Below are 113,500 nucleotides of genomic sequence, written 5' to 3' on the forward strand. Positions count from 1 at the left end.
TCCAGGATCTGGGCCTTGCCGAGCACCCGGCGCGGATTGCGCATCAGATAGCGCAGCAGCTCGAACTCGGTGGCCGTGAGGTGGATCGACTCACCGCCCCGGGTGACCTCGTGGCTGTCCTCGTCCAGGGTCAGATCGCCGACGGTCAGCAGCGACCCGGTGCGCGCCCGCCCGGCGCCCGAGCGCCGGATGAGGCCGCGCAGCCGGGCGACGACCTCCTCCAGGCTGAACGGCTTGGTGACGTGGTCGTCGCCCCCGGCCGTGAGTCCGGCGATGCGGTCCTCGGCGGCGTCCTTCGCCGTCAGGAAGAGCACGGGGACCCCGGGCAGCTCCCTGCGGAGGGCCCCGAGCAGGCTCAGCCCGTCGGCATCCGGCAGCATCACGTCGAGCAGGACGACATCGGGCCGGAACTCCCGCGCCGCGCGCAGGGCGGCGGCCCCGTCCTCCGCGCTCCGCACCGTCCAGCCTTCGTACCGCAGGGCCAGGGAGAGCAGCTCCGCGAGCGAGGCCTCGTCGTCCACGACGAGGACACGGACGGCGGCGCCGTCGGTAGGCCGCGACGCGGCGCGCGTGCCACGGCGGGAGCCGGTGGCGGCTCGGGCGGGGGTGGTGGAGGTGACGGTCATGGCTCCACACTCGCCGCCGCCGCTGAGAGGGCTCTTGCCCTTTCCTGTGAATTCCCTGAGAAACGGCCCCGGCGGCTCCGGGGCCGCCGCTCACCGTCTCCCGTGCGACGGCCTCGGTTTCACGTGAAACAACGCGGCCCCGTTGCCGTACAGGACGGCCCGCAGCCAGTCGTCCCCGAGACCGAGCCGCTCCAGGGCCTCCAGCTGATGGACGTACGGGTAGGGGATGTTGGGGAAGTCGGAACCGAGGAGGATCCGGTCACCGAGGTCCGCGAGCCTCTTGGACTCGGACGGGGGGAAGGGCGCGAGCCGTTCGCCGAAGTCGGTGAAGGCCATGGTGGTGTCCAGCCGGACCTCCTCGTACCGCTCCGCCAGGTCCAGGAACGCGCCGTACTCGGGCATGCCCATGTGGGCCATGATCACCCGCAGCCGGGGATACCGGGCGAGCAGCCGCTCCATGGGCCCGGGCCCGGTGAACCGTCCCGGCGCCGGCCCCGAGCCGCAGTGGACGACGACCGGCGTCCGGCGCTCCGCCAGTTCGCCCCACACGGCGTCGAGGAGAGGGTCGTTCGGGTCGAAGCCGCCGACCTGGAGGTGCACCTTGAACACACGGGCACCGGCGTCGAGCGCCTCGCGCACGTACCGTTCCGCCCCGGGTTCGGGGAAGAGGGTCGCCGTGTGCAGGCAGTCCGGGGTACGAGCGGCGAAGCCGGCGGCCCAGCCGTTGAGCCAGGCGGCCATGCCGGGCTTGTGCGGGTAGAGCATGGCCGTGAAGGCGAGGGCGCCGAAGCCGCGCAACAGCGCCAGCCGGCGGTCCTCCTCCTCGCGGTAGGTGATGGGCCATTCCACCCCGGTCAGAGGTCCGACCGCGTCGAAGTAGGCCCACACCTTGTCGAGGACGTTGCGGGGCATGAAGTGGGTGTGGACGTCGACAAGCCCGGGCAGCTCCAGGCGCCGGAGGAGCGCGTGCACGGCCCGCGCCTCACCTCCGGGCGGGACGGCAGGCCCGGGCGGCTCGGTCGGTCCGGGAGGCTCGGCCCCGTTCAGCTCCGTCCCGGCCCCGGACAGCCCCGTCCCATCGGGCGGCTCGGTCCCGCTCGCTCCACCGGAGGTGAACACGGCGTCGTGCGTGGGTGGTTCGGCTCCCACCACCGGTTTACGGGTCATGGCCCCACCCTCACCGGCCCGGAGGGCCCTGTCCATGGTCCTCCCACCGAAAGAGGCCCAGGTCTCAGAACAGCCCCTGCTGGCGGTCCGGGGTGACCACGCCGGAGACGGGCACCGAGAACGCCGTCCCCTCCACGGCACTCCCGGCCCCGCCTCCGGCACCGCCGGCCCCGGGCCTCTCCAGGACCCACCCGCCCATGAGCCGCGTGTCGAGCGCGAGACAGCGCCCGGCGGGGTCGAGCAGATGGAGGTCGGGCCCGGCGGCGGCGAGCAGCCGCCCCGTGACGACACCCCCGTCCACCAGCTCGGTGACCGTGCCGGAGAGCGGCGGCAGCCCACCCGGCCGGTCGAGACCGAAAGCCGCCGCGTGATCGCGCGGCGCGCACGGCAGCGGCTCCAGGGTCTCCGCCCACCCGCCGACCGCCCCGGCGCGCCCGTGCAGCTCCTCGACCTCCCGGGCGCGCTCGGCGGCGTCCGGGAGAACGTGGCGTGCCGCCCGCTTCCGCTCGTACGGGACCCGGTCCGGCACGCCGAGCGCCTGCCGCAGCACCTCCTCGGTGCGCCGGGCGGCCATCAGCGGACCCCGGCCGAGCCAGCTGAACGTGACGGCCCCCTGCTCCAGGAGCCGGGCGTCGCCGCGCGCCTCACCGGTGATGCCGACCTTGGTCATGCCGGGCCCGAACCAGGCGAGGTAGACGCGGTACGGGCGCGGGTCGTCCGCCAGGGTGTCGGCGGCGACCGAGTGGGCGCGGTCGAGCCGCGCGCACTCGGGGCAGCGCCCGCCGGTGGCCCGCCCGGGAATCCCGGCCCCGAGGGGGCAGGGGGTGCCGCGAGCTCCCGCGCACCGCCGGACGCCCGTGGCGCGGAAGGCGAGCTCCCGCCCGTACACCAGCGGGCTGACGCGCCCGCCGTGCCACCGCAGGCCCGCCACCCCGCCGTCCCAGGTGATCCCGCGGCACCGCCACTCCACGCCGCCCGCCCCTTCCTCCACCGCGCTCGTGCCCCAGTCTCCCGTACGTCCGTACGGCCGGCTCCGGCTTGCTCAGGGCAGCACGTAGACGCGGGTGCCGTCGGGCTCCGGGACGCCGACCTCCCGCATGCACCCGCGCTCGAGGAGACGCCGGACGCAGTCGCGGACCCGTTCGCGGGAGAGTCCGGTGCTGCGGGTGACGTCCTGGGGCCGGTAGCGGACCCCGCCCCGGACGAGCGCGGGCGCCAGGCAGCTGGCCACCGTCCACAGGTCACCGGTGATCTGCCAGGACTCCACCAGCTCCTGCGGGGAGAGCGCGACGGTCGTCCCCGTCCGCTGCCGCGGCACGGACGGACGCTCAAGGGGGTCGGCGGCCCTTGAGAGTTTCCGGCGGGTCTCCCGGAGCAGTTCCGCGTACGCGGCCAACTCGGCCCGGTCGGCGGCGCCCTCGTCGAACGCGCCCTCCAGCCGTACGAGCACGTCGATCAACTCGGGCGGCAGGACGTACCCGGCATGCGCCGAGGAGGGCTCAAGACCGTACCCGCCGTCGCGCTGCACCCCGGCCACGACCTCGGCGACCCACTCCCGGAACGGACCGGCCTCGGGCCTGCGGCACGCCCCGACGAGCTGCACGAGCCCCTGGACGTTCACCATCCGCGCCGAGGCCCTGATCCCGCTCCGGGCGAGTATGCCCGCACCCGCGTCGATCTCCCGTGCGGTCGCCACCCACGCCGGCGGCAGCCCGGCCCCCCGCAGCGCCTCCCGGCTCCCCCCGTACCCCAGCCGCCGCGCCACGTCCACGACGGGGAACCAGTGCGTCCCGTCCGGCGCGGTCAGCCGCCGCAGGCGCGCTCCGGTGGCGACGTGCGCAAAGTCATCGATGTCGATCGCGTCCATCGATCATCACCTCCACCTCGCACGCTAGGACGAAGGCATATTCAACTGACATTGAAATCAGACAGGTTCACCCAAAAGTGGAAGGCCCCGGGGTCCCCCCCGGGGCCTTCCACCACACCGTCCGCTCGCCTAGCGGGCCACGAACTGCGTCAGGATCGCCTGCACCTCGTAGATGTCGACGCCCTTGGTGAAGGTCTTCTGGACGGGCACGGAGTTGCCCGAGATCCAGATCTTCAGCTCGGCGTCCAGGTCGAAGGTGCCGGCGGTCTCCACCGCGAAGTGCGTGATGCTCCGGTACGGGATCGAGTGGTACTCGACCTTCTTCCCGGTGATCCCCTGCTTGTCGACCAGCACCAGCCGCCGGTCGGTGAAGAAGATCGTGTCCCGGATCAGCAGATACGCGGCGTGCACCTGCTCCCCCTGCCCCAACAGCCGCGCGTACTCCTGCTGCGCCTGCGCCGGATCGATCGCGTGCGCGTTCCCGAACAGAGCCATGGCCCCAACCCCCAAGTCATACGAACCGAACCCCCGGACCCTAAGCCCCGGGGGCCCCCGACACAACGCAAGAGGCCCGGACTCTCGTCCGGGCCTCTCACCTGTGTGCACTCGGCAGGATTCGAACCTGCAACCTTCTGATCCGTAGTCAGATGCTCTATCCGTTAAGCTACGAGTGCTTGTTCTTTTTTCTGCCTCCGCTCCCCGGCCTTTCGGCCCGCTCGCGGCGACAGGAAGAACATTACATGACTGCCGCCGCCATGTGAAATCCGATAGGCCCACCCCTTGTGACCTGCGGAAACGTCTCGGCCGCGCGGAGACGGAGTGGCGGGTGCCGCAGCCGGGGCAGGGCCCCGAGGGTGGGCCGGAGGGGTGAAAGAGACCGGGGTCACATACGGGATGGGCGGCCGGGCCGGCGTGCCGTGGACGCGCCCCGGAAAGGCCGACGGCCCCCGAGCCTGGCGGAAGCCGGCGCACGGTCGGCGGGAAGGGAAGAAGCCCCGGCCTGGGAGGCCGGGGCTTCGGTAGGGCGGAGGCGGAGGGATTTGAACCCTCGATGGGCTTTAAAACCCAAACCGCATTAGCAGTGCGGCGCCATAGACCGGACTAGGCGACGCCTCCTCGCACCCCACGCGTACGCGGGTGGTGCGTGCAGATGATGACACAGGCGAGCCTGGTGTCACCAATCGCTTTCACCGTACTAGTCCTCCGGGGCCGAGGGCAAAGCCCCACCCGGCGCACCCCGGTTGCGCAACGCTCCGGCTCCGGGAGCGTTAGTGGGGGTGGGGGCACGCGCATCCCGTGCCCTCCGTACATCCGTGCTCCAGGAGAAGCCATGCTGCGCAGTCTCGTCCTCGCGACCCTCGCCACCTCCGCCGTCGGGGCCGCCGGGCTCGGCCCCCTGCCGCTGCCCCTGCTCGCGCCGGCCGCCGACTCCCTCACCGTGACCGTCAGCAACAGCGGCCACCCCGAGGCCGACGGCAAGTACGACCTGACCTGCGAGAGCAAGGGCGGGAAGGGCGGGAAGGCGGCGATCAAGGCGGGCGGGAACCATCCGGCGGCCCAGGACGCGTGCGAGCGGCTCGACCACCTCGCGCGCCAGGGCGGTGACCCCTTCGCCACGGTGCCCGAGGACCGGTTCTGCACCCAGATGTACGGCGGGTCGGCGACCGCCCACGTGACCGGCACCTGGCGGGGCCGTACGGTCGACGCCCGCTTCTCCCGCACCGACGGGTGCGAGATCGACCGCTGGCAGAACCTGGAGCCCGTCCTGCCCGCCGTCCGGGGATGAGGACCGGGGTTCCGGTGAAGATCCGGTGAGATCGCGGTCGGGGGACCGGCCGCGAGTCGCCGTTAGACTCCCTCAGTGACAGGCTGCGGCCCGAGGGGCAAGATGGGGCCGGCCGGCCGGTAGGGCGGACGCAGCGAGCGAGTGCTGCGGGCAAGTGCAGTGCGTCAGGGAGGAAGCGTCGTCGTGAGCAGCAGGCCATCCCGAGGCGCTGCTCGCCTCGCCGCCATACTCGACGCCCTGCCCGACGGCCTCGTGCTCGTCAACTGCAACGGCACGGTCGTCAACGCCAACACCATCGCCCTCGGCATGTTCGAGACCCCCGGCACGGCGCTCGTCGGCCGCGGCCTCCTGGACCTGCTGCCGTCCTTCGACTCGCGCCTCATCCCGGGCTCGATGCGCCGCCCCGACGGCACCGACGAACGCGGCCGTACCAAGCCGACCCGGATGATGGCCCGGCGCACGGACGGCAGCGAGTTCCCCGTCGAGGTGACCTCCTCGAGCCTGGAGGACGGCCGCGAGGCGTACGACTCGTACAGCGGCTACACCGGCGACGAGCTGCTCATGCTGGTGGTCCGCGACCTCACCGGCACTCTGGACACCGAGGCCGAGCTCGCCCGCTCGCAGCGGCAGACGGAGATGATCCTGCGCGCCGCCTCCGAGGGCGTCGTCGGTACGGACACGGACGGGCGGGTCGTCCTCGTGAACCCGGCGTTCGCGCAGATCCTCGGTTACCGGGCCGGTGAGCTGGGCGGGGCGGAGCTGCACCCCCTGATCCTGAGCAAGCGGCCCGACGGCGAGCCCTTCCCGTACGAGGAGTCGCCGCTCGCCGACACGCTGAAGTCGGGCCGGAAGCACCGGGTCCGCGGCCAGGTGCTGTGGGCGAAGAACGGCGAGCGGGTGCCGGTCGACCTGACGACCGCTCCGGTACGGGACGGCGACCAGCTCGTCGGCGCGGTGATGACCTTCACCGACCGCAGGCCGTACCAGGAACTGGTCGACCAGCACGCCGCCGAGATCGCCGCCCTGACGGAACGGCACGCGACCGAACTCGCCGACCGGGCCGAGCGCCACGCGGCGGAGCGCGAGCAGGCGCAGGAGCGGTACGCGGCCCTCGCCGCCCGGCACGCGCAGCTGACGGCCGTTCTCGACGAGTCGCTGCGCGGGCCGCTGGAGGAGCTGCGGGCACAGCTGGGCGCGCTCGCCGCCGACGACGCCGGCCAGCTCTGGCCGGAGGCCAACCAGGTCCTGCACCACCTCGCCGCCGGCTACTCCCGGATGACGGCCCTGGTGGACAACGTCCTCGGCTACCAGCGGCTCGACGCGGGCGACGAGTCGCTCGACAAGCGGGTGGCGCTGCTCGACCGGATCGTGACGGCCGGCATCGACGCGGCCGTGGAGCTCATCGGCCCCGGGCGCGCCCAGTTCGCCGTGCACGCCCCGCCGATCGAGGCCGAGGTGGACGCGGGCCGGCTCACCACCGCGCTGGCGCATCTCGTGGCGGACGTCGCCGGGGTCGACTCGACCGGGCAGGCCCGTGCGGCGGGCGGCCAGGCCGGCGGTGCCCCGCAGGCCGACTCGACGATCGTCGTGGCGGCCGCGCAGCGCGGGGACGTCGTACGGATCGAGGTCCGGGGGCCGTACGCGGGCGGCGACCCGGTCCACGGCCCCGTCGTCCGCGGCATCGTGGCGGCGCACGGCGGTGTCGTGCAGACCCACGAGGTGCCGGGGACCAGCGGCGGCGCGTACGTCCTGGAGGTGCCGCTCGGCGCCGGCCGGGGCACGGTCCCCGCGACGGATCCGAAGCCCCAGCCCAATGTGCCCGGTACGCCGGCGCTGCCCGCGCAGGCCAGTGCCACCCCGCCTCGGGGGACCGCCGCGGACGCGGCTCCCGCCTCCGCCGCCCCGTCCTCCGGCGCCGTTCCGGCGGACGCGACCGCGGCCACGACCGGCACGGGTGGGACGGCGTCCGTGGGGACGGCCTCCGGGGGCGGTCGGCGCAGGGCCCGGCGCGCGTCCACGGACGCGTTCCTGGAGGGCGCCGTGCCGGACACCGGTGCCGGACCCCAGAACGGGGCCGGCGGCCGCCGCCGTGCCCGTACGGAGGAGAACCCGGCAAGTCCCGCCCCCGGTGGCGGGGTCGGAGCCGGGGACCTGATTCCCGCCCAGCAGAACGCCGGTCTCCCGTCCGGCGCGCCCGTCGAGCCCACCGGGCGGCGCCGCGGCCGGCCCGCCGAGGGCTCCGTGGTGACCGCCGCCGAGGGCGCGCAGGGACGGGCCGCGCTCGGCGCCGCCGTGCCGCCGCAGGGCGTCTCGGCCGAGCCGTCGTCCGCGCCCGCCCTGGCCCGGGCGCTGCCCGCCGTGACCTCCACCGCGCCGGCGGACGGGGAGGAGTCCCGGCCGACCGGACGGCGCCGCCGGGCGCTCGCCGCCGCGCAGGAGCGGGCCGCGGCGGCCGAGGCCGGCCCCCGTACCCCGTTCGCGCTGCCGCCCGCCGACGCCGACCGCGCGCCCGCCCCGCATCCCCCGGCCGGTCCCGTCGAACCCGCCGGTCCCTCGTCCGCTGCCGGGGAGGCCGTCACGCCGCCCGTCACCGACCGGCCGGCTCCGCCGGCACCCGTGCCCCCGGCCGCACCGGTCCCGCCTTCCGGCTCCGTTCCCTCCCCCGGGCCCGTTCCGCCGGTGGCCGGTGCGGGGGAGCACGAGGCGGTACGGGGCGTGCCGGGCGCCGATCACACCCCGCCGCAGCCGCACCCGATGCCTCCGCCGACCCCGGCGTCCCCGGTGCCTCCCGCATCGCAGGCGCCCCAGGGGCCTCAGGAGTCTCCGGTCGCGCCCGCCCCCGCGCCTCAGCCGCCGCGGTCGCTTCCCCTGCCCCCGCCGCAGCCCCTGACCCCGCCGTCGGCGCAGGACGAGCCGGGCCCGCAGCCCGTGCCCGGTGCGGGCGGACGCCGCCGGGCCGTGGCGCCGCCCGCCCCGGCGCAGTCGCAGCCGCCGGGCCCGACCGGTACGGGGACGGGCACCGGATCCGTACCGCTGCCGCCCGAGCTGCCGATGCCCAAGGAGTCCACGCAGGGTCGGGCGTTCAGCGTCCGCACGCTCGGCCAGGGCGTCCCCTTCACCCCGCCCGCCCCTGCGCCCACGCCCACGCCCGCCAACGGTTCCGGGCGGCGGCGGAAGCTCGCCACGCCGCCCGAGATCGACCCGCCGGCGCCCGCGCAGCCCGCCGGCGCCTCCGGTCCCGTACAGGCCCGTCCCGTACCGCCCGTTCCCGTGGCGCAGCCGGACGCGGTGGCCAAGCCCGAGCCGCAGCTCGGTCTCACGCCCGCCGTGTCCGAGGGCCGTGCGTACGCCATAGAGGCACCGGCCGAGGGCTCCGCCGAGGGTCCCGAGCCGCTGGACGGTCCCGGTGGCGCGGTCGAGGTCGCCAACCGGCCCGCCCCGCAGCCCGTGGACGACGAGCTGCCCCCGGAGCCGCTCGACAACCCGCGCCGGCTGCTCGTCTGGCCCGCGCCGGACGTCGCGACGCAGCAGGCGCTGAGCGACCGCGGTTACCGGCCCGTCATCGTGCACTCGCGGGAGGAGGTCGACGCGCAGATCGCCGCCTTCCCGGCCGCGCTGTTCGTCGACCCGCTGACCGGCCCGATCACCCGGACCGCGCTGCAGTCGCTGCGCCAGGCCGCCGTCGCCGCCGAGGTCCCCGTCCTCCTCGCGGCCGGTCTCGGCCAGGCCACGCGGGAGGCGGCGTACGGCGCCGACCCCGCCGTCCTCCTCAAGGCGCTCGCCCCGCGCGACAGCGAGCAGCATCCGTCGCGGGTCCTGCTCATCGAGGAGAACGAGCACATCGCGGAGGCGCTCGCCGCGACCCTGGAGCGACGGGGGATGCTCGTGGAACGGGCGGCGACCGACAGCGAGGCCGTCGCGCTCGCCGCCGAGGTGCGGCCGAACCTGGTGGTGATGGACCTGATGCAGGTGCGCCGCCGCCGGGCCGGGATCATCGACTGGCTGCGGGCGAACGGGCAGCTCAACCGCACCCCGCTCGTCGTCTACACCTCCGCCGACCTGGCGGAGGACGAGCTGCCGAAGCTCACCTCGGGCGAGACGGTCCTCTTCCTCGCCGAGCGCTCGACCAGCGCCGAGGTGCAGGCCCGGATCGTCGACCTGCTCGCGAAGATCGGCACCAACTAGCCAGGGGGACAGAGGGTTCCTCCCTCTGTCCCCCTGGGGCGGCTACAGCTGGGTGACGTCCAGCTCGCCCTGCGCGTACTGCCGGCGGATCACCTTCTTGTCGAACTTCCCGACGCTCGTCTTCGGGACCGCGGGCACGACCGCCCAGCGCTCCGGGAGCTGCCACTTCGCGATGCCGCCCTCGGTGGCGAGGAAGGTCTTCAGCGTCTCGTAGTCGGCCGTCGCCCCCTCCTTGAGGACGACGGTGGCGAGCGGGCGCTCGCCCCACCTGTCGTCCGGCACGGCGACGACGGCGGCCTCGGCGACCGCCGGGTGGGCCATGAGCGCGTTCTCCAGTTCGACGCTGGAGATCCACTCGCCACCGGACTTGATGACGTCCTTGGCGCGGTCGGTGAGCGTCAGGTAGCCGTCGGGGCTGATGATGCCGACGTCCCCGGTCTTGAGCCAGCCGTCCTCGCTGAACTTGTCCTCGGGGCGGAACGCCTCGCCGTCCGCCCCGCCGAAGTAGGAGCCCGCGATCCAGGCGCCGCGCACCTCCAGTTCACCGGCCGACGTACCGTCCCAGGGGAGGTGGTCTCCGCCCGGGCCGACGAGCCGGGCCTCGACGCCCGCCGGGAACCGGCCCTGCGTGACGCGGTACGGCCACTCCTCCTCGGCGCCCAGGCCGGCCGGCGGGTGGGCCATGGTGCCGAGCGGGGAGGTCTCCGTCATGCCCCAGGCGTGGCAGAGCCGTACGCCGAGCTTGTCGTACGCCTCCATGAGCGAGGGCGGACAGGCGGCCCCGCCGATGGTCACGTGGGTCATCGAGGAGAGGTCGCGCGGGTTCGCGGTGACCTCGGCCAGCAGGCCCTGCCAGATGGTGGGGACGGCCGCGGCGTGGGTCGGCCGCTCGCGCTCGATCATCTCGGCGAGCGGGGCGGGCTGCAGGAACCGGTCAGGCATGAGCATGTTGACGCCGGTCATGAAGGTGGCGTGCGGCAGGCCCCAGGCGTTCACGTGGAACTGCGGGACGACGATGAGGGTCGTGTCCCTGTCGGTGAGGGCCATCGACTCGGCCATGTTCACCTGCATGGAGTGCAGGTAGATCGAACGGTGGGAGTAGACGACGCCCTTGGGGTCGCCCGTGGTGCCGGAGGTGTAGCACATGGCGGCGGCGGTGCGCTCGTCCAGTTCCGGCCAGGGGTACGTGGTGGGGCGGCCGGCGATCAGCTCCTCGTACTCGTGGACGCGCGGGGCGACTCCGTCCAGGAGGGACCGGTCGCCCGGACCGGTGACCACGATGTGCTCGACCGTGGGCAGGTGCGGCAGCAGCGGGGCGAGGAGCGGCAGCAGTGAGCCGTTGACGAGGACGACGCGGTCGGCGGCGTGGTTGACGATCCACACCAGCTGCTCGGGGGGAAGGCGCAGGTTGAGGGTGTGCAGGACGGCGCCCATGGAGGGGATCGCGAAGTACGCCTCGACGTGCTCGGCGTTGTTCCACATGAGGGTCGCCGTGACGTCGCCCGGTCGGATGCCGAGTTCGTCGCGCAGGGCGTTCGCGAGCTGCGCGGCACGGTCGCCGATCTCGGCGAAGGTGCGGCGGTGCGGCTCCGCCTCACCGGTCCAGGTCGTGACGGTGGAGCCACCGTGGACCCGCCGGCCGTGCTCGAGGAGGCGGCTGATGTTGAGCTGTACGTCCTGCATGGTGCTGTACACGGGGCGTCCTCCCGGTGGGCGCTACGTGGCAGAAAGGATGTGGAGATTCTGCGCACATACCGCGCGGTATGTCACTACCCGGGAGTACGGAGATTGCCAGTGATGACTGGCGGATGTCCACGGCCGGCCCACCGGGGCGGCCGGCGCTCACCGTACGGGCGCCAGCTCCGGGTCCTCGCGGAGCTTGCCCAGGGCGCGGGAGACGGCGCTCTTGACCGTGCCGACCGACACCCCGAGCACCTCGGCCGTCTGCGCCTCGCTGAGGTCCTCGTAGTACCGCAGGACGACCATCTGGCGCTGCCGCTCGGGAAGCTTCGTCACCGCCCGCCACATCGCGTCGTGGAGCACCTGGCGTTCGGCCGGGTCCGGGACGGGGAGGCCGGTGGGCTCGGGCAGTTCCTCGCAGGCGAACTCGTCGACCTTGCGCTTGCGCCACTGCGAGGTACGGGTGTTCAGCAGCGCCCGGCGGACGTAGCCGTCGAGGGCGCGGTGGTCCTCGATGCGCTCCCAGGCGACGAAGGTCTTGGCGAGGGCCGTCTGGAGGAGGTCCTCGGCGTCGCACGGGTTGGCGGTGAGGGAGCGGGCGGTGCGCAGCAGCACGGGCCCGCGCGCCTTCACGTACGAGGTGAAGGACGGGTACGGCGCCGGGCCGGTCACGACCGTGGAGGCGCCGGCGCAGACGGGGCCAGAGGGTGGCGGAGTCATGGCTCCACGCTAGGAGCGGAGGGGTGTGCGGCGGATCGGCCCCAGGTCCCGAACCGCGGTCCCCCTCAGGTCGGAGGACTGGGGACCTCTCCACCTCCTCTGGGTGGAGCCGTCCCCCCGCGCGGCTCAGGGTCACCACGCCGGCTCGGGGCCCGCCGGACGCGCGGGTCCTCCGTCAGTCCTCCGCGCCGTGTGCGGCGAGGGCGGCTTCGAACGCGGCGTACGCCTCCGCGCCGAACAGCACGAAGCGCACCTCCTCCACCGCCGTCGCGGCGGACCGCACCGTCCCCACCGCGATCCGGGCACCGTCCTCCATCGGCCAGCCGTAGACGCCGGTGGAGATCGCCGGGAAGGCGACCGTACGAGCGCCCAGCTCGTCCGCGACACGGAGGGACGCGCGGTAGCAGGAGGCCAGCAGGTCCGAACGGTCCTCGTCCCGCGTCCACACCGGGCCGACCGTGTGGATCACGTGGCGGGCCGGGAGGCGGCCGGCGGTCGTCGCCACGGCCTGTCCGGTCGGCAGGCCCCTGCCGTAGTGGGAACGGCGCAGGTCCTGGCAGGCGGCGAGGATCTCCGGGCCGCCCCGGCGGTGGATGGCCCCGTCCACCCCTCCGCCGCCGAGCAGCGAGGAGTTCGCCGCGTTGACCACCGCGTCCACCGCCTCGGTGGTGATGTCCCCCAGGACGAGCACGATCCGCATGCGCGCCACCCCTTCCGGCCGTTCGCCTGTACGCGTCCCCGGCACCGTACGGCCTCACGGGTGCGGCCCCGCACCCGTGTGTCCACGGATGCGGGGCCGCCGGTCTCTCCCTGGGGCGTACGCCGCGTCACTGGCGGGGCGGCGTCTCCGGGGGCGGCGGAGTCTGCCCCGGCTGGGTACCGCCGTCACCCAGCCGCTGCTTCAGGTGCGACTGGGCCGTGTCGACATGACGGCTGTACTTGCTCCGGGTCCGGGCGTCGACCGCGTCGCCCGCCTTGTCGACGGCCTTGCCGGCCTGTTCCTCGTGCCCCTTGAGCATGCCCTTGAGCTTGTCGAACACAGACATCTGGCCTCCTTGCGCGGTTCCAGGCCCTTCCAGCATCCCGGCCCCACGCCCATCCCGCATCCGCTGCCCTCCCACCCCGCTGGGAACCCCGTGTCGACCTGCGGGAACGCGGACCGGGCCGCTCCGGCGAGCGCGCGGGCCGAAGGAAGGTGAAAGGCCGTCACGTCGGCTCGGGCCGATCCGGCCGGGGTCGAGGCGCAGCGAGAGGGCCCCCGACCGTATTCCCCGGTCGGGGGCCCTTCACGTGGCGGTGGGTGTGGGATTTGAACCCACGGTGACTCGCGCCACGACGGTTTTCAAGACCGTTCCCTTAGGCCGCTCGGGCAACCCACCTCGCCCCGCCGTCTCACCAGGGGCGGAGCGGGTACAGCGTACCGGCTGGGCGGTGGGGGCGGGTCAGCTGTCGCCGGTGCGCTGGCCGAGGGTGACCGTGGTCTTGGCGGGCTTGCCGTCGCGTTCGTAGGTGATCTCGACCGAGTCGCCGGGCTTGTGGGTCCAGATCTCGCTGATGAGGGTCGGGCCGCTGTCGATCGTGCGGCCGCCGAAGCCGGTGATGACGTCGCCCGGCTTCAGGCCGGCCTTCGCCGCGGGGCCGCCCGGGGTGACGGGGGCCGTGCCGCCGCTGCCCTGGGCGGCGATCATGGCGCCGTCGCCGCGGCCGGCCATGTTCACCGTGGCGCCGATCACCGGGTAGACCGGCTCACCGGTCCTGATCAGCTGTTCGGCCACGTTCCTGGCCTGGTTGACCGGGATCGCGAAGCCGAGGCCGATGGAGCCCGCCTGGGACTGGCCGAAGCCGTTGCCGGTGGACTGGATGGCCGAGTTGATGCCGATCACGGCGCCGCTCGCGTCCAGCAGCGGGCCTCCGGAGTTGCCCGGGTTGATGGAGGCGTCGGTCTGGAGGGCACTCATGTACGAGTTGCCGCCGCCGGAGCCGTCACCGGAGGCGACCGGGCGGTTCTTGGCGCTGATGATGCCGGTGGTGACCGTGTTGGAGAGGCCGAACGGCGCGCCGATGGCGATCGTCGAGTCACCGACCGCCACCTTGTCGGAGTCGCCCAGCGGCAGCGGCTTCAGGCCGTCCGGGGCGCTCTTGAGCTTCAGTACGGCCACGTCGTACCCCTCGGCGCGGCCGACGACCTCCGCGTCGTAGGCCCGGCCGTCGGAGAAGGTCACGGAGAGTTCGCCGCCCTCCGCCGCCGAGGCCACCACGTGGTTGTTGGTGACGATGTGGCCTTCCTTGTCGTACACGAAGCCGGTGCCCGTGCCGCCCTCGTCCTGGCCGCCGCCCGACTTGGCCTGGATGGTGACGACGCTCGGCAGGGCCTTCGCGGCGACCGCCGCGACCGTACCGGGCTCGCGCTTGAAGGAGGCCGGGGCCTCGCCCGAGGAGACCGTCGTGGAGCGGGTGCCGTCCTCGCCGCGCTGGGCGGCCCAGTAACCGATCCCGCCGCCGACACCGCCCGCGACGAGCGCCGCGGCCAGGACCGCCGCGACGAGGCCGCCGGCCTTTCCGCGGGGTGCGGCGGGCGCCGGGTGCGGGGAGGGGTGCGGCCCGCCCCAGGCCGGTACGGCGGGCGGGGGCGGCGGCCAGCCGGATCCGGGCGCGGCGGGTCCGCCCGGCGGCACCGGTGGCACCGCGCTCCCACCGGCGTGCGCGGGCGGCGCGGCGGGCGGCGCAGGCGGGGGTGTGGGGGGCGCGGAGGGCGCGGGCGGGGGTGCGGGAGCGGCGGACGGGGCGGTCGAGTCGTCCGCCGGGACCGGCGTGCCCTCGTTCTCGGTGCTCACAGCTCGCTCTCCTCGGTGGCGCTCGTCTGCTGGTACGGGGTGGGGTGCCTGGTGCACTCGGTGCTCCGGGCAGGTGCCAGGGATCGTGTGCCCAGCTTTTCCCACGACACGTCAGACCGCCGTAAGCCGGAGCTGTGCATCCACGCCCCCTCCTTTATATACGGACAGAATGGGCGTCTTCCTCTGCCGTGGCTCCGCCAATGGCACCATGACGCGGTGACTCACGCACGGCAGCAAACGAACCGCGCCCCCGTCCAGGTCGTCGCCCACCGAGGGGCGTCCGAGGACGCACCGGAACACACCCTGGCCGCCTATGTGAAGGCGATCGAGGACGGCGCCGACGCCCTGGAGTGCGACGTCCGGCTCACCGCCGACGGCCATCTCGTCTGCGTCCACGACCGGCGCGTCAACCGTACGTCCAACGGCCGCGGCGCCGTCTCCGGCCTCGAGCTCGCCGACCTCGCGGCGCTCGACTTCGGCGCCTGGAAGGAACGCGACGAGGTCGGCGAGAGCCCCGACTGGGGCGACCCCGGCTACACCTCCGTCCTGACCCTCGAGCGCCTCCTGGAGCTGGTCTCCGACGCCGGGCGCCGGGTCGAGCTCGCCATCGAGACCAAGCACCCGACCCGCTGGGCGGGCCAGGTCGAGGAGCGGCTGCTCCAGCTCCTGAAGCGCTTCGGGCTGGACGCGCCGGACTCCGCCGACGACTCGCCGGTCCGGGTCATGAGCTTCTCGCCCCGCTCGCTCCACCGGATCGCCGCGGCCTCGCCGACCCTGCCGACGGTCTCGCTCTCCCAGTTCGTCTCCCCCCGGCTGCGCGACGGGCGCCTCCCGGCGGGCGCGCGGATCGCGGGGCCCTCGATCCGGATCGTCCGGCACCATCCGGCGGTGATCCTCCGCCTTCAGAAGGCCGGTCACCAGGTGCACGTGTGGACGGTGGACGAGCCCGAGGACGTCGAACTGTGCGTCCGGCTCGGCGTCGACGCCATCATCACCAACCGCCCCAAGCAGGTCCTCGCCCAACTCGGCCGGAGCGGAAGCCGCGGTGCCTCCGGCGCCTGAGCCGGATTCCGTCCCCCGCCGTGGGCCGCGGCCCCTCCGGGGCCCGAGCGGCGGCCCGTTCCCGCCGTGAGCGGGGCGCCGCCGCCGGGACCCCGCCGCCTCTCCCGTACCTCCTGACCCCACCCGTCACGGGGCTTGCGGGGAGTGCACCGGCGCGTTCGGGACGTACGCGATCGTCACGAGTGCCTCATCACACGCGGAACAGTCGGTTTCCGGCCCATGCCATTGGGGCATCCACACCGTGGCGTGGGGCAAAGGAGGTCTCGGGGGTGGCGTTGGTGGTGGCACAGGAGGTGCCCACGTCGTCGAGCATGGCCGTACCCCATGGCCCTGCGGGCGTGGGTGAGGCACGGCACCGGATGCGGGACGAGCTGTACCGCAGCGGGGTGTCCGAAACGGTCGTCGACGACGCGGTACTGATCCTTTCCGAACTTCTCAGCAATGCCTGCCGGCACGGCAGACCACTGGGCCGGGGGGACCGCGGCGACGGGGACGTGCTCGCGGCCTGGCGGCTCGATCCGTCGGGCGGTCTGATCGTCGAGGTGACGGACGGCGGTGGTCCCACGCGCCCTGTTCCCTCGAAGCCCTCGGTGACCGCGCACGGCGGCCGCGGGCTGAACATCATCGGCGCCCTCGCCCAGGACTGGGGCGTACGCGACAGCGCCACGGGCGAGGTGACCGTCTGGGCGGTGGTCACCGAGGGACACCGCCGTGAGGACTTCGCGGCCCGCGTCGTCGGCGGAGGCCCCGCCCTCGGCTTCCTGGACGCGTACGACGACCTGGACTGACCGTTCCCTTCCCCGCTCCGGCCGGGCCGTCCCGGCCGGAACGGGGAAGCCGGCCGGCCGGGGGCGTCCGGTGCTCGCACCGCACTCCGCCGGGTGGCGGGGAACAGGCGTACGCGTACGGGCCGGGCGACGGCCCGGATGAAAGGTCCCGGTGGCCCGGGCGGCTAGGCTCGCGCCCGACACAGCACCGCCGCGATCGGGAGACAGCCCCACCATGGCCAAGAAGCGCCCCCAGACGAAGGCCGGAAAGGCCGGCAAGACCGGCCAGGCACAGGTCACGAGCGGGGAGATCCCCGTCGTCGGCGCGCGGGAGCCGTGCCCGTGCGGTTCGGGCCGCCGCTACAAGGCGTGTCACGGCCGGGAGGCCGCGCACGCCGTGACCGAGCACGTCCAGCGCCCCTTCGAGGGCCTGCCCGGCGAGTGCGACTGGGTCGCCCTGCGCGAACTCGTGCCCGCCGCCACCGTGCCGCTCACCCTGAAGGGCGGGCTGCCCGAGGGCGTGCCGTCCGTGACGCTCGCGACCGTGCTGCCGATGGCCTGGCCGGCGCTGCGCCGCGACGACGGGTCGGTCCTGCTGGGCCTGCAGAACGAGTCCTCCTCCGGTGACCTGGCGCGCGACCTGGCCGACACGCTCCAGCGCGCCCTGGAGACCGAGCCGGGCAACCCGGTCCCGCCGCGCCGGGTGCCGGCCGAGGGCCCGCGCCTGCAGGATCTGCTCGACCCCGAGGGCGCGTTCGTGCCGGAGGTCCACCCGGGCTTCGAGTTCTGGGTCCCGCAGTCGGCCGACGGCGCCGACCCGGAGGTCGCGGCCTCGCTGGAGCGGGCCAACGCCGCGGCGATCCCGACCGTCAAGCTCACGAGCGTGGACGCCGCGTACTGGTGCGAGACCCCGGACAAGAACCACCTGCGCTGGGTCATGCCGCACCCCGAGGAGAAGCTCCTCGACGCCCTCGCCCGCCTCCAGGCCGCCGGCGGGACCTCCCTCGGCCAGGACACCCGTCTCGTGGGGTCGTTCCGCGCCCACGGCCTGATGGTTCCGGTGTGGGACCTGCCGACCTCGATGACGGCGGAGGAGTGCGAGAAGCCGGCCGCCGAGTTCGCCGAGCGGCTCGCCGGGGCGCTCGCCTCGGACGCCCCTCTGACGGCGGAGGAGCGGCGGGCGCGCGGCGGCCTCACGAACCGTCAGGTGACTCTCAGCTGATACCCCGGGTGGTACGAGTCACCGGCAGACCGACCGGTCGGTGACTTCCACCACAACCCGGCCTACGGGCGGGTAAATCCCTGTCCGAATAACCGAGATCGAATTTGCGAACGGCAGATCTCTTGTTACCGTTCTGGAAGCCCGGTCGCTGGTGCATCCCCCGTCGCCAGCGATCGGGCCTTTCCATGTCCGCCTCCGCCCGTCCGGAGGTGTTCGACTCTCAACTACCTTCGCCGCCCGCCGTGTTGCTGCCCGAGCGCAACAGAAGCGGACCAGCTCCCTCCGCACCCGCGCCGTTGTCGCCCGCGCCTGCGAATTCCGCCACCGCCGTATAGGCCGTGAGCCCCTCACTCCCGCGTTCCCGGGGTGTTTCGCAGCGCCCGGGTTCATCCTCGGCGGCGACGTGGCAGCGGACCTGAACGGTCCGCCCGCCGGGTGCCATCAAGGTGAGATACGCGTCGAGTTCCCGGCCCGTGGCGTTGCGGTAGTACGTACGGCCCCAGGTGTCGGCGCCCTCCGCCAGGACACAGGTCTGCGCCTCGACGCCCTCCGGAGAGGCGAGTTCCGGCCCGCATCGCGCGATCCGCTCGGGCAGGGATCCGGCGGATGCGGAGCCACCGGGTACGGGGGCGGGCGGGCCGGGCGGGACAGGTGGGGCGGTGGGGGTACGGGTCGGGGCCGTCCCGGCCGGCGCGTCCCCGGCGGTGCGGGGCCCGGGACCGAGGCCCAGGCCGCCCAGCAGGTCCCCGGGCGGCGCGGTGGCGTCCGTACCCGCCGCTCCCGCGCCCTTCCCCGTGCCGGTACCGCCCGCCGAGGCGGCGAGCGGGAGCAGGACGGCGGCGGTGACGGCGGCCGCGAGCGCGGCCACGCGGAGGTTCATCGGAGGTTCACCGGACGCATGCGGCCCACCTGCTCCTGGAGTCGTACGGCGGCCGGGGAGCCCGGACGGTGGGGCGAACATAGCGGCGCCCGCCGGACATCCGGCGGGCCGCACACCCGTTTCCCGTACGAGCCGGGCCCCACCGCACCCGTTCGGGTGAACCGCGACCGGGGGGACGCGGGCCCGGTGCGGCCGGCTCGGCGAAGGGCCGGAGACAAGGACCGGAGGGAAGGATCGGCAGGGGTGGACGGGGAGGAGGAGGGGGAGGGGGCGACCGGGGAGGACCGGCTCCGGGCGGAGGGGTCAGTACGCGAGGCGGCTGCCGCCGTCCGGCGCGCTCGTGCTGGCCTCGACCAGGGCGTCGACCACCGCCTCCACGTCGGGCAGCCACGGCCGTGCCGATCCGGCGAGCGGGGCCCGCTCCCAGCTCACCTGCCCGGTCCCGGCGACCGAGGGCGGGAGCAGCAGGTACCCGCCCTCGCCGTGGAACCGCAGCGAGCTCGGCACGCTGTCCTTCGCGTGGAGCAGCTCGCCGAGCCGTTCGAGGCCGTACGGGGCGACGAGGATCGACCACCGGGTCGGGGTCGCCACCACGGGGCCGAGCCGGATGCCCATCGCGTCGAGCGCGGCGAGGGCCCGCGCACCCGCCGCGGCCGGGAGGCTCACCGCGCAGGGCGCGCGGCCACCGGTGGCGAGGATCACCGGCGCCTCCGGGCGGCGGGTCCACCACCAGCGGATCATCCGCTCGTCGGTGGTCGCCGCGAGGAGCCCGGGGTCGTAGGGGTGCGCGCCGGGCACCGCGCAGGCGGGGTCGGGGCAGGCGCACACCGCCCCCGTGGTCGTACGGGTCGTCGTCGAGCTCAGTCCCACGCCCGGCAGGACGGGCCAGTCCCACTCGACCGCGAAGGTGACCGCGGCGTCGAGCCGGGCGGTCCTTCCCTTGCGCCGGAACCGGAGCCTGCGTCGCCTTCCGAGGATCTCGCGCATGAGCGCTCGTTCCTTTCCGTTGAACGCCGAATCCACATCACAACACGTGCAGAACACTTCACCGTGCGTATCAGCGCGTACAAGGACGGCGGTGCGCCGCCCCGCATCGGAGCGGGGCCGGCCGGACCGAAGCCGGTCGGAGCCGGGACAGGACCCGGTTCGGAACAGTTCCCCGCCACTCGGTGACGGACCGCGGCCTGCGGCGTACTGGACGCCGGGCTTCCGCATCTCGCTCCGGGGCACTTTCAACTGCCCCTGCCTGTCACCGATTACGTACCCAGGACGTTCGGGATGACGCGCTGTGAAACGACGCCAGTCGACCGCAAAAGGTGCACACTGGGGGCAATTTTCGGCCAAGTTCGCCGTCAGTTCAACCCTTCTGCACAACCTCACGGACACCACAAGTCCCATGGGGACAATGCTGGACATCGCTCCTCGGGTGCGTGTACATGTGGAGACATCGAGCGGCGCAGAATCAGCAGAATCTCCTGGGGGTTTGCGATGCTATGGCGTCAAACGCACCGGTCGGAAAGCCGACCGCGATGAGCACCCCACACGTGCCGAAAGTGGCCGGAATCGATTCCACGATTCCCGCTCCCCCGCACACTGCGGCCCCCCTCCCCGGGGCGCCCGCCACGGCCGCGTCCACCGGCCACGACCGTCCGGCCGATCCGGCCTCCCGGGCCACCGCCGACCGGACCGACGGGCCGCAGGTCCCCGCCCCCGGCCTGCTGATCCAGGACCGCCTGGCCGGCTGGGTCTCCGACCTCACCACCCTCCACGAACTCACCGAGCGCCTCGTCAAGGCCGCCTCCCTCGACCGGGCCCTGCGCGAACTGCTGACCGCCGGCGCCGCGCTCGTCGGCGCCCGCCGCGGCATGGCCGTCCTCGAACCGGCCGACGGCCTCGGCCCCGCCACCACCATCGGCCTCGGCCTCGCCCATGCCGACCTCGGCACCATCGAGACCCTCCCCCGGCACATGACCGGCTACGGGCGCCTCCTCGAAGGAATCGAAGGAATCGAAGGATTCGACGGAACCCCAGGAGCCCGAGGAGCCGGGGCGCCGGACGGGCTCGCCGGGCGCCGCGACCGCCACCGGACCGTGCCCGACCCGATCGCCGTCCCCGACGTCCGCGCGGAAGAGGGCCTCGACCCACGTCACCGCGAGGTCGCCGCCCGGCTCGGCTACGCCGCCAGTTACGCCCTCCCCCTCGCCACCGAGGAGGCCGGCGGGCTCGGCGCCGCCGTCTGGCTCTACGACGAGCCCGCCGAACCCACCGAACGCCAGCGGCACCTCATCGGCCTCTACGCCCGCTTCGCCACCGAGCACCTCGCCCGCCTCCTCCAGGTCGAACGGGCCCGCGCCGACCTCACCACCGTCGCCGGGGAACTCCTCCCCAGCCGCCTCCCGCGCGTCCCCGGCGTCCGGCTCGCGGCCCGCCATCGCACCGGTCCGCGCGGCGGCGGCGACTGGTACGACGCGCTGCCGCTGCCCGAGGGCGCCCTCGGGCTCGCCGTGGGCTCCGTCACCGGCTCCGGGCCGAGCGCGCTCGCCGCCATGGGGCGCCTGCGCGCCTCCCTGCGGGCGTACGCGGTCATGGAGGGCGAGGACCCGGTGGCCGTCCTCTCCGACCTGGAGCTGCTGATGCGGGTCACCGAGCCCGCGCGTGCGGCGACCGCGCTGTTCGCCTACGCGGAGCCGGCGCGGCGCAGGCTGGTCCTCGCCGGGGCCGGGCACGCCCCGCCCCTGATCATCGGGGACCACCGCACCACCTTCGTGGAGACGACGCTCTCCGCCCCGCTCGGGATGCTCTCCTGCTGGGAGGCGCCGAGCGTCGAGCTTTCTCCCGCACCAGGAGAAACGGTGCTGCTGTACACCGACGGGCTTCTGCGCCGCACCGGCGACCCCGTGGACCGGGCCTTCGCCCGGCTGCACGCGGCGGCCTCGGGCGTCCCGAGGGCGGACCGGGCCGACCCGGACGCCGTCGTGGACCACGTCCTGCGGACCCTGCTGCCCGACGGGCCGGGCGACCGCGCGACGGGCCGCGACGAGCCGGGCGAGGACGACGTGGTGCTGCTCGCGGCCCGCTTCGACTGATCCCGCGGGGACGGCGCCACCCGCACCCGCCGCTCCCCGACGTCCGCACGGCCCGGGCACGCCGGTCGCCGCCCGTCGTAGCGCAGCGGGCACGGCCGGTCGCTGCCCGTCGGGGGCCTTCCGGCCCTGGGGGACCTCTTCCGCACGACCGTACGATGGTCAGGGTTCAGTGTCGTACCAGGAGGAGGCAGACCCGTGGCCGAGGAGCTCACCCCGGAGACCCCGGAAGAGACCGAAGACCAGCCGATCAAGCAGCGCAAGAACGGCCTGTACCAGGGCGTCTCCGACGAGCTCGCCGAGAACATGAAGTCCGGCTGGGCCGACACCGAGCTGCGGGACCTCACCCCCATCCCCCAGGCCGAGCGGACCGCCGCCCGCCGGGCCGCGCTCTCCGCCCGCTTCCCCGGCGAGCGCCTGGTGATCCCCGCCGGCAAGCTCAAGACCCGGTCGAACGACACCGAGTACAGCTTCCGCGCCTCCACCGAGTACGCGTACCTCACCGGCGACCAGACGCAGGACGGCGTCCTCGTCCTGGAGCCGGCGAAGTCGGGCCACCGGGCCACGATCTACCTGCTGCCCCGTTCCGACCGGGAGAACGGCGAGTTCTGGCTCGACGGCCAGGGCGAGCTGTGGGTCGGCCGCCGCCACTCCCTCACCGAGGCCGAGCAGCTCCTCGGCATCCCGGCCAAGGACGTGCGCGAGCTGCCCGAGCGCCTGAAGGAGGCCACCGGACCGGTCCGCGTCGTCCGCGGTCACGACGCCGGCATCGAGGCCGCCCTCACCGACAAGGTCACCGCCGAGCGCGACGAGGAACTGCGCGTCTTCCTCTCCGAGGCCCGCCTGGTCAAGGACGACTTCGAGGTCGCCGAGCTGGAGAAGGCCTGCGCCGCCACCGCCCGCGGCTTCGAGGACGTCGTCAAGGTCCTCGACAAGGCCGAGGCCACCAGCGAGCGGTACATCGAGGGCACCTTCTTCCTGCGTGCCCGCGTCGAGGGCAACGACGTCGGTTACGGCACCATCGCCGCCGCCGGCCCGCACGCCTGCACGCTCCACTGGGTCCGCAACGACGGCGCGGTCCGCTCCGGCGACCTGCTGCTCCTCGACGCCGGCGTCGAGACCACCGAGCTGTACACCGCCGACGTGACCCGCACCCTGCCGATCAACGGCCGGTACACCGACATCCAGCGCAAGATCTACGACGCCGTGTACGAGGCGCAGGAGGCCGGCATCGCCGCGGTGAAGCCGGGCGCCGCCTACCGCGACTTCCACGACGCCGCGCAGCGCGTGCTCGCCGAGAAGCTGGTCGAGTGGGGCCTGGTGGAGGGCCCGGTCGACCGCGTCCTGGAGCTGGGCCTCCAGCGCCGCTGGACCCTGCACGGCACCGGTCACATGCTCGGCATGGACGTCCACGACTGCGCCGCCGCGCGCACCGAGGCGTACGTCGACACCACCCTGGAGCCGGGCATGTGCCTGACCGTGGAGCCGGGGCTCTACTTCCAGGCCGACGACCTGACCGTGCCGGAGGAGTACCGGGGCATCGGCGTCCGGATCGAGGACGACATCCTCGTGACGGAGGACGGCAACCGGAACCTGTCGGCCCAGCTGCCGCGCCGGTCCGACGAGGTCGAGGCGTGGATGGCCGCCCTGAAGGGCTGACCCCTCGGCACCCGCGCCGAAGCCCCCGCCGGTCCTCCGGCGGGGGCTTCGGCGTTCAGGCGAGGAGGAGGGACGGGCTGTCCTTCCACTTGAGGATCTTGTCGAAGCTGACCACGGCTCCGCCGAGGCCCGAGCGGTTGCCGAACTGCACGTGGTCCGCGAGTTCCTCGATCAGCCGCAGGCCCCGCCCGCTCTCGGCCTCGGCGAGGGCGAGAGCGCCGAGCGGAGGACCGTCCGGCACAGGACCGCCGAGCACGGGGCCGCCGAGCACGGTTCCGACGAGGGCGGCCGGTGCACCGGACCAGGAACCGTCCGGACCGCCTCCCCCCGCCACCGGTCCACGCGCCCCGGAGTCGACCGCCGCAGGGACGTCCGTGACGGGGGCGTCCGTCAGGGGGCCGTCCGTGACGGGGCCGTCCGTCGCGGAACCCTTTGTTCCGGTGAGGCCCGCAGCCGGTCGGCGGCCGACCCCCGGGAAGCCCGGGCCCGAATCGGCGACCTCGATACGGCAGGTCTCGCCGTCCAGGTAGGCCGTGACCCGGTACGCCTCCGAGGCCGCGCCCCGGCCCGGCCCCGTACCTGCGCCACCGCCGTGCTCGACCGCGTTGGCGCAGGCCTCCGTGAGCGCGACGGACAGTTCGTACGACACGTCGGGATCGACACCCGCCGTTTCCATCGTGCCCATCAGGAGCCTGCGGGCGAGCGGCACGCTCGCCGCCTCGCGCCGCAGATGGAGTGACCACCAGATGCTCATGCTCCAGCCTCCCGGCAGCGGCTCGACATACCGATACGTATTGCCCTGCGCACCGGTCCGTAAGCCCCCCGTGAGGACAAGAGCGCTCGTTCGGCGGATGCACCGGCCCGGACGCCGGTGTATGACGGCGGGCCGCGCCGGGGCGGACCCGGCCGCCGCGGGCGGTCGGCCACGCCACAGCCGCAAGCACCGCAAGGCGAGCAAGTCCCCCAAGTGCGACCTTACGGACCTGCCTCCTGCCGGGGGCGCCCGTGGTGCGATGATGGGCCCGCCATGTCTGCCCCGCCGCTCGCTCCACGGCTGCTGAGGGCCGCGGTGTTCGCCGCGGTCTGCGTCGTGCTGTCCGGGCTCGGGCACGCGCTCGCCGCCTGCGCGGGCATCGCCCTGTGGTCCCTGCTCGCCGGTTTCCTCGGCGTCTTCGGGACCGTCCTCCTCTTCACCGACCGCGAGCGGTCCCTCGGCTTCGTGGTGGGCGCCCTCGCGGGCGGGCAGCTCGGCCTCCACGTCCTCTTCGGCGCCGGCCAGCGGCACCTCGCCCTGAGCGAGCAGGCCGACGACGCCCTCGTACGGCTGGCCGCCAAGCTGGTCTGCGGGGCGAGCGCGGCGACCCTCGGGCCGGCCGAGGCGGCCCGGATCGTGCGGGACGCCGGGCTCGACCCGGCGGCCGCCACCGCCGCCGCCCACGCCCACCCGGGCGCCGCGGCCGTCACGACGGCCGGGCCCGCCGCCGAACTGCTGCCCAGCCTGCCCATGCTCCTCGGGCACCTGCTCGCCGCCCTGGCGACCGGCTGGCTCCTGCGCCGCGGCGACCGCGCCCTCGTGGGTCTCGTCCGGCTCTCCGAGCAGGGCGCCACGGAGCTCGCCGTCTGCGCGCCCGTCCGCGCGCTGCGGGCCGCGCTCCGCCTCGTACGGGCCCTGCTCGCCGGTCTGCCGGGCGCGCCCGGCACCGGACCGGGGCCCCGGCCGCGTACCGCCTCCGACTCCTCGCCACCGCCGGTGGCCGAGGCCCTCCAGCACACGGTGATCCGCCGCGGCCCGCCGGCCGCCGACTGCGCCCTCGCAGCCTGACGCGGTCCGCTCGTCCGGAGCGGGACCGCGGCCGTCCGCACGCCCGGCCGGGGCCCACCGGCCCGCGGCCCGTCCGGGACCCCGGTCCCGTGGCGCGACACGGCGTGCCGGTCACCCTTCCGTCCCTCCGAGCTGGAGTGTCCTTACGCCATGAACGTTTCCCGTGTCCTCGTCGCCGGTGGCACCGCCGCCGCCTCCGTCCTGCTGCTGTCCGGCACGGCCTTCGCACACGTCGGTGTGCAGCCGCAGGGCGAGGCCGCCCAGGGCGGCTACGCGACCGTGAACATCAAGGTCCCCAACGAGCGCGACAACGCCTCCACCGTGAAGGTGGAGGTCAACTTCCCCCTCGACCACCCGCTCGCCTCGGTGATGCCGCAGCCCGTCCCGGGCTGGAAGGCGGAGGTGACCCGGACGAAGCTCGACAAGCCGCTGGAACTCCACGGCAAGAAGATCAACGAGGCGGTCTCCAAGGTGACCTGGACCGCCGACGGTTCGAAGATCGGGCCCGGTCAGTTCCAGCAGTTCCCGCTCTCCCTCGGCCGGCTGCCGGAGAACACCGACCGGCTCGTCGTGAAGGCCATCCAGACGTACGACAACAAGGAGGTCGTGCGCTGGATCGAGGAGCAGAAGGAGGGCGCCGAGGAGCCGCAGTTCCCGGCCCCGGTCCTGAAGCTCGCCCCGGCCTCCGGCGACCACCACGGCGGCGCGGCCACCACCGCCCCCGCCCCCTCGGCCTCGGCCTCCGGCGCGGACGCCGGCACCGAGGACAGCCACGCCGACACGGCCGGCGACAAGAAGACGGCCGCCGCCTCCTCCAGCGACACCACGGCCCGGGTCCTCGGCGTCATCGGCATCCTGGTGGGCCTCGCCGGCGTCGCCTTCGGTGTCCTCGCCGGACGCCGGCGCTCGGCCTGACGGCCGCCCCCCTCATCCGCAGAACTCGGAAAGAAACAGCATGTCCGTAGAGAAGACATCCCCTGCGGCGTCCGGTGATGAGCAGCGCGGTACGGCCCGTCCCGGGCGGCGTACCCCGCTGATCGTCGCGGCCGTCGCGATCGTCGCCGCCCTCGGCATCACCGCCGCCGTCGGCCTCGGCGGAGGGGACGACAAGCCCGCCCCCTCCGGTGCGGTCGCCCAGGTCTCCGGGGGCACCACCACCACGAAGGCGGCCACCGTCCTCGACCGGCCGTTCACCAAGCCCGACCTCGTCCTGACCGACACCAAGGGCGGGACGTACGACCTCCGCGAGCGCACCCAGGGCAAGCCGACGCTCATCTACTTCGGCTACACCCACTGCCCCGACGTGTGCCCGCTGACGATGAGCAACATCGCCGTCGCCAAGAAGAAGCTCCCCAAGGCGGACCAGGAGAAGCTCCAGGTCGTCTTCGTCACCACCGACCCGGAGCGGGACACCGCCGCCGAGCTGGCCAAGTGGCTGCCGGCGGCCGGTGACCCCTCCTTCGTCGGACTCACCGGTGACTTCTCCGCGATCCAGGCGGGCGCCCGCCAGATCGGCATCGGCATCGACCCGCCGAAGAAGGAGAAGGACGGCACGGTCGTCTCCATGCACGGCGCCCAGGTGATCGCGTTCTCCCCGAAGACCGACCAGGGCTACGTCCTGTACGGCGAGAACACGACCGTCGAGGACTACGCCAAGGACCTGCCGAAGCTCATCAAGGGGGAGAACCCGTGACCCGCCGCACCACCGTCCTGTCCCTCGCCGCCACCGTCGCGCTCGCCGCCTCGGTGGCGCTGACCGGCTGCTCCGCCGGCGGGGACGAACCCCAGCTGAAGGTCAGCGGGGCGTTCATCCCGCAGCCGGTCTCGGACATGGCGGGAGGCTTCCTCACCATCACCAACAGCGGCGGCGCGGCGGACAAGCTCACCTCGGTCACCAGCCCGCTCTCGGACGACGTCACCATCCACGAGACCAAGAACCAGAAGATGGTGGAGGTGCCGTCCTTCGACATCCCCGCGAACGGGAAGCTCACGCTCGAACGCGGCGGCAACCACATCATGTTCATGGAACTGAAGTCGAAGCCGAAGCAGGGCGACAAGGTCCGTGTCGAGCTCCACTTCGAGAAGTCGGACCCGATCGAGGTGGAGGTCCCCGTCGAGGCCCCCCACCACAACCCGCGGCAGCACTGAGCTCGTTGACGGAGTGACGCAGAGATGACAACCACCGCCCCGCGCCTCGGTACCGCCCTGGCCCGGCTGCTGCTCGTCGCGGCCGCGCTCCTGGGCACGCTCCTCACCGGCGCCGCCCCCGCCTCCGCGCACGCGGCGCTCACGGGGAGCGATCCGAAGGACGGGGCGGTGGTCGCCACCGCCCCCAAGGAGGTCAACCTCACCTTCTCCGAACAGGTCGCCATGAGCGCCGACTCGATCCGGGTCCTCGACCCGGCGGGCCGGCGCGTCGACACGGGGGAGATCATCGACCTGTGCAGCGGGGCCGTCGTCCGGTACGGGGTGGCGCTGCGCGCCGGTCTTCCGGACGGCACGTACACCGTCGCCTGGCAGACGGTCTCCGCCGACAGCCATCCCATCGCCGGGGCCTTCACGTTCTCGGTCGGGGCGCCCTCGGCGACCTCGGTCGCGCTGCCCGAGCGCAGCCCGGGCGGCGGCCTCGTCGGTGTGCTGTACGGGGTCGCGCGCTACCTCTCGTACGCGGGCTTCGCCGTCCTCGTCGGCGGCGGCGCCTTCGTGCTGGTCTGCTGGCCGCGCGGCGCGGGCGTCCGGCCGGTGCAGCGGGCCGTCGTACGGGGATGGCTGACCCTGACCGGCGCCACCCTGGCCATGCTGCTGCTGCGCAACCCGTACACGGGCTCCGGCGAACTCGCCGACGCCTTCGACCTGGCCGGGCTGAAGGCGGTCCTGGAGACCAAGACCGGTGCCGCCCTCACCTCCCGGCTGCTGCTGCTCGGCGCGGCCGCGCTGTTCGTGGCGGTCCTCTTCGGCTCCTACGCCCGGCGGACGGACCCGAAGGAGCGCAAGGACCTGGCCTTCGGGCTCGGTCTGGGCGGAACGGTCGTCGCGGCCGGCATCGCGGGGACGTGGGCACTGGCCGAGCACGCCTCGACCGGTCTGCAGCCCGGCATCGCCATGCCGGTCGACATCCTGCACCTCCTGGCGGTCGCCACCTGGCTCGGCGGCCTCACGGTGCTGCTGGTGGCGCTCCACCGGGCGCCGTCGGTGGAACGCGCGGCCGTCGAGCGGTTCTCGAAGGTCGCCTTCGCCTCGGTGGCCGTCCTGGTGGCCACCGGCGTCTACCAGTCCTGGCGCCAGGTCGGCTCCTGGTCCGCGCTCACCGGCACGCGGTACGGGCAGCTGCTGCTGGTCAAGATCGGGCTGATGGCCGTGCTCGTGGGCATCGCCTGGATCTCCCGCCGCTGGACGCACCGCCTCGCGGACGCGACCCCCGGGGTGACGGACAGGGCCCTGGGCGAGGGGGACGAGACCGGCGGGGACCGGACCGGGCAGGACCGGCCCGGCGGGGACCCGGCTGCCGGTGAGCCGGGCCGGGAGCCCGGCGAGGACGAGGTCTCCCCTGAGGACGGCGGCGCGGCGGAACCCGACCCCGAGCGGGCCGCGCAGCTCGCCCGGCAGCGGGCCGCCGTCGCCACCGCCCGCCGCAAGCGGGAGCGCGACGCGGACCCGGAGCGGAGCGGGCTGCGCCGCTCGGTGCTCACGGAGGCCGCCGTCGCCGTCGTGCTGCTCGCCGTCACGACCGTCCTCACCTCCACCGAGCCGGGCCGCACCGAGGAGGAGGCCGGCCGTACCACCGCCACCGGCACGGCCGCCGTGCCCGACCGCCCGGTCGACGTCCGGCTGCCCTTCGACACCGGTGGCGTCGAGGGCCAGGGCGTGGTCCGGCTGAGCCTGGACCCCGGCCGCACCGGCGCCAACGCGCTCCACCTCTACGTCGAGCGCCCCAACGGCAAACCGCTGGACGTCCCCGAGATCAAGGTCGCCCTCACCCTGCGGGAGAAGGGCGTCGGCCCGCTGCCCGTCGCCCCCGACCGCATCCAGACCGGACACTGGAGCGCGAGCGGCGTCCAGATCCCGATGCCCGGCGACTGGCGGATCCAGGTGACCGTCCGTACCTCCGAGATCGACCAGACCACCATCGAGAAGAACGTGAAGATCGGCTGACCCGTGACCGAGCGCGACAACGACACCCTTGAGATCTCCCGGCGGCGGCTGCTCGGCACCGTCGGCGCGGCGGGCGCCGCCGGACTCGCCATCGGCGCGGCCGGCGGAGCCGGCGTCTCCGCCGCCGTGTCCGACGGCGGTTCCGGGGGAGCGAGCGGCCCCGGCGGCGCTCCCGCGCTGTCCACGGTCGGCGCGACCGAGGTGATGTTTCACGGGAAACATCAGCCGGGCATCACCACCCCCTCCCAGGCACGGGGCCACCTGGTCGCCTTCGACCTCGCCCCGGGCGCGGGCCGCAAGGAGGCCGCTGCACTGCTGCGCCGCTGGTCGGCGACGGCGAAGGCGCTGATGGCGGGTGAGGCACCGGCCGGTGACACGGGTGTCGCGCTCGACGCCGGACCCTCCTCCCTCACGGTCACCTTCGGTTTCGGACGGACCTTCTTCGACCGGACGGGACTCACGGCCCGGCGCCCGGCCGAACTCGACCCGCTGCCCGCCTTCTCCTCCGACGCGCTCGACCCGCGCCGTTCGGAGGGCGACCTGTGGGTGCAGATCGGCGCCGACGACGCCCTCGTCGCCTTCCACGCCCTGCGCGCCCTGCAGAAGGACGCGGGCGACGCGGCCCGGGTGCGCTGGCAGATGAACGGCTTCAACCGCTCGGCCGGCGCCACCGCGAAGCCGATGACCGCCCGCAATCTGATGGGGCAGATCGACGGCACCGGCAATCCGAAGCCGGACGAGCCCGACTTCGACCGCCGGATCTTCGTCCCCGCCGGGGCGCCCGGCGGACAGGAGTGGATGGCCAGCGGCTCGTACGCGGTGGTGCGCCGCATCCGCATGCTGCTCGACGACTGGGAGAAGCTCTCCCTGGAGAAGCAGGAGAAGGTCATCGGGCGCCGGAAGTCCGACGGGGCTCCGCTGAGCGGGGGCACCGAGACCACGGAGCTCGACCTAAACAAACTCGGCCCGGACGGCAGGCCGGTGATCCCCGACAACGCGCACGCCCGGATCTCCGCCCCCGAACAGAACGGCGGGGCGGCGATGCTGCGCCGGCCGTTCTCCTTCCACGACGGGATCGCCCCCGACGGCATCCCGGACGCCGGACTCCTCTTCGTCTGCTGGCAGGCGGACCCGCTGCGCGGCTTCGTCCCCGTGCAGCGGAAGCTCGACCGGGGCGACGCGCTCTCCCCGTTCATCCGGCACGAGTCGAGCGGCCTCTACGCGGTGCCCGGCGGGGCGGCCGAGGGCGAGTACGTGGGCCAGCGGCTGCTGGAGGGGTGAGCGGGCCACCGGGCCCATTAGGGTGACGGTATGTCCGCCACCCGGTATACGTATCTCGGTCCCGAAGGCACCTTCACGGAGGCAGCGCTGCGGACGCTGCCCGAGGCGGCGACGCGGGAGCTGGTTCCGATGGTCTCGGTGCCGGCCGCCCTCGACGCCGTACGGAACGGGGAGGCCGCCGCCGCGCTCGTACCGATCGAGAACTCGGTCGAGGGCGGGGTCACCGCGACGCTGGACGAGCTGGCCTCGGGCGAGCCGCTGATGATCTACCGCGAGGTGCTGCTGCCGATCGCCTTCGCGCTCCTCGTGCGCCCCGGGACCGCGCTGTCGGACATCAAGACGGTCACGGGCCACCCGGTGGCGCAGCCGCAGGTACGGAACTGGCTGCGGGCGCATCTGCCCGAGGCGACCTGGGAGTCGGCCGCCTCCAACGCGGACGGGGCCCGGCTCGTGCAGGAGGGCCGGTTCGACGCGGCCTTCGCGGGGGAGTTCGCGGCGGCGACGTACGGTCTGGAGGCGCTGGTCACCGAGATCCACGACGCGGAGAACGCCGAGACCCGTTTCGTGCTCGTGGGCCGTCCGGCGCGGCCGGCGGCGCCGACGGGTGCGGACAAGACCTCGCTGGTGCTGTGGCTCGGTGACGACCATCCGGGTGCCCTTCTCGAACTGCTCCAGGAATTCGCGGTGCGCGGGGTGAACCTGATGCTGATCCAGTCCCGCCCCACCGGGGCGGGCATCGGGAACTACTGCTTCGCCGTCGACGCCGAGGGTCATGTCGCGGACCGGCGGATGGGCGAGGCGCTGATGGGCCTGAAGCGGATCTGCCCCAAGGTGCGGTTCCTCGGCTCGTACCCGAGGGCGGGGGTGGCGCCGGAGGACGTGCGGCCGCTGCGGCGGGGGACGTCGGACCAGGAGTTCATGGCGGCCTCCGATTGGCTCGCGCGTGCCCAGGACGGCCGGGCCTGACCCGGCTCTCGGGTCTCCCCCGAGGATGACCGGCCGTCCCGTTTCGCGGAGCCGGTCGTCCACAGGCACGGACCACTAGTCCTACCTGCATATTTTTCGGTTACCCACAGAGGTTATCCACAGGAGCTCCGCCGACCTGGGGACAAGTCGACAACACGCCCCCGACAAGGTCGACAAATCACCCTTGGCCGCCACGCCGTCCGACACCTCGTCCACGGCGGGCAGCCCCGCCCGGGTCGGCGCACCAGCGGGAATCAAGCCGTCGGAGCGGGCAATTCCCACCCGAATGAGCATGGAAATGATGTTTGATCACGGAATTACCCGGCCGGTGAGGGTGATTCCTGCGACCTTCCCTGCAATCCACAGAACTTCCGCACAGCCTGTGGATAACTATTGCCGATCGCCGCCTCACAGGGCCCCGGAGCAGCGGCCTCCGGAATTCCCAAGCGGTTCAATCCGGGCAAATCAACACGCGCGACCTTATCCGGTGGGGGCGGGCGAGAACGCCCCGGTAGCCTGGTGGGGTGATTGACCTTCGCCTGCTCCGTGAGGACCCCGACCGTGTTCGCGCCTCCCAGCGCGCCCGTGGAGAGGACGTCGCGCTCGTCGACGCCCTGCTCTCCGCCGATGAGCGGCGCAGGTCGTCCGGCGTCCGCTTCGACGAGCTCCGATCCGAGCAGAAGGCGCTCGGCAAGCTGATCCCCAAGGCCACCCCCGAGGAGCGCGCCACGCTCCTACAGAAGGCCGAGCAGCTCAAGACCGACGTCAAGACCGCCGAGGCCGAGCAGAACGAGGCCGACGAGACCGCCAAGCGCCTCCTCCTCCAGCTCGGCAACCTCGTCCACCCCGACGTGCCCGTCGGCGGTGAGGAGGACTTCGTCGTCCTGGAGACGCACGGCACCATCCGCGACTTCGCGGCCGAGGGCTTCGAGCCCAAGGACCACCTGGAACTCGGCGAGGCGCTCGGCGCCATCGACGTCGAGCGGGGTGCCAAGGTCTCCGGCTCGCGCTTCTACTACCTGACCGGCGTCGGCGCGCTCCTGGAGCTCGCCCTCGTCAACGCGGCCATCGCCCAGGCCACCGAGGCCGGCTTCATCCCGATGCTGACCCCCGCGCTGGTCCGCCCGCGCGCCATGGAGGGCACCGGTTTCCTCGGCCAGGCCGCGGAGAACGTGTACCACCTGGAGAAGGACGACTACTACCTCGTCGGTACGTCCGAGGTGCCGCTCGCCGCGTACCACATGGACGAGATCATCGACGCCGACAAGCTGCCGCTGCGCTACGCGGGCTTCTCGCCCTGCTTCCGCCGCGAGGCCGGCACGTACGGCAAGGACACCCGGGGCATCTTCCGCGTCCACCAGTTCGACAAGGTCGAGATGTTCTCCTACGTCGCGCCCGAGGAAGCGGAGAGCGAGCACAAGCGGCTCCTGGAGTGGGAGAAGCAGTGGCTGACCTCCCTGGAGCTGCCCTTCCAGGTCATCGACGTCGCCACCGGTGACCTCGGCGCCTCCGCCTCCCGCAAGTACGACTGCGAGGCCTGGATCCCGACCCAGGGCAAGTACCGCGAGCTGACCTCCGCCTCGAACTGCGACGGCTTCCAGGCCCGCCGCCTCTCCGTCCGCATGCGCGACGAGCGGAACGGCAAAAAGGTCGTCCAGCCGCTGGCCACGCTCAACGGCACCCTGTGCGCCGTCCCGCGCACGATCGTCGCCATCCTGGAGAACCACCAGCTGGCCGACGGCTCGGTGCGCGTCCCCGAGGTGCTGCGTCCCTACCTCGGCGGACGTGAGGTCCTGGAGCCGATCTCCCGGTGAGCCCCTTCCCCTACCGCCTGGTCGCGACGGACCTCGACGGCACGCTGCTGCGGGCCGACGAGTCCGTCTCGGACCGTACGCGGGCCGCGCTCGCCGCCGCCACGGCGGCGGGCGCCGCGCACATCGTCGTCACCGGCCGTGCCGTGCCCTGGACCCGGCACATCCTCGACGACCTCGGCTACGACGGGCTCGCGGTGTGCGGGCAGGGCGCGCAGGTCTACCACGCCGGTGAGCACCGGCTGCTGACCTCGCTCACCCTGGACCGGCAGCTCGCCGGTCTGGCCCTGTCGAAGATCGAGGCGGAGGTCGGACCGCTGGCCCTGGCCGCGAGCCGTGACGGCCTGGAGGGCGAGGTCCTGATGGGCCCGGGCTACCGGGTGCACGAGGGGCCGCTGCCGTACGTCCCGTACGAGGACCCGGCGGAGGTCTGGGCGGCGCCGCTGACCAAGCTGTACATCCAGCACCCCACGCTCACCGACGACGAACTGGCCCTGGCCGCGCGCCGGACGGCCGGCGGGCTCGTGGACGTCGTCATGGCCGGGCCGGGGATCGTGGAGATCCTGCCGCTCGGCCTGAGCAAGGCGACGGGCCTCTCGCTGGCCGCACGCCGGCTCGGCGTGAAGGCCGCGGAGACCATCGCCTTCGGCGACATGCCCAACGACATACCGATGTTCGGCTGGGCGGCGCACGGCGTGGCCATGGGCAACGCGCACGCGGAACTGCGGGCCGTGGCGGACGAGGTGACCGCCACCAACGAGGAGGACGGCATCGCGCTCGTCCTGGAGCGCCTGCTGGACGCCTGATCCGGTCCCTGACCTGACGAAGGCCCGCTCCCCGGAGGGAGCGGGCCTTCGTGGGTCGCGGCCCGCGCGGACCGTGGTCCGCGCGCTCGAAGCGGCCGCCCCCGGGGAATCCCCCGTGTCCCCCGCCCAACCAGTGTGCGCCGGGCGCCTGTTCGGACGCGAACGCTTTTCCGCTCGGGGACGAGGGGACGGCCGCCCGGTGCGTCAGAAGTTGATCATGTGCCCGGCGATGCCGTGGATCGCTTCCTTCACGGCCTCGCCCAGGGTCGGGTGCGCGTGGACGTTGCGCGCGACCTCGTGCACGGTCAGGTCCCACTGCTGAGCCAGGGTCAGCTCGGGCAGCAGCTCCGTCACGTCGGGACCGATCAGGTGGGCGCCCACGATCTCGCCGTACTTCGCGTCGGCCACGATCTTGACGAAGCCGGTCGAGTCGCCGAGGCCGTGCGCCTTGCCGTTCGCCATGAAGGGGAACTTGGCGACCTTGACGTCGTAGCCCTTCTCGCGGGCCTGCGCCTCGGTGTAGCCGAAGCTCGCGATCTGCGGCTGGCAGTAGGTGGCACGCGGGATCATGGCGTAGTCGAGCTCCATGGTCTCGGCGTCCGCGATCGTCTCGGCGGCGATCACGCCCATGGCCTCGGCGGTGTGCGCCAGCATCAGCTTCGCGGTGACGTCACCGATGGCGTAGATGTGCGGCACCGAGGTGCGGCAGCGGCCGTCGACGTCGATCGCGCCGCGCTCGGTGAGGGCGACGCCGGTGCTCTCCAGGCCGTAGCCGGAGACGTTCGGTGCGAAGCCGATGGCCTGGAGGACCTTGTCGGCCTCCAGCACCTTCTGCGCGCCGTCCTTGCCGGTGACGGTGACGCGGACCTGCGGGCCGGACTCGTCGATCGCCTCGACGCGGGTGGAGGTGAGGACGTCGATGCCGAGCTTGCGGTACTGCTTGGCGAGCTCCTTCGAGACCTCCTCGTCCTCCAGCGGGGCCATCCGGTCGAGGAACTCGACGATGGTGACCTTGGTGCCGTAGTTGTTCAGGACGTACGCGAACTCGATGCCGATCGCGCCGGCGCCGGCGATGACGATCGACTTCGGGGCGTCCTCGGCGAGGATCTGCTGCTCGTACGAGACGACCCGGTCGCTCAGGGAGGTGCCGGGCAGCAGCCGGGGGGTGGCGCCGGTGGCGATGATGCAGTTGTCGAAGGTGATGGTCTGCGTGGTGCCGTCCGACTTCGCCACCTGGAGGGTGTTCGCGTCGAGGAAGGTGCCCCGGCCGTCGAACTCGGTGATCCCGTTCTTCTTCATGAGGAAGTGGACGCCCTTGACGCGGCCGTCCGCGACCGTGCGGCTGCGACGGTACGCCTCGCCGTAGTCGAAGGAGACGGTGCCGTCGACCTTGATGCCGAAGGTCTTGGCCTCGTGGTGGAAGATGTGGGCGAGTTCGGCGTTGCGCAGCAGCGCCTTGGTGGGGATGCAGCCGACGTTCAGGCAGACACCGCCCCAGTACTTCTCCTCGACGACCGCGACCCGCTTGCCCAGCTGGGCGGCGCGGATGGCGGCGACGTAGCCGCCGGGGCCAGCTCCGAGTACGACGACGTCGAAGCGGTCTGACATGACTGACTCCCGAAGGTGGTGAGGGTGTTCGGTCCGCGTACGGCCCCACAGTAGTCCCGAGACCCCCGCCCGGGTCAGTTGTAGGATGACTGGGCAACCGGGCGTATGAAGGGCGGAACGGAATGGCACTGAAGGCGGCGGGGCGGACCTCGCTGGTGGACTCGGTCGTGGCGCAGCTCCGCTCCCAGCTCGCGGACGGGGAGTGGGCGGTCGGCGACCGCATCCCCACCGAGCACGAGCTCGCCCAGCAGCTCGGCGTCGGCCGCAACACCGTCCGCGAGGCGGTGCGCGTCCTCGTCCACTCCGGTCTTCTCGAGTCCCGCCAGGGCAACGGCACCTTCGTCAGGTCGGCGGCCGATCCGGCGGCCGCCCTGAACGGCGTCCGGCACGCCGGCGCGCGCGACGTCCTCGAACTCCGCGTCGCCCTGGAGGCCGAGGCGGCGCGCCTGGCGGCGGTACGGCGCGACACCCACGACCTGCTGCGGCTGCGGGCGGCGCTGGCCACCCTGCGCGAGGAGGGCGACCGGGACGCCGACGCGGACCTCGCCTTCCACCGGGCGGTGGTGGGCGCCACGCACAACGCCGCTTTTGTCGAGGTGTACCGATTCTTCTCCACCCAGGTTCATGAAGTCCTGGTGGCCGCCCTCGGTGACCGGGCGATGCCCCCGGTGGACATCGACGCCCACGAGGCCCTCGTGGCGGCCGTCGAGGCGGCCGACCCGGAGGAGGCCGAGCGCTGTGCCCGCGAGCTGCTGCGGGCCCCGATCGAGACGGTCGAGGCGCTCACGGCCGAGGCCGGGGCAGCCGGCAGCGGGACCGGGGCAGCCGGGACCGGGGCAGCCGGCGCCGGTGCGCGGTCGCGGTCCGCGACGGCCGCCGCGCCGGAGGGGACCCGATGAGCCCGCGTACGGACCTCCCGGGAGCGCGGGCCACCGACACCCCCGGCATACGCGGGGACGCGCCGCCGCTCGTCGACGCCGAGGCCGGCGTCCGGCCCACGCCCGAGGGCACGGCCGCGCGCCGCGCCCTGCTCGCGCACCCGGCGGTGCTGCTCGCCGGCATCGTCCTCGCCTCGCTCAACATGCGGGCCGCGCTCGCCGGGGTGGCCCCGCTGGTCGGTGAGATCGCGGAGGACTTCGGGCTCTCCTCGACGGCCGGCTCCCTGGTGACCTCGGTGCCCGTCCTCTTCCTCGGCCTCGGCGCCCTCGCCGCCCCCTGGCTCGGCCGCCGCTTCGGCGCCGAACGCGTCCTGTTCGCGGCGCTGCTGCTGCTCGGAACCGGCATCCTCGCGCGCGTGCTGCCGTCCGTGTACGCCCTCTACGCCGGCGGCGTCCTCGTCGGCACCGCCATCGCCCTGCTCAACGTGCTGATGCCGGGCCTGATCAAGCGGGACTTCCCCGGCCGGGCCGCGTCCATGACCTCCGTCTACACCGGCGCGATGATCGCGGGCGCCACGGTGGCGGCCGCCGCGGCCGTCCCTCTGGAGGAGGCGCTCGGCGGCGGCTGGCGCGGTTCGCTCGGCTTCTGGTCGCTGCTCGCGGCCGTCGCCGCGCTGGCCTGGCTGCCGCAGGTGGTGATCGCCCGGGGCCGCACGGGCCACGAGGGGCGGGCCGTCCCGGCCGCCGCCGGCCGTCCGGCGGGCCTCCGGCGCTCCGCCCTCGCCTGGCAGGTGACCCTCTTCATGGGGCTCCAGTCACTGTGGACGTACGTCCTGGTGGCCTGGATGCCGACGATCTTCACCGACCACGGCATGAGCCGCTCCACCGCCGGTGTGATCTTCGCCTTCAACAACCTGACCCAGGTCGCGGGCGCCTTCGTCGTCCCACTCCTCGCCGGCCGGACCCGCGACCAGCGGGCCCTGGTCGTCCTCGTCACCACCCTGGTGGCGGCCGGCTACACCGGTCTCCTGGCCGCGCCCGTCCAGGGCGCCTGGCTCTGGTCAGGACTGCTCGGCGTCGGGCAGGGCGGCGCGGTGGGCCTCGCCCTCACCCTGATCGTGCTGCGCTCCGGGGACGCCGTCACGGCCGCCCGCCTCTCGGGCATGGCCCAGACCGTCGGCTATCTCCTCGCCGCCGCGGGCCCGCTGGTGGCCGGCGCCCTCCACCAGGCCACCGGCTCCTGGACGCTCCCGCTCTCGTTGGTCCTGGGCGTCTGCGCGACGGCGCTCGCCGTCGGCCTGCCGGCCGGACGCGACCGGCACGTGTGACCACCCCGCCGCCGGTCCGCCGCCCGGGGACGACCGGGGCTGTTGAGGAAGGCGGGGGCGGTACGGCTCCGGGGCGGGCCTCCCGGAATCCGGGCGACGCCCCTCGGAGCCGTACCGCCGTCACCGCCCCGTCCGCGCGGGGGGCGCCCTACTCCTCGCCCGCCAGGGTCAGCGTGCGCAGCTTGTGGCCGGCGAACCAGGTGGCGGCGACCGTGACCGCGGCCAGCAGGACGACCGCCGTGGTCAGGCCGACCTCCGAGCTGATGAGGCCGTCCCCGGTGACCTTCTCCGCGAGGGCGAGCGCCCACTGCTGGACGCTCAGGGTCCGGGCACCCGCGATCAGGGAGCCGAACAGGGCCTCCCAGACCAGCGCGTAGACGAGTCCGATCACCACGGCGTGCCGGCTGACCGTGCCGAGCAGCAGGAACAGGGCGCTGTAGGCGATGGAGGCGACCAGCGCGGCCACCGTGTAGGCGACGGCGACCTGCTGGCCGTTGCCGTTGAGGATGAACCCGGCGAGCAGCGTCGGCACCGCCGAGAAGACCATGGTGACCGCGACGGCCACGGTCAGCTTGGTCAGGATGATCGTGGGCCGCTTCACCGGCTTGGACAGCAGGTAGACGATCGAGCCGTCGTCGATCTCCGGCCCGATCGCGCCCGTTCCCGCGATCACACCGATCAGCGGCACCATCGTGGCCAGGGCGAACCCGCCGAGGACATCGGCGGCGACCTGGTCGTCCGCGCCGTTCAGGAGGCGGATCGCCGCGGCGATGACCAGGAGCATGCCGGGCAGGAGGAAGAGGAGCGCGGCCCGGCGGCGGCCCAGGAGGGCCCGGTAGGTGAGCCTCGCGACTGTGGGGTTGTACATCGGTCAGGCTCCTTTCAGACCGCGACGAGGTACGAGAAGACCGATTCGAGGGACTCGTCCGAGGGCGAGACCGTGAGCAGCCGGATGCCGCGTTCGCGCGCCACCCTCGGCAGCAGTTCCGTGAACCGGCCGAAGTCGACGGCCTGGACGCGCAGTCCGCCCTCCCCGTGGTCGACCTCGATCCCGGCCGTGGACGGGTCGGCGATCAGCGCGGCGGCCAGCGCCCGGTCGTCGCTGGACCGCACCAGGTAGCGGTGCGGCCGGTCGGTCATCAGGCGGCGGATCCGGCGGAAGTCGCCGGAGGCGGCGTGCCGGCCGGCCACGATCACCTCGATGTGGGAGGCGAGCTGCTCGACCTCCTCCAGGATGTGCGAGGAGAACAGGACCGTGCGGCCCTCCGCGCCCATCCGCCGCAGCAGGTCCATCAGCTGCATGCGCTGGCGCGGGTCCATGCCGTTGAAGGGCTCGTCGAGGAGCAGCACGGACGGCTCGTGGACGAGCGCCGAGGCCATCTTCACGCGCTGCCGCATGCCCTTGCTGTACGTGGCGATCTTGCGGTCCTGGGCGTACTCCATCTCCACCGTGGCCAGGGCCCGCTGGGCCTCCGCGCCGCCGAGGCCCTGGAGTTCGGCGTTGGCGAGGACGAATTCGCGTCCGGTCAGAAAGTCGTACATCGCCTCCCGCTCGGGGACGACGCCGATCTTCCGGTAGACCGACTCGTTGCGCCAGATCGTCTCCCCGTCCAGGGTCACACCGCCCGTCGACGGGTCGAGGAAGCCGCCCATCATGTTGATGAGCGTCGACTTCCCGGCGCCGTTGGGGCCGAGGAGACCGGTGACGCCCGGACCGACGGACATCGTGACGTCGTTGACGGCCACGACGTTGCCGAACCAGCGGGAGACGTGGTCGATGGAAAGGACGCTCATGGGCGCGGCCCCTTCCTCGGAAGGGTGGGGGTGGGCGACGGGAGGGTGATCACAGCCCGACCTTTCGGTAGCGGCGCATCAGGACGCCGTACGAACCGGCGATCAGCGCGAGGACGACCAGGAGATAGACCACGCCGGCACCGGAGCCCGGGCCCGAGCCGTCCGGGAAGGCGCTGGGCGCGCCGAGGAACGCGGTCTGCACCCCGTCGATGAGGGTGATCGGCGAGAAGAGGCCGAGCCACGGGATGACGTCGGTGTTCTCGGTGGCGTAGGCGATGCCCATGAGGGTGGAGACCGCCCCGTACGAGATGACCAGGACGGCGATCACGGCGGCGACGCCGAAGCCGCGGCGCGGCGTGAGCGCCGCCATGACCAGACCGATGCCGCCGAACAGCAGGGACAGCAGGGCCACCGAGACGAGCCCCTGGCCGAACATCGCCGTCTGGTCCCAGAAGTCCATCTTCGCCAGCAGGGCGCCGATCCACAGGATCAGCAGCGGCGAGGCCGTGAGGATGAACAGCGCCGAGGCCATCGCGCCGAACTTGGCGAGGACGTAGTCGACGCGCTCGATCGGCCGCGAGAAGTACAGCGGCACCGTCCGGAACCGCAGGTCCCGGGAGACGGACTGGGGCGCCTGGGAGGCCAGGTAGATGCCGATGACCATCTGGAGGTAGATCGCGTACTCGGTGTACTCGATCGACAGCTTGGACTGCTTCCCGACCACCGCGACCGCGACGAGGATCAGCGCCGGGACGCACATGACCGCGGAGAGCAGCATCGGCAGCACCTTCGACTTCGCGCTGCGGCCGAGGCCGTAGGCGCCGCGCAGCGACTGCGAGAAGAGGGAGCGGCGGGCGTACGCGCGGCCGAGGCGCGGGCCGTCGTAGGACCGGTACCCGATGTTGTGGATGCGGGTCGTGTCGGTCGCGGGAGCGGCCTGGGGATTGTGGGTGCTCATCGGGCCGGCACCTCCTCGTGCTGCGGGGGCCCTTCGGGGCGGAAGACCTCGGCGATGTGGTGGCGGCGCTGCTCCATGCGGACGAGGCCGAGGCCGAGACCGGCCACGGTGTCCCGCACGATGTCGTACGTCTCCTCGCCGGCCGCCTCCAGGAGCAGGACGTGCCCGGCCCCGGGCAGGCCCTCCTCGGTGCCCGGACGGAGGGTGACGCCCGCCGCGGTCAGGGCGGCGCGCAGGGCGGCCGTGCCGTCGGGGTGGGCGTCGGAGTCGGTGACCTCGACCGCCAGCGTGGTGGTGGTGCGGGTGAAGTCGCTGGTGGAGCTGGAGCGGAGCAGCCGGCCGCCGTCGATGACGACGACGTGGTCGCAGGTGCGTTCCAGTTCGCCGAGGAGGTGGGAGGTGACGAGGACGGAGATGCCGAAGTCGGTCCACACGCGGCGGATCAGTCCGAGCATCTCGTCGCGGCCGACCGGGTCGAGACCGTTGGTCGGCTCGTCGAGGAGGACCAGGCGCGGGTCGTGGACCAGGGCCTGGGCGAGCTTCACGCGCTGCTTCATGCCGGTCGAGTAGCCGCCGATGGGGCGGTAGCGCTCCTCGTAGAGACCGACGTGGCGCAGGGTGTCGGCGGTCCGCTCGCGGGCGGCGGTCGGCGGCAGGCCCGACATGCGCGCCATGTGCACGACGAACTCGGTCGCCGAGACGTCGGGCGGCAGGCAGTCGTGCTCCGGCATGTAGCCGACGCGCTCGCGGATCTGCGCCCCGGAGGTGGCGACGTCGAGGCCGAGGACCTCGGCGCGGCCCTCCGTGGCGGGGGAGAGTCCGAGCAGGATTTTGATCATCGTGGACTTGCCGGCTCCGTTGGCACCCACCAGTCCGGTCACACCGGGCCCGATGTCCAGGGAGAGCCGGTCGAGAGCGGTCACCCGGGGGAACCGCTTGCTGAGGCTTTCGGTCGCGATCACAGTCACACCTCGACCGTAGTGGCGGGGGACACGGCGGTCGTCAGCCCAACGGCTCGGTCGGTGTCCGACCAGAGGAGGACGGGAGCGGTGTCCTTCCCGGAGGAGCGTCCGGTTTCTCCCCTGGTTTTCCACAGGGTCGTGCCGGGCCCCTTGACGCAGCCTCCGGTCATTGTCACATTCATCGGTGTCAAGTTACGGACGCGTAGTGCGATCGGGCGCTCACACGGGACGGCGGGTGGCATGGCCTCAGCAGTGACAGGCGAACTCACCGCGGAGCTGCGGGGGTTCAGGGATGTTCAGCGGCTGGCGTACGCGTGCGCGGAGGCGGTGGCGGCCCGGCTCCGGCCGGGGGTGACCGAGCGTGAGGCGGCCCGGATGCAGCGGGAGTGGCTGTACGCGCGCGGGGTGCGGGACTGGTTCCACCGGCCGTTCGCCTGGTTCGGGGACCGGACCGCCTTCACCGGCTTCAGGGTCCCGCTCCAGTTCTTCCCGACGAACCGGCGCCTGGAGGCGGGGATGCCGTTCATCCTCGACATGGCGCCGGTGCACCGCGGTTTCACGGCGGACGTCGGCTACAGCGGCTGCCTCGGCCTCCACCCGGTGCACGACCGGCTGCTGGCCGACCTCAGGGACCATCGGGAGCTGATCCTGCGCGAGGTCCGCGAGCGGCGCACGCTGCGGGAGATCTACGAGGACGTGGACCGGCTCATGGTCCGCCAGGGGTACGCGAACCGGCACCGGGCCTATCCGTTCGGCGTGATCGCCCACAAGATCGACCGGGTGCGGGAGCGCCGCTGGTCACCGACGCTGTTCGGCTTCGGTACGCAGGCGCTGAAGGGGCTTGCGAGCGACGCCCTGCACGGACACCGGGACGGCTGGTCGCCGCTCTGGTCGCCGTACCGGTTCTCCGACCACCCGCCGATGCCGGGGCTGTGGGCGGTGGAGCCGCACCTGGGATTCAGGGGTACCGGCGCGAAGTTCGAGGAGATCCTGGTCGTCACCGACTCGAAGGACCCCGAGGAGAGCGCCTTCTGGCTGGACGACGACCTGCCGCACGTGCGGCGCTGGAACGAGGAAGAGGGGGCGGCGGCGTGAACGCGGACATCGGCGGGGTGGGCGGTACGGGCCCGGGCGACCGTGAGGGCACGGGCGCGCGGGCGGGAACGGGCGGCGGGTTCGGTGGTACGGGCGTGGGCGGCGGCGGGTTCGGTGGTACGGGCGCGGGGCTCGCGGAGGCGCGGGAGCGGTGGGTGCGCACCGGCGGGATCGAGCTCTGCGTGGCCGAACTCGGCGACCCGGCCCGGCCGACGGTGCTGCTCCTGCACGGCTACCCGGACTCCAAGGAGGTGTGGTCCCGGGTCGCGGTCCGGCTGGCCGAGGAGTTCCACGTGGTGCTGTACGACGTGCGGGGGCACGGCCGGTCGACCGCGCCGGTCCCGCTGCGCGGGGGCTTCACGCTGGAGAAGCTGACGGACGACTTCCTGGCGGTGGCCGACGCCGTCAGTCCGGACCGGCCGGTGCACCTGGTCGGGCACGACTGGGGTTCGGTGCAGTCCTGGGAGTTCGTGACGGTCCGCCGCACCGAGGGCCGGATCGCCTCCTTCACCTCGATCTCGGGTCCGTCCCTGGACCACTTCGGGCACTGGATCAAGCGGCGGACGACCCGGCCGACACCGCGCCGGGTGGGCCAGCTCCTCGGGCAGGGAGCGAAGTCCTGGTACGTGTACCTGCTGCACACCCCGGTCCTGCCGGAGCTCGCCTGGCGCGGCCCGCTCGGCAAGCGCTGGCCGAAGATCCTCGAACGGGTCGAGAAGGTCCCGGCCGGCGACTACCCGACGGCCTCGCTGCCGAGCGACGCGGCGCACGGCGCCTGGCTCTACCGGGACAACGTCCGCGCCCGCCTGTCCAGGCCGCGCCCCGACGCCTACGCGCACGCGCCGGTGCAGCTGATCACGCCGGCGGGCGACGCCTTCCTGTCCGAGCGGCTCCACGACGACCTGGGCGAGTGGGTCCCGGAGCTGACCCGGCGGACGCTGTCGGCCAAGCACTGGGCGCCGCGCACCCGGCCGGACCAGTTGTCGGCGTGGATAACCGAGTTCGTCCGGACGCACGAGGAGCCGGCGGCGCGGACGCCGAAGCCCGCCCCGGCGACGGCGACGAGGGGCGGGGTGCGGCCGGAGTACGCGGAGCGGTTCGGCGGCCAGCTGGTGCTGGTCACCGGGGCGGCGAGCGGCATCGGGCGGGCCACCGCCTTCGCCTTCGCCGAGGCGGGCGCGCGGGTCGTGGCCGTGGACCGGGACGGCGAGGGCGCGGTCCGCACGGCGGAGATGGCCCGGCTGATCGGGGCGCCGGAGGCCTGGGGCGAGACGGCGGACGTCGCCGACGAGCAGGCGATGGAGAAACTGGCCGCGAAGGTGGAGGGGGAGTACGGCACCGTCGACGTCCTGGTCAACAACGCGGGCATCGGGCTCACCGGCTCCTTCTTCGACACCACGAGCGACGAGTGGAAGCGGGTCCTGGACGTCAATCTGTGGGGGGTCATCCACGGCTGCCGGGTCTTCGGCGCGCGGATGGCCGGGCGCGGCCAGGGCGGCCACATCGTCAACATCGCGTCGGCGGCGGCCTTCCAGCCCTCCCGGGCTCTGCCGGCCTACAGCACCTCGAAGGCGGCCGTGCTGATGCTCAGCGAGTGCCTGCGGGCCGAGCTGGCGGGGCAGGGGATCGGGGTGTCGGCGATCTGCCCCGGGATCGTCAACACCGGCATCACGTCGACCGCGCGGTTCGCGGGCGTCACCGACGAGGCGGAGGAGAAGCGGCGGCAGAAGAAGGCGGCGCGCCTGTACGGCCTGCGGAACTACCCGCCGGAGAAGGTCGCGGACGCGATCCTGGGGGCGGTGCTGCACGACCGGGCCGTCGTGCCCGTGACCCCCGAGGCGCGCGGGGCCCATCTGCTGGGGCGGCTCAGCCCCGGGGTGCTCCGGGCCTTCGCCCGCTGGCAGCCGCCGGCGTAGGGAGCCGATCGGGGGCCGCCGTACGATCCCTCTCCGGGGGTCGCGCGGTGGCGGGACGGGGAAGCGGTCGGTGGGAGCGGGTTTGTCGGAGCGGTCAGCACAGCCGGAGTACCGGATCGAGGATCTCGCCCATCACAGCGGGGCCACGGTCCGGACCATCCGCGCCTACCAGGACCGGGGCCTGCTCCCCCGGCCGGAGCGGCGCGGCAGGTCCAACGTGTACGGCGACGCGCACCTGGCCCGGCTGCGGCAGATCGCCGACCTCCTCGAACGCGGCTACACCCTGGCCTCGATCAAGGAGCTCCTGGACGCCTGGGACACGGGCCGGGGACTCGGGGGGGTCCTCGGCCTGGTCGCGGAGGTCCAGGGGCCGTGGACGGACGAGCGGGCGGACCGCATCTCCCGGGAGGAACTGGACGCCCGCTTCGGCGGCACCCCGGACGAGGAAGCCGTACGGGAGGCCGTCGAACTGGGGGTCCTGGAGCGGCTGCCGGGGGGCGGGACGGAGGAGTACCTCGTGCCGAGCCCCCAGGAGCTGGCGGTGGCGGCCGAGCTGCACGCGGCGGGTGTACCCCTGACGGCGATCACCGGTCATCTGCGGGAGCTCCGTGATCAGGTGGAGCACATCGCCACGCGCTTCCTGGAGTTCACCACGGAGCACGTCTTCGCCCGCTATCTGGAGCACCGGCCGCCGACGGACGCCGACGCGGCGGAGGCGGCGACGATGGTGCGGCGCCTGCGTCCGCTCGCCCAGCAGACGGTGGACGCGGAACTGGCCCGCGCCATGCGCCTGCTGGCCACCCGGCACCTCCAGTTGCACCTGTCGCCCGAGCCCCCTCCGGCGAAGGGGGAGGTGACGCGGCCGGTGCCGCTGCCGATGGAGACCGTTCGCGCCGTGCAGGACCTCGTGGGCGCGGACGGCGTGGCGGCGTTCGTGGCCGCCGCGACCGACCGCGAACTGGCCAAAAGGACATTGGACGCGCTCACGGCACGTCACCGCGAAGGCGACAGGACTGAGCAAACCACCTGAAAACGACGGGTAGTTGTCCACATAACCGTGGGCCGAGCCTGTGGATAACTCACATTCACTGTGGATCAAACATGTGCGCCGTTTTTCGATGGCCCGAAAGTCAGGTCTCGTGCATCCTGACCGCATGAGCCGGGACACCAGGGACGACCGACGCACGGTGAAGGTCTCGAAGTACCTGTCCAAGCACCTGCGCCATCAGCCCGAACGCATCGGGCTGGTCCTCGACCCCCAGGGCTGGACCGAGATCGACAGCCTGCTGCGGGCCGCCGCGGCTCACGGTTTCCCGATCGGCCGGGACGAACTCGACCATGTCGTCGCCACCAACGACAAGCAGAGGTTCACGGTCGAGGGCATCCGCATCCGGGCCGCCCAGGGCCACACCGTCTCCGTCGACCTCGGCCTGCCCGCCGCCGAACCACCCGCGTACCTCCACCACGGGACGGTCGCCGGCTCGCTCCCCGCGATCCGGGCGGAGGGGCTGCGGCCCATGGCCCGGCACGCCGTGCACCTCTCCCCCGACCGGGAGACCGCCACCCGGGTCGGGGCCCGCCGCGGCCGGCCGGTCGTCCTCGCCGTCGCGGCCGGCGCCATGCACCGCGACGGCCATGTCTTCCGCCTCAGCGCCAACGGCGTCTGGCTGACGGCGGCCGTCCCACCCGCGTACATCCGGTTCCCGGACCGAAGGGATTCTTCCGGCTCACCGCCCTGAGGCATGATCGGTCCCATGGCCCACCCCCACCTGCCCAGCACCGAAGCGGCGGTCACCGCCGTCCGCGCCCTCGCCCGGGAGCACGGGCGGGAGATGACGGTCACCGACGACATCGGGGCCGACCGGACCTCGCGCCGCACCTCGGCCGGCGCCTTCGCGGTCCTCGACCCGGACGGCTCCCTCCCGCACGAGGCCTTCGTCGAACTGGGCGGCTCCCCCGCCGTCACCGTCCGGCTCTTCCCCGAGGACGACGCCCTGATCACGGTGGACGGCATCGAGTTCGCGGACGTCCCCCGTGACGCCGTCCCCGCCTTCCTCCGCTCGGTGTACGGCGGCCTCGCCCATGTGAAGGGGCGGTTCTTCCCGCCCGGCTGGTGGCTGGTCGTCCCGCTTCCCGGCGACGAGACGTACAAGGAACTGGTCTCCGGCGCCTCGCTCACCCCCTGGCTGAACAGCCGGGTCCGCTGACCCGGGCGCCGGGGCCCGAGGCGCCGGGCGCGGTTCAGCCGAGCTGGGCGAGGGCCTCGGTGGCGATCCGCTCGAAGACGGCCGGGTCGGTGGCGAAGTCGGAGTCCGCGACCGGCCAGTGGATCACGAGCTCGGTGAAGCCGAGCTCGCGGTGACGGCCGGCGTAGTCGACGAAGGCGTCCACCGACTCCAGCGGACCGTTCCGGTCCGGGCTGAACCCGTGCAGCAGGATCTTGTCGACCTCGGCCACGTCGCGACCGATCTCCGCACACGCCTTGCCGAGCTTCTCGACCTGCCCGCGCAGTGCCTCCCGCCCCTGCTCCGGCGTGCCGTTCTCGTAGAGCTTCGGGTCGCCGGTCGTCACCCACCCCTGCCCGTACCTGGCGGCCAGTTTCAGGCCGCGCGGCCCGGTGGCGGCGACCGCGAACGGCAGCCGGGGCCGCTGGACGCAGCCGGGCAGGTTCCGGGCCTCCACGGCCGAGTAGAACGTGCCGCGCTGCGACACCGCGCCTTCGGTCAGCAGCCGGTCGAGCAGCGGCACGAACTCGCCGAACCGGTCCGCCCGCTCCTTCGGCGTCCACGCCTCCTGGCCCAGCGCGGTGGCGTCGAATCCGTTGCCGCCCGCCCCGATGCCGAGCGTGACCCGCCCGCCGGAGATGTCGTCGAGGGTCATCAGCTCCTTCGCCAGCGTCACCGGGTGCCGGAAGTTCGGCGAGGTGACGAGGGTCCCGATCCGCAGCCGCTCGGTGGCCGTGGCGGCGGCGGCGAGCGTCGGCACGGCACCGAACCAGGGGCCGTCACGGAAGGTGCGCCAGGACAGGTGGTCGTAGGTGTACGCGGCGTGGAAGCCGAGCTCCTCGGCGCGCCGCCACTTCTCACGGCCGCCCTCCTGCCAGCGGTCGACGGGCAGGATCAGGGTGCTCAGACGCAGGCTCATGGCCCGAGCCTACGTCCCGGGAAGGAAGCGGTACGGACATTTCCGAGGCCATGAGGAGAGGGTGGCAGGAGGCACCGCGCGGCCCGCAGGCCGGGGAGAACCCCCACGGAAGGCCGAAATCCGCCCACTCAGATGTGCGGGCTCCCGCACGCCCGTGCGCCCGGTGCGGAAGAATGGTGCGGTGACCTTTCCCCGCTCCCCGCACCCGACCGTCCCGGCCCCGGCTCCCGCACCCCGGCTGATCGCCACCGACCTCGACGGCACGCTCCTGCGTGACGACAAGTCCGTCTCCGAGCGCACGGTCGCCGCCCTCGCCTCCGCCGAGCGGGCCGGCATCGAGGTCTTCTTCGTCACCGGCCGCCCCGCCCGCTGGATGGACGTGGTCGCCGACCACGTGCACGGTCACGGCATGGCGATCTGCGCCAACGGCGCCGCCGTCGTGGACCTGCACGCGGGCGGCACGTTCCTGGAGGTGCGTCCGCTGGAGCGGTCCGTCGCCCTGGACGTCGTGCGGGCCCTGCGCGCCGCCGCCCCCGGCGCCGCCTTCGCAGTCGAGCTCACCACCGGCATCCACTACGAGCCGGAGTACCCGCCCTTCTTCCTCGATCCCGGCGCCACCGTGGCCACGGCCGAGAAGCTCCTCTTCGAGGAGACGCCCGGCGCGTCGGCGCCCGTCCTGAAGCTCCTCGCCCAGCACCGTGAGCTGGACCCGGACGCCTTCCTCGCGCTGTCCCGGCAGGCCGCGGGCCACCTGGCCTCCTTCACCCGGTCCAGCCCCACCGCCCTGGTCGAGATCAGCGCCCTCGGCGTCTCGAAGGCCTCCACCCTCGCTCTGTGCTGCGCCCAGCGCGGCATCGCCGCCGAGGAGGTCGTCGCCTTCGGGGACATGCCGAACGACATCGAGATGCTCAGCTGGGCCGGCCGTTCGTACGCGATGGGCAACGCCCACCCCGATGTCCTCGCCGCCGCCTCGGGTCACACCGCCGGCAACAACGAGGACGGCGTGGCCGTCGTCATCGAGCGGCTCGTCGCGGAGGCGACGCGCGCCGCCGATTCCTGACGGGACCGGGGCGCGGGCCCGGGCGGCCCGCTCGGCCGGCTCGCGACGGGGCCCGGCCGGCGGGTCTAGAGCGGCGCCTGGAGCGGGGCCTCCCACACGACCGTCGTACCGCCGCCGTTCTCCCCGAGACCCGGGCCGCACCAGCTGGCACCGCCCAAGGACTCGGCCCGGCGCGCCAGGTTGCGCAGGCCGCTGCGCCGGCCGCCGTGCGGGATGCCGACGCCGTCGTCCGCGACCGAGAGCCGTACGCCGGGCGAGCCGTCGGGCAGCGTGACGGTCGCGTCGACGGCCACCTCGATCCGTCCGGCCGCGGCGTGCCGGAAGGCGTTGGAGAGCGCTTCGCGCAGCGCGGCGATCAGGTTCTTGCCCGTGAGTTCGCCGACCGCCGAGTCGACCGGCCCGAGGAACCGGTGGGCCGGCTTGAAACCCAGCGGCACCGCCGCCATGTTGATCTCCCGCAGCACACGGGTCCGCAGCCCCGAGGGGGCCTCGGCCGGGCCCTGCTGGAGTGCGAAGATCGCCGTACGGATCTCCTGGATCGTCACGTCCAGCTCGTCCACGGCCTTGCCCACGCCCTCGCGCACGGCCGGGACGACCGACTTCCGCTGGGCGCTCTCCAGCATCATCCCGGTGGCGAACAACCGCTGGATGACGAGGTCGTGCAGGTCGCGGGCGATGCGGTCGCGGTCCTCGTAGACGGCCAGCCGCTCCCGGTCGCGCTGGGCGTCGGCCATCATCAGGGCGAGCGCCGCCTGTGAGGCGAACTGGGTGGCGAGGGTCCGCTCCGTCTCGGTGAAGGGACGGGCGCCGCGCGCCCGGGGCGTGGCGAGGGCGCCGAGCACCCGGCCCCCGCTCTGCAGCGGAAGGATCATGCTGGGCCCGTAGACGGAGGTCAGCCCGCTCACCATGCGCGGGTCCGTGGAGGCGTCGGCCACGAAGACGGCCTCGCCTGCCAGGAGTTCCTCCACGACGGCGCTCTCGGGCGGGAGGACCACACCGAGCGCCCTGGTGGGCCGGGGGGCGGAGACCGCCACGATCTCCAGGCCGCCCTCCTCGGCCGGGAGCAGGACGATTCCGGCGTCGGCGTCGGCGAGGCGGCGGGCCTGCTCGGCGACGACGGTGAGGGCGTCGTCCGCGTCACCGCCGGAGAGCAGGGCGGTGGTGACGGCGACCGAGCCGTCGATCCACCGTTCGCGCTGGCGGGCCGCCTCGTAGAGGCGGGCGTTGCCGATCGCGATGCCCGCCTCGGTGGCGAGGACCCGGACCATGTGGGCGTCGTCGTCGTCGAAGGGTTCGCCACCGCGTTTCTCGGCCAGGTAGAGGTTGCCGAAGATCTCGCCCTGGACCCGGATCGGCACCCCGAGGAAGGTCCGCATCGGCGGGTGGCCGGCCGGGAAGCCGGTGGCGCGCGGGTCGGCGGTCAGGTCGGTGAGCCGGATGGTCCGCGGTTCCCGGATGAGGGCGCCGAGCAGCCCGGCGTGCCCGTCGGGGCGGCGGCCGATGCGGCGGGCCGTCGCCTCGTCGACGCCGTGGGTGACGAAGTCGCGGAGGCCGTCGCCCTCCTCGTCGACGACGCCGATCGCCGCGTAGCGCGCGTCGGCGAGTTCGGCGGCGGTCTCGCAGATGCGGTCCAGGGTGGAGTGGAGTTCCAGCCCCGTGCCGACCGAGCGCATCGCTTCCAGGAGCTGCGGGACGCGGGCGGTGAGTTCCGTGGACAGGCCCAGGAGGCCGTGGGTGGCCCGGGTGGCGCTCTCCAGCGGGTCCGGGACGTCCGGCACGTCGGCGGTCATGAACGTGAGCCTAGTAAGTCCTATTTGGCGAGAAAAGTCGGCCGCCGCTCCTCCCGCGCTCCGGACGCCCGCTCCCGGCTCCCTGCCGCGTCACCTTCCCGTGTCCGCCGCCGCCGTGAGCAGATCGGTCGCCCGCTCCTGAGCCAGCATCCGCCGCAGGGGCCCGTCCACGGAGGCGAGTGCGGCGTACGGGCCACGCTGAACGGTCCGGCCGGCGTCCAGGACCAGCACCTCGTCCACCGCGTCGAGGCCGTGCAGGCGGTGGGTGATGAGCACCGTGGTGCGGCCCTCGGTGGCTCGCAGCAGGTCCTCGGTCAGGGCGTCGGCGGTGGCCAGGTCCAGGTGCTCGGCCGGCTCGTCGAGGACGAGGACCGGGAAGTCGGCGAGGAGGGCGCGGGCGAGCGCGAGGCGCTGGCGCTGGCCGCCGGACAGCTGCGAGCCGTGTTCGCCGACGAGGGTGTCGAGGCCGTTCGGCAGCCCGTCCACCCAGCCGAGCAGCCGGGCCCGCCGCAGCGCCTCGCGGAGTTCGGCGTCCTCGGCGCCGGGCCGTGCGAGCCGCAGGTTCTCACGGACGGAGCTGTCGAAGAGGTGGGCGTCCTGGGCGCAGAGGCCCACGAACCGCCGTACGTCGTCCCCGTCGAGCTCCCGCGCGGGCACCCCGCCCAGCCGGTACGCGCCGTGCTCGGTGTCCAGGAACCGCAGCAGCACCTGGGTGAGCGTGGTCTTGCCGGAGCCGGAGGCGCCGACGACGGCGATCCGCCGGCCGGGCTCCAGGGTGAGCCCGAAGCCGTCGAGCGCCGGGCGGTCCTGCCCGGCGTACCGGGCGGTGATCCCGTCGAGGACCAGCGGGAACGGGCTCGCCGGGGGAGTGGCTGGCGTCCGTGGTTCGTGGACGGGGACGGGCGCGTCGAGCACCTCGAAGACCCGCTCGGCGCTGTGTCGCACGCGCTGCCGGTACTGGACGGCGAGGGGCAGTCCGGTGACGGCCTCGAAGGCGGCCAGCGGGGTGAGGACGACCACGGCGAGGGCCACCCCGTCGAGCCGCCCGTCGCGTACGGCCTGGACGCCCGCGCACGCGGCGGCCACCACCGTCAGACCGGACACCAGGGCGGAGAGTCCGGTGCCGAGCGCGGTGGCGGCGGCCTGCCGGGAGGCGATGCCGGTGAGGGCGCGGTCGGCGGCGGCGGCCCGCGCGGTCCGTTCGCGCAGCGCGCCGGCGACCGTCAGTTCGCCACAGCCGCGCAGCAGGTCACCCACCGTGGTGGCGAGAAGGCCCCGGGCGGGGGCGAGACGGCGCTCGGCCCGCCGGGCGAGGGCCCCGCTCACGAGCGGCACCGCGATGCCGGCGAGCAGCAGCCCCACCGCGAGTACGGCTCCGGCCTCGGGCAGCAGCCAGGTGGTGAAACCGACGGAGGCGACGCCCACGACCAGGGCCGCGCCGGCCGGCAGCAGCCAGCGCAGCCAGTAGTCCTGGAGGGCGTCGACGTCCTGGACGAGCCGGGAGAGGAGGTCACCGCGCCGGGTGCGGCGCAGCCCGGCCGGGGCGATCCGCTCCAGGCGCCGGTAGACGGATACGCGCAGCTCGGCCAGCATGCGGAGCACGGCGTCGTGCGAGACGAGGCGTTCGGCGTAGCGGAACACGGCCCGGCCGATGCCGAAGGCGCGGGTGGCGGTGACCGCCACCATCAGGTGAAGGACGGGCGGCTGCTCGGAGGCGCGGGAGATCAGCCAGCCGGAGACGGCCATGAGGCCGACGGCGGAGCCGAGGGCGAGGCTGCCGAGGAGCAGGGCGAGGCCCATCCTGCCCCTGAGCTCACCGGCCGTCGCGCGGACCCGCCCGAGGACCGACCGTCCGGGACCCTCGGAGTCCGGGGCCCCCGCTTCCCCGGCGGACCCGGTCTCGGTTGCGGGTACGGCATCCCCGGCCGCCCCGGCGGCGCCTCCGGTCCCGCCGTCCCGTTCCGTCCCGTCCAGAGCGCCCACGGCCGTGGCCCCCGGCAGGGCGGGCCCGGCCGGACCCTCCGACGGTGACAGGCGTACCACCCGGTCCGCGACCGCGAGGAGCGCCGGGCGGTGCACCACGAGCAGGACGGTGCGTCCGGCCGCGAGCCGGCGGACCGCGTCGACCACGCCGGCCTCCGTCTCGCCGTCCAGCGACGCCGTCGGTTCGTCGAGCAGCAGCAGCGGCCGGTCCGCCAGGAAGGCCCGCGCGAGCGAGAGGCGCTGGCGCTGGCCCGCGGACAGTCCGGCCCCGTCCTCGCCGAGTTCCGTGGCGAGTCCCCGCGGCAGCCCGGCGACGAAGCCGTCGGCCCCGGCGTCCCGCAGCGCCTGCCGTACCGCCTCGTCGGAGGCGTCGGGCCGGGCGAGACGTACGTTCTCGGCGACCGTCCCCGCGAAGAGGTACGGCCGCTGGGGCACCCAGGCGATCCGCTCCCGCCAGGCCTCCAGGTCGATCGAGGCCAGCTCCGCGCTCCCGGTGCCCGGCGCCGCGGCGCCCCCGACCCGTACCGAACCGTCCTCCGGCACCGTGAAGCCGAGCACCACGTCGAGCAGGGTCGACTTGCCGACGCCGCTCGGTCCGACCAGGGCCACGGTCTCGCCGGGTTCCACGGTCAGCGTCGCCGCGTTCAGGGACGGTTCGGCGCGCCCCGCGTGGCGGACGGTCACCCGGTCGAGCTCCAGGCGCACGGTGTCCCCGACCGGGGCCGTCCCGCCTCCCCGTACCGGCTGTTCGAGGACCTCGAAGATCTCCTCCGCCGCGGCGAGGCCTTCCGCCGCGGCGTGGTACTGCGCGCCGACCTGACGCAGGGGCAGATAGGCCTCGGGCGCCAGGACGAGGATCACGAGCCCGGTGTAGAGGTCGAGTTCACCGTGGACGAGCCGCATGCCGATGGTCACGGCGACCAGGGCGACCGAGAGGGTGGAGAGGAGTTCGAGGGCGAAGGAGGAGAGGAAGGCGATCCGCAGCGTGCGGAGGGTCGCGCGGCGGTACTCCGAGGTGATCGCCCGGATGGACTCGGCCTGGGCCTTCGCCCGTCCGAAGACCTTCAGGGTGGGCAGGCCCGCGACCACGTCCAGGAAGTGTCCGGAGAGCCGGGACAGCAGCCGCCACTGCCGGTCCATGCGCGCCTGGGTGTACCAGCCGATGAGGATCATGAAGACCGGGATGAGCGGCAGGGTGACGACGATGATCACCGCCGAGACCCAGTCCTCGGTGACGATCCGGGCCAGGACGGCGACCGGAACGACCACCGCGAGACCGAGTTGCGGCAGGTAGCGGGCGAAGTAGTCGTCGAGCGCGTCGACACCCCGGGTGGCGAGGGCGATGAGGGACCCGGTCCTCTGACCACTGAGCCAGCCGGGGCCGAGGGCCGCCGCGCGGGCGAGGAGCCGGCCACGGAGCTCGGACTTCACGGCGGCGCTCGCCCGGTGCGCGGCGAGTTCCGTGAGCCAGGAGACCGCCCCGCGTCCGACCGCGACGGCCGCGAGCAGCACCAGGGGTGTCGTGAGGGCGGGGAGCGACAGCCCCTCCTGGAAGGCCCCTACGACGACTTCGGCGATGAGCATCGCCTGGGCGATGACCAGCGCCGCCCCGACCAGGCCGAGCAGCACCACCGCGACCAGGAAGACGCGGGTGGCACGGGCGTGACGGAGCAGGCGCGGGTCGATCGGTTTCACGTGAAACATGCCCTTCTCGTGAGCGACAGCCCTGGTCGGTGCGGGGTCTTCTGAGGGCCCGGGAGCGGGCCCTCCTCGGTGCTAGTGCGCGTCGGCGATGTGGTGCGTACCGATGCGCTTGCGGAACACCCAGTACGTCCAGCCCTGGTAGAGCATCACCAGCGGAGCCGCGATGGCCGCGCACCAGGTCATGATCTTGAGGGTGTACGGGCTCGACGACGCGTTCGTCACCGTGAGGCTCCACGCGGGGTCGAGCGAGGACGGCATGACGTTCGGGAAGAGAGCCAGGAACAGCATCGCCACCGTGGCGGCGATCGTCACCCCGGACAGTCCGAAGGACCAGCCCTCGCGGCCCGCCCGGATGGCCCCGATCGCCCCGACGAGCGCCACCACGGCGACGCCGGCCGCGACCAGGCTCCCGGTGGAGCCCTTGTCCGCCTGCGTCCAGACCAGGAAGGCGAGGGCGAGGACGGCGGTGACCAGGCCGAGCTTGAAGGCCAGGGCCCGCGCCCGGCCCCGGATGTCCCCGACCGTCTTGAGCGCGGCGAAGACCGCGCCGTGGAAGGTGAAGAGGGTGAGCGTGACCAGGCCGCCGAGGAGCGCGTAGGGGTTGAGCAGGTCCCAGAAGCCGCCGACGTACTCCATGTCGCGGTCGATCTTCACACCGCGCACGATGTTGCCGAAGGCGACGCCCCAGAGGAAGGCGGGGATCAGGGAGGTCCAGAAGATGGCCTGCTCCCAGTTGCGCTGCCAGTTCTCCTCGGGCCGCTTGGCCCGGTACTCGAAGGCGACTCCGCGGATGATCAGGCAGACCAGAATGATCAGCAGCGGGAGGTAGAAGCCGGAGAACAGCGTGGCGTACCACTCGGGGAAGGCGGCGAAGGTGGCGCCGCCCGCCGTGAGCAGCCACACCTCGTTGCCGTCCCAGACGGGCCCGATGGTGTTGATGAGCACCCGCTTCTCGGGCCGGTCGCGGGCGAGCAGCTTGGTGAGGACCCCGATCCCGAAGTCGAAGCCTTCGAGGAAGAAGTAGCCGGTCCAGAGGACGGCGATGAGTACGAACCAGACGTCGTGGAGTTCCATGCCTCGATCTCCTGAGCCTCAGTACGAGAAGGCCATGGGCCGGTCGGCGTCGCGGGTGTCCCCGCCGATCGTGGTGGGCGGGTTGAGGTCGTCCTCGGTCAGTTCGGGAGGTCCGGCCTTGACGTACTTGACGAGCAGGCGGACCTCGATGACGGCGAGGATCGCGTAGAGGAAGGTGAAGACGGTCATCGAGGTGATGACCTCGGCGGTGGAGACACCGGGGGAGACGGCGTCACGGGTGCGCAGGACGCCGTAGACGACCCACGGCTGGCGGCCCATCTCGGTGAAGATCCAGCCCCAGGAGTTGGCGATCAGGGGGAACGCCATGGTCCACAGGGCCACGAGCCAGTACCACCTGGTCAGACGGGGGCTGAGGGCCTGCCGCCTGAACAGGACCAGGTTCGGCACCTCGTCCTCACCGGTCCGCAGGTCCGGCGGCAGCAGGAACTTCTTGCGGGTCAGCCAGAGGCCGGCCATGCCGAGGGTCAGGGAGGCCATGCCGAAGCCGATCATCCAGCGGAAGCCCCAGTAGGCGACGGGGATGTTGGGCCGGTAGTCGCCGGGGCCGTACTTCTCCTGCTCGGCCTTGTTGACGTCGTTGATGCCGGGGACGAAGGAGGTGAAGTCGTCGTTGGCCAGGAAGGACAGCAGACCGGGGATCTCGACGGCGACCTTGTTGTGACCCTTGTCGACGTCGCCATAGGCGAAGATCGAGAAGGGGGCGGGCGCCTCACCGTCCCAGAGCGCCTCGGCGGCGGCCATCTTCATGGGCTGCTGCTTGAACATGACCTTGCCGAGCAGGTCGCCGCTGATGGCGGTGCCCAGGCCGGCGATGATCAGCGTGATCAGGCCGAGCCGCAGCGAGGTCCGCATGACGGGGATGTGCCGCTTGCGCGCCAGGTGGAAGGCGGAGATGCCGACCATGAAGGCGCCGCCGACGAGGAAGGCGGCCGTCATGGTGTGGAAGAACTGGGTGAGGGCGGTGTTCTGGGTGAGCACCAGCCAGAAGTCGGTGAGCTCGGCGCGGCCGCGTTCCTCGTTGATGCGGTACCCGACCGGGTGCTGCATCCAGGAGTTCGCCGCCAGGATGAAATAGGCGGAGAGGATGGTGCCGATCGACACCATCCATATGCAGGCGAGATGGATCTTCTTCGGCAGCTTGTCCCAGCCGAAGATCCACAGGCCGATGAAGGTCGACTCGAAGAAGAACGCGATGAGCGCCTCGAAGGCGAGCGGCGCGCCGAAGATGTCACCGACGAACCGCGAGTAGTCGGACCAGTTCATGCCGAACTGGAACTCCTGCACGATGCCGGTGACGACACCCATGGCGATGTTGATCAGAAAGAGCTTGCCCCAGAACTTCGTCGCACGGAGGTACTTCTCCTTCTCCGTGCGGACCCACGCGGTCTGGAGACCGGCGGTCAGCGCGGCGAGCGAGATCGTCAGCGGGACGAAGAGGAAGTGGTAGACGGTCGTGATGCCGAACTGCCAGCGCGCCAAGGTCTCCGGCGCAAGAGCGAGGTCCACGTCTTCTCCTTACATCGCCGTGGTGCATCGGCAGTTTGTCCCTTTGGTCCCCCATAAAGGGGACAAGTTGGACGAGCTTGTGAACGCGTTCACATTCACAAGCATTATGACTCATACGAAATCCGTACTGGCAAGCGGGGGTCCCCCTGTCGAAGGTCCGGTCTTCCCAAGACCTTCAACATATTGTTGAATCCGGGGCATGACCCTTCGGATTCACATCTCCTGGCCGGCCGGGCACACCACGGCCACCCTGGAGGACACCCCCACGAGCGCCGCGCTCGCGAGGGCCCTCCCGATCTCCTCCACCGCCCGCACCTGGGGCGAGGAAGTGTATTTCGACACACCTGTCTCGGTACCCCGCGAAGAGGGGGCACGCCAGGTCGTCGACCCGGGCACGGTGGCGTTCTGGACGGAGGGCGACGCCCTGGCCCTCCCCTACGGCCCGACCCCGATCTCCCGGGGCGACGAGAGCCGCCTCGCCAGTCCGTGCAATCTGCTCGGGGCGCTGGACGGGGACCCGCGGATCCTGGCCACCGTCAGGGACGGTGACCCGATCCGCGTCGAACGCGCGCAGGCCTGACCGGCCCCAGCGCTCCCCCGGGGGCTGCTCAGCCCTCCTTGCGGAAGCCCTCCGCCGCCTTCAGGAACAGGTCGTTCGCCTCGGACTCACCGATCGTGACGCGGACGCCCTCCCCCGCGAACGGCCGCACCACCACGCCGTGCCGCTCGCACTCCGCCGCGAAGTCCATGGTCCGCTCGCCGAGCCGCAGCCAGACGAAGTTCGCCTGGGTGTCCGCGACGGTCCAGCCCTGGGCCACGAGCCCCGCGTGGACGCGCTCACGCTCGGCGACCAGCGATCCCACCCGTCCGAGCAGCTCGTCCTCGGCCCGCAGCGAGGCCACCGCCGCGTCCTGCGCCAGCTGACTCACCCCGAACGGCACCGCCGTCTTGCGCAGCGCCGCCGCCACCGGCTCGTGGGCGACCGCGAAACCGACCCGCAGGCCGGCCAGGCCGTACGCCTTGGAGAAGGTGCGCAGCACGGCGACGTTCGGCCGGTTCCGGTACAGCTCGATGCCGTCCGGAACCTCGGTGTCACGGACGAACTCGCGGTACGCCTCGTCGATCACCACCAGGACGTCGGAGGGCACCCGGTCCAGGAAGCGCTCCAGCTCGGCCCGGCGCACGGCGGTGCCCGTGGGGTTGTTGGGGTTGCAGACGAAGATCAGTCGCGTCCGGTCGGTGATCGCCTCGGCCATGGCGTCGAGGTCGTGCACCTCACCCTCGGTCAGCGGCACCTGCACCGAGGTCGCCCCGCTGATCCGCGTGATGATCGGGTAGGCCTCGAAGGAGCGCCAGGCGTAGATCACCTCGTCGCCCGGGCCCGCGGTCGACTGGATCAGCGACTGGGCGATGCCGACCGAGCCGGTGCCGGTGGCGATGTGCGACACCGGCACGCCGAAGCGGTCGGCGAGCTCCTGCGTCAGCGCCGTGCAGGCCATGTCCGGGTAGCGGTTGAAGGTCGCGGCGGCGCCCACCACGCTCTCCATGACCCCCGGCAGCGGCGGGTAGGGGTTCTCGTTGGAGGAGAGCTTGAAGGCCACCGGCCCACCGGCGGCGGCCGGCTTGCCCGGCTTGTAGGTGGGGATGCCGTCCAGCTCGGCGCGCAGCTTCGGGCTGCCGGTGCTCGTCCCGCTGGTCTCGCTCACAGTGTGGCCTCCTCGACCGTCCGTACCACCAATACTCCTCACCTTATGAGGATTCGCCGCCGCTGCGAATGGCCTGTGGACAACAGGAGGGACACGCTGGGGAAACGGGACCCGTGACGGGCCGTACGGGACGGGGCGGAGGACCGCCCGCACGGACGGGCCCGGGGGCGGCCGGCCCCACCGGATGGGGCGGCGGCCGGCCCGGCCCTGCCGCGAGGGAAGGCCCGGCCGGGGGAGGGAGCGGACGGGCGAAAACCCCTGGGGGCGCGCAGCCGGGTGGCGCGCGCCGGTGGCGAGCGCCGTGGCGCGCGTCCCCCGAAGAGGTGAGTTGCGACCACTTGGCCGCGCCCGCCGCACGCCAGGCCCACACCACCCCGACCCCACTCAGTGCAGAAAGGAATCCCCAAATGCCTTTATTTGCAAGGTGATTCGTAAAATCGATCAAGCAGAAACGTGACTGTAAAGAGGCGCATATGCGGCCGTCCCGACCACCCCCGGTCGCCCTACTATCGGCTCGCCATGACAGCAGCAGGGAAGCACCAGGTGAGCCGGGCACAGACCCGGGGAAGCCGGCAGGGCCGAGCAGGCATCCGGGACGTGGCCGCCGCCGCCGGGGTCTCCATCACGACTGTCTCCGACGCGCTCAACGGCAAGGGCCGACTCCCGGACGCCACCCGCCGCCACGTCCGCGAGGTCGCAGACCGGCTGGGCTACCGCCCATCCGCGGCGGCCCGCACCCTCCGTACCGGCAAGTCGGGGCTCCTCGGCCTGACCGTGACCACGTACGGGGATGAACCTTTCACCTTCACCGAATTCGCGTACTTCGCGGAGATGGCCAGAGCCGCGACCTCGGCCGCGCTCGCCAGGGGCTACGCCCTGGTCATCCTCCCCGCCACCTCCCGCCATGACGTCTGGTCGAACGTCGCCCTCGACGGCACCGTCGTCATCGACCCCTCCGACCACGACCCGGTCGTGACCGAACTGGTCCGCCAGGGCCTGCCCGTCGTCTCCGACGGACGCCCCGCCGGCACCCTTCCGGTCACCGCCTGGGTCGACAACGACCACGAAGCCGCCGTCCTCGACCTGCTCGACCATCTCGCCGCCGCCGGCGCCCGCCGCATCGGCCTCCTCACCGGCACCACCACCGACACCTACACCCGCCTGTCGACCACCGCGTACCTCAACTGGTGCGAACGAGTCGGCCAGGACCCCGTCTACGAGGCCTATCCGGCGCACGATCCGTGCGCGGGCGCCGTCGCGGCCGATCGGCTGCTCGCCCGCCCGGACCGGCCCGACGCCGTCTACGGCCTCTTCGACCCGAACGGCACCGACCTCCTCGCGGCCGCGCGCCGCTACGGACTGCGTGTCCCCGACGACCTGCTGCTCGTCTGCTGCAGCGAGTCGACGGTCTACGCCACCACCGAGCCGCCCATCACGACCCTGTCCCTCAAGCCGCGCCGCATCGGTACCGCCGTGGTCCAGCTCCTCATCGACGCCATCGAGGGGGTCGAGACCGACGGTCCGGTCGAGCAGGTGATACCGACCGAACTCATCGTCCGCACCTCCTCGCAGCGGCGCCCGCCCCGCACGACGGTCAGCCCGCCGCGCTCACCCTCCAAGGACTGACCACCGGCCGAGGACCGGAACACGCCGGTCCTGGCCAGAAGGAGCCGTAAGGAGCCGCAAGGACTCGCGAGGGACCGGCCGAGGATCACCGTCCCGCCCCTGCCCGTGGGCGGTGACGGCCAAACCGGACGCCTCACCGGGTTGAACCCTGGACCGGACCTTCTCAATTCGGGCGAAACAACCGGTGAACCCGGAGTGGACCCGGATTCACCACCCCTGGTGCGTCACACAGGAGGACCCTCATTCCTATGATGGGCGGACGACACCGCGGACCACCCCGACCAGGCCGGTCCGCGATGTGCAGGGCATCGCGACGGTGGTGGAGGGGTCGATGACTCAGGGGGCCGGGCAGGAGCCCGTGGTGCGCACGGCGACATTGCGTGACTTCCGCGTACCGCCGTACGCCCGCGTGCCCGTTCAGGGCCACGCCACCGAACCGCCGACGGGCGACCAGCCCCCGGCCGCGTCGCCCCCGCCGGCACCCCCCGTACCGCCGACGGCTCCACCCGCCCCCGCTGCTCCCCCGGCCTCCGCCCCGCCCCTGCCGCCCACGGCACCGGCGCACACCGCCGCCCCGCGGCAGGCGGATCCGCAGGCCGCCCCGGCACCGCGGCCCGTCCCGTCGCAGCCGCACGCGCCCCAGCCGGCGACGCCGCAGCCGACCGCGCCCGATGCCCACGCGCCGATGCCCACCGCGCCGCAGCCCGCCGATCCGACCCTGCACCTCGGCCGGGTGCCCGCCGCCGCGTACCCGGACCCGGCCGGTTCCTCCTCCATCGTCACCGTCGCCACCGGGCACCCGGGCAACGCCTTTCCCGAGGGCCAGGCACCCGAGGGCTACACCCCGACCGAACGCGACCTCCCGGTGATCAACCGCGGCGACACCGTCCAGGTCCACGTCACCCAGGCCCCCGCGCCCGCGCCCGCGCCGGGCGCCGCCACCGGCGAAGGGCCCGGACCGCTGTACGTCGTCGGTGACGTCCACGGCTACCTCGACGAACTCGTCGCCGCCCTGTACGCGCAGGGCCTCATCGACGAGAACGGCGGCTGGGCCGCGGGCAACGCCCGCCTCTGGTTCCTCGGCGACTTCACCGACCGCGGCCCCGACGGCATCGGTGTCATCGACCTGGTCATGCGGCTCTCCGCCGAGGCCGCCGCCGCCGGCGGCTACTGCAAGGCCCTCATGGGCAACCACGAGCTGCTGCTCATCGGCGCCAAACGGTTCGGCGACACACCGGTCAACTCCGGTGCCGGCACCGCCACCTTCCAGGCCGCCTGGCTCCTCAACGGCGGCCAGAAGACCGACATGGACCGGCTCCAGGACGTCCACCTCCAGTGGATGTCCCGGCTCGACGCCGTCGTGCGGGAGGACGACCACCTCCTGCTGCACTCCGACACCACCGCGTACCTGGAGTACGGCGAGACGATCGAGGACGTCAACGACACCGTCCACGAGATCCTCAACCGGAACGACGCCGACGAGGTCTGGGACCTCTTCCGCAAGTTCACCAAGCGCTTCGCCTTCCGCGACGACGGCGGACCCCAGGCCGTGCAGGAACTCCTCTCCACCTACGGCGGCCACCGCGTCGTCCACGGCCACAGCCCCATCCCGTACCTCCTCGGCCAGGTCGGCGCGGAGGACGGCGAGGACTCCTCTGGCCCGGTCGTCGACGGTCCGCACGTGTACGCCGACGGTCTCGCGATCGCCATGGACGGTGGCGTGACCATGGCCGGAAAGCTGCTGGTCGTCCAACTCCCCCTGCCCGCCTGACGCGTCACCCTCCGCACCCGGAAAAGTCGAATTCCGGAAACTCCCTGTCAGCGCCCACGGTCCCCGCAATACCATCGGACCATCCGCAAGCAGGCTCTCCTCCGTTTCCGCCCAACCCGCCGCTGCCTGCGGCGCTTCGGGCCTACGGAGCATCGGGGGATGCACATGAACGTGGCTCCGCACCTGCTGACCGAGGACCGCGCCGAGTACGAGCGGGTCCTCGACGACGCACTGCGCACCGCCGGGACACGGCCGGAACTCGACGGTCTCGGCAGCCGGCTGACGAGCGCCCAGCTGCGCTCCATGGCGCTGAACGCGACAGCGCTGATCGCCGCCGCGGCGGCGAGCGAGTACGAGCACTTCGTCAGGGTCCGGGAACAGAGCCGGGCCCCCGCCGCACCCCGGCCGCCCACCTCCGCGCACGACGGCCCCGGCCCGGGCGTGGCCGCCATCATCACCGTCATGGTGCCCGTCCTCGCCGGCTCGGCAGCCGCGATCTTCCTGCTGGTCGGGGCGGTGCTGCACGCCCTGGCCCCGACCGTCGTGTTCGGCGGGACGCTGCTGACCGCCGGCCTCGTCTTCGGCGCCATCGCCGCCGGGGGCCTGCTGTGCGCGGGCGCCGGGCTCCTGGTCACGGCCCTCCGCAACAACCCGGCCGCGGCGGACCGCGACGACCCCGCCCCGGCCGACGAACTCTCCCTGGCCCGCGAGGCCTGGCGCCGGGCCCTCCTGGAACGCGGCATCCTCCCCTTCCTCACCACCGCCCTCGCCGCCACGGCACCCGCCGACCCGGCCCCGGACGCGTCCACCCCGTGAGCCGTACGCCTCCCGACCCACGGGAAGGCCCCGTAGAAAGCGGAAACGGAACCGGCCGACGACTCCCCCCGAAGCCGCCGACCGGTCCCCCCGTCGTGCGGAGGTCAGTCCGCCAGCGGCAGGTACACCCTGTTGCCGCTCGCCGCGAACTCCGCCGACTTCTCCGCCATGCCCGCCTGGATCTCCTCGGCCTTCAGGTCGCCGCCGTGCTCGCGGCGGATGTCCTGGGAGATCTTCATCGAGCAGAACTTCGGACCGCACATCGAGCAGAAGTGCGCGGTCTTCGCCGGCTCCGCGGGCAGCGTCTCGTCGTGGAACTCACGGGCCGTGTCCGGGTCGAGCGCCAGGTTGAACTGGTCCTCCCACCGGAACTCGAACCGCGCGTCGGAGAGCGCGTCGTCCCACTCCTGGGCCCCGGGGTGCCCCTTCGCCAGGTCCGCCGCGTGCGCGGCGATCTTGTAGGTGATGACGCCCGTCTTCACGTCGTCCTTGTTGGGCAGGCCCAGGTGCTCCTTGGGCGTGACGTAGCAGAGCATCGCCGTGCCCCACCAGGCGATCATCGCCGCGCCGATGCCCGAGGTGATGTGGTCGTAGGCGGGCGCCACGTCCGTGGTGAGCGGGCCGAGCGTGTAGAACGGCGCCTCCTCGCAGATCTCCTGCTGGAGGTCGATGTTCTCCTTGATCTTGTGCATCGGGACGTGCCCGGGGCCCTCGATCATGGTCTGCACGTTGTGCCGCTTGGCGATCGTGTTCAGCTCGCCGAGCGTGCGCAGCTCCGCGAACTGCGCCTCGTCGTTGGCGTCCGCGATCGAACCGGGCCGCAGCCCGTCGCCCAGGGAGTACGTGACGTCGTAGGCGGCGAGGATCTCGCAGAGCTCCTCGAAGTTCGTGTAGAGGAAGTTCTCCTTGTGGTGGGCGAGACACCAGGCCGCCATGATGGAGCCGCCGCGCGAGACGATGCCGGTCTTGCGGCGCGCGGTCAGCGGCACGTACGGCAGGAGCACGCCGGCGTGGACCGTCATGTAGTCGACGCCCTGCTCGGCCTGCTCGATGACCGTGTCCTTGTAGATCTCCCAGGTCAGTTCCTCGGCCCTGCCGTCGACCTTCTCCAGGGCCTGGTAGAGCGGCACGGTGCCGATGGGCACGGGGGAATTGCGCAGCACCCACTCGCGAGTGGTGTGGATGTTGCGGCCGGTGGAGAGGTCCATGACCGTGTCGGCACCCCACTTGGTCGCCCAGGTCATCTTCTCCACCTCCTCCTCGATGGAGGAGGTGACGGCGGAGTTGCCGATGTTGGCGTTGACCTTCACCAGGAACCGCTTGCCGATGATCATCGGCTCGATCTCGGGGTGGTTGACGTTGGCCGGCAGCACCGCGCGACCTGCGGCGATCTCCTCCCGTACGACCTCGGGGGAGACGTTCTCGCGGATCGCCACGTACTCCATCTCCGGGGTGATCTCCCCCCGGCGGGCGTACGCGAGCTGGGTCACCGCCCGGCCCTCCCGGCCGCGGCGCGGCAGGCGGGGGCGGCCGGGGAAGACGGCGTCGAGGTTCTTCAGCCCGCCGCCGCGCGGCGAGGTGTGCTTGATGCCGTCGTCCTCGGGGCGGACCGGACGGCCCGCGTACTCCTCGGTGTCGCCGCGCGCGATGATCCAGTTCTCGCGCAGCGGCGGAAGACCCCTCCGCACGTCGGTGTCGACGGTGGGGTCGGTGTACGGACCGGACGTGTCGTACAGGGTCACGTCCTTGCCGTTGGTGAGGTGCACCTGACGGACCGGCACCCGCAGGTCGGGGCGCGAGCCTTCGATGTACCCCTTGTGCCAGCCCGGCGTCCGCCGCTCGGAGGCGTTCGCTCCCGAGGCGTTGTTCCCGGCGGTGTTCTCGCCGGAGGCAGGCGTGTGCGCATCCTGAATGGTCATGAGACCGAATCTCCCTACGCCGGCATTACCCGGTAACAGGTTCGGCGGTCGGCGCAGCGTGTCGTCAGCGCCCTCTCAGCCCGGTGCTCCGAGCTCCCGCGTGTGCAAAGGTGCCACCACGCTAGCGTCATCCCTGGCGTGCTGAACAGTGGGCCCCCGACGTTCTTGCGATGATCGGTCGGTGACTTCCTCGCAGCAGACCCCCGATCCGCACGACCACGGCCACGGTGCGGGCGGCCATGGCCACGGTCACGCACCCCCGCCCGTCCCCGCTCACGCACCCGGGCACGGGTCCGGCTCCGGCCACGGGCACAGCCATGCCCACGGTCCCGCCGCGCCCGTCTCGCGCCACCTGCGCAGGGTCATCGCGGCGGTCCTGATCCCCTTCGCCACGGCGGTCGTGGTCGGCCTCGCGGTGCTGTGGCCGGGCGGCACGCCGGCGCACGAGCGGACCGGCGTGGGTTTCGACCGCCAGACCGAGCAGGGCACGGTCGTCTCGGTCGAGCGGGTCGACTGCAAGGACGTGAACGCCGCCCAGGTGCCCCCGACCGGTGACACCTCCACCCCACAGGGCCGGGAGGCGGTCAACGCCCAGCAGGGACAGTGCGAGAAGGCGACCGTCGAGGTCACCACCGGAAAGGACAAGGGCCGCAGGTTCGTCGAGATCGTGCAGCCGGACGCCCCGCGCCAACTGGACCAAGGGCAGGGCGTCGTGGTGGCGTACGCGCCGGACGCACCCCGGGACCTGCAGTACTCGGTGACGGACGTGAACCGGAAGATGCCCATGGCACTGCTGGCCGGCATCTTCGCGCTGGCGGTGGTGGTGGTCGGGCGGCTGCGGGGTCTGATGGCGCTGGTCGCGCTCGCGGTGAGCTTCCTGGTGCTGACCCTCTTCATCCTGCCGGCGATCCTGGAGGGCTCGAATCCGCTGGTCGTGGCGGTGGTCGGGTCGAGCGCGATCATGCTCATCGCGCTGTACATGTGCCACGGCCTGTCGGCCCGCACCTCGGTGGCGGTGCTGGGCACGCTGATCTCCCTGATGCTGATCGGCCTGCTCGGTTCGCTGTTCATCGGCTGGGCCTCGCTGAGCGGCAACACCGACGACAACACCGGTCTGATCCACGGCCTCTACCCGAACATCGACATGTCGGGTCTGCTGCTGGCGGGCGTCATCATCGGCTCGCTCGGCGTGCTCGACGACGTGACGGTCACCCAGACCTCGGCGGTCTGGGAGCTGCACCAGGCCGATCCCGGGATGGGCCCGCGCGCGCTCTACCGGGCGGGCATCCGGATCGGCCGGGACCACATCGCCTCGGTGGTGAACACCCTCGTCCTCGCCTACGCCGGTGCGGCCCTGCCGCTGCTCCTGCTGTTCTCGATCGCGCAGAGCAGCGTGGGCACGGTGGCCAACAGCGAGCTGGTGGCGGAGGAGATCGTACGGACGCTGGTCGGTTCGATCGGTCTGGTCGCCTCCGTGCCGGTCACCACCGGGCTCGCGGCCCTGGTCGTCTCGGCCGACCGCCCGGGGGGCGCCGGCGGCAGGAAGACGGCGCCGGTACGGGGCGGGCGGCGGCGCCGGGCCAAGTAGGCCCCGGCCGCTCGGTACGGCATTCCCGGGCCGCCGGGAGCGGGTGCCCGGCGGCGGGGTGGACGACGGCCCCGGGGCGCAGGGTCCCGGGGCCGTCGTTCGTCCACAGGCACCGGTGACCGCCCGACAGGTACGGTCTCCCGGCTTCCGTGTGTGTCAGCCGGCGTTCTCCTCGGCCAGGATCCGGCCGAGGGCCGCCTCCAGGTTGTCCTCGAAGTCACCGAGGGTGCATTCCTGCCCCAGCGGCACCAGCTTGTCCGTCCGGTCCAGGAAGGCGACGAGCGGCGGCGCGCTGGCTCGGAACAGCGCGCGGTCACTGCCGACCTGGAGGCGGATGGAGACGTCGGAGAGTCCTTCGGGTTCGGTGGGGGCGATGTGCACGTCCCCGTCCCCGCTGGGCCGGTTGATCCCGTCGAGCAGCAGTTCCCTGCCGAACGCCCAGGTCACCGGCGCGTCCCCGGGGAGGTGGAAGGTCATGCGCACCGCGTACGGATCCCGGGTCTCATATCGCAGTTCGACCGGGATCTTGAAGGAGAGCTCCTCGGAGACGAGGAAGCTCATCAGGACCTCGGCCTGAACCGTCTCTCGCATCATGTACCCCGCAGTCGGTGGAGCAGTGTGTGAACACAGCTGCTGAAGCTGTGACCGAAACGGCCAGGAATGATCCCTCGTGGCCCTCTTGACGCAATCGTGCTGTACGCGCTACCGGATCACAAGGAGTGATTTTTCAGATACTGATAGAGAAAGCGAGCGAGCTGAACAGCTTTCCGACCTCGGTACGTAGCCGCTCGATGGCTGGGAGTAGTCGTTCTTCCTGGTGGAGCGGTACGGAGACAGCCAGTGCGGCCGCCGTGGAGCCCACGGTGACAGGGAAGGCGGCACATACCGTGCCGAGCGCATATTCCTGCCGCTCCACCACGGGTTCCATCCGCCCGAAACCGGCCAAACGCTCCAAAAGGGCTTGACGGTTACAGAGCGTATACGGCGTCATCGCAGCCACCGGATGGCGATCGAGGTGGTCTTGACGAGATTTCAGATCGAGTTGGCTCAGCAGACACTGCCCGATCGCGTGGGCGTGCGCGGTCTCGCGGAAATCGGCCCACTCCTCCACGGCGGGGGAGGAGGGCGTGTCGGCGACGGAGACGAGTTCGATCTCGCCGTCGCGGTAGAGCGCGAAGTAGACCGGCGCGCCGATCTCGTCCCGCCAGCGGGCGAGGGAGTCCTCGATCTTGATGCGACGATTCTGCACAGCTCCGCCGCGGGCCAGCCGCCCGGCGGCCTCTCCCAGGACGAACAGGCCCTTCTCGCGGAGCAGATAGCCCTCGTGCGTCAGGGTGCGGAGCAGGTGGTACGTGGTGGGCAGCGGGAGTCCCGTCTCGCGGGCCAGCTGCTTGGCGGGTGCGCCGTCCGCGTGGGAGGCGACGGCCTCCAGGAGTCTCAGCGCCCGCTGCACCGAACCGATCAGGGTAGGCGCAGCCGTCTGCGTAACCGTGGCCAAAGGTCACCCCCAGGCGTGACAACGGGTGCGGTGCACCCGCTCGCGGGGGCCGCCCCCGCGCGACCGCCGTGCCTGGGAACCCCTGCGGGCCCGAACGCGGGCCCGTGGGGGACGAGCCGGAAACCGCTGGTCAGTACGGGGGCCTACGCCTGGGGTTCCCAACACGGCGGAGGACTGCCACCTTAATGGCAGGTCCAGGGCGGTCACCCTGTTTCGACCGGCGCGTTCCCTCGCGCGGGCTAACGACCTGCGCCTTCTTCATACTGGTCAGTAGCCCGCACTACCAGTCCTCGCGCGAGCGGGACGGCGATATGAACTTCCGTACGACGTAGATCAGTCCGGCGACGAGGGCCACGAACAGCAGCACCTTGAACAGCAGGCCGATCACGAAGGCCAGCACCGTGGTGAGGAGCCCACCGAAAACGAGCAGGGCCAGGGCGGGTATCGCCACCCACTTCACCCACCAGGGCATGCCCGCGAGAATCTCCCGTACCGCCATCGTCCCTCTCCCTCGCTCTCGAACGAACCGTCAGGCACATTCCCGCACCGGACGTCTCAAGGCTAGGCGCGCGAAGCACGGCACGGGGGCCCCGCTCCCCCCGCTCTCCCCTGATCCGCCCCCTAGGGGGTGCCCGTTGGAACGGGGCCGGATCAGCTCTCCGGGGGAGAGAAGACCACCAGGACCCGCAGGTCCTCGCTGATGTGGTGGAACTTGTGCGGCACCCCGGCCGGCACGTACACCACGCTGCCCCGGGCCACCTGCGTCGTCTCCGTCCCGACGGTGATCGCCGCCCGGCCGCTCACCACGAAGTACACCTCGTCCTGGCCGTGCGGCTGCTGCGGGTCCAGCGCCCCGGCGTCCAGCGCGTAGAGGCCCACCGACATGTTCCGCTCGCGCAGGAACTGGAGATAGGCGCCCTCGTTCGCGGCACGCTCCGCCTCCAGTTCGTCCAGCCGGAATGCCTTCATCGCCCGTCCGCCCCTGCCCTCGGCCTGATCATGTCTGCCACGATCAGACACATGATGAATTTCGTAGTCAAGACGCTCGCGAACGCGGGCGCCCTGGGAGTCGCCATCTGGCTGCTCCAGGACATCACCCTGACCGGTGAGAGCACCGGCAAGAAGGCCCTCACGCTCATCCTCGTGGCCCTGGTTTTCGGCCTGGTGAACTTCTTGGTGAAGCCGGTCGTGAAGCTGCTGACGCTTCCGCTGTTCATCCTCACGCTGGGCCTGATCACCCTGGTGATCAACGCCCTGATGCTGCTGCTGACCTCCTGGCTCGCGGACAAGCTCGACCTCAGCTTCCACGTCGAGGGCTTCTGGACCGCCGTCCTCGGCGGCCTGATCATCTCCGTCGTCTCCTGGGCGCTCAACGTCGTCCTGCCCGACCGCGACTGAGCGCCGGCCATGACCTACCGCGTCTGCTTCGTCTGCACCGGCAACATCTGCCGCTCGCCCATGGCCGAGCACGTCTTCCGCCGCCAGGTGGCGGAGGCCGGCCTCGGCGGGCTGGTGGAGGTGGACAGCGCCGGCACGGAAGGGTGGCACGAGGGCGACCCGGCCGACCCCCGTACCGTCTCCGCCCTCACCAGGAGCGGCTACACCTCCGCGCACACCGCCCGCCGCTTCCGGGCCTCCTGGTTCTCCGTCCTCGACCTGGTGATCGCGCTGGACGAAGGACACCTCCGCGCGCTCCGGCGTCTGGCCCGCACGCCCGAGGAGGCGGCGAGGATACGGCTGCTGCGCTCGTACGACCCGGTCGCCGCCGTCACCGCGGACCTCGACGTACCCGACCCGTACTACGGCGACCGCGAGGGATTCGAGCGATGCCTGGAGATGGTGGAGTCCGCGGGCCGGGGGCTCCTCGCGGCCGTCGACGCCGAGCTGAAGGAGCTCACGCCATGACCGGACAGGGACACAGCCCGGGACAGGAGGCTCCGGGGACCGCGCCGGCTCCGGTACGTCCCTGGGGCGACGGCACCCGGGCCGTGCGCGCCGGGCTCCCCGAGCCCGTGAAGTACGAGCCGACTCTGCCGGGCCCCGTCTTCGCCGCCCATTTCCATCTGCCGGGCGAACCGACCGGCCCGTACACCTACGGCCGCGACGAGAACCCCACCTGGACCCACCTCGAGCGGGCGATCGGCGAGCTGGAGGCCCCGGGGGAGCCGGACGTGGAGACGCTGGTCTTCGCCTCCGGCATGGCCGCGATCTCGGCCGTCCTGTTCTCCCAGCTCACCGGCGGGGACGCCGTGGTGCTGCCGTCCGACGGCTATCAGGCGCTGCCGCTGGTCCATGAGCAGCTGCGCGCGTTCGGCATCGAGGTCCGGACCGCGCCGACCGGCGGGGACGCCCAACTGGGCCTGCTCGACGGTGCGCGGCTGCTGTGGATCGAGAGCCCGTCCAACCCGGGCCTCGACGTCTGCGACATCCGCCGCCTGGTGGCCGCGGCCCATGCCGCCGGAGCTCTCGTCGCCGTCGACAACACGCTCGCGACCCCGCTCGGCCAGCGCCCCCTCGAACTCGGCGCGGACTTCTCCGTCGCCAGCGACACCAAGGGCATGACGGGCCACGGCGACATCCTCCTGGGCCATGTCAGCTGCCGCGATCCCCGGCGGGCCGCCGAGGTCCGGCGCTGGCGCAAGATCGTCGGTGCGATCCCGGGCCCCATGGAGGCCTGGCTCGCCCACCGCTCGCTCGCCACGCTCCAGCTGCGGATCGACCGGCAGTGCGCCACGGCCCTGGCGCTCGCGCAGGCCCTTGCCGCGCGGGCCGACGTGACGGGCCTGCGCTACCCGGGGCTGCCCGGCGACCCGTCGCACGCGGTGGCTTCCCGGCAGATGCGGCGCTACGGGCCGGTCGTCTCCTTCGCGCTCGCGGACCGTGAGCGCGCCGAACGCTTCCTGGAGGAGCTGCGCCTGGTGGACGACGCGACCAGCTTCGGCGGGGTCCGCTCGACGGCGGAGCGGCGCGGGCGCTGGGGCGGGGACGCGGTCCCGGAGGGCTTCATCCGCTTCTCCGTGGGCGCCGAGGACCCCGAGGACCTGATCGCCGATGTGCTCCGGGCCCTCGACGCCACGGGACCCGTGGGCTGACCGGAGGCCCGTCGAACCGGCGGGCCGCCGCGCGCGTGCGGAACGACGGCGTCCCGAGCCTCCCCCCTCGTGGCTCGGAACGCCGCCGGTTCCACGCGCGGAGACCGCCTGAACAAGGCTAGTTGACTGAGCGTCAGTGTCCAATCACGGTAACGACAGCTGCCTATCGACTTATTTATAGTTGGACGGTCCTGAGGCGCCGTCAGCCGGCCGCCTGAGTCGAACGGCCGCACGGCCGGGAGGGGGCGGGCATGGATCTGGCCCTGCTGCGCACCTTCGTCACGGTGCACCGGGCCGGTTCCTTCACGCGTGCCGCCGCTCTCCTCGGGCTCTCCCAGCCCGCTGTCACCAGTCAGATCCGCACCCTGGAACGCCAGCTGGGACGCCCCCTCTTCCTCCGGCAGGCCCGTGGGGTCACCCCTACCACCCTCGGGGACGAGCTGGCCCACCGCGCCGCCCCGCACCTGGACGCCCTGGTCGAGATCGCCGAGACCGGGCTGAGCGAGGAGGGCGGCCTGCGCACCCTGCACGTCGCGGGCCCGCCGGAGTTCACCGCACTGCGGGTGCTGCCCGCACTGACCCCGCTGATCGCCCAGGGACTCGCCGTCCGCGCCTCCTTCCTGGAGGACACCGAGGACATCCTCGACGGCCTCGCCGCCGGTCACCACGACCTGGCCGTCGCCACCGCCCGCCCGCGCGGGGGACTGCTCACCGCCACCCCGCTCTGCGACGAGGAACACGTCCTGGTCGCCGCCCCGCGCTGGGCGGCCCGGCTCTCCCCCGACGGGCTCCGCAGGGGCGCCGTGGTCCTGGAGCAGCTCCCGGTGGTGGAGGTCCACGAGTCGCTTCCGTTCGTCTCCCGCTACTGGGCCGCCGTCTTCGAGTCCAAGCCGGCCGCGGCGGCGACCGTGATCGCCCCCGACCTGCGGGCCGTACGGGATTCGGCCGCCGCGGGCGCGGGCCTCGCGGTGCTGCCGCGCTACCTGTGCGAGGAGGCGGTGGCGGCCGGGCGGCTCGTGGCACTCCTCGAACCGCCGGTCCCTCCCCTGCGCACGTACTTCCTGGTCGCCAGGACCGGCACGCTCGCCCTCGCGCATCTGGCGCGGGCGCACGAGGAACTGCTGCGGGTCGCCGGATCCTGGTGACTCCCGGGGTGCCCGGCGCGTTTCAGGAGACCCGGAACGGGCCATTTTCTTCCCATGACCGAACGGCCCGTGGTCAAGCGCACCGCACGCGCCATCCTGCTCGACGGGGACCATCTGATCCTCATCAAGCGCACGAAGCCGGGGATGGATCCGTACTGGCTCACCCCCGGCGGCGGCGTGGAGCCCTCCGACAGCACCGTCGTCGCGGCCCTGCACCGCGAGGTGTACGAGGAACTCGGCGCCAAGATCACCGATGTGGTCCCCTGCTTCGTCGACACCGTCGAGCACATCGAGGACGGCGGGGTCTCAGGAGTGAAGGTCCAGCACTTCTTCGTCTGCCGGCTGGAGTCCATGGATCCGGCCCTCCGGCACGGGCCGGAGGTCGAGGAACCGGTCGGCGAGTACGAGATCGTCCGCGTCCCCTTCAGCCGGGTCGGGATCGCCGCCGTGCACCTCGTCCCGCTCTCCCTGCGCCACTACCTGGACGGCAACATCGAGGGAGTCCGGGCCATGCACGCCCCTGACCTGGGCTGATCCGCTACGCGGGAGCCGGCTCCGCGGGGAAGTCGTGGCGGATCCGCTCCTCGGCCACCCCCGCTGCGCGCAGCACGTCGACGCCCCGCCGCACCATTCCCAGCGGTCCGGAGAGATAGGCGTCCCGTTCCTGCCAGGGACCGGCGCTCCGCACGGCCTCGGGAAGCCGGCCCCGCTCCCCGGTGACGGGGTGGACCGAGAGCCAGGGGAAGGCCTTCTGGAGTCGCTCCAGCGCGTCCATCTCGTAGAGGTCGTGGCCGTGGCGGGCCCCGTAGAAGACGTCGACCGGGCGACGGTTCCCGTGCTCGGCGACGTCCTCGACGAGAGCCTTGATCGGGGCGATGCCCGTTCCGCCACCGAGGCAGAGCAGCGCGCTGTCGGTGGCGTGGTCGACCGTCATCGCACCGGTCGGCGGACCGAGCCTCAGGACGTCGCCGGGCCGCGCCCGGTGCACCAGCACCTGGGAGACCCAGCCGGCCGGAACGGCCTTCACGTGGAGGGAGAGCAACCCGTCCCGGCGGGGCGCGGAGGCGAAGGAGTACGGGCGCCAGATCCGCGGCCACCACGGCGTCTCCAGTGTCGTGTACTGGCCCGCGAGGAAGGGATACGGCTGGTCGGGACGGAGGGTGAGCACGGCGACGTCCGGGGTCCGCAGGTCGTGGGAGACCACCTCCGCCTGCCACCAGGCCGGTGCCTTTCTCTCGTCCTCCGCCGCCGCGTCGATCATGATCCGGGAGATCGTCGCGTACGCGCGGGTCCAGGCCGCCTCGGTCTCCGCGTTCCAGCTCACGGTGGCGTACCGGGCGAGCGCCCCGGTCAGCGCCTCGCCGACGGCCGGGTACTGGTCGGCTTGGGTGCCGTACTTGCGGTGTCCCTTGCCGAGGTCCGTCAGGTACGCGGTGAGGGCCGGCACGTCGTCCAGGTGCCCGGCCGCCGTCAGGAGCGCCGAAAGGAGTCGGTCCCGCTGGGTGTCCATGGCCGGGGGGAACATGTCGCGCAGCTCGGGGCGGCGCAGGAACAGCAGCGCGTAGAAGTACGAGGTCACTCGGTCGGCGATCGGTTCGATCTCCGCCAAGGTGCGGCGGACGAGCACCGCGTCGCGGGACGGCGTGGGGGTGCCGGGGGTCTCCACCGGGCGGGCGGAGCCCACGGCGCGGGGAGCGCCCACCGTCCCGGGAGGGACCGCTGTCGGGCCGCCCTCCACCCGGGGAGCCGTCGCTATTCGGGCCTCCACCTCCGTCGGGGTGGCCGGAGCATTCATCATGTGCCTCGCCTCGCGCAGCCGGATTCCTTGATCGCAGCTTGCGGGGTGCGGCCCCTCGTACGGACGGAAAGCGCTGTTCCCGGCGCATGGGGCCGGGTTTCCGGCTAGGCTCCGCCGTTTCGGATCAGCGCGTAGGCCTCCCGCAGGTCGCCGCCCGTGTAGGTGTGTCGGGACAGTCCGGCCAGGTGGTGGTCGGCGTTCACGGCCACGGTGTGCGGGACGGCGGCGAAGAGAGCGGCGTCGGACATGGAGTCCCCGTAGGCCACGCAGTCCTCGAACCCGACTCCGTACCGGGCGCACAGTTCCTGTGCGATCCGGACCTTGGCGGCGGCGTCGAGAATGCCGGGGCGGTGGATGGGCGCGGTGAAGGGCACGGCGGGCCAGGCCGAGCCGTGCGTCGTGTCGGCGCCCCAGTCGAGCAGGCGCTCGACGAAGAAATCCGGGGAGAGGGAGATGACGGCGGACCGCTCACCCCGTTCGCGGATGTCTGACCAGACCTCGCGGATGCCGTCCAGCCAGGGCGCTCCCTCGAAGGCCGCGGTGACCTTCTCGGGGGTGAGTTCGGCCCACAGCGCATGGGCCCGGACGGCGAACTCGTCAGGCGTGAGGCCTCCCAGGAATCCCTTCTCCAAGGCCGCGATCTCCTCGGAGAGGTTCAGCTGCCGAGAGATCTCCACGGCGGCCGCGGAACCTCGGATCAGGGTGCCGTCCAGGTCGAACAGGTGCAGTTTCACGTGAAACATCGTCCGGACGGCAGACGGAGGAAGCAAGGGACCTGTTCCGCGCCTCCGGCACGGCCCGACGCGAATCGCGTAAAGGGGTGGACGGAAGATCAAGGCGTCGGACAGCCTGGACGCCATGCCGACTTCCGCCGCGCCGCTCGCCCAGCTCCCCATCCGCCGCCTCACCCCGGCGGACCTGCTCGCCTGCGCCGACCTGGCCGAGCACCGGGGCTGGCCGCGCGAGGAGCACAAGTGGGGCCTGCTGCTGACCGCCGGCACGGGATACGGGATCGACGACCCCGCCGGCACGGGGCTCCTCGCCTGCTCCGTCCTCACCTCGTACGGCTGCGGCCTGGCCGCCATCGGCATGGTGCTCGTCTCCGAGCCGTACGCCCGTCAGGGTGTGGGCCGCCGCTTGATGCGGCACCTCCTGGCAGAAGCGGGAGAGACCCCGCTCACCCTCCACGCCACCCCGAACGGTCAGCCGCTCTACGAGCAGCTCGGGTTCACCGAGACGAGCCGGGCGGACATGGTGTGCGGCCGCTTCACCTTCACCTCACCCGCCCCCGCGGTCGCGGTGCGCCCGGCGATCGCGGAGGACCTCCAGGCGATCCTGCGCCTGGACCACGAGATCTTCGGCCTCGACCGGACCGCGATCATCACCCGGCTTCCGGCCTTCGCCGATCATCTACGGGTCGCGGAGGAGGGCGGCGAGGTCACCGGTTTCGCGACGGCCTGGCCCAACGCGGACACCCATGTGATCGGCCCCCTGATCGCCCGGGACACCGCCACCGCCCAGGCACTGATCGCCTCCCTGGCCGCCGCGACCGACCGCCCGCTGCGTACCGACATCGACGTGCGGCACACCGCCCTGCTGCGCTGGGTGAAGGAGAACGGTCTCGACTCCATCGCCTCCAACGCGGTGATGGTCCGCTCCCTGCCGGACCTTCCGGGCGACTGGCGCCGCCGCTTCGCACCCCTGACGGTCGCGGCCGGATGAGCCGCAGCGCTCTCCCGTGACCTCACACACCCACTTACTTGCACACGCGCACTATTGCGCCGCATCGTCTACTCTGGGAGCTGAGCCCCTCCACTGCCGAGGAGAGACCGAGGAGAGACCATGACCGCGACGGATCCCGCCCTCACCGCGCTCTCCCAGCGCTGGTGCGCCCTCTCGCTGCTGCACGGCAAGATCGAGTCCCACATCGAGCGGGCTCTGGAAGCCGGGCACGGGCTGAGTGTGCGGGAGTTCTCGCTCCTCGACGTCCTGAGCCGGCAGCACAACGGCCCCGGCGGACATCTGCAGATGAAGCAGGTGGCCGACGCCGTCGTCCTCAGCCAGAGCGCCACCACCCGGCTCGTCACCCGGCTCGAGGACCGCGGCCTGCTGACCCGCTACCTCTGCGCCACCGACCGGCGCGGCATCTACACCGATGTCACCGAGGCGGGACTCAAGCTTCTGGAGGAGGCCCGTCCCACCAACGACAGGGCGCTGCGCGAGGCCCTCGACGAAGCGGCCGGAAACCCCGAGCTGGCCCCCTTGGTCCAGGTCGTGGAGGGTGTGGGCGTTCCCGCCTGACGGGAGGCGGTCCGGAGTACGCTGCGGCCATGAGCGATCTTGAGATACGTCCCGCCACCGTGGAGGACCTGCCGGCCATCGTCGCGATGCTCGCCGACGACCCGCTGGGCGCGACCCGCGAGTCTCCCGACGACCTCTCGCCGTACCTCGCGGCCTTCGAACGTCTGGCGGGCGACCCCCACCAGCATCTCGTCGTGGCCGTACGCGAGGCCAAGGTCGTCGGCACCCTCCAGCTGACCATCATTCCCGGGCTCTCCCGACGCGGTGCGACCCGCTCGATCATCGAGGGCGTCCGCGTGCACGCCGATGAGCGCGGCAGTGGGCTCGGTACCCAGTTCATCGAGTGGGCCGTGGAGGAGTCCCGGCGCCAGGGCTGTGTCCTGGTCCAGCTCACCTCCGACGTCACCCGCACCGATGCCCACCGCTTCTACGAGCGGCTCGGCTTCGAGGCCTCGCACGTGGGATTCAAGAAGAGCCTCTGAACAGAAGGGCAACGGCGACCGCTCCGGGTCGCTCTGCGCCGTGAAACAGCGCGCCCGCGTCCGGTCGGCGCGCTGTTTCACGTGAAACGCGGGTTCAGAGCCCGCGCCAGCCCTCCGGGTCCACCCCGCCGGGAACCGCGTCCCCGGGCTCGTAGGGCTCCCGCGTGAAGACGAAGGAGCCCAGGTCCAGATGGTTCACGCGGCCGTCGGGTCGCCGTACCACCCGGAGTGTCTCCCCCGCGTAGTAACCGTTCAGACCGATCCAACCGCCCTCGGGCAGGGCACGGAAGCGCGCCCTCCGTCCCGGCCCGCGCAGCGGTTCGAGTACGACGCCGCCGTCGGCGACGACCCGCAGACCGTACGCGTACGTACCCCAGTACCAGGGCCCGGTGAGCTCCAGCAGGTCCTGGTCCACCGCCGCCGCCGGCAGGGGGCGCCAGGGCTCCGGGAAACGGGGCTCGGCCTCCGCCACGATCCGTACGAGATCGGCCGCCACGGCGGAAGGCAGCGGTCCGGAGGTGGCATTCGCCAGGGCGATCCCGGCGAGCCCGTCCTCGACGCTCATCCACAGGCAGGCCACGAAGCCCGGCAGTGAGCCCGTGTGGCCGATCAGGGTCCGGCCGTCCCGGCGCAGCAGCTGCAGACCGAGTCCGTACCCGCCGTCGGGGTCGTCCTCCGCCGCCGGAGCCGCCGGCACGCGCATCTCCGCCACGGTCGCCGGGGCGAGGACCCGCTCGTCCCCCGCCATGAGGAAGGCGGCGAACCGGCCGAGATCGGCGGCCGTCGACCAGAGCTGCCCGGCCGGGGCCATCACCCCCAGGTGCTCGGACGGCTCGGGCAGCATCACGTCCGCCCACGGGTGCACCGCCCATCCACCGGCGTGGGGAGCCACCGGATCGACCGTCGTCCGCGTCATGCCGAGCGGCTCCAGGATCTCGCGGCGCAGCGCCTCCTCCCAGGCCATGCCCCGGACGGCCTCGACCAGCGAACCGAGCAGGGTGTACCCCGGGTTGGAGTAGTGGTGCCGCCGCCCCGGGCCCTGGAGCAGGGGCCGCTCCCCCAGGACGTCCGCGAGCGACGGACGCAGCTCCGCCGGCGAGCGCTCCCACCAGGGGCCGGGCGTCTCGGCGGCCAGACCGGCGGTGTGCGAGAGAAGCTGGGCGAGGGTCACCTCCCCGACGCCCGTGCCCGCGAGGTGCTTCTCCAGCGGATCGTCCAGGCCGACGAGGCCCTCGTCCCGCAGCCGCATCACCAGGACCGCGGTGAAGACCTTGGTGATCGAGCCGATCCTGAACTGCGTGTCCGCGTCCGGGGCGTGCCCGTCCACACAGCTGCGGGCACCGCTCCACACGAGCGTTCCGTCCCGCACCACCGCGCCGACGAAGGACGGTGACCGCCCTTCGGCCTGGGCGACCGCCACACGGTGCAGCAGGGCACGCTCGGTGCCGGGCAGGAGGGGTTCGAAAGGTGTCGTCATGGATCCATCCAACGCGACACCGGACGCCGAGCGGTGCATGGCGGACGTTTCCGTCCCTGCCCGCTCCGCACCGGGGCGTTCTTAGACTGGCCGGGTGGAGGACATCGACGCGATCGCGGCACTGCAGGACCCGGTGCGCCGCCGCCTGTACGAGTACGTGGTGGCCCAGGGCCGGGAGGTCGGCCGTATCGAGGCTGCCGAGGCGGCCGGGGTCGCGCGGAACCTCGCCGCACATCATCTGGACAAGCTGGTCGAGAGCGGGCTGCTGGAGAGCGGCAGCCGGCGGTTGACCGGGCGTTCGGGGCCGGGGGCGGGCCGCCCCGCCAAGGTGTACACGCGGGCACGGGCCGAACGGACGGTGTCCCTGCCCGCCCGGGACTACCGCACCGCCGCCGAGCTGCTGGCCGAGGCCGCCGAGGAGGCCGGCATCGACAGCGCGCTCGGCGCGGCGGCGCGGCGGCGCGGCGAGGCTCTGCGGGGTCCGTCCGCGCCGGAAGGTCTCCACGAGGCCATACAGCTGCTGGCCGGGCGCGGGTACGAGCCGTACCTGGAGGACACCGGGGGAGCGGACGGGCCGGCCGGTCAGGTCGTCCGGATGCGCAACTGCCCCTTCCACGCCGTGGCGGAAAGCTTCCCGCCCCTGGTCTGCGGCATGAACCTCGCCCTGCTCGACGGACTGTGCGGTGCGGAGGGACCCGTCCGGGCCCGTCTGGATCCCCGGCCCGGTGAGTGCTGCGTGGTGCTTCAGCTTTCTAAAAATAACAGCCATTGACATAGAAATCCGGAGCGTGCTGGGATGAGGCCATGACCGCCTCCCCGCACGCCGCTCACCTTGCCCAGCTCAACGTCGCGACCGTCCTGCACCCTCTCGACGACCCCCGCATGGCACCGTTCGTCGAACTGCTCGACCCGGTCAACGCAGCCGCCGACGCCGCACCCGGATTCGTCTGGCGGCTGGTCGAGGACGGCGCGGCCGACGCCACCGGCCTACGCCCGGCCGGCGAGGACGTCATCGTCAACCTGACGGTGTGGGAGTCGCAGGAGGCGCTGTGGGACTTCACGTACCGCAGCGGCCACCTGGACCTCGTACGGCGCCGGCGCGAATGGTTCCACCGTCACGTCCAGGCCCACCTCGTGCTCTGGTGGGTGCCCGCCGGGCACCGCCCGACGGTCGAGGAAGCCCTCGAACGACTCGCGCACCTGCGCGCCCACGGGCCCTCGCCCCGCGCCTTCACCTTCGCCTCCGCCCGAACCGCCGCCGAAGCCGTCGAAGCCGCCGAGAACACCGGGATGTCCGAGGCCGGCGGGACGTCCGGGGTCGCCGTGTAGCGGGCCCCGCCCCGTACCCCCGGTTCCGCCCACGGTGAAGACCGGTCCGTTCCGGCGTCCCGGTCCCTACAGTCCGATCACATGACGACAACGGTCACCACACGCACGGTCTCCTACCCGGCCGACGGACTGACGATGGTCGGACACCTCGCGCTCCCCGCCGGCACCGGTCGCCGGCCCGCGATCATGCTCGGGCCCGAGGGGCCCGGTCTCAACGACGTCCAGCGCCGCCGCGCCGAGGCGCTCGCCGAACTCGGCTACGTGACGCTGGCCTTCGACATCAACGGCGGACGCTGGCTCGCCAACATCCAGGAGATGCTGGACCGCGCCCTCCCGCTGCTGGCGGACCCCGACCGGATGCGGGAGATCGGCCACGCGGCGCTCGACGTCCTGCGCGCCGAACCCCGCACCGACCCCGGCCGCGTCGCCGCCATCGGCTACGGCACCGGTGGCGCCATCGCCCTCGAACTCGGCCGCGCCGGCGTCGACCTCCGGGCGATCGGCACGATCAACGCCCTGACCACGGGCCGCCCGGGCGAGGCGGCCCGCATCCGCTGCCCGGTCTGGGCCGGCGTCGGCTCCGAGGACCCGATCATGCCCGCCGCCCAACGCGACGCCTTCGCCGCCGAGATGCAGGCCGCCGGCGTCGACTGGCGCCTCACGGTCTACGGCGGCGCCGAACACGCCTTCCACCACCCCCCGGTCGACCACGCCGTCCGCCCGGGCGTCGCCCACCACCCCCTGCACGCGGAACGCTCCTGGCGCGACATCCTCGCCCTGCTCACGGAGTGCGTACCCGTCACGCAGTGAGCCGGTCCCCCACCGGCCGGTGGGTTCACAGGGAGTCGAGGAACTCCCTGACGACCGATGCGAACTCCGCCGGGACGGTCTCGTGGACGGTGTGCCCCGCGGGCAGTTCCACGAGGCGGGTACGGGGACGCCGGGCCGCCATGTCCTTCGCGTGCGCGGCGGTGAGGACCGTACTGCGGGTGCCCCGGACCAGCAGGGCCGGACAGTCGCCGGCGAGCCAGTCGCTCCAGTGGTCCCCGTTGAGGTTCCGCTGCGACGCGGTCATGTCCTTCGGGTCGAAGGCCAGCCCCCATCCGTCGGGGTGTTCACGGACGGCGTCCCCGAGGTAATCCGCCGCCGGGCCGAGCGCCGCCAGCAGATCGGCCCGCGTCGGGGCGCGGCGCGGCCAGGAAAGGCTGAAGGACAGGTCGTCGTCGACCACGGCGCCGATGTCCTCGACGATCAGCGCGTCCACGAGGGCGGGAGACCTGGCCGCGAGCTGGTAGGCGTTGACACCTCCGAGGGAGTGGCCGAGAACGACCGCGCCGCCGATGCCCAGGTGGTCGAGGACGGCGGCGGCGTCCTCGACGTACCCGGTGCGGGAGAAGTCGGCAGGACGGTCGGAGCGGCCGTGCCCTCGCTGGTCGGGGGCGATGACCCGCCAGGCGCCGCCCAGTTCGCGGGCCAGGCGCGTGAAGGTGCGTCCTTCGCCGAAGTGCCCGTGCAGGGCCAGCAGGGGGCGGCCCGGACCGCCGAAATCGAGGAAGGAGAGGCGGCGTCCGGCCACCGTCAGGGCCGAGCGTCTCGGTTCGGGAAGGAGGGACGAGATCATGATCGTCAGTATGCGGTCCAGGCATCCCCGGGGGCCGGCCGGCGTCGTACCCCGGGGCCGCCCGGCGGCCGAGCACGGGCTCTCCGGGTGACCTCGGATCGCGCAGCGATGATTTCCCCGGTTCGCGCCGGTCTGTACGCGTGAGACCGACTCACGGAAGGCCGGCACCATGCGGAAACTGATCTACGGCATGAACGTGTCCCTCGACGGGTACATCGCCGCGCCCGGCGACGACATCGACTGGAGCGTGCCGAGCGACGAGCTGTTCCAGTTCTGGTCCGACCAGCTGCGGGCCACCGAGCTGACGCTGTACGGGCGCAAGCTGTGGCGGACGATGAGCTCCTACTGGCCGACCGGCGACCGGCAGCCGGGCGCCACCCCGGCGGAGATCGAGTTCGCGCGCCGCTGGCGGGACATGTCGAAGGTGGTGTTCTCCTCGACGATCGACACGGTCGACTGGAACACCCGCCTGGTCACGGATGACGCGGTCGCCGAGATCACCCGGCTCAAGGCCGAGGACGGCGGCCCGATGGACATCGGCGGCGCGACGCTCGCCGGGGCGGCCATGCGGGCCGGGCTGATCGACGAGTACGTGCTGGCCACCGCGCCCGTCCTGGTGGGCGGCGGCACGCCGTTCTTCACCGCGCTGGACAACTGGGTGAACCTCGACCTGGTGGAGACGCGGACGCTGGCCGGCGGCGTGGTCCTGACCAGGTACGAGACGAGGCGCTGAGGCCGCTGCCGTGCGTTCCCGCGGGACGGCTGAACGGTCGGCCCTTCTCCGAAGAATTCCCAAAGAACCGAAACATATAGTCTGCGACAAAACTATCTGCTACGGTCTCCTTGCCCTCCCCCGGACCACCGAAAGGCCGACCGCCATGAGCGAGCTGACCACCACCGCCACCACCCGGAACGACGGCCCCGCCCCCCGCGCGCTCACCGCCCAGGAGCTCTCCCAGCTGTTGAGCCGGCAGCGGTTCGGCGTACTCGCGAGCGTCAGGAGCACCGGCCACCCGCATCTGTCGACCGTCCTCTACGACTGGAACGCCGAGGAGCGCGTACTGCGCGTCTCCTCCACCGCCGACCGCCTCAAGGTCCGCCAGTTGCGCCGCGACCCGCACGCCTCGCTGCACGTCAGCGGCCCCGACGTCTGGTCGTTCGCCGTGGCGGAGGGGGAGGCGGACATCGTGGACCCGGCCGACGACGCGGCCCCTGGCACGAAGCCGCTGCCTGATCGGCGCGTGACCATCGAGCTCCGGGTCTCACGCCTGTACGGGACCGCCCTGGACATCCCCGCCCAGGACTGAGCGCGTCTCACGAGGACGGCACACGTGCCACCGATGTCGTCGGGGCAGTCCGTGCCGCACGCTCCGGGATCCGTACGTCCGCCCGTCAGGTCTGCGCCATGTCCACGAAGCGGGAGTAGTGGCCCTGGAAGGCGACGGTGATCGTGGCCGTGGGGCCGTTTCGGTGCTTGCCGACGATGATGTCGGCCTCGCCGGCGCGCGGGGACTCCTTCTCGTACGCGTCCTCGCGGTGCAGCAGGATCACCATGTCGGCGTCCTGCTCGATGGAGCCGGACTCTCGCAGGTCCGAGACCATCGGCTTCTTGTCGGTGCGCTGCTCGGGGCCACGGTTCAGCTGGGAGAGGGCGATCACCGGGAGTTCGAGCTCCTTGGCGAGGAGCTTGAGGTTACGGGACATGTCGGAGACCTCCTGCTGGCGGCTCTCGGCGCGCTTGGAGCCGCCGGACTGCATCAGCTGGAGGTAGTCGATGATGACGAGCTTGAGGCCGTTGCGCTGCTTCAGGCGCCGGCACTTCGCCCGGATCTCCATCATCGACAGGTTGGGGGAGTCGTCGATGAAGAGGGGGGCCTGCGAGACGTCCGGCATCCGGCGGGCGAGCCGCGTCCAGTCCTCGTCCGTCATCGTGCCGGAGCGCATGTGGTGCAGCGCCACGCGGGCCTCCGCCGAGAGCAGACGCATCGCGATCTCGTTGCGGCCCATTTCGAGCGAGAAGATGACGCTCGGCAGGTTGTGCTTGATCGACGCGGCCCGGGCGAAGTCCAGCGCGAGGGTGGACTTACCCATGGCGGGACGCGCCGCGATGATGATCATCTGGCCGGGGTGGAGGCCGTTGGTGAGGGCGTCGAGGTCGCTGAAACCGGTCGGCACGCCGGTCATCTCACCGCTGCGCGAACCGATCGCCTCGATCTCGTCGAGCGCGCCTTCCATGATGTCGCCGAGCGGCAGGTAGTCCTCGGTGGTGCGCTGCTCGGTGACCGCGTAGATCTCGGCCTGGGCGGAGTTCACGATCTCGTCGACGTCGCCGTCGGCCGCGTACCCCATCTGCGTGATCTTGGTGCCGGCCTCGACGAGGCGGCGCAGGACGGCCCGCTCGTGGACGATCTCCGCGTAGTACGCGGCGTTGGCCGCGGTCGGCACGGACTGGACCAGGGTGTGGAGGTAGGAGGCGCCGCCGACGCGGTTGATCTCTCCGCGTTTGGTGAGCTCGGCGCCGACCGTGATGGGATCGGCGGGCTCGCCCTTGGCGTAGAGGTCGAGGATCGCCGCGAAGACCGTCTCGTGGGCGGGCTTGTAGAAGTCGTGGCCCTTGATGATCTCCACGACATCCGCGATGGCGTCCTTGGACAGGAGCATGCCGCCGAGCACGGACTGCTCGGCGTCGAGGTCCTGCGGCGGCACACGCTCGAAGGTGGAGAGTCCGCCGTCCCAGGGGCCGTCGCCGCCGCGCTCGAGCTGGTCGTCCCGGCCGCGACCGCGGCCCCGGCCCTCACCTCGGGTACGGGTGGGCAGCCGGTCGCTGGGTCCACTGTCGGCCCAGGGATCGTCCAAGGGCTCGGGAATGCTCACCAAGCCACCTCCTCCCGTCCGCTCCGCGGACCTCGCCGTGCCACTCTTTCACGCCACGGCTTCGATCAAAGAGTGGCTTTCGCGACCGCTACTGGCGCGTCGGGCGCCGGTCCACGGTAGGGCCGCGGAGGGCGTCAGCCAATCTGGTTATCCACAGGCCCTGTGGGTGAAGGCCCAGATGCTGTGGAGAACCTGCCCGATCCTGTGCACGGAGTGGGGGACAGCCGTGTGGACAAACTCATAGGGCTTGCGCCACAAACGGTCTGACCTGGCCTTTTTCCATCCACGGCCTGTGGGGGAGAAAAAGTTCTGCAACCGGAGCAGGAACAGAACAAACAGCCCACACCCGAAGTCGCGAGCCCGTCACAAGTAAGGGATGAGATGGCATTGCATCACTTACCTGTGGAAGATTAGATTGATGCCATGACCCAGGCCTCCGCGACTCCCCGATCCGTCCGCCGCCGCCATGACCGCGAAATCGTCTCTCTCGCCCTGCCGGCCTTCGGTGCTCTCGTCGCGGAGCCTCTCTTCCTCATGGTCGACAGCGCCGTCATCGGCCATCTCGGCACCCCGCAACTCGCGGGTCTCGCCATCGCCGCGGCTCTGCTGTCCACCGCCGTGAGCGTGTTCGTCTTCCTCGCCTACGCCACCACGGCCGCCGTCGCGCGCCGGGTCGGCGCGGACGATCTGCCGGCCGCCATCCGGCAGGGCATGGACGGCATCTGGTTGGCCATCTTCCTCGGTCTCGCGGTCGTCGCGGTGACCCTGCCCACGGCTCCCTGGCTGGTCGACCTCTTCGGAGCCTCCGGCACCGCCGCCCCCCACGCCGTCACCTATCTCCGGATCTCCAGCCTCGGCATCCCCGCGATGCTGATCGTCCTGGCCGCCACCGGCGTCCTGCGCGGGCTCCAGGACACCCGTACCCCGCTCTACGTGGCCATCGCCGGCTTCGCCGCCAACGCGGCGCTCAACGTCGGCCTCGTCTACGGGGCCGGACTCGGCATCGCCGGCTCCGCCTGGGGCACCGTCATCGCCCAGTGCGGCATGGCGGTCGCCTATCTCGTCGTGGTCGTCCGGGGTGCCCGGCGGCACGGCGCCTCCCTCCGGCCCGACGCGGCCGGTATCCGCGCCTCCGCCCAGGCCGGCGTCCCACTTCTGGTGCGTACGCTCTCGCTCCGCGCCGTCATGATGATCGCCACGGCCGTCGCGGCGCGGCTCGGGGACGCCGAGGTGGCCGCCCACCAGATCATTCTGGCGCTGTGGAGCCTGATGGCCTTCGCCCTCGACGCCATCGCCATCGCGGGGCAGGCCATCATCGGACGCTATCTCGGCGCCGACGACGCCGAAGGGGCTCGCCAGGTCTGCCGACGGATGGTGCAGTGGGGCGTGGTCTCCGGGGTGGCGCTCGGGGTCCTGCTGGTTCTGACCCGCCCCCTCTTCGTACCGCTGTTCACCGGTGATCCGACCGTCCAGGACACCCTGCTGCCGGCCCTCCTGGTCGTCGCGCTCTCCCAGCCGGTCGCCGGTGTGGTCTTCGTTCTCGACGGCGTCCTGATGGGAGCGGGCGACGGGCCGTATCTGGCCTGGGCGATGCTGGTGACGCTCGTGGTCTTCGCCCCCGTCGCCCTCGTCGTGCCGGTCCTCGGCGGTGGGCTGACCGCGGTCTGGTGGGCAATGGCGCTGATGATGACCGTCCGCATGCTCACGCTGAGCTTCCGTATGCGCTCCGGCCGCTGGATCGTCACCGGCGCCACCCGCTAGGGGGTGTCTCGCCGATCCTGCCGGGCTCCCCAGCCGCCGTTTCACGTGAACCTGAACGTTTCACGTGAAACGGCGGAAGGGCCGCACCCCGAGGGGTGCAGCCCTTCCGTACTGCTCGTGTCACTGCTGAGGGCAGCGTTACGCGGCGACGACCTCGACGCCGAGCTTCGCGGCAACCTCGGGGTGCAGACGCACGGACACCTGGTGCGAGCCCAGGGTCTTGATCGGCGAACCGAGCTCGACGCGACGCTTGTCGACGTCGGGGCCACCCGCGGACTTGATCGCCGAGGCGATGTCGGCCGGGGTCACGGAACCGAAGAGACGGCCGGCGTCGCCGGAGCGAACAGCCAGACGCACCTTGGTGCCCTCGAGCTGGGCCTTGATCTCGTTGGCCTGCTCGATGGTCGCGATCTCGTGGATCTTGCGGGCGCGGCGGATCTGCGCCACGTCCTTCTCGCCACCCTTGGTCCAGCGGATCGCGAAACCGCGCGGGACCAGGTAGTTGCGAGCGTAACCGTCCTTGACGTCGACGACATCGCCGGCGGCACCGAGGCCAGAGACCTCGTGGGTGAGGATGATCTTCATTTTTCGGTCACCCTTCCCTTATCGCGCGGTGGACGTGTAGGGCAGCAGCGCCATCTCACGGCTGTTCTTGACGGCCGTGGCGACGTCACGCTGGTGCTGCGTGCAGTTGCCGGTCACGCGGCGGGCACGGATCTTGCCGCGGTCGGAAATGAACTTCCGCAGCATGTTCGTGTCCTTGTAGTCCACGTACGCGGTCTTGTCCTTGCAGAACGCGCAGACCTTCTTCTTAGGCTTGCGCACAGGCGGCTTCGCCATGGTGTTTCTCCTGTGTGATCAAGAAGTGGGGGTACGAGCTGCTTCCAGGGCGGGCCCTAGAAGGGAGGCTCGTCCGAGTAGCCACCGCCGGAGTTGCCACCCCAGCTGCCTCCGCCGGCCTGCGGGCCGCCGGAGGACGGGCCGCCGGTCGCCCACGGGTCGTCGGCGGGAGCACCGCCGCCGCCCGGCTGACCGCCGCCGGAGTTGCCACCCCAGCTGCCGCCACCCTGCTGGCCGCCGCCACCACCGCCGTAGCCGCCCTGACCACCGCGGCCGGCGGTCTTGGTGACCTTGGCCGTGGCGTTCTTGAGGCTGGGGCCGACTTCCTCGACGTCCAGCTCGAAGACCGTGCGCTTGACGCCCTCACGGTCCTCGTAGGACCGCTGCTTCAGCCGGCCCTGCACGACGACGCGCATGCCTCGCTGGAGCGACTCGGCGACGTTCTCCGCCGCCTGACGCCAGACCGAGCAGGTCAGGAAGAGGCTTTCGCCGTCCTTCCACTCGTTCGTCTGGCGGTCGAAGGTGCGGGGAGTGGACGCGACGCGGAACTTCGCGACCGCCGCACCGGACGGGGTGAAGCGCAGCTCGGGGTCGTCGACGAGATTGCCGACGACCGTGATGACGGTCTCGCCTGCCATGGGTGAACCTCTCGGCGGGATTGCTTCTGGCTGCTTGTTGCTACTCGGACCCGATGACCTCTGAGCGGAAAGCTCAGTGGGTCTCGGGACGGAGGACCTTGGTCCGGAGGACCGACTCGTTCAGGTTCATCTGGCGGTCGAGCTCCTTGACGACCGCAGGCTCGGCCTGCAGGTCGATGACCGAGTAGATGCCCTCGGGCTTCTTCTTGATCTCGTAGGCGAGACGACGACGGCCCCAGGTGTCGACCTTCTCGACCTTTCCGTTGCCCTCACGGACGACGGAGAGGAAGTTCTCGATCAGCGGGGAGACAGCGCGCTCCTCGAGATCGGGGTCGAGGATGACCATCACCTCGTAGTGACGCATGTGGAACCCACCTCCTTTGGACTCAGCGGCCACGGTCGTTCCGTGGCAGGAGGGTCGTGATGCGTGAACAACGGTATCCGCGACCACTGACAGACCCCCCGTCGAACGGGGGTCCCGCCGAGTGACCAGGACGAGCCTGGGCAGACACCGGTGCAGACCGTACAGAGTACCCGCCCGCACGCCTGCGGTTGAAATCCTGTGGGGAAGGGACGCAATCTGTACACATCGGACGTAGGCGGCGCTAGGATGCGCCGCCTTCCGGACGGCACGCCAGGAGGTGCCCCATGGCACAGGCAATGCGACGCGACCCCGGACACTCCCTCTTCGCCACCGACGGCAAGCCCCACCCCCTCCAGGACACCCTGGTCGGCGTGACGCTGGTCCTCGGCGTCCTCTCCTTCGTCACCGCGCAGTTCCACGACCTCCATCTGCTCAGCTCCTGGTCGGGCCTGATCGGAATCATCACCGGGGCCTACGGACAGTTCATCTCCGTCACGACACGCGAGCGCTTCGCCCTGATCGTCGGGCTCGGCGCGGCGGCGGTCGGCTTCTTCCTCGGCATGGCCCACGGCGGCCTCTTCGGCGGCGTCGTCGGCTGAGGCGGCACACCCCGCCGGCACCCCTTCGGAGGAGGCTCGCGGCACGTCACCGCCCACACAGCCATTCGGGGCGCTCCCCGCTCGCAGTAGGCTTCGGCGCGAGAGCCGGAGCCCCTGAACCGATGGGGACACACCTGCCGAGGAGCGCCCCGCATGAGCCTGACCCTGAGGACCATCAGCCGAGAGCAGCATCTGGCGTACATCCAGAGCCAGCCCGCGGCGAGCCACTGCCAGGTCCCGGCGTGGGCGGACGTGAAGACCGAGTGGCGCTCGGAGAACCTCGGTTGGTTCGACAGGAACGGCGAGCTCGTCGGCGCCGGACTGGTGCTCTACCGTCAGCTCCCCAAGCTCAAGCGCTACCTGGCGTACCTGCCCGAGGGCCCCGTCATCAACTGGTACGCGCCCAACCTCGACGAGTGGCTCCAGCCGATGCTGGCCCACCTCAAGCAGCAGGGCGCCTTCTCGGTGAAGATGGGCCCGCCGGTCGTCATCCGCCGCTGGGACGCCGCCGCCATCAAGTCCGGCATCCAGGACCCGGACGTCAAGCGCCTCAAGGACGTGCAGGCCACCGAGGTCGTGCCGCAGGCCTTCGAGGTCGCCGACCGGCTGCGCCGGATGGGCTGGCAGCAGGGCGAGGACGGCGGCGCCGGCTTCGGCGACGTCCAGCCCCGCTACGTCTTCCAGGTCCCGCTCGCGAACCGTTCCCTGGACGATGTCCTCAAGGGCTTCAACCAGCTGTGGCGCCGCAACATCAAGAAGGCCGAGAAGGCCGGCGTCGAGGTCGTCCAGGGCGGTTACGAGGACCTGGCCGAGTGGCAGCGCCTGTACGAGATCACGGCCGTCCGCGACCGCTTCCGGCCGCGCCCGCTCTCGTACTTCCAGCGCATGTGGACCGTCCTCAACAACGAGGACCCCAACCGCATGCGGCTCTACTTCGCCCGCCACAACGGCGTGAACCTGTCCGCCGCGACCATGCTCGTCGTCGGCGGCCACGTCTGGTACTCCTACGGCGCCTCGGACAACATCGGCCGCGAGGTCCGGCCCTCGAACGCGATGCAGTGGCGGATGCTGCGCGACGCCTACGCGATGGGCGCCACCGTCTACGACCTGCGGGGCATCTCGGACTCGCTCGACGAGACCGACCACCTCTTCGGGCTCATCCAGTTCAAGGTGGGCACCGGCGGAGAGGCCGTCGAGTACGTCGGCGAGTGGGACTTCCCGCTCAACAAGCTGCTGCACAAGGCGCTCGACATCTACATGTCCCGCCGCTGACCCCGTCCGGCGCGGCACGGCCCCGTGTCGCGCCGCCGGACGTTTCGTACTCTCGTACACACCTGTGATCCACCGCTGCCGTCAGAAAGGTTCCGGGCCGGCCATGGCGCTCTCCCTCTACGTCGACACCGCGCGCTGGCGGGCGCACCAGAAGACGGTCATCGACCAGTTCCCCGGTCTGATCCCGGTCTGCAAGGGCAACGGCTACGGCTTCGGGCACGAACGGCTCGCCGACGAGGCGGCCCGGTTCGGCGCCGACATGCTCGCGGTCGGCACCACCTACGAGGCCGCGAAGATCAAGGACTGGTTCAGCGGTGACCTGCTGGTCCTCACGCCGTTCCGGCGGGGCGAGGAACCGGTTCCGCTGCCCGACCGGGTGGTCCGCTCCGTCTCCTCCGTCGACGGGGTGCACGCCCTCGTCGGGGCCCGGGTCGTCATCGAGTGCATGAGCTCGATGAAGCGCCACGGCGTCCGCGAGGAGGAGCTCCCGATGCTCCACTCGGCCATCGAGGACGTGCGCCTGGAGGGCTTCGCCCTGCACCTGCCGCTCGACCGGCCGGACGGCACCGACGCGGTCGAGGAGGTCATCGGCTGGATGGACCGCCTGCGCGCGGCCCGGCTGCCCCTGCACACCCTGTTCGTGAGCCATCTGCGCGCCGAGGAGCAGGCCCGGCTCCAGCAGCAGTTCCCGCAGACCCGCTTCCGCGCCCGGATCGGCACCCGGCTCTGGCTCGGCGACCACGAGGCGACGGAGTACCGGGGTTCGGTCCTGGACGTGACCCGTGTCTCCAAGGGGGACCGCTTCGGCTACCGCCAGCAGAAGGCGGCCTCGGACGGCTGGCTCGTGGTCGTCGCCGGCGGCACCTCGCACGGCGTGGGCCTGGAGGCTCCGAAGGCCATGCACGGCGTGATGCCGCGTGCCAAGGGCGTGGCCCGGGCCGGTCTCGCGACCGTCAACCGGAACCTCTCGCCGTTCGTGTGGGCGGGCAAGCAGCGCTGGTTCGCCGAGCCGCCGCACATGCAGGTGTCGATCCTGTTCGTGCCCGCCGACGCGCAGGAGCCGCGGGTCGGCGACGAGCTCGTGGCGCATCTGCGCCACACCACGACGCAGTTCGACCGTCTCGTGGAGCGCTGAGCCACCGGCCTCCCGCCCCGCGCGGTCACGGGTGAGGGCCCCGGCTCGTCGAAGCCGGGGCCCCCACCCGTTCGTACGTCATCGGCGCGGGCCGCCGCGGTACGTCATCCCCGCGGGCCGCCGCTGCCAGGGGCCCCGGCGCTCCCCGACGTGCCCCACTCCACCCGCGGCCACTCGGGGGCCCGCGGCGGCACCGCCTGCCGCGCCAGGTGCGCGGCCCTGCCCGCCACGAAGACGTCCTCGGCCCCGTCCAGGACACCTCCCGAGGGGTCGTCGGCGCCGTCCTGCCGCACGGGGTCCCGCTCGGGCGTCAGGATGTCCCGTACGACCATGACGCACAGGTACAGCGTCCCGAGCAGATGCAGCACGATCGCGAACTGGTAGCCGTCCACCGGCAGGCCCTGTTTGTTGCCGCTCGCCGTGAAGGCGAGGTACATCCAGACGCCCAGGAAGTACATGACCTCGCAGGCCTGCCAGACCAGGAAGTCACGCCAGCGCGGCCGGGCGAGCACGGCCAGCGGCACGAGCCACAGGACGTACTGCGGCGAGTACACCTTGTTGGTCAGGACGAACGCGGCGACGATCAGGAACGCGAGCTGGACGAAGCGGGGGCGCCGGGGCGCCGTGAACGTCAGCATCGCGAGGGCCGCCACCGCCACCACCATCAGCAGCAGCGCGTACAGATTGGCCCGCTCGGGGCTGATCGCGGCACCGGTGCGCTGGCTGACGAGCAGCCAGACGGAGCCGAAGTCGACGTTCCGGTCCCGGCTGAAGAGGTAGAACTGCTTCCAGCCCTCCGGAGCGAGGATCATCACGGGCAGGTTCACGACCAGCCAGGCCCCGGCCGCGCCGAGCACCGCCGTCCCGTACCGCCGCCATTTCCCGGCCCGCCAGCAGAGCAACAGCAGGGGGATGAGCAGCAGGATCGGGTAGAACTTGGAGGCCGTGGCCAGGCCGAGCAGGATGCCGAAGGCCAGCGGCCGGCCACGTGACCACATCAGGACGGCGGCCGCGGTGAGCGCGACGGCCAGGATGTCCCAGTTGATCGTGGCCGTGAGCGCGATCGAGGGGGCCAGCGCGACGAGCAGCCCGTCCCAGGGCCGGTGGCGGTGCGTCCGGGCCACACAGACGGCGAGAACGGCCGCGCAGGCCATCAGCATGCCGGCGTTGACCATCCAGAACGCCTGCTCCTGCTCCCGCATGGGGCCGCCGCCGGGCGTCAGCCAGGCCGCGACCTCCATGAAGAGGCCGGTGAGGACGGGGTACTCCAGGAACGGCACACCGCCGCTCAGCCGGTCGAAGTACGGCACCAGGCCCGCCGCGAAGCCGCGTCCCTCGTAGAGGTGCGGGATGTCGGAGTAGCAGGCGTGGGTGTACTGGGAGGTGAGGCCCTCGAACCAGGCCCAGTTGTAGCAGGGCAGTTTCTGCACCATGCCGAGCGCGAACATCCCGATCGCCACGAGGGCGATCACCCGCACCGGCGTGAGCGGTCCGGTCCCGGTCAGCGCGCGACGGCCGAACGGGCCGCCGATCAGCTGGCTGCCCGCGGCGGCCACCGGGTCCCGGTGGGTGGGGACGACCACGGGCGAGCGCCCCTGGGACCGGTCCCGTGGGGCGCGCGTCTTCTGGAGGCTCGGCATGGGGGACATCCTGCCGTACGCCCCCGGGAAAGCGGTGAGGGCCGCCGCGGCCGGACCGTACATGGGGTACGGACCGGCGCGGCGGCCCTCATGGCCTGGGCGCTCCTAGGGGAACCAGGTGCCGTCGTCGGGTTTGCCGTTGTCGCCCCCGGGACCGCCGGAACCGCCACCGCCACCGCCCGTCGGCGAGTCGGTCGGACCGGGTTCCGTGGTCGGCGTCGCCGGCGGAGTCGTCGTCGGCTGGCCCGTGGTGCCACCGGGGTCGTCCGGGTTGTTGCAGTCCCGGTCCCAGATGCTGCACGTCTCCGTCTTCGTCGGCTTCGGCGACTTGGAAGGCGTCGTCGGCGGAGTCGTCGTCGGCGGGGCCGTCGTGGTCGGGGGAGTCGTGGTCGGCGTGGCGGACTCGGTGGGCTTCTCCGTGACCGTCGGGGTCGGCGCCGGGCTGGTCGCGCCGCCGCCGAAGACCGACTTGGCGTCCTCCAGCTTCTCCGGCGCGGGGAAGGCCTTGAACTCGTACGACTTGACGGCCTCGGTCATGTAGTCCTGCCAGATCCGCGACGGGAACGACGAACCGTGGATCTTCGGCTGGTCACCCGTGCCGAACATCTCCAGGAACTCGCGCTTCTTCTGCGTCTCGTCGTCGGAGAAGCGGTACATGTCGATGGCGGTCGACAGCTGTGGCGTGTAGCCCACGAACCAGGCCGACTTGTTGCCGTCGGTCGTACCCGTCTTGCCGGCCACCTGGCGGCCGGGGACCTTGGCCTTGCGGCCGGTGCCGTACGGCGACTCCACCACGTCACGCAGCACGTCGGTGACGTTGCTGCTGATGGCGGAGGTGAAGGCCTGCTGCGGCTCGGGCTTGTGCTTGTGGATGGTCTGGCCGCCGCGCTTCACCTCGGTGACGGAGTACGGCTCGTTCTGCACGCCCTGGTTGGCGAAGGTCGCGTACGCCCCGGCCATGCGGATGGCGCTCGGGCTGGAGATGCCGAGGGAGAAGGACGGCACCTCGCCCTTGACGAGCGATTCGGGCCGCAGACCGGCCTTGATCGCGGCGTCCCGGACCTGGTCGATGCCGACGTCCATGCCGAGCTGCACGTACGGCGAGTTGGCCGAGCGGATCATCGCCTCGCGGAGGGTGATGTTGCCGTAGCTCTTGTTGTCATCGTTCGTCTGCAGCCACTCCTCACCCTTCTCGTTGTGCCAGATCTCACCGTTGTACCTGCGGACCTTGAGCTCGTTCCTGCCCGAGTAGCGGCTCTTGTCGGGGTCGACGATGGTGCGCTCGTCGGCGCCCTGAACGGGCCCGAGCTCCGGGTTGCGGACGCCGTCCTTCATGGCGGCGGCGAGGACGAAGGGCTTGAAGGTCGATCCCACCTGGGCGCCGGTGTTGTCGGCGTTGTTGGTGTAGTGCTTGGTGTAGTCGGTGCCACCGTAGAGGGCGACGATCGCGCCCGTCGCGGCGTCGACCGAGGCGCCGCCGAACTGGACGTGGGTGTCGGTCTTCGGACGCTTCTCGGGGTCGATGTACTCGTCGTAGATCTTCTTGATCGACTTCTCGAGCGCCTCGACCTTCGACTTATCGAAGGTGGTACGGATCTCGTAGCCGCCGCGCTCCAGCTCCTGCTCGGTGATGCCGAACTTGTTGCGGACGTTTGCCTTGGCCGTGCTGACGAGGTAGCCGATCTGGCCGCTCATGTTGGCGGCCGGCTTGAGCTTCTCGACGTCGGGGAAGGTCGGGTACTTCGCGCGCTCCTCCGGCTTGAGCTTGCCGTCCTTGACCATCTCGTCGAGGATCCAGTTCCACCGCTTGGTGGCGCGGGCCCTGTTCTTCTCGGCCGTGGCCTCCGGGTCGATCTCCGGGTAGCCGGCCGGGTCGTAGTACGTCGCGCCCTTGAGGACGGCGGCGAGCAGCGCGGACTGGCTGACGTTGAGATCCTGGGCGTCCACGTTGAAGTACGCACGGGCGGCGGCCTGGATGCCGTAGGCACCGCGCCCGTAGTACGCGGTGTTCAGGTACCCGGCCATGATCTGCTCTTTGCCCAGCTGGTCGTCGACCTTCATGGAGATGAAGAGTTCCTTCACCTTCCGGGTGACCGTCTGGGACTGGTCGTCGAGCCGGTTGTTCTTCACGTACTGCTGGGTGATGGTCGAGCCGCCCTGGGTCTCACCGCCCTTGGCCATGTTCCACACGGCGCGGCCGATGCCCATGGGGTCGATGCCGGAGTCCTTCCAGAACGTCTTGTTCTCGGCCGAGACCACGGCGTCCTGCATGTGCTTCGGGATCTTCTCGAACCCGACGATCTGCCGGTTCTGACCGCTGCCCGTGGCGACCATGCGCTCGCCGTTGGCCCAGTAGAAGATGTTGTTCTGCGAGGTCGCGGTCTCCGCCTCGTCGGGGATGCCGACCTTGGAGTACGCGAGGGCCGCCGCGCCCATCAGGCTCGCCATGAAGAACAGGAACGTGCCCGTCACGAACTTCCAGGACGGCACCCAGCGACGCCAGCCGTACTTGTCGTGACGCGGGTAGTCGATCAGCCGCTTCTTGCCCGGCGGACGGCCGCCGCGGCCCCGCCCCGGCCCTCCGTTGTGGCCGCCGCCACCGCCGCCACCACGCCGTCCGCCACCGGCACCTCCGGCTCCACCGTGGCCGTGCTCGGCCGCGCGGCGGCGACCGCCGCGCTGGGCGGCGCGCCGGGCCTCGGCGCGGCCACCGTAGGGGCGCTCCTCCCCGTACGAGGAGGGCGGCCCGTACGAGGCCGAAGGGGCCTCCATACCGGTGTCATGGGCCGGGGCCGGCCGGCGGCCCATCGGCTGCTGTGCGGCGCGCCGTGCCGCCGCGCGACCGCCCGTCGGCGGCTGCTGCGGCGGCATTTTGCGACGATGCTCGCTCATCGAACGACTACTCCTCGGGCAGGCGCGTAGGCCTGGAAGCGGCAGTTGAGTTCCGGTCCCCCCGAAATGCGTACGGTCTGGACCCCATCGGAGGTCCCTCCGTACCGCAGCCGGTCACCCGCTGCACTGACGCCCCAGCGCGTCGCTTGGTTCCCGGTGGTCTGCATGCGGGACAGACTACGCACGGCCAAAAACCCCCTAGGGCCGAACTTCACCCCAAATCAGGCAAGTCGCCTGCTGTGAATTGATGATGTGACGCCGGTCACGGGACCCCCACTTGTCGCCGGTCAGCGGTCGTTCTATCGTCGAGATGTATCGAGTCGATACATCAGTACGACATAAGCGTCCCGGGGTGGAGGAGGAGGCGAGCGGATGAGCAGGCGATCGGGCATCCTCGAGTTCGCCGTTCTCGGCCTCCTGCGCGAGGCCCCGATGCACGGGTACGAGCTGCGCAAGCGGCTCAACACGTCGCTCGGCATCTTCCGCGCCTTCAGCTACGGGACGCTGTACCCCTGCCTCAAGACGCTGGTCTCAAACGGCTGGTTGATCGAGGAGCCGGGCAGCGCCCCCGAGGAGGCGCTCGCCGCCTCGCTGGCGGGGCGCCGCGCGAAGATCGTCTACCGGCTGACACCGGAGGGGAAGGAGCACTTCGAGGAGCTCCTCTCCCACACCGGGCCCGATGCCTGGGAGGACGAACACTTCGCCGCCCGCTTCGCCTTCTTCGGTCAGACCGAGCGCGAGGTGCGGATGCGGGTACTGGAGGGCCGCCGCAGCCGGCTGGAGGAGCGCCTGGAGAAGATGCGCGCCTCACTGGCCAGGACGCGGGAGCGGCTCGACGACTACACGCTTGAGCTGCAGCGCCACGGTATGGAGTCCGTGGAGCGCGAGGTGCGCTGGCTGAACGAGCTCATCGAGAGCGAGCGGGCAGGGCGGGATCAGCGATCCGGCACCGTTGCCCCCGCTCGGCACGACAACGATTCCGAAGAAGCGGGCGGCCTGCCCCGGCACGGGGGCAGTACCCGGCCGGATCCGTCCGATGACACCACCAAGTGAATCCCCGCCCTCAGCGGGGATTCCACGAATACACAGGGAGCAACCGGAAATGGGTTCGGTTCGCGTAGCCATCGTCGGCGTGGGCAACTGTGCCGCGTCGCTGGTCCAGGGCGTCGAGTACTACAAGGACGCCGACCCGGCGGCCAAGGTCCCCGGCCTGATGCACGTGCAGTTCGGCGACTACCACGTGCGTGACGTCGAGTTCGTCGCCGCGTTCGACGCGGACGCGAAGAAGGTGGGCCTTGACCTCGCCGACGCCATCGGCGCCAGCGAGAACAACACCATCAAGATCTGCGACGTGCCCGCCACCGGCGTCACCGTCCAGCGCGGCCACACCCTCGACGGTCTGGGCAAGTACTACCGCGAGACCATCGAGGAGTCCGCCGAGGCCCCGGTCGACATCGTCCAGGTCCTCAAGGACAAGCAGGTCGACGTCCTCGTCTGCTACCTGCCGGTCGGCTCCGAGGACGCGGCGAAGTTCTACGCCCAGTGCGCCATCGACGCCAAGGTCGCCTTCGTCAACGCCCTCCCGGTCTTCATCGCCGGCACCAAGGAGTGGGCGGACAAGTTCACCGAGGCCGGTGTCCCGATCGTCGGTGACGACATCAAGTCCCAGGTCGGCGCCACCATCACGCACCGCGTCATGGCGAAGCTGTTCGAGGACCGCGGCGTCATCCTGGACCGCACGATGCAGCTGAACGTCGGCGGCAACATGGACTTCAAGAACATGCTCGAGCGCGAGCGCCTGGAGTCCAAGAAGATCTCCAAGACGCAGGCCGTCACCTCGCAGATCCCCGACCGGGAGCTCGGCGAGAAGAACGTCCACATCGGCCCCTCCGACTACGTGGCCTGGCTGGACGACCGCAAGTGGGCGTACGTCCGTCTCGAGGGCCGCGCCTTCGGTGACGTTCCGCTGAACCTGGAGTACAAGCTCGAGGTGTGGGACTCCCCGAACTCGGCGGGCGTCATCATCGACGCCGTGCGTGCCGCGAAGATCGCCAAGGACCGCGGCATCGGCGGCCCGATCCTCTCCGCGTCGAGCTACTTCATGAAGTCCCCGCCGGTCCAGTACTTCGACGACGAGGCCCGCGAGAACGTCGAGAAGTTCATCAAGGGTGAGGTCGAGCGCTAGGAACCAGCCGGTTCCGCCGTCTCCGCACGAGGGTCCCCGAGGCACTGCCCGGGGGCCCTCGTCGTATGTGAGTCTTGCTGCCATGTCCGTCGTACGTGATCTGCGCGTACTGCTGCGCCTGCGCGACTTCCGCCGCCTGCTGACCGTCCGGCTCCTGTCCCAGTCCGCCGACGGCGTCTACCAGGTGGCGCTGGCCACGTACGTCGTCTTCTCCCCCGAGAAGCAGACCTCGCCCGGTGCCATCGCCTCGGCCATGGCGGTCCTGCTGCTGCCGTACTCCGTCGTCGGTCCCTTCGCCGGAGTCCTCCTCGACCGCTGGCAGCGACGGCAGGTCCTCCTGTACGGGAACCTGCTGCGCGCCCTCCTCGCCTGCGGGACCGCCGTCCTGATCCTCGCCGCCGTCCCCGACTGGCTGTTCTACGTCTCGGCTCTCTCGGTCACGGCTGTCAACCGGTTCGTTCTCGCGGGCCTCTCCGCCGCCCTCCCACGAGTCGTCGACGAGGAGCGGCTGGTCGTGGCCAACTCGCTCTCCCCCACCGCCGGCACCCTGGCCGCCACTCTCGGCGGCGGTCTGGCTCTGGGCATCCGGCTGCTCGCCGGCGGGTCCGACGCCGCGGTGGTGGCCTTCGGGGCCCTCCTCTACCTCTGCTCCGCGTTCGCGTCCCTGCGCATGCCCCACGAACTTCTCGGTCCGGATCCGGGTCTCGCGCCGCCCCGGCTCTCCTCGGCCCTCGCCTCCACCACGCGCGGCCTCGCCGCCGGGCTGCGCCACCTCGCCGAGCGACGGCCCGCCGCGCGGGCGCTGCTCACCATCGGGCTGATGCGCTTCTGCTACGGCGCCCTCCTCGTGACCGTCCTCATGCTCTGCCGGTACGCGTGGAGCTCCACCGAGGAGGAAGGGCTGGGGCTCCTCGGGCTCGCGGTCGCCCTCTCCGCAGCCGGCTTCTTCGCGGCCGCCGTCCTCTCCCCGGGGGCGGTGGGGCGGCTCGGCCCCTTCGGCTGGATGGCCGCGTGCGCGGGGACGGCCGCCGTTCTGGTCCCGTTCCTCGGCCTGACCTTCGCTCCCGCTCCGTTCCTGGTCGCGGCCTTCGCTCTCGGCCTCGTCACACAGGGCGCGAAGATCGCGACGGACACGGTGGTGCAGACGGCCGTGGACGACTCCTACCGGGGACGGGTCTTCGCCCTCTACGACGTGTTGTTCAACATGGCCTTCGTCGGCGCGGCGGGGGTGTCGGCGCTGATGCTTCCCACCGACGGACGTTCCACGCTGCTGGTCGGTCTCGTGGCCGTGCTCTACGCGGTGATCGCTCTCACCTTGGTCCGGAAACGCACGGAGGGGTGAGGGTCCGGAGACGCACGGAGGGGTGACGTTTCACGTGAAACGTCACCCCTCTCCGGTCAGCGCCACCGGGCGGCCCCAGTGATCAGGTCGCATGTTTCACGTGAAACAGACCGTTTCACGTGAAACGCCGGTGCTCCCCGCCACCCCACTCAGTCGCGGGCGGCCCACCACTCCTTGAGCGCCGTCACGGCCGCGTCGTGGTCCATCGGGCCGTTCTCCAGCCGCAGCTCCAGGAGGAACTTGTAGGCCTGGCCCACGGCAGGGCCCGGCCGGATGCCGAGGATCTCCTGGATCTGGTTGCCGTCGAGGTCGGGCCGGATCGCTTCCAGCTCCTCCTGTTCCTGGAGCTGCGCGATGCGCTCCTCCAGGCCGTCGTAGGCGCGGGAGAGGGCGCTCGCCTTGCGCTTGTTGCGCGTGGTGCAGTCCGAGCGGGTGAGCTTGTGGAGCCGGGTGAGCAGGGGGCCGGCGTCCCGCACGTACCGGCGCACGGCCGAGTCGGTCCACTCGCCGGTCCCGTACCCGTGGAAGCGCAGGTGCAGCTCCACGAGACGCGAGACGTCCTTGATCATCTCGTTGGAGTACTTGAGTGCGGTCATGCGCTTCTTGGTCATCTTGGCGCCGACCACCTCGTGGTGGTGGAAGGAGACCCGGCCGTCCTTCTCGAAACGGCGGGTGCGCGGCTTGCCGATGTCGTGGAGCAGGGCGGCGAGGCGCAGCACCAGGTCCGGGCCGTCCTCCTCCAGGTCGATCGCCTGGTCGAGCACCGTCAGGGAGTGCTCGTACACGTCCTTGTGCCGGTGGTGCTCGTCGCTCTCCAGGCGCAGTGCCGGCAGTTCCGGCAGGACGTGGTCGGCGAGGCCGGTCTCCACGAGGAGCCCGAGGCCCTTGCGGGGGTGGGCGGAGAGCAGCAGCTTGTTGAGTTCGTCGCGGACCCGCTCGGCGGAGACGATCTCGATCCGGCCGGACATCTCCTTCATCGCCGTGACGACCTCGGGAGCGACCTCGAAGTCCAGCTGAGCGGCGAAGCGCGCCGCCCGCATCATGCGCAGCGGGTCGTCGGAGAAGGACTCCTCGGGGGTGCCGGGGGTGCGGAGCACCCGGGCCGCGAGGTCCTCGAGACCACCGTACGGGTCGATGAACTCCTTCTCGGGGAGGGCGACCGCCATGGCGTTGACGGTGAAGTCACGCCGGACCAGGTCCTCGTCGATGGAGTCGCCGTACGAGACCTCCGGCTTGCGCGAGGTCCGGTCGTAGGCCTCGGAGCGGTAGGTGGTGACCTCCACCTGGTAGCCCGCCTTCTGGCAGCCGACCGTTCCGAAGGCGATGCCGACCTCCCACACGGCGTCCGCCCACGGACGGACGATCTTCAGCACGTCCTCGGGGCGGGCGTCGGTGGTGAAGTCCAGGTCGTTGCCGAGCCGGCCGAGCAGTGCGTCCCGTACCGAGCCGCCGACCAGCGCGAGGCTGAACCCGGCCTCCTGGAAGCGGCGGGCGAGATCGTCGGCGACAGGGGACACGCGCAGCAGTTCGCTGACCGCGCGGCGTTGCACCTGGCTCAGTGCAGTCGGGGTGTCTTCGTTGGCGTTCGGCACAACAGAAAAGGGTACGTGCCCCGGGTCCGGGCGACGCCCCGGTTTTCTCCCGCCGACCCGCGCGCTCCCGCTCATCGGCTGGAGCAGTCCCCGGCACTTGCCCCCGGCGTGCCTCGTTACCATGCCTGGACACAGCAACCGGGAACCACCGACACCACTGGCACCAGAGACAACGACGAGGACGGGCGAACGCGTGGCCGAGGCGGCAGACATCCAGGGAACCGGTCCCTCACCTGCCCGTCGATGGCTGCGGCGCACCCTCACGGTGGCCGTCGGGGCTCCGCTCCTCGCCGGGCTGCTCCAGTCCCCGACCGCCCCCGTGGCGGCGGCCGCCGAGGGGACCGCCGGCTCCCGGACCGTCGATGTGTCCCTCGACACGCTCTCACCCACTGCCCCGGTCGAAGGGGACACCGTCACGGTCTCCGGGACGGTGACCAACCTGGGGAAGAAGACGATCACCGGCGCGAGCGTGGACCTGCGGGTGGGCCCCCGGATGACCAGCCGGAGCCAGATCGCGCAGATCTCGGGCAGGACCGGCTTCCGGGCCGGCAGCGACCCCGCCGCCCTCGGCGCCCCCAAGCTCAAGATCCCGGAGCTCAAAGCGGGACTCAGCGCCGAGTTCACCCTCTCGGTACCGGTCACCAAGCTCGGCCTCGACGCGGCGGGCGTGTACCAGCTGGGGGTCTCCCTCACGGGACAGCTCGCCGGCCAGGGCTACGACCGGGTGCTCGGCATCGAGCGGACCTTCCTGCCGTACCAGCCGGAGGCGACGGAGAAGAAGACCCAGCTCACCTATCTCTGGCCGTTGATCTCCTCCTCCCACGTGTCGGCCGAGACCGGTACGGACGCGCAGCAGACCCCGATCTTCGAGGACGACGATCTGGCCGCGGAGCTGCGCCCGGGGGGACGTCTCGACGAGATGGTCTCGCTGGGCAGGGATCTCCCCGTCACCTGGGTGATCGACCCCGACCTGCTGGCCTCCGTCGACGCCATGGCGAACGGTTACCGGGTCAAGGAGGGCGCCACCCACGTGCCCGGCGGCCACCAGGCCCTCGCCGAGCGGTGGCTGAACGAGCTGGAGAAGGCCGTTCAGGGCGACAAGGTCGTCGCGCTGCCGTTCGCCGACCCGGATCTCGCCTCCCTCGCCCACCGCGGCAAGGACGTCCCCGGATCGCTCGGACACCTCCAGTCGGCCACCTCCCTCGCGGGTACGACGGTGGAGACGATCCTCCACGTCCAGCCGTCGACCGATTTCTCCTGGCCCGCCGACGGCGCCGTCGACCCCTCGATCGTGGCCGTGGCGACCTCCGCGGGCGCCGACAAGGTGATCGCCCGCAGCGACAGCGTCCGCGACGACCTCTCCTACACCCCCACCGCGGCGCGTCCGCTCGGCGGCGGCACCACCGCCGTAGTGAGTGACGCGCTCCTGTCGACCGCCTTCGAGGGCGATCTCATCCGGTCGGAGAGCTCCACCCGCGCGGTGCAGGAGTTCCTCGCCCAGTCGCTGGCGATCACCCTGGAGCAGCCCGAGCAGCAGCGCAGTGTCGTCGTCGCCCCGCAGCGGACACCGACCGTCTCGCAGGCTCAGGCCATGGCCACCGCCCTGCGGGGCCTCTCCGCGAAGCGGTGGACCCAGCCCCTGGACCTGATCGCCGCCGCCGCGGTCAAGCCGGACCCGGAGGCGTCCACGACGGTGCCGGCCACCTCCCGTTATCCGAAGCGGCTGCGGGACCAGGAGCTGCCCGTGCAGGCGTTCCGCGACATGAAGACCACCCGGGACGAGCTGGACGACTTCAAGGTCGTCCTGACCGCACCGGAGCGGGTCGTCACCCCCTTCGGCAACGCGATCAACCGCGAGATGTCCATGTCCTGGCGGGGCCGGGCGAGTACGGCCGCCCTCTACCGGGACACCGTCCTGGACCACCTCCAGGACCTCACCGAGGGCGTCCAGCTCGTCGACAAGTCCGACCTCACCCTGTCCGGGCGCAGCGCCACGATCCCCGTGACGGTCCAGAACCAGCTGCTGCAGGGCGTCGACCACCTGGTGCTGCGTCTCACCCCGGGCAACAAGAACCGCCTCAAGCTGAACGGCGGCGACGGCGCCGCCGAGCTGCCGATCCGGATCAACGCCGGGCACAGCCAGTCGGTGAAGTTCACGGCGGCGGCCAATGCCAACGGCCAGGTGCCGATGACCGCCCAGTTGTACACCGAGGACGGCACGCCGTACGGCCGGCCCATGACCTTCATGGTGAAGGTCTCCGAGATCACTCCCACGGTGATGCTCGTCCTCGCCGGTGGAGTCCTGCTCCTCGTCCTCGCCGGGGTGCGGATGTACTCCCAGCGCAAGCGGATGGCGGCCCTGAACGCCGAGGCCGGGAACGAATCCGCGGACGACACCGCCCAGGACGCCGCCGACGGGTCCGGAGAGGCCGCCGCCGAGGCGCAGCCGAGTGACCCGACACCGGACACCGGGTCCGAAAGCGGCGACCCCGCGGGCCCGGGTGAGAAAGTGGACCGTTGAGCGATGTCGTGGCCGGTCGGCCGGGGACGATGAGGTGGGGTAACCATGAACGCGCCGTACGACGGTGACCGCGGCCAGGGTGCGGGCGGCACCACGCCGTCCGGTGGGACGCCCATGACGCCCCCCGGTTCCGGCCCCGCCCCGGTGCCGCCGCCGCACCAGAGCCCCCCGCCCGGGCAGCCGTACGGGGAGAATCCGTACGGCGATCACCCGTACGGCGGCACGCCCTACGCCCAGGACCCGTACGTCCAGGACGCCTACACCCATGATCCGTACCGGGCCCAGGACCTCTCGGCGCAGGACCCGGTCGGCGAAGCGCTGTACGACCGCGCGGCGCACCCCCCGCCACCACCGGGCACCTACGAGGAGCCGCAGCCGCTGTACCAGCAGCCGGCCGCTCCGCAGCACGCCCCCGACCCCCGGGTGTGGGCGCAGACCCCGGCCCCGGAGCCCGACGGCCCTTCCCGCCACCTTCCGTACGGAGACGACGCGCGGACCGTGCAGTTCACCGGCGTCGACGACCTGGTGACCCGGGCCGGCGAGGAGCAGCCGGAGCCGGACGCCTTCGCGCATCTCTACCGCGACCAGCAGACGCCGGGGCAGGTGCCGCCGCCCGCACCGGAACCGGAGCCCCTGCCCGCGCCCGCCCCGAAGAAGGCCGGCCGCGCCTCGGGCCTGCTGAAGTCGAGCGCCGTGATGGCGGCCGGCACCCTGGTCTCCCGGCTCACCGGCTTCGTCCGCAGCCTCGTCATCACGGGCGCGCTCGGTGCCGCCCTGCTCGGTGACACCTTCACCGTGGCCTACACGCTTCCGACGATGATCTACATCCTCACCGTCGGCGGCGGACTCAACTCGGTCTTCGTACCGCAGCTGGTCCGCTCGATGAAGAACGACGAGGACGGCGGCGAGGCCTACGCCAACCGTCTCCTCACGCTGGTGATGGTGGCCCTCGGCCTGATCGTGGCCGCCGCCGTCTTCGCCGCCCCCCTGTTGATCCGGCTGATGTCGAACACCATCGCCGACGACGCCGCGGCCAACAGCGTCGCCGTCACCTTCGCCCGCTACTGCCTGCCCACCATCTTCTTCATGGGCGTGCACGTGGTGATGGGTCAGATCCTGAACGCGCGGGGCAAGTTCGGCGCGATGATGTGGACCCCGGTCCTCAACAACATCGTCATGATCGTCACCTTCGGCCTGTTCATCTGGGTCTACGGCACCTCCGCCGAATCCCACATGGGCGTGCAGACGATCCCGGACGAGGGCATCCGCCTCCTCGGCGTCGGCACCCTGCTCGGACTCGTCGTCCAGGCCCTGGCGATGATCCCGTACCTGCGCGAGGCCGGTTTCCGCTTCCGCCCCCGTTTCGACTGGAAGGGCCACGGCCTCGGCAAGACGGTCAAGCTGGCCAAGTGGACCGTGCTGTTCGTCCTCGCCAACCAGGCGGGCGTCCTGGTCGTCACCCAGCTCGCCACCGCGGCCGGTGAAGAGTCGGGGAAGAACGGCGCCGGCTTCCTCGCGTACTCCAACGCCCAGCTGATCTGGGGCATGCCGCAGGCCATCATCACGGTCTCCGTCATGGCCGCGCTGCTCCCGCGCATCTCCCGTGCCGCCCACGACGACGACCCGGGCGCCGTCCGGGACGACATCTCCCAGGGCCTGCGCAACTCGGCCGTCGCGATCGTCCCGGTCTCCTTCGCCTTCCTCGCGCTCGGCGTCCCGATGTGCACCCTGCTCTACGCCTCCAGCGGCGTCGAGGCGGCCCGGGGCATGGGCTTCATCCTGATGGCCTTCGGCCTCGGCCTGATCCCGTACTCCGTGCAGTACGTCGTCCTCCGCGGCTTCTACGCGTACGAGGACACGCGGACGCCCTTCTACAACACCGTCATCGTCGCCGCCGTCAACGCGGCGGTCTCCGCGCTCTGCTACGTGCTCCTGCCGGCGCAGTGGGCGGTGGTAGGCATGGCCGGCGCCTACGGTCTCGCCTACGCCGTGGGCGTCGGCATCGCCTGGCGCCGCCTGCGCAACCGGCTGGGCGGGGACCTGGACGGCGCCCACGTCCTGCGGACCTACGCGCGGCTCTGCATGGCCTCCCTGCCCGCCGCGATCGTCGGCGGCGCCGTCGGCTTCGGGCTTCTGAAGCTCCTCGGCGACGGTGCCCTGGGCTCCCTCGTAGCCCTGCTGGCCGGTGGGGCGGTACTCCTCGGCGTCTTCTTCGTCGCGGCGAAGCGCATGCGCATCGCCGAGTTGAACACCCTGGTGGGCATGGTGCGCGGGCGTCTGGGACGCTGAGGTCGCGCCTGCCGCACAACCGTCGGCGGGGGCCGCGTGTCGTGCACAGCGTCCAACTGTGGGCACAATTGGCTTGGCTGGTGGATGTGGCGCAACGGATGGGGAGGCAGGAACGACGGTGGCGGAACGTAGCACGGCTGCCGTCGACGTGGCCGACAACAGCGGTGACGATCCGCTGACCGCCAAGGCGGACTCGGCCGCGACCGACGGGGTGGCGGAAGCGCAGAAGACGGCGGGCAGGAAAGCCGGAACCACGGAGAAGAAGAAGGCCGAACGACAGAGTGGCGAGCAGCCCTCGCTCACCACTCCCGAACTCCACAGCGGCCACAAGCTGGCCCGCCGCTACCGCCTGGAGGAGTGCGTCACCCGTCTGGACGGCTTCAGCAGCTGGCGTGCCGTCGACGAGAAGCTCCGGCGTGCCGTCGGGGTGCACCTCCTGCCCGCCGACCACCCGCGCGCCCGTTCCGTCCTGGCCGCCGCCCGTTCCTCCGCGCTCCTCGGTGACCCCCGGTTCGTCCAAGTCCTCGACGCCGTCGAGGAGAACGACCTCGTGTACGTGGTGCACGAGTGGCTGCCCGACGCGACGGAGCTGACCGCGCTCCTCGCGGCCGGACCGCTGGAGCCGCACGAGGCCTACCAGCTCGTCAGCCAGGTCTCCCAGGCCATGGCCGCCGCCCACCGCGAAGGCCTCGCCCACCTCCGCCTCACCCCCGGTGCCGTCCTGCGCAGCTCCACCGGCCAGTACCGCATCCGCGGCCTCGCCGTGAACGCCGCCCTGCGCGGCATCACCGCCGAACGCCCCCAGCGCACCGACACCGAGGCCATCGGCGCCCTGCTCTACGCGGCGCTCACCCAGCGCTGGCCGTACGACAACGACGCCCACGGCCTCTCCGGCCTGCCCAAGGGCGTCGGTCTGCTCGCCCCCGACCAGGTCCGGGCCGGCGTCCACCGCGGACTCTCCGAGATCGCCATGCGCGCCCTCGCCAACGACGGCGCCACCGCCTCCCGCCAGGACCCGCCCTGCACCACTCCGGACGAACTCGCCAAGGCCGTGGCGGCGATGCCGCGCGTCAAGGCGCCCGAGCCGGAGTTCCCCACGCCGCCGGAGTACCAGCGGACCACCTACCAGCAGGGCACCTACGGCCGGCCCCAGCCGCACCCCGCCGTCACCCAGCCCGTCGTGGCCCCGCCGCCCCCGCTGCAGAGCCGTACCGGGACCGCGCTGAAGTGGGCCGTCTCGGCTCTCCTCATCGCCGCCCTCGGTCTCGGCAGCTGGCAGATCGCGGACCGGCTCCTGGAGCCGGAGACCGCGACGAAGACGCCCGTACCGGGCCCGACGAGCGACGAGAAGCCGAAGCCGCTCACGCCGCTCACCATCGAGTCGTCCCGCGACTTCGACCCCCTGGGCAACGGCGTGGAGAACGGTGACATCAAGGCGAAGGCCTACGACGGCGACCCCAGCACCTTCTGGCACACCGTGAACTACGCCAGCCCCGACTTCGGGAAGCTGAAGAAGGGTGTGGGCCTCGTCCTCGATCTCGGCAAGGAGCAGGAGGTCGGCCAGGTCGATCTGTCGTTCCGGGGCGACACCTCGGTGGAACTGCGCACCGCGCCCGCCGGCACGGTGAGCGAGCCGTCCATGCCCGGCGCGTACACCACCCAGGCGTCCGGGTCCGGCAGCAGCGTGACGCTGAAGCCTGCCAAGCCCGTCACGACCCGCTACGTCCTCGTCTGGCTCACCGAACTGCCCGCCGGCTCCAGCGGGTACCGAGGCAAGCTGAGCGAGATCAAGGTCCTGGGCTGACCACCGCTGAGGGAGGGGCTCACCGTTGGACGATCCGAAGGACGACGCCACGGGCGACCGGGAGCTCCTGGCGCGCCATGTCGCCGGAGACCCGGACGCCTTCGGTGAGCTCGTACGGCGTCACAGGGACCGCCTCTGGGCGGTCGCCCTGCGGACACTCGGCGACCGCGAGGAGGCCGCGGACGCCGTCCAGGACGCTCTGATCTCCGCGTTCCGGGCCGCCCACACCTTCCGCGGCCAGTCGGCCGTCACCACCTGGCTGCACCGCATCACGGTCAACGCCTGCCTGGACCGCCTCCGCAAGAGCGCATCTCGCAGAACCGCCTCCGTCGACGACACCGCCCGGTTCGAGCAGCTCCTCGAACCGCACGAATCCGCCGAAGCCCCGGCCGAGCGCCAGGACCTCCACCGGGAGCTCCTGGCCGCGCTGGCCACCCTGCCAGCGGAACAGCGCGCTGCACTCGTCCTCGTCGACATGCAGGGATACCCGGTCGCGGAAGCGGCACGTATCCTCGGCGTCCCCACCGGAACCGTCAAAAGCCGCTGCGCACGCGGCCGGGCGCGGCTGCTGCCGTTGCTCACGCATCTCCGCACCGGGACGGTGGGTAACGACGCTCCCGAGGGGGGAAGGAACCGGACGCCGGGGACATCCGTCCCACCGGTGCCGGGGCCGAAGGACAACGGACCGACTGATCCAGCTGCTGTGAAGGGCGGAGGTGGGCGCGCGTGACTTCCACGACCGACGCGGCACAGCATCCGGACGTCTCCGAGATCTCCGACCTGGCCGAGGGCCTCCTCTCACCGACCCGCTCCGCGGCCGTCCGTCGGCACCTGGACGGCTGTCCGCTCTGCGCCGACGTGCGCACGTCCCTGGAAGAGATCAGGGGACTCCTCGGCACCCTACCCGGACCACCCCGCATGCCCGCCGAGATCGCCGGCCGGATCGACGCGGCCCTCGCCGCCGAGGCCCTGCTGCACGCCACCGCTCCCGAGGGCGAGCCCGCTGTTTCACGTGAAACAGCGCGCGTCACGGAAGCGCCCCGACAGGCGTCCGCCCCCTCCACCGCGCCGGGCCGTCCCTCCGGGCGGCCCCGCGCAGCCACCGGTCCGGGCCGCCCGACTCCCTCCCGCCGCCGCAGGATCGGTCTGGTCGCCACCCTCGGCGCCGCCTTCGGAGCCGTGATCCTCGGCACCGGCATCTTCCTGGCCCAAGGCGGAGGCGTGCCCACCGCCGGGCAGGCCGAGGAGAGCCGGAGGGCCGACGCAGCGGCCAGCGCCGGCCTCACCCCCTTCTCCGGGACACCCGTCGAGGAACGCGTCCGCTCCCTGCTGACCGAGGGCGAGACCGCCCGCTCCCCCCAGGGCATCGGCCCCGAGACCCTGTCCGAGGGGACCACCCCCGCTCCCCGGCGCGCCCTCCCCGTCCCTGCCTGCGTCCTCGCGGGAACAGGCCGCACGGACGGCGTCCTCGCCCAGGAGAAGGGCGAGTACGCCGGGTCCCCCGCCTATCTCCTCGTGCTCACGGACCATGCCGACAGCGGACGGGTCCAGGCATACGTCCTCGACGCCTCCTGCGCCGACCGCTCCCCGGGAGCGACGGGCGACCCGGCCAAGGTGTTGTTCACACGGTTCCTGCCCCGCTCCTGACAGCCGTCGCGGTGCCGCGCGGCCCGTTCGGGAATGCGCGCCCCGTAGGATCCGTTGGGTGGGGTGAGAGTGACCGAGACACCGCCCCGTAGGCAGTAGGCAGTCTGCAGAGACGAGGAAGAAACCCGTGAGCGACGTCCGTAACGTGATCATCATCGGCTCGGGGCCCGCGGGATACACCGCTGCGCTCTACACCGCCCGAGCGTCGCTGAACCCGCTGGTCTTCGAAGGTGCCGTCACCGCCGGTGGCGCGCTGATGAACACCACCGAGGTCGAGAACTTCCCCGGCTTCCGTGACGGCATCATGGGCCCGGACCTGATGGACAACATGCGGGCCCAGGCGGAGCGCTTCGGCGCCGAGCTGGTGCCCGACGACGTCGTGGCCGTGGACCTGACCGGTGAGATCAAGACCGTCACCGACACCGCCGGCACCGTGCACCGGGCCAAGGCCGTCATCGTGACGACCGGCTCGCAGCACCGCAAGCTCGGACTGCCCAACGAGGACACTCTCTCCGGCCGTGGCGTCTCCTGGTGCGCCACCTGCGACGGCTTCTTCTTCAAGGACCAGGACATCGCCGTCGTCGGCGGCGGCGACACCGCGATGGAGGAGGCGACCTTCCTCTCGCGCTTCGCCAGGTCCGTGACGATCGTCCACCGCCGCGACTCCCTGCGCGCCTCCAAGGCGATGCAGGAGCGTGCCTTCGCCGACCCGAAGATCTCGTTCGCCTGGGACAGCGAGGTGGCCGAGATCCACGGCGACCAGAAGCTCACCGGCCTGACCCTGCGCGACACGAAGACGGGCGAGACCCGAGAGCTGCCCGTCACGGGCCTCTTCATCGCCGTGGGCCACGACCCGCGCACCGAACTCTTCAAGGGCCAGCTGGACCTCGACGACGAGGGCTACCTCAAGGTGGCCGCTCCGTCGACCCGCACCAACCTGACGGGCGTCTTCGGTGCCGGCGACGTCGTCGACCACACCTACCGGCAGGCGATCACCGCTGCCGGCACCGGCTGCTCGGCCGCTCTCGACGCCGAGCGCTACCTCGCCGCCCTCGCCGACAGCGAGAAGCTGGCCGAGACGCCCGCAGTCTGATCGACCCGCTCCTTCCCCACCCCACACCCCAAGAAGTTAAGGAGGCCGCCGTGGCCGGCGAGCTTAAGAACGTGACCGACGCTTCCTTCGAGGAGGTTGTCCTCAAGAGCGAGAAGCCTGTCCTGGTGGACTTCTGGGCCGAGTGGTGCGGCCCGTGCCGTCAGATCGCTCCCTCGCTCGAGGCCATCGCCAAGGAGCAGGACGAGATCGAGATCGTGAAGCTCAACATCGACCAGAACCCGGCCACCGCCGCCAAGTACGGCGTCATGTCCATCCCGACGCTGAACGTCTACCAGAACGGCGAGGTCGTGAAGACCATCGTCGGCGCCAAGCCGAAGGCCGCGATCCTGCGCGACTTGGCGGACTTCGTCGAGCCGACCAAGGGCTGACCCACGGGGCGGTGTTTCACGTGAAACACCCACCAGCCGACGAGAGCGGCCCACCCCCTCGCAGGGGGTGGGCCGCTCTCGTGATTCCGTGGCTAGAGGGGCCTCAGCGCGGGCTCCTTCTGCACCGCGCCGAGCAGTCGGTCCAGTGCCATCTCGACGTCCTCCTTCCAGGAGAGCGTCGTGCGGAGCTCCAGCCTCAGCCGGGGAAAGGCATGGTGCGGCCGGACCGTTTTGAAGCCGACCGCGAGAAGGTGCTCGGCGGGCAGGACACAGGCCGGTTCCTTCCAGCGGGCATCCCCGAAGGCCTCGATCGCCTTGAAGCCCCGCCGCATCACATCCTTGGCGACGGTCTGCACCATCACGCGGCCCAGCCCCTGCCCCTGGTACTCCGGCATGATCCACGCCGTCATCAGCTGGACTGCGTCGGCCGCCACGGGGCTCGTCGGAAAGGCCATGGAGCGCGGCACATAGGCCGGGGGCGCGTAGAGCACGTACCCGACCGGTACGTCGTCCACGTAGACCACGCGCCCGCAGGATCCCCATTCGAGGAGCACGGCGGAGATCCACGCTTCCTTCTCCACGTCCGGACGGCCGGTCTTCACCGCCGCCTCCCCGCTGACGGGGTCCAGCTCCCAGAAGACACAGGAGCGACACCGCTTCGGGAGATCCGGAAGATTGTCCAGCGTGAGCGGTACGAGCCGACGCCCCACGGCTGCCCCTCGCTTCCCTGGCCATCGAGCACGATGCGGCTCCACGGATACGTCCTCACAGAATCGTATCGATCGGGCGATCAGGGCGATACCGCGCACAGGACAAGGGCGGGCCGCGATCCGGTGACATTCGGATCGCGGCCCGCCCTCGGCGGCGTTGGCGGTCAGCCCCTGTCGCCCTCAGCGGTGCTCTTCGCGTCCATGACGCGCCCCTCGCCGGGCGCCAGGGTGGTGAGGATCCGCTCCAGGTCCTCCATCGAGGCGAACTCGACGACGATCTTGCCCTTCTTCTGCCCCAGGTCCACCTTCACCCGGGTCTCGAAGCGGTCCGACAGGCGCGTCGCCAGCTCCGAGAGCGCGGGAGAGACGCGGGCCCCGGCCCGGGGCTTGGGCTTGGCCGCCGGGGGCTCCGAGGCCATCGTGCGGACGATCTCCTCGACCGTCCGCACGGAAAGGCCCTCCGCGATGATCCGGTAGGCCAGCTTGTCCTGGGCCTCGGCGTCCTCCAGGGCCAGCAGCGCGCGGGCGTGACCGGCGGAGATGGTGCCGGCGGCGACCCGCGTCTGCACCGTGGTGGGCAGCCGCAGCAGACGCAGCGTGTTGGAGACCTGCGAGCGGGACCGCCCGATCCGGTCGGCCAGCTGGTCGTGGGTGCAGTCGAAGTCCTTGAGCAGCTGGTCGTAGGCCGCGGCCTCCTCCAGCGGGTTCAGCTGCGCCCGGTGCAGGTTCTCCAGGAGCGCGTCCAGGAGCAGCTTCTCGTCCTCGGTGGCCCGGACGATCGCGGGGATCCGCTCCAGGCCCGCTTCGGTGCAGGCCCGCCAGCGCCGCTCACCCATGATGAGCTCGTAGCGGTCGGTGCCGACCTGGCGTACGACCACGGGCTGGAGCAGGCCGACTTCCTTGATGGAGGTGACCAGCTCGGCCAGGGCGTCCTCGTCGAAGACCTCACGCGGCTGCCGGGGGTTCGGGGTGATCGCGCCGAGCGGCAGTTCCGCGAAGTACGCTCCCGCCGGAGCCGGGGGCTGGTCCGCGGGCCCCGGGGTCCCGGTCGTGGCCACGCCCGGGGGGAGCGTCGCCGTCTTCGCGGCGGGAAGTCCGCGCTCGCCCGGCAGCGCCGGAACCACGCCGGGAGACGTCGTACCGGCCCCGACACCGACCAGCGGCGCCTGCCGCTCCTGGGGAGCCGAGGGGATCAGGGAACCGAGCCCTCGTCCCAGACCCCTGCGTCGCTCACTCACTGAAGACCCTCCGCCATGCTGCGCTGGTTGTTCTGGTGCCCGAGATGGGCGTTCTGGGCGTCGTAGTGCACGGAGACTCCCCGCAGGGCGATCTCCCGGGCCGCTTCGAGGTACGACAGGGCGCCGCTGGAGCCCGGGTCGTAGGTGAGCACGGTCTGCCCGTAGCTCGGCGCCTCGGAGATGCGTACGGACCGCGGGATGCTGGTCCGCAGCACCTCGTCCCCGAAGTGGGTGCGCACCTCTTCGGCGACCTGCGAGGCGAGCCTCGTCCGGCCGTCGTACATGGTGAGCAGGATCGTGGAGACGTGCAGCCCCGGGTTGAGATGGCCACGGACCAGTTCCACGTTCCGCAGGAGCTGCCCCAGCCCTTCCAGGGCGTAGTACTCGCACTGGATCGGGATCAGCACCTCGGCTCCCGCCACCATGGCGTTGACCGTGAGCAGTCCGAGTGAGGGCGGGCAGTCGATGAGGATGTAGTCGAGCGGCTGCTCGTAGGCCTGGATCGCCCGCTGGAGCCGGCTCTCTCGTGCCACCAGCGAGACCAGCTCGATCTCCGCGCCCGCGAGGTCGATCGTCGCGGGGGCACAGAACAGTCCCTCCACGTCGCGCACGGGCTGCACCACGTCGGAGAGCGGCTTGCTGTCCACCAGCACGTCGTAGATCGAGGGGACCTCGGCGTGATGGTCGATGCCCAGAGCCGTGGAGGCGTTCCCCTGCGGGTCCAGGTCGATGACCAGCACCCGGGCTCCGTGCAGTGCCAGGGAGGCGGCGATGTTGACCGTCGTGGTGGTCTTCCCGACGCCACCCTTCTGGTTGGCGACGACCATGATCCGGGTCCGGTCCGGTCGGGGGAGCCCCTCACCGGCACGGCCCAGCGCCGCTACTGCCAACTGGGCAGCACGTCCGATGGGGGTGTCGTCCATCGGGGGCGGTGTTTCACGTGAAACATCCTCCCCGACCGATTCGGTGCGGGGACCGGGGACCGGGTCGGTCATCGGCCCCGCGATGTTGGCGTCGGACCGCAAGGATTCACTCTCCTCGGCATCAAGCTCGCGATGAGGAGAGCCTGCCATGCTTTCCGTGTCAGGAACCAGCGAGGTCGGTGGTTCTGTGGAGGAATCCACCTCTGTGGACAACTCGGCAACCCTCATGGGTGGTTTCACTCGGGGTCGGCGGTCCCGGGGTTCGGCAGCCGCGCGGCCACGGCTGATGATCCCCCGAAGCAGTGAGCGACGTTTCACGTGAAACACGATGCCCCCGCACCCAGGCCGGGACCGCTCGACACTCCGAAAAGGTACGTATGCGACGT

99 protein-coding genes, 3 tRNA genes, 1 pseudogene and 1 riboswitch (1 of these 104 cut by a window edge) are annotated in these 113,500 nt (G+C 72.0%); of the genes and pseudogenes, 56 read left to right on the forward strand and 47 right to left on the reverse strand.

The window, feature by feature from the left end; translation table 11 throughout:
* From ACFY60_RS03920 to ACFY60_RS03950, 7 genes are all read right to left on the reverse strand, one after another.
* A protein-coding gene (locus ACFY60_RS03920) for a response regulator transcription factor (RefSeq protein WP_388610044.1) crosses the window boundary here: on the reverse strand, nt 1-626 show its 5' portion. Its footprint begins 145 nt before the window's first position; 626 of the gene's 771 nt are visible here — the first part of the coding sequence; its start codon is at nt 624-626; the stop codon falls past the left edge of the window.
* A gap of 90 nt (nt 627-716) precedes the next feature.
* Complete coding sequence (locus ACFY60_RS03925) at nt 717-1,775, reverse strand: amidohydrolase family protein (protein WP_388610226.1); 1,059 nt, start codon at nt 1,773-1,775, stop codon at nt 717-719.
* Nucleotides 1,776-1,857: 82 nt separating this feature from the next.
* Nucleotides 1,858-2,763, reverse strand: a complete 906-nt coding sequence (locus ACFY60_RS03930; protein WP_388610042.1) for a DUF2797 domain-containing protein — start codon at nt 2,761-2,763, stop codon at nt 1,858-1,860.
* 72 nt (nt 2,764-2,835) lie between these two features.
* Entirely contained in the window at nt 2,836-3,660 is an 825-nt protein-coding gene (locus ACFY60_RS03935; RefSeq protein ID WP_388610040.1) for a Bro-N domain-containing protein, read from the reverse strand.
* 129 nt (nt 3,661-3,789) lie between these two features.
* Nucleotides 3,790-4,155 carry a PH domain-containing protein gene (locus ACFY60_RS03940; protein WP_388610039.1) on the reverse strand — a complete coding sequence of 122 codons (366 nt, stop codon included), beginning with the start codon at nt 4,153-4,155 and terminating at the stop codon, nt 3,790-3,792.
* Nucleotides 4,156-4,261: 106 nt separating this feature from the next.
* Nucleotides 4,262-4,334, reverse strand: a tRNA-Arg gene (locus ACFY60_RS03945).
* 351 nt (nt 4,335-4,685) lie between these two features.
* Nucleotides 4,686-4,776 (reverse strand) — tRNA-Ser (locus tag ACFY60_RS03950).
* A gap of 214 nt (nt 4,777-4,990) precedes the next feature.
* Here ACFY60_RS03950 and ACFY60_RS03955 point away from each other — a divergent pair.
* Entirely contained in the window at nt 4,991-5,446 is a 456-nt protein-coding gene (locus ACFY60_RS03955) for an SSI family serine proteinase inhibitor (RefSeq protein ID WP_388610036.1), read from the forward strand.
* 183 nt (nt 5,447-5,629) lie between these two features.
* Complete coding sequence (locus tag ACFY60_RS03960) at nt 5,630-9,631, forward strand: PAS domain-containing protein (RefSeq protein ID WP_388610034.1); 4,002 nt, start codon at nt 5,630-5,632, stop codon at nt 9,629-9,631.
* 42 nt (nt 9,632-9,673) lie between these two features.
* On the opposite strand, the gene ACFY60_RS03965 is transcribed toward ACFY60_RS03960, so the two are convergent.
* From ACFY60_RS03965 to ACFY60_RS03990, 6 genes are all read right to left on the reverse strand, one after another.
* Nucleotides 9,674-11,326 carry a long-chain fatty acid--CoA ligase gene (locus ACFY60_RS03965; protein ID WP_388610033.1) on the reverse strand — a complete coding sequence of 551 codons (1,653 nt, stop codon included), beginning with the start codon at nt 11,324-11,326 and terminating at the stop codon, nt 9,674-9,676.
* Between the two features lie 147 nt (nt 11,327-11,473).
* Nucleotides 11,474-12,031 (reverse strand): SigE family RNA polymerase sigma factor, encoded by a 558-nt coding sequence (locus ACFY60_RS03970; protein ID WP_388610031.1) that lies wholly within the window; start codon nt 12,029-12,031, stop codon nt 11,474-11,476.
* A gap of 175 nt (nt 12,032-12,206) precedes the next feature.
* Nucleotides 12,207-12,731, reverse strand: a complete 525-nt coding sequence (locus ACFY60_RS03975; RefSeq protein ID WP_388610029.1) for an O-acetyl-ADP-ribose deacetylase — start codon at nt 12,729-12,731, stop codon at nt 12,207-12,209.
* A 127-nt stretch (nt 12,732-12,858) separates the two neighbouring features.
* Nucleotides 12,859-13,077, reverse strand: coding sequence for an antitoxin (locus ACFY60_RS03980; protein WP_388610027.1), 219 nt, complete (start codon nt 13,075-13,077; stop codon nt 12,859-12,861).
* Nucleotides 13,078-13,322: 245 nt separating this feature from the next.
* Nucleotides 13,323-13,410: transfer RNA gene (locus ACFY60_RS03985), tRNA-Ser, on the reverse strand.
* Nucleotides 13,411-13,473: 63 nt separating this feature from the next.
* Complete coding sequence (locus ACFY60_RS03990; protein WP_388610025.1) at nt 13,474-14,865, reverse strand: S1C family serine protease; 1,392 nt, start codon at nt 14,863-14,865, stop codon at nt 13,474-13,476.
* A 216-nt stretch (nt 14,866-15,081) separates the two neighbouring features.
* On the opposite strand from ACFY60_RS03990, the gene ACFY60_RS03995 reads away from it, so the two are divergent.
* The 3 genes from ACFY60_RS03995 to ACFY60_RS04005 all read left to right on the forward strand — a co-directional run bounded on the left by ACFY60_RS03995 (nt 15,082) and on the right by ACFY60_RS04005 (nt 17,916).
* Nucleotides 15,082-15,927 (forward strand): glycerophosphodiester phosphodiesterase, encoded by an 846-nt coding sequence (locus tag ACFY60_RS03995; RefSeq protein WP_388610023.1) that lies wholly within the window; start codon nt 15,082-15,084, stop codon nt 15,925-15,927.
* Between the two features lie 182 nt (nt 15,928-16,109).
* Nucleotides 16,110-16,715 (forward strand): ATP-binding protein, encoded by a 606-nt coding sequence (locus ACFY60_RS04000; protein ID WP_388610020.1) that lies wholly within the window; start codon nt 16,110-16,112, stop codon nt 16,713-16,715.
* Between the two features lie 214 nt (nt 16,716-16,929).
* Nucleotides 16,930-17,916, forward strand: coding sequence for a DUF5926 family protein (locus ACFY60_RS04005; RefSeq protein WP_388610018.1), 987 nt, complete (start codon nt 16,930-16,932; stop codon nt 17,914-17,916).
* Nucleotides 17,917-18,136: 220 nt separating this feature from the next.
* On the opposite strand, the gene ACFY60_RS04010 is transcribed toward ACFY60_RS04005, so the two are convergent.
* Nucleotides 18,137-18,796 (reverse strand): hypothetical protein, encoded by a 660-nt coding sequence (locus tag ACFY60_RS04010; protein ID WP_388610015.1) that lies wholly within the window; start codon nt 18,794-18,796, stop codon nt 18,137-18,139.
* 303 nt (nt 18,797-19,099) lie between these two features.
* Nucleotides 19,100-19,783: a bifunctional DNA primase/polymerase gene (locus tag ACFY60_RS04015; protein ID WP_309050824.1), complete on the reverse strand. Its 684-nt coding sequence runs from the start codon at nt 19,781-19,783 to the stop codon at nt 19,100-19,102.
* A gap of 566 nt (nt 19,784-20,349) precedes the next feature.
* Here ACFY60_RS04015 and ACFY60_RS04020 point away from each other — a divergent pair.
* Nucleotides 20,350-21,882, forward strand: a complete 1,533-nt coding sequence (locus ACFY60_RS04020; RefSeq protein ID WP_389457254.1) for a PP2C family protein-serine/threonine phosphatase — start codon at nt 20,350-20,352, stop codon at nt 21,880-21,882.
* 195 nt (nt 21,883-22,077) lie between these two features.
* On the forward strand, nt 22,078-23,538 hold the full coding sequence (locus tag ACFY60_RS04025; RefSeq protein WP_388610010.1) for an aminopeptidase P family protein: 1,461 nt from the start codon (nt 22,078-22,080) through the stop codon (nt 23,536-23,538).
* Between the two features lie 469 nt (nt 23,539-24,007).
* On the opposite strand, the pseudogene ACFY60_RS04030 reads toward ACFY60_RS04025, so the two are convergent.
* A pseudogene (locus ACFY60_RS04030) lies at nt 24,008-24,292 on the reverse strand (ATP-binding protein); the annotation flags it as partial.
* 273 nt (nt 24,293-24,565) lie between these two features.
* Here ACFY60_RS04030 and ACFY60_RS04035 point away from each other — a divergent pair.
* From ACFY60_RS04035 to ACFY60_RS04075, 9 genes are all read left to right on the forward strand, one after another.
* Nucleotides 24,566-25,360 carry a hypothetical protein gene (locus ACFY60_RS04035; protein WP_388610008.1) on the forward strand — a complete coding sequence of 265 codons (795 nt, stop codon included), beginning with the start codon at nt 24,566-24,568 and terminating at the stop codon, nt 25,358-25,360.
* Nucleotides 25,361-25,510: 150 nt separating this feature from the next.
* Nucleotides 25,511-26,275, forward strand: coding sequence for a YcnI family protein (locus ACFY60_RS04040; protein ID WP_388610006.1), 765 nt, complete (start codon nt 25,511-25,513; stop codon nt 26,273-26,275).
* Between the two features lie 40 nt (nt 26,276-26,315).
* Entirely contained in the window at nt 26,316-27,053 is a 738-nt protein-coding gene (locus ACFY60_RS04045) for an SCO family protein (protein ID WP_388610003.1), read from the forward strand.
* Nucleotides 27,050-27,508, forward strand: a complete 459-nt coding sequence (locus ACFY60_RS04050) for a copper chaperone PCu(A)C (RefSeq protein WP_388610000.1) — start codon at nt 27,050-27,052, stop codon at nt 27,506-27,508. The genes ACFY60_RS04045 and ACFY60_RS04050 overlap by 4 nt, the downstream gene beginning before the upstream one ends.
* A gap of 24 nt (nt 27,509-27,532) precedes the next feature.
* Nucleotides 27,533-29,512, forward strand: a complete 1,980-nt coding sequence (locus tag ACFY60_RS04055; protein ID WP_388609998.1) for a copper resistance CopC/CopD family protein — start codon at nt 27,533-27,535, stop codon at nt 29,510-29,512.
* Nucleotides 29,513-29,515: 3 nt separating this feature from the next.
* Nucleotides 29,516-30,793, forward strand: coding sequence for an iron uptake transporter deferrochelatase/peroxidase subunit (efeB, locus tag ACFY60_RS04060; RefSeq protein ID WP_388609996.1), 1,278 nt, complete (start codon nt 29,516-29,518; stop codon nt 30,791-30,793).
* Nucleotides 30,794-30,823: 30 nt separating this feature from the next.
* On the forward strand, nt 30,824-31,759 hold the full coding sequence (gene pheA, locus ACFY60_RS04065) for a prephenate dehydratase (protein ID WP_388609994.1): 936 nt from the start codon (nt 30,824-30,826) through the stop codon (nt 31,757-31,759).
* 524 nt (nt 31,760-32,283) lie between these two features.
* The gene (gene serS, locus ACFY60_RS04070; protein ID WP_388609992.1) at nt 32,284-33,573 is read left to right on the forward strand and encodes a serine--tRNA ligase; all 1,290 of its coding nucleotides are present in this window, start codon (nt 32,284-32,286) and stop codon (nt 33,571-33,573) included.
* A complete protein-coding gene (locus tag ACFY60_RS04075) occupies nt 33,570-34,376 on the forward strand; it encodes an HAD family hydrolase (RefSeq protein WP_388609990.1) in 807 nt (268 codons plus the stop codon). Before serS ends, ACFY60_RS04075 begins: the two co-directional genes overlap by 4 nt.
* A 204-nt stretch (nt 34,377-34,580) precedes the next feature.
* On the opposite strand, the gene lpdA is transcribed toward ACFY60_RS04075, so the two are convergent.
* Entirely contained in the window at nt 34,581-35,984 is a 1,404-nt protein-coding gene (lpdA, locus tag ACFY60_RS04080; protein ID WP_388609988.1) for a dihydrolipoyl dehydrogenase, read from the reverse strand.
* A 122-nt stretch (nt 35,985-36,106) separates the two neighbouring features.
* Here lpdA and ACFY60_RS04085 point away from each other — a divergent pair, with 122 nt between their 5' ends.
* Both ACFY60_RS04085 and ACFY60_RS04090 read left to right on the forward strand, forming a co-directional pair.
* Nucleotides 36,107-36,883, forward strand: a complete 777-nt coding sequence (locus ACFY60_RS04085) for a FadR/GntR family transcriptional regulator (RefSeq protein ID WP_388609986.1) — start codon at nt 36,107-36,109, stop codon at nt 36,881-36,883.
* Complete coding sequence (locus ACFY60_RS04090; RefSeq protein WP_388609984.1) at nt 36,880-38,190, forward strand: CynX/NimT family MFS transporter; 1,311 nt, start codon at nt 36,880-36,882, stop codon at nt 38,188-38,190. The genes ACFY60_RS04085 and ACFY60_RS04090 overlap by 4 nt, the downstream gene beginning before the upstream one ends.
* A gap of 148 nt (nt 38,191-38,338) precedes the next feature.
* Here ACFY60_RS04090 and ACFY60_RS04095 read toward each other — a convergent pair whose 3' ends face one another.
* From ACFY60_RS04095 to ACFY60_RS04110, 4 genes are read right to left on the reverse strand one after another with little or no spacing between them, the layout of a single operon-like run.
* Nucleotides 38,339-39,058 (reverse strand): ABC transporter permease subunit, encoded by a 720-nt coding sequence (locus tag ACFY60_RS04095; RefSeq protein ID WP_388609982.1) that lies wholly within the window; start codon nt 39,056-39,058, stop codon nt 38,339-38,341.
* Nucleotides 39,059-39,072: 14 nt separating this feature from the next.
* A complete protein-coding gene (locus tag ACFY60_RS04100) occupies nt 39,073-39,984 on the reverse strand; it encodes an ABC transporter ATP-binding protein (protein WP_388609980.1) in 912 nt (303 codons plus the stop codon).
* Nucleotides 39,985-40,033: 49 nt separating this feature from the next.
* Nucleotides 40,034-40,942, reverse strand: coding sequence for an ABC transporter permease (locus ACFY60_RS04105; RefSeq protein WP_388609978.1), 909 nt, complete (start codon nt 40,940-40,942; stop codon nt 40,034-40,036).
* Nucleotides 40,939-41,904 (reverse strand): ABC transporter ATP-binding protein, encoded by a 966-nt coding sequence (locus ACFY60_RS04110; protein WP_388610223.1) that lies wholly within the window; start codon nt 41,902-41,904, stop codon nt 40,939-40,941. Before ACFY60_RS04110 ends, ACFY60_RS04105 begins: the two co-directional genes overlap by 4 nt.
* 240 nt (nt 41,905-42,144) lie before the next feature.
* On the opposite strand from ACFY60_RS04110, the gene ACFY60_RS04115 reads away from it, so the two are divergent.
* The 5 genes from ACFY60_RS04115 (at nt 42,145) to ACFY60_RS04135 (ending at nt 47,122) form a co-directional block, all read left to right on the forward strand.
* Nucleotides 42,145-42,999, forward strand: a complete 855-nt coding sequence (locus tag ACFY60_RS04115; protein ID WP_388609976.1) for a M24 family metallopeptidase — start codon at nt 42,145-42,147, stop codon at nt 42,997-42,999.
* Between the two features lie 95 nt (nt 43,000-43,094).
* Nucleotides 43,095-44,915 (forward strand): SDR family oxidoreductase, encoded by a 1,821-nt coding sequence (locus ACFY60_RS04120; RefSeq protein WP_388610222.1) that lies wholly within the window; start codon nt 43,095-43,097, stop codon nt 44,913-44,915.
* A gap of 82 nt (nt 44,916-44,997) precedes the next feature.
* Nucleotides 44,998-45,945 carry a MerR family transcriptional regulator gene (locus ACFY60_RS04125; RefSeq protein WP_388609974.1) on the forward strand — a complete coding sequence of 316 codons (948 nt, stop codon included), beginning with the start codon at nt 44,998-45,000 and terminating at the stop codon, nt 45,943-45,945.
* 124 nt (nt 45,946-46,069) lie between these two features.
* Nucleotides 46,070-46,654: an RNA 2'-phosphotransferase gene (locus ACFY60_RS04130; RefSeq protein WP_388609971.1), complete on the forward strand. Its 585-nt coding sequence runs from the start codon at nt 46,070-46,072 to the stop codon at nt 46,652-46,654.
* Between the two features lie 15 nt (nt 46,655-46,669).
* Nucleotides 46,670-47,122, forward strand: a complete 453-nt coding sequence (locus ACFY60_RS04135) for a hypothetical protein (RefSeq protein WP_388609969.1) — start codon at nt 46,670-46,672, stop codon at nt 47,120-47,122.
* A 34-nt stretch (nt 47,123-47,156) separates the two neighbouring features.
* Here the strand turns inward: ACFY60_RS04135 and ACFY60_RS04140 are convergent, their stop codons facing one another.
* Nucleotides 47,157-48,059 carry an LLM class flavin-dependent oxidoreductase gene (locus tag ACFY60_RS04140; RefSeq protein ID WP_388609967.1) on the reverse strand — a complete coding sequence of 301 codons (903 nt, stop codon included), beginning with the start codon at nt 48,057-48,059 and terminating at the stop codon, nt 47,157-47,159.
* A 181-nt stretch (nt 48,060-48,240) separates the two neighbouring features.
* On the opposite strand from ACFY60_RS04140, the gene ACFY60_RS04145 reads away from it, so the two are divergent.
* Nucleotides 48,241-49,119 (forward strand): Cof-type HAD-IIB family hydrolase, encoded by an 879-nt coding sequence (locus tag ACFY60_RS04145; RefSeq protein WP_388609965.1) that lies wholly within the window; start codon nt 48,241-48,243, stop codon nt 49,117-49,119.
* A gap of 65 nt (nt 49,120-49,184) precedes the next feature.
* Here the strand turns inward: ACFY60_RS04145 and ACFY60_RS04150 are convergent, their stop codons facing one another.
* The 4 genes from ACFY60_RS04150 to ACFY60_RS04165 form a co-directional block, all read right to left on the reverse strand.
* On the reverse strand, nt 49,185-50,909 hold the full coding sequence (locus ACFY60_RS04150) for a GAF domain-containing protein (RefSeq protein ID WP_388609963.1): 1,725 nt from the start codon (nt 50,907-50,909) through the stop codon (nt 49,185-49,187).
* Between the two features lie 90 nt (nt 50,910-50,999).
* Entirely contained in the window at nt 51,000-54,587 is a 3,588-nt protein-coding gene (cydD, locus tag ACFY60_RS04155) for a thiol reductant ABC exporter subunit CydD (protein WP_388610220.1), read from the reverse strand.
* 81 nt (nt 54,588-54,668) lie between these two features.
* A complete protein-coding gene (gene cydB / locus ACFY60_RS04160) occupies nt 54,669-55,670 on the reverse strand; it encodes a cytochrome d ubiquinol oxidase subunit II (protein WP_388609961.1) in 1,002 nt (333 codons plus the stop codon).
* Nucleotides 55,671-55,688: 18 nt separating this feature from the next.
* A complete protein-coding gene (locus ACFY60_RS04165; protein WP_388609959.1) occupies nt 55,689-57,197 on the reverse strand; it encodes a cytochrome ubiquinol oxidase subunit I in 1,509 nt (502 codons plus the stop codon).
* A gap of 199 nt (nt 57,198-57,396) precedes the next feature.
* On the opposite strand from ACFY60_RS04165, the gene ACFY60_RS04170 reads away from it, so the two are divergent.
* Nucleotides 57,397-57,777, forward strand: a complete 381-nt coding sequence (locus ACFY60_RS04170) for a cyclophilin-like fold protein (RefSeq protein ID WP_388609957.1) — start codon at nt 57,397-57,399, stop codon at nt 57,775-57,777.
* A 28-nt stretch (nt 57,778-57,805) separates the two neighbouring features.
* Here ACFY60_RS04170 and hisC read toward each other — a convergent pair whose 3' ends face one another.
* On the reverse strand, nt 57,806-58,903 hold the full coding sequence (gene hisC / locus ACFY60_RS04175; protein WP_388609955.1) for a histidinol-phosphate transaminase: 1,098 nt from the start codon (nt 58,901-58,903) through the stop codon (nt 57,806-57,808).
* 519 nt (nt 58,904-59,422) lie between these two features.
* On the opposite strand from hisC, the gene ACFY60_RS04180 reads away from it, so the two are divergent.
* The 3 genes from ACFY60_RS04180 (at nt 59,423) to ACFY60_RS04190 (ending at nt 63,116) form a co-directional block, all read left to right on the forward strand.
* Nucleotides 59,423-60,529, forward strand: a complete 1,107-nt coding sequence (locus ACFY60_RS04180) for a LacI family DNA-binding transcriptional regulator (protein WP_388609951.1) — start codon at nt 59,423-59,425, stop codon at nt 60,527-60,529.
* A 331-nt stretch (nt 60,530-60,860) separates the two neighbouring features.
* The gene (locus ACFY60_RS04185; RefSeq protein ID WP_388609949.1) at nt 60,861-62,300 is read left to right on the forward strand and encodes a metallophosphoesterase; all 1,440 of its coding nucleotides are present in this window, start codon (nt 60,861-60,863) and stop codon (nt 62,298-62,300) included.
* Nucleotides 62,301-62,459: 159 nt separating this feature from the next.
* On the forward strand, nt 62,460-63,116 hold the full coding sequence (locus tag ACFY60_RS04190) for a hypothetical protein (protein WP_388609947.1): 657 nt from the start codon (nt 62,460-62,462) through the stop codon (nt 63,114-63,116).
* A gap of 104 nt (nt 63,117-63,220) precedes the next feature.
* On the opposite strand, the gene thiC is transcribed toward ACFY60_RS04190, so the two are convergent.
* Nucleotides 63,221-65,035 carry a phosphomethylpyrimidine synthase ThiC gene (gene thiC, locus ACFY60_RS04195; RefSeq protein ID WP_388609945.1) on the reverse strand — a complete coding sequence of 605 codons (1,815 nt, stop codon included), beginning with the start codon at nt 65,033-65,035 and terminating at the stop codon, nt 63,221-63,223.
* Nucleotides 65,030-65,145: riboswitch (TPP riboswitch) on the reverse strand. (Overlaps the previous gene by 6 nt.)
* A gap of 71 nt (nt 65,146-65,216) precedes the next feature.
* On the opposite strand from thiC, the gene ACFY60_RS04200 reads away from it, so the two are divergent.
* Nucleotides 65,217-66,623 carry a YibE/F family protein gene (locus ACFY60_RS04200; RefSeq protein WP_388609943.1) on the forward strand — a complete coding sequence of 469 codons (1,407 nt, stop codon included), beginning with the start codon at nt 65,217-65,219 and terminating at the stop codon, nt 66,621-66,623.
* Nucleotides 66,624-66,779: 156 nt separating this feature from the next.
* Here the strand turns inward: ACFY60_RS04200 and ACFY60_RS04205 are convergent, their stop codons facing one another.
* The 4 genes from ACFY60_RS04205 to ACFY60_RS04220 all read right to left on the reverse strand — a co-directional run bounded on the left by ACFY60_RS04205 (nt 66,780) and on the right by ACFY60_RS04220 (nt 69,090).
* Nucleotides 66,780-67,214: an SsgA family sporulation/cell division regulator gene (locus tag ACFY60_RS04205; protein ID WP_345280591.1), complete on the reverse strand. Its 435-nt coding sequence runs from the start codon at nt 67,212-67,214 to the stop codon at nt 66,780-66,782.
* 136 nt (nt 67,215-67,350) lie between these two features.
* Entirely contained in the window at nt 67,351-68,076 is a 726-nt protein-coding gene (locus ACFY60_RS04210) for an IclR family transcriptional regulator (protein ID WP_388609939.1), read from the reverse strand.
* 325 nt (nt 68,077-68,401) lie between these two features.
* Nucleotides 68,402-68,620: a DUF5326 family protein gene (locus ACFY60_RS04215; protein ID WP_388609936.1), complete on the reverse strand. Its 219-nt coding sequence runs from the start codon at nt 68,618-68,620 to the stop codon at nt 68,402-68,404.
* A gap of 152 nt (nt 68,621-68,772) precedes the next feature.
* Nucleotides 68,773-69,090 (reverse strand): cupin domain-containing protein, encoded by a 318-nt coding sequence (locus ACFY60_RS04220; RefSeq protein WP_309055142.1) that lies wholly within the window; start codon nt 69,088-69,090, stop codon nt 68,773-68,775.
* A gap of 51 nt (nt 69,091-69,141) precedes the next feature.
* Here ACFY60_RS04220 and ACFY60_RS04225 point away from each other — a divergent pair, with 51 nt between their 5' ends.
* The 5 genes from ACFY60_RS04225 to ACFY60_RS04245 all read left to right on the forward strand — a co-directional run bounded on the left by ACFY60_RS04225 (nt 69,142) and on the right by ACFY60_RS04245 (nt 72,892).
* A complete protein-coding gene (locus tag ACFY60_RS04225) occupies nt 69,142-69,519 on the forward strand; it encodes a phage holin family protein (protein WP_309055141.1) in 378 nt (125 codons plus the stop codon).
* A gap of 9 nt (nt 69,520-69,528) precedes the next feature.
* A complete protein-coding gene (locus ACFY60_RS04230) occupies nt 69,529-70,026 on the forward strand; it encodes a low molecular weight protein-tyrosine-phosphatase (RefSeq protein WP_388609932.1) in 498 nt (165 codons plus the stop codon).
* The gene (locus ACFY60_RS04235) at nt 70,023-71,213 is read left to right on the forward strand and encodes a cystathionine gamma-lyase (RefSeq protein WP_388609930.1); all 1,191 of its coding nucleotides are present in this window, start codon (nt 70,023-70,025) and stop codon (nt 71,211-71,213) included. Before ACFY60_RS04230 ends, ACFY60_RS04235 begins: the two co-directional genes overlap by 4 nt.
* Before the next feature lie 251 nt (nt 71,214-71,464).
* Nucleotides 71,465-72,358: a LysR family transcriptional regulator gene (locus tag ACFY60_RS04240; RefSeq protein ID WP_388609928.1), complete on the forward strand. Its 894-nt coding sequence runs from the start codon at nt 71,465-71,467 to the stop codon at nt 72,356-72,358.
* A 54-nt stretch (nt 72,359-72,412) separates the two neighbouring features.
* On the forward strand, nt 72,413-72,892 hold the full coding sequence (locus ACFY60_RS04245) for an NUDIX domain-containing protein (protein ID WP_388609926.1): 480 nt from the start codon (nt 72,413-72,415) through the stop codon (nt 72,890-72,892).
* A gap of 4 nt (nt 72,893-72,896) precedes the next feature.
* Here the strand turns inward: ACFY60_RS04245 and ACFY60_RS04250 are convergent, their stop codons facing one another.
* Nucleotides 72,897-74,156: a globin domain-containing protein gene (locus ACFY60_RS04250; protein ID WP_388609924.1), complete on the reverse strand. Its 1,260-nt coding sequence runs from the start codon at nt 74,154-74,156 to the stop codon at nt 72,897-72,899.
* Nucleotides 74,157-74,260: 104 nt separating this feature from the next.
* A complete protein-coding gene (locus ACFY60_RS04255; protein ID WP_388609922.1) occupies nt 74,261-74,899 on the reverse strand; it encodes an HAD family hydrolase in 639 nt (212 codons plus the stop codon).
* A gap of 115 nt (nt 74,900-75,014) precedes the next feature.
* On the opposite strand from ACFY60_RS04255, the gene ACFY60_RS04260 reads away from it, so the two are divergent.
* The 3 genes from ACFY60_RS04260 (at nt 75,015) to ACFY60_RS04270 (ending at nt 76,939) form a co-directional block, all read left to right on the forward strand.
* Nucleotides 75,015-75,878, forward strand: a complete 864-nt coding sequence (locus ACFY60_RS04260) for a GNAT family N-acetyltransferase (RefSeq protein WP_388609920.1) — start codon at nt 75,015-75,017, stop codon at nt 75,876-75,878.
* A gap of 120 nt (nt 75,879-75,998) precedes the next feature.
* A complete protein-coding gene (locus tag ACFY60_RS04265; RefSeq protein WP_309053274.1) occupies nt 75,999-76,457 on the forward strand; it encodes a MarR family transcriptional regulator in 459 nt (152 codons plus the stop codon).
* Between the two features lie 29 nt (nt 76,458-76,486).
* Nucleotides 76,487-76,939 (forward strand): GNAT family N-acetyltransferase, encoded by a 453-nt coding sequence (locus ACFY60_RS04270; protein ID WP_345280447.1) that lies wholly within the window; start codon nt 76,487-76,489, stop codon nt 76,937-76,939.
* A 94-nt stretch (nt 76,940-77,033) separates the two neighbouring features.
* Here ACFY60_RS04270 and ACFY60_RS04275 read toward each other — a convergent pair whose 3' ends face one another.
* The gene (locus tag ACFY60_RS04275) at nt 77,034-78,416 is read right to left on the reverse strand and encodes a serine hydrolase domain-containing protein (protein WP_388609917.1); all 1,383 of its coding nucleotides are present in this window, start codon (nt 78,414-78,416) and stop codon (nt 77,034-77,036) included.
* A gap of 94 nt (nt 78,417-78,510) precedes the next feature.
* Here ACFY60_RS04275 and ACFY60_RS04280 point away from each other — a divergent pair, with 94 nt between their 5' ends.
* From ACFY60_RS04280 to ACFY60_RS04290, 3 genes are all read left to right on the forward strand, one after another.
* The gene (locus ACFY60_RS04280; RefSeq protein ID WP_388609915.1) at nt 78,511-79,188 is read left to right on the forward strand and encodes a helix-turn-helix transcriptional regulator; all 678 of its coding nucleotides are present in this window, start codon (nt 78,511-78,513) and stop codon (nt 79,186-79,188) included.
* Nucleotides 79,189-79,220: 32 nt separating this feature from the next.
* Nucleotides 79,221-79,745, forward strand: coding sequence for a DUF3291 domain-containing protein (locus ACFY60_RS04285; RefSeq protein WP_388609913.1), 525 nt, complete (start codon nt 79,221-79,223; stop codon nt 79,743-79,745).
* An 81-nt stretch (nt 79,746-79,826) separates the two neighbouring features.
* A complete protein-coding gene (locus ACFY60_RS04290) occupies nt 79,827-80,555 on the forward strand; it encodes a dienelactone hydrolase family protein (RefSeq protein ID WP_388609911.1) in 729 nt (242 codons plus the stop codon).
* A 25-nt stretch (nt 80,556-80,580) separates the two neighbouring features.
* Here ACFY60_RS04290 and ACFY60_RS04295 read toward each other — a convergent pair whose 3' ends face one another.
* On the reverse strand, nt 80,581-81,366 hold the full coding sequence (locus ACFY60_RS04295; protein ID WP_388609909.1) for an alpha/beta fold hydrolase: 786 nt from the start codon (nt 81,364-81,366) through the stop codon (nt 80,581-80,583).
* A gap of 169 nt (nt 81,367-81,535) precedes the next feature.
* On the opposite strand from ACFY60_RS04295, the gene ACFY60_RS04300 reads away from it, so the two are divergent.
* A complete protein-coding gene (locus ACFY60_RS04300) occupies nt 81,536-82,099 on the forward strand; it encodes a dihydrofolate reductase family protein (protein ID WP_388609907.1) in 564 nt (187 codons plus the stop codon).
* Between the two features lie 145 nt (nt 82,100-82,244).
* Complete coding sequence (locus ACFY60_RS04305; RefSeq protein WP_388609905.1) at nt 82,245-82,673, forward strand: pyridoxamine 5'-phosphate oxidase family protein; 429 nt, start codon at nt 82,245-82,247, stop codon at nt 82,671-82,673.
* Nucleotides 82,674-82,758: 85 nt separating this feature from the next.
* Here ACFY60_RS04305 and dnaB read toward each other — a convergent pair whose 3' ends face one another.
* On the reverse strand, nt 82,759-84,240 hold the full coding sequence (dnaB, locus tag ACFY60_RS04310) for a replicative DNA helicase (RefSeq protein ID WP_309053084.1): 1,482 nt from the start codon (nt 84,238-84,240) through the stop codon (nt 82,759-82,761).
* Between the two features lie 423 nt (nt 84,241-84,663).
* Here dnaB and ACFY60_RS04315 point away from each other — a divergent pair, with 423 nt between their 5' ends.
* Nucleotides 84,664-86,001, forward strand: coding sequence for an MATE family efflux transporter (locus tag ACFY60_RS04315; protein WP_388609903.1), 1,338 nt, complete (start codon nt 84,664-84,666; stop codon nt 85,999-86,001).
* Nucleotides 86,002-86,139: 138 nt separating this feature from the next.
* On the opposite strand, the gene rplI is transcribed toward ACFY60_RS04315, so the two are convergent.
* The 4 genes from rplI to rpsF all read right to left on the reverse strand — a co-directional run bounded on the left by rplI (nt 86,140) and on the right by rpsF (nt 87,843).
* Nucleotides 86,140-86,586 (reverse strand): 50S ribosomal protein L9, encoded by a 447-nt coding sequence (gene rplI / locus ACFY60_RS04320; RefSeq protein WP_017240417.1) that lies wholly within the window; start codon nt 86,584-86,586, stop codon nt 86,140-86,142.
* 18 nt (nt 86,587-86,604) lie between these two features.
* Nucleotides 86,605-86,841: a 30S ribosomal protein S18 gene (gene rpsR / locus ACFY60_RS04325; RefSeq protein WP_005315025.1), complete on the reverse strand. Its 237-nt coding sequence runs from the start codon at nt 86,839-86,841 to the stop codon at nt 86,605-86,607.
* Nucleotides 86,842-86,897: 56 nt separating this feature from the next.
* Nucleotides 86,898-87,479 carry a single-stranded DNA-binding protein gene (locus ACFY60_RS04330; RefSeq protein WP_309053086.1) on the reverse strand — a complete coding sequence of 194 codons (582 nt, stop codon included), beginning with the start codon at nt 87,477-87,479 and terminating at the stop codon, nt 86,898-86,900.
* A 73-nt stretch (nt 87,480-87,552) separates the two neighbouring features.
* Nucleotides 87,553-87,843 (reverse strand): 30S ribosomal protein S6, encoded by a 291-nt coding sequence (rpsF, locus tag ACFY60_RS04335; RefSeq protein ID WP_004950685.1) that lies wholly within the window; start codon nt 87,841-87,843, stop codon nt 87,553-87,555.
* A gap of 284 nt (nt 87,844-88,127) precedes the next feature.
* Between rpsF and ACFY60_RS04340 the strand changes: the two genes are divergently transcribed.
* From ACFY60_RS04340 to ACFY60_RS04350, 3 genes are all read left to right on the forward strand, one after another.
* Nucleotides 88,128-88,442, forward strand: a complete 315-nt coding sequence (locus ACFY60_RS04340; RefSeq protein WP_388609900.1) for a hypothetical protein — start codon at nt 88,128-88,130, stop codon at nt 88,440-88,442.
* A 153-nt stretch (nt 88,443-88,595) separates the two neighbouring features.
* Nucleotides 88,596-89,714 carry a lipid II:glycine glycyltransferase FemX gene (locus tag ACFY60_RS04345; protein WP_388609898.1) on the forward strand — a complete coding sequence of 373 codons (1,119 nt, stop codon included), beginning with the start codon at nt 88,596-88,598 and terminating at the stop codon, nt 89,712-89,714.
* A gap of 103 nt (nt 89,715-89,817) precedes the next feature.
* Nucleotides 89,818-90,849 carry an alanine racemase gene (locus ACFY60_RS04350; protein WP_388609896.1) on the forward strand — a complete coding sequence of 344 codons (1,032 nt, stop codon included), beginning with the start codon at nt 89,818-89,820 and terminating at the stop codon, nt 90,847-90,849.
* Between the two features lie 104 nt (nt 90,850-90,953).
* On the opposite strand, the gene ACFY60_RS04355 is transcribed toward ACFY60_RS04350, so the two are convergent.
* A complete protein-coding gene (locus ACFY60_RS04355; protein ID WP_388609895.1) occupies nt 90,954-92,498 on the reverse strand; it encodes a glycosyltransferase family 87 protein in 1,545 nt (514 codons plus the stop codon).
* A 96-nt stretch (nt 92,499-92,594) separates the two neighbouring features.
* Nucleotides 92,595-95,381, reverse strand: a complete 2,787-nt coding sequence (locus ACFY60_RS04360; protein WP_388609892.1) for a transglycosylase domain-containing protein — start codon at nt 95,379-95,381, stop codon at nt 92,595-92,597.
* 372 nt (nt 95,382-95,753) lie between these two features.
* On the opposite strand from ACFY60_RS04360, the gene ACFY60_RS04365 reads away from it, so the two are divergent.
* From ACFY60_RS04365 to ACFY60_RS04375, 3 genes are all read left to right on the forward strand, one after another.
* The gene (locus tag ACFY60_RS04365) at nt 95,754-96,434 is read left to right on the forward strand and encodes a helix-turn-helix transcriptional regulator (RefSeq protein WP_388609891.1); all 681 of its coding nucleotides are present in this window, start codon (nt 95,754-95,756) and stop codon (nt 96,432-96,434) included.
* 49 nt (nt 96,435-96,483) lie between these two features.
* A complete protein-coding gene (locus ACFY60_RS04370) occupies nt 96,484-97,566 on the forward strand; it encodes an inositol-3-phosphate synthase (RefSeq protein WP_388609889.1) in 1,083 nt (360 codons plus the stop codon).
* An 82-nt stretch (nt 97,567-97,648) separates the two neighbouring features.
* Nucleotides 97,649-98,908, forward strand: coding sequence for an MFS transporter (locus tag ACFY60_RS04375; RefSeq protein WP_388609887.1), 1,260 nt, complete (start codon nt 97,649-97,651; stop codon nt 98,906-98,908).
* Nucleotides 98,909-99,057: 149 nt separating this feature from the next.
* Here the strand turns inward: ACFY60_RS04375 and ACFY60_RS04380 are convergent, their stop codons facing one another.
* The gene (locus ACFY60_RS04380; protein ID WP_388609886.1) at nt 99,058-100,500 is read right to left on the reverse strand and encodes a CCA tRNA nucleotidyltransferase; all 1,443 of its coding nucleotides are present in this window, start codon (nt 100,498-100,500) and stop codon (nt 99,058-99,060) included.
* Nucleotides 100,501-100,693: 193 nt separating this feature from the next.
* Here ACFY60_RS04380 and ACFY60_RS04385 point away from each other — a divergent pair, with 193 nt between their 5' ends.
* The 7 genes from ACFY60_RS04385 to trxA all read left to right on the forward strand — a co-directional run bounded on the left by ACFY60_RS04385 (nt 100,694) and on the right by trxA (nt 110,243).
* Nucleotides 100,694-103,021 (forward strand): DUF6049 family protein, encoded by a 2,328-nt coding sequence (locus tag ACFY60_RS04385; RefSeq protein ID WP_388609884.1) that lies wholly within the window; start codon nt 100,694-100,696, stop codon nt 103,019-103,021.
* Nucleotides 103,022-103,066: 45 nt separating this feature from the next.
* Entirely contained in the window at nt 103,067-105,310 is a 2,244-nt protein-coding gene (murJ, locus tag ACFY60_RS04390) for a murein biosynthesis integral membrane protein MurJ (protein ID WP_388609883.1), read from the forward strand.
* Nucleotides 105,311-105,428: 118 nt separating this feature from the next.
* On the forward strand, nt 105,429-107,114 hold the full coding sequence (locus tag ACFY60_RS04395; protein WP_388609882.1) for a protein kinase family protein: 1,686 nt from the start codon (nt 105,429-105,431) through the stop codon (nt 107,112-107,114).
* A gap of 25 nt (nt 107,115-107,139) precedes the next feature.
* On the forward strand, nt 107,140-107,844 hold the full coding sequence (gene sigM, locus ACFY60_RS04400) for an RNA polymerase sigma factor SigM (protein WP_388609881.1): 705 nt from the start codon (nt 107,140-107,142) through the stop codon (nt 107,842-107,844).
* Nucleotides 107,841-108,761, forward strand: coding sequence for an anti-sigma factor (locus ACFY60_RS04405; RefSeq protein ID WP_388609879.1), 921 nt, complete (start codon nt 107,841-107,843; stop codon nt 108,759-108,761). Before sigM ends, ACFY60_RS04405 begins: the two co-directional genes overlap by 4 nt.
* Nucleotides 108,762-108,888: 127 nt before the next feature.
* A complete protein-coding gene (gene trxB / locus ACFY60_RS04410; protein ID WP_388609877.1) occupies nt 108,889-109,854 on the forward strand; it encodes a thioredoxin-disulfide reductase in 966 nt (321 codons plus the stop codon).
* Nucleotides 109,855-109,904: 50 nt separating this feature from the next.
* Nucleotides 109,905-110,243, forward strand: coding sequence for a thioredoxin (trxA, locus tag ACFY60_RS04415; protein WP_388609875.1), 339 nt, complete (start codon nt 109,905-109,907; stop codon nt 110,241-110,243).
* Nucleotides 110,244-110,335: 92 nt separating this feature from the next.
* Here the strand turns inward: trxA and ACFY60_RS04420 are convergent, their stop codons facing one another.
* From ACFY60_RS04420 to ACFY60_RS04430, 3 genes are all read right to left on the reverse strand, one after another.
* Nucleotides 110,336-110,953 (reverse strand): GNAT family N-acetyltransferase, encoded by a 618-nt coding sequence (locus tag ACFY60_RS04420; protein ID WP_309049791.1) that lies wholly within the window; start codon nt 110,951-110,953, stop codon nt 110,336-110,338.
* 164 nt (nt 110,954-111,117) lie between these two features.
* Entirely contained in the window at nt 111,118-112,191 is a 1,074-nt protein-coding gene (locus tag ACFY60_RS04425; protein ID WP_388609873.1) for a ParB/RepB/Spo0J family partition protein, read from the reverse strand.
* Nucleotides 112,188-113,264: a ParA family protein gene (locus ACFY60_RS04430; protein WP_309049789.1), complete on the reverse strand. Its 1,077-nt coding sequence runs from the start codon at nt 113,262-113,264 to the stop codon at nt 112,188-112,190. The genes ACFY60_RS04425 and ACFY60_RS04430 overlap by 4 nt, the downstream gene beginning before the upstream one ends.
* Between the last annotated feature and the right edge of the window lie 236 nt (nt 113,265-113,500).

The organism is Streptomyces sp. NPDC012827, from assembly GCF_042900905.1.
GTDB classification, from domain to species: Bacteria; Actinomycetota; Actinomycetes; order Streptomycetales; family Streptomycetaceae; genus Streptomyces; species Streptomyces gulbargensis.

Coding starts and splice junctions, on each gene's coding strand:
- ACFY60_RS03935 (WP_388610040.1), bottom strand. CDS start 3,660: ATGGACGCGATCGACATCGATGACTTTGCGCACGTCGCCACCGGAGCG.
- ACFY60_RS03940 (WP_388610039.1), bottom strand. CDS start 4,155: ATGGCTCTGTTCGGGAACGCGCACGCGATCGATCCGGCGCAGGCGCAG.
- ACFY60_RS03955 (WP_388610036.1), top strand. CDS start 4,991: ATGCTGCGCAGTCTCGTCCTCGCGACCCTCGCCACCTCCGCCGTCGGG.
- ACFY60_RS03970 (WP_388610031.1), bottom strand. CDS start 12,031: ATGACTCCGCCACCCTCTGGCCCCGTCTGCGCCGGCGCCTCCACGGTC.
- ACFY60_RS03975 (WP_388610029.1), bottom strand. CDS start 12,731: ATGCGGATCGTGCTCGTCCTGGGGGACATCACCACCGAGGCGGTGGAC.
- ACFY60_RS03980 (WP_388610027.1), bottom strand. CDS start 13,077: ATGTCTGTGTTCGACAAGCTCAAGGGCATGCTCAAGGGGCACGAGGAA.
- ACFY60_RS04005 (WP_388610018.1), top strand. CDS start 16,930: ATGGCCAAGAAGCGCCCCCAGACGAAGGCCGGAAAGGCCGGCAAGACC.
- ACFY60_RS04010 (WP_388610015.1), bottom strand. CDS start 18,796: ATGAACCTCCGCGTGGCCGCGCTCGCGGCCGCCGTCACCGCCGCCGTC.
- ACFY60_RS04015 (WP_309050824.1), bottom strand. CDS start 19,783: ATGCGCGAGATCCTCGGAAGGCGACGCAGGCTCCGGTTCCGGCGCAAG.
- ACFY60_RS04035 (WP_388610008.1), top strand. CDS start 24,566: ATGTCTGCCCCGCCGCTCGCTCCACGGCTGCTGAGGGCCGCGGTGTTC.
- ACFY60_RS04040 (WP_388610006.1), top strand. CDS start 25,511: ATGAACGTTTCCCGTGTCCTCGTCGCCGGTGGCACCGCCGCCGCCTCC.
- ACFY60_RS04045 (WP_388610003.1), top strand. CDS start 26,316: ATGTCCGTAGAGAAGACATCCCCTGCGGCGTCCGGTGATGAGCAGCGC.
- ACFY60_RS04055 (WP_388609998.1), top strand. CDS start 27,533: ATGACAACCACCGCCCCGCGCCTCGGTACCGCCCTGGCCCGGCTGCTG.
- pheA (WP_388609994.1), top strand. CDS start 30,824: ATGTCCGCCACCCGGTATACGTATCTCGGTCCCGAAGGCACCTTCACG.
- lpdA (WP_388609988.1), bottom strand. CDS start 35,984: ATGTCAGACCGCTTCGACGTCGTCGTACTCGGAGCTGGCCCCGGCGGC.
- ACFY60_RS04085 (WP_388609986.1), top strand. CDS start 36,107: ATGGCACTGAAGGCGGCGGGGCGGACCTCGCTGGTGGACTCGGTCGTG.
- ACFY60_RS04090 (WP_388609984.1), top strand. CDS start 36,880: ATGAGCCCGCGTACGGACCTCCCGGGAGCGCGGGCCACCGACACCCCC.
- ACFY60_RS04095 (WP_388609982.1), bottom strand. CDS start 39,058: ATGTACAACCCCACAGTCGCGAGGCTCACCTACCGGGCCCTCCTGGGC.
- ACFY60_RS04100 (WP_388609980.1), bottom strand. CDS start 39,984: ATGAGCGTCCTTTCCATCGACCACGTCTCCCGCTGGTTCGGCAACGTC.
- ACFY60_RS04105 (WP_388609978.1), bottom strand. CDS start 40,942: ATGAGCACCCACAATCCCCAGGCCGCTCCCGCGACCGACACGACCCGC.
- ACFY60_RS04115 (WP_388609976.1), top strand. CDS start 42,145: ATGGCCTCAGCAGTGACAGGCGAACTCACCGCGGAGCTGCGGGGGTTC.
- ACFY60_RS04130 (WP_388609971.1), top strand. CDS start 46,070: ATGAGCCGGGACACCAGGGACGACCGACGCACGGTGAAGGTCTCGAAG.
- ACFY60_RS04135 (WP_388609969.1), top strand. CDS start 46,670: ATGGCCCACCCCCACCTGCCCAGCACCGAAGCGGCGGTCACCGCCGTC.
- ACFY60_RS04140 (WP_388609967.1), bottom strand. CDS start 48,059: ATGAGCCTGCGTCTGAGCACCCTGATCCTGCCCGTCGACCGCTGGCAG.
- ACFY60_RS04150 (WP_388609963.1), bottom strand. CDS start 50,909: ATGACCGCCGACGTGCCGGACGTCCCGGACCCGCTGGAGAGCGCCACC.
- cydB (WP_388609961.1), bottom strand. CDS start 55,670: ATGGAACTCCACGACGTCTGGTTCGTACTCATCGCCGTCCTCTGGACC.
- ACFY60_RS04170 (WP_388609957.1), top strand. CDS start 57,397: ATGACCCTTCGGATTCACATCTCCTGGCCGGCCGGGCACACCACGGCC.
- ACFY60_RS04180 (WP_388609951.1), top strand. CDS start 59,423: ATGACAGCAGCAGGGAAGCACCAGGTGAGCCGGGCACAGACCCGGGGA.
- ACFY60_RS04185 (WP_388609949.1), top strand. CDS start 60,861: ATGACTCAGGGGGCCGGGCAGGAGCCCGTGGTGCGCACGGCGACATTG.
- ACFY60_RS04190 (WP_388609947.1), top strand. CDS start 62,460: ATGCACATGAACGTGGCTCCGCACCTGCTGACCGAGGACCGCGCCGAG.
- thiC (WP_388609945.1), bottom strand. CDS start 65,035: ATGACCATTCAGGATGCGCACACGCCTGCCTCCGGCGAGAACACCGCC.
- ACFY60_RS04205 (WP_345280591.1), bottom strand. CDS start 67,214: ATGCGAGAGACGGTTCAGGCCGAGGTCCTGATGAGCTTCCTCGTCTCC.
- ACFY60_RS04215 (WP_388609936.1), bottom strand. CDS start 68,620: ATGGCGGTACGGGAGATTCTCGCGGGCATGCCCTGGTGGGTGAAGTGG.
- ACFY60_RS04220 (WP_309055142.1), bottom strand. CDS start 69,090: ATGAAGGCATTCCGGCTGGACGAACTGGAGGCGGAGCGTGCCGCGAAC.
- ACFY60_RS04225 (WP_309055141.1), top strand. CDS start 69,142: ATGATGAATTTCGTAGTCAAGACGCTCGCGAACGCGGGCGCCCTGGGA.
- ACFY60_RS04230 (WP_388609932.1), top strand. CDS start 69,529: ATGACCTACCGCGTCTGCTTCGTCTGCACCGGCAACATCTGCCGCTCG.
- ACFY60_RS04235 (WP_388609930.1), top strand. CDS start 70,023: ATGACCGGACAGGGACACAGCCCGGGACAGGAGGCTCCGGGGACCGCG.
- ACFY60_RS04240 (WP_388609928.1), top strand. CDS start 71,465: ATGGATCTGGCCCTGCTGCGCACCTTCGTCACGGTGCACCGGGCCGGT.
- ACFY60_RS04245 (WP_388609926.1), top strand. CDS start 72,413: ATGACCGAACGGCCCGTGGTCAAGCGCACCGCACGCGCCATCCTGCTC.
- ACFY60_RS04250 (WP_388609924.1), bottom strand. CDS start 74,156: ATGATGAATGCTCCGGCCACCCCGACGGAGGTGGAGGCCCGAATAGCG.
- ACFY60_RS04255 (WP_388609922.1), bottom strand. CDS start 74,899: ATGTTTCACGTGAAACTGCACCTGTTCGACCTGGACGGCACCCTGATC.
- ACFY60_RS04260 (WP_388609920.1), top strand. CDS start 75,015: ATGCCGACTTCCGCCGCGCCGCTCGCCCAGCTCCCCATCCGCCGCCTC.
- ACFY60_RS04265 (WP_309053274.1), top strand. CDS start 75,999: ATGACCGCGACGGATCCCGCCCTCACCGCGCTCTCCCAGCGCTGGTGC.
- ACFY60_RS04270 (WP_345280447.1), top strand. CDS start 76,487: ATGAGCGATCTTGAGATACGTCCCGCCACCGTGGAGGACCTGCCGGCC.
- ACFY60_RS04275 (WP_388609917.1), bottom strand. CDS start 78,416: ATGACGACACCTTTCGAACCCCTCCTGCCCGGCACCGAGCGTGCCCTG.
- ACFY60_RS04285 (WP_388609913.1), top strand. CDS start 79,221: ATGACCGCCTCCCCGCACGCCGCTCACCTTGCCCAGCTCAACGTCGCG.
- ACFY60_RS04290 (WP_388609911.1), top strand. CDS start 79,827: ATGACGACAACGGTCACCACACGCACGGTCTCCTACCCGGCCGACGGA.
- ACFY60_RS04295 (WP_388609909.1), bottom strand. CDS start 81,366: ATGATCTCGTCCCTCCTTCCCGAACCGAGACGCTCGGCCCTGACGGTG.
- ACFY60_RS04300 (WP_388609907.1), top strand. CDS start 81,536: ATGCGGAAACTGATCTACGGCATGAACGTGTCCCTCGACGGGTACATC.
- ACFY60_RS04305 (WP_388609905.1), top strand. CDS start 82,245: ATGAGCGAGCTGACCACCACCGCCACCACCCGGAACGACGGCCCCGCC.
- ACFY60_RS04315 (WP_388609903.1), top strand. CDS start 84,664: ATGACCCAGGCCTCCGCGACTCCCCGATCCGTCCGCCGCCGCCATGAC.
- rplI (WP_017240417.1), bottom strand. CDS start 86,586: ATGAAGATCATCCTCACCCACGAGGTCTCTGGCCTCGGTGCCGCCGGC.
- rpsR (WP_005315025.1), bottom strand. CDS start 86,841: ATGGCGAAGCCGCCTGTGCGCAAGCCTAAGAAGAAGGTCTGCGCGTTC.
- ACFY60_RS04330 (WP_309053086.1), bottom strand. CDS start 87,479: ATGGCAGGCGAGACCGTCATCACGGTCGTCGGCAATCTCGTCGACGAC.
- rpsF (WP_004950685.1), bottom strand. CDS start 87,843: ATGCGTCACTACGAGGTGATGGTCATCCTCGACCCCGATCTCGAGGAG.
- ACFY60_RS04340 (WP_388609900.1), top strand. CDS start 88,128: ATGGCACAGGCAATGCGACGCGACCCCGGACACTCCCTCTTCGCCACC.
- ACFY60_RS04345 (WP_388609898.1), top strand. CDS start 88,596: ATGAGCCTGACCCTGAGGACCATCAGCCGAGAGCAGCATCTGGCGTAC.
- ACFY60_RS04350 (WP_388609896.1), top strand. CDS start 89,818: ATGGCGCTCTCCCTCTACGTCGACACCGCGCGCTGGCGGGCGCACCAG.
- ACFY60_RS04355 (WP_388609895.1), bottom strand. CDS start 92,498: ATGTCCCCCATGCCGAGCCTCCAGAAGACGCGCGCCCCACGGGACCGG.
- ACFY60_RS04360 (WP_388609892.1), bottom strand. CDS start 95,381: ATGAGCGAGCATCGTCGCAAAATGCCGCCGCAGCAGCCGCCGACGGGC.
- ACFY60_RS04365 (WP_388609891.1), top strand. CDS start 95,754: ATGAGCAGGCGATCGGGCATCCTCGAGTTCGCCGTTCTCGGCCTCCTG.
- ACFY60_RS04370 (WP_388609889.1), top strand. CDS start 96,484: ATGGGTTCGGTTCGCGTAGCCATCGTCGGCGTGGGCAACTGTGCCGCG.
- ACFY60_RS04375 (WP_388609887.1), top strand. CDS start 97,649: ATGTCCGTCGTACGTGATCTGCGCGTACTGCTGCGCCTGCGCGACTTC.
- murJ (WP_388609883.1), top strand. CDS start 103,067: ATGAACGCGCCGTACGACGGTGACCGCGGCCAGGGTGCGGGCGGCACC.
- ACFY60_RS04430 (WP_309049789.1), bottom strand. CDS start 113,264: ATGGCAGGCTCTCCTCATCGCGAGCTTGATGCCGAGGAGAGTGAATCC.